The following is a 115,343-nucleotide window of genomic DNA, read 5'->3' on the forward strand; positions in this document are numbered from 1 at the left end:
ATCGTCCGGGAGGACGTAATCGCGGCCCCGTAAAAAGGCACACGCCTGCGCCGCCCGGTAGAACATCAGCGTTCCTCGGGGACTCACCCCCAGCTTCAGGAGCGGATGAACCCGAGTGCGGGCCACCAGATCAACCAGATAGGCGGCGATCGACCGTTCCACCCGCACGCGCTGAACTTCATGCCGCAGATGGGCCACCTGATCCATCGTCAGCACCGGTCCCAACTCGTCGAGCGGGGTGGACTGCGACTGGTCATACAGCAGGGCGATCTCCATGTCACGGCCCGGATACCCGACATGCAGCTGGAGCAGAAACCGGTCGAGCTGCGCTTCGGGCAGCGGATAGGTTCCGTGGAAGTCGACCGGATTCTGTGTCGCCAGGACGAGAAACGGATCTGGCAGGGGGTGCCGGACTCCTTCGATGGTCGCCTGACCTTCACTCATCGCTTCGAGCAGCGCGGATTGCGTACGGGGCGAAGCACGATTGATTTCATCCGCCAGCAGAATACTGCAGAAAATCGGCCCTTCCTTGAACGTGAAAGAGCCGTTCGCGGGATTATAGATGGAAGCTCCCAGAATGTCGGAGGGGAGCAGGTCCGGCGTGAACTGCACGCGGCGGAACTCAGTATCGAGAGAGCGGGCCAACGCCTTGGCCAGCGTTGTTTTGCCGACGCCGGGCACATCCTCCATCAGCACCGATCCGCCCGCCAGCAATGCCATCAGCAGGACATCGATGGTCTCCTCTTTTCCACGAATCACCGAGGAAAGATTTCGCTTGAGGAGCGCCAACCGCTCCGGTGCCGTTACGGCAGGGTCATCATGCGAGTTGAGCTGTGCTGTCACTTCCTGTTCGACACCTTTCGACATGACGATCCAGCGAAAACACTTGAGATGGTCCAGTGTTCCTTTTACTGTAGCGTATCGCTGAGGAAGCTGCCTCTTAACAGGGCGTTTTTTTATGTGAACGATGCGGCAACCTGCAGCAGGAACACGTTGACATCCGGGCGGCATCTTTAAGGAGTCAGCACTATGGGTGAACTCGAACCATCTCACCAGTCCCCCGTTCTCTCGACACGGATCATTATCCTGGCATTGGTCGTAGGACTGATCATGGCCACTGCGTTGATGATCGGTCTCCGTCTCGGCAGGACGTCGCAACAAGGGACAGACGGCCTCCTCACGAAGCTCTGCCTGGGAATCGGGATAGTGACTGGTGTCCTTTCCCGAATTCTCCCGCCACGGCTTCACCTGTCTCGCCCAGACGATTCACTCACTGTGCTGGCAAACAAGTGGCAGACCCAAACCATTATTTCGGCAGCGCTCTGCGAGGGGAGCGGATTCCTGAATGCCATCGCCTACTTTGTCGACGGCAGAACCATCTCCCTGGCGGTGATCGGGGTTCTCGCAGCGATGATTCTGGCAAAATTCCCCACGGAAACGAAGTGGCGGAACTTCGTGGAGAATCATGCCAGCCAGTATCGGAATTAGCAGAAGCCCTCTCGTTTTCAACTCCACGAATTCACTCGTGCTGGTTGCTTTGACCAGTCCCCGCGAAGGGGGCAATCGAGTCAAAATCCTCGAACTCGTAGCCGGGCAGCCTCGACGAAAGACAAAATTCAAAGTCGCCCGATTCTCACGATCACCTGGCGATCGCGCTGCAGGCCGCCCCGGAGTGCCCCATTGAGTTCTCAAGGACAAGATGATTCATTACAGCGGGCCGAGATCTGCGAGATCGGGCGAAGGATGTACGACAAAGGCTTCGTCGCAGCGATGGAAGGAAACCTCTCCTGCCGCCTGAGCCCGCAGGAATTCCTCTGTACGCCCACCATGATCTGCAAGGGGCGGATGTCGCCTGAAGATCTTTGCGTGGTCGATGGCACGGGGCAACGACTCTCAGGGAGTCGTGCCCGGACCAGCGAAATTCTGCTTCATCTGGAGATCTATCGACACCGCCCCGATGTGCAGGCGGTCGTCCATGCTCATCCCCCCCATGCAACAGCCTTCGCACTGACGCGACAGCCCTTGCCGCGCGGGATCTCGGCGGAAGTCGAGGTCTTTCTCGGACCGGTCCCCCTCGCCCCTTACGACACGCCGGGAAGCCAGACCTTCGCCAAAACGGTCGTCCCGTTTCTGTCGGGAACGAGTGCCATTCTGCTCAGCAATCACGGCACCGTCACGTTCGGAAAAACATTGGAAGAAGCCTTCTGGAGGACGGAAATCCTGGAGGCCCATTGCCGGACCGTCCTGCTCTCCCGGTCTCTGGGAAACCCGGTACCTCTCAGCCCCGACCACATCCGCGAACTGCTGGACCTGAAAAAACGTCTCGGCTACGACGATCCCCGCTTCCACGACCCCTGACATGTCACACGCTGTGCCAGAATTCACATCCAACTGCCGGACGATTTTCCGATTCCCGGAAAGTTCGGTCGACGGGCGACCTCTGCAAGATTTCCCTGTCGATTGAGCCCCCGCCGCCAAGCGACGCGGCGTGGTCCTTCTCAATGTTCATGGGGCGACAGCGGTCAAAATCGAGAGGGCAACGGACACTCTGCAGGTTGAATGTCAAAGACCACCGGAGGCAACGAATACACCGTACGAACCCGGTCTGACGTAGCTGTCCCAGAATCTCTACAGGCCGCAGCAATTCGGCAAAATCAATCTCAATCAGCACTTGCGGTGCTGTCGAACTGATTCACAGTCGAGGCTGCAGGGTCCCCCTGTAGGGACATCGAAGAGGCGTCAGACAGCTCGAACCAATCTTGTCGCATTATCATGAGTTCCCTATTCTCACAAATACTGCCGACTTCGGCTGGCAGACGGGTCCAAGCTACGTCCACAGAAATAGTTGCCCCCCTTGGTGCCAAAAAAGGGTGGCGTTTGGAAGGAGTCTCAATAGTGAACCTCAACCGAATCGGCACGCGTGCTCTGGTTTCGGGTCTGGTTTTGCTGACGCTGATTGCGGGGGGGGCCAACCCTGTTTCAGCGCAAGGCCCAGCAAAAGCCGACGCGAATCCCGGGAAGCCGACACGCATCGTGGCCGGTATCAGCAGCGCGGAAAAAGCGACCGGCGCTCTGGAATTCATCGTCGCCGAACTGGCGAACAAGAAGGCCAACTGGGAACAGGATCTCTATCCCAATATCGAAGTCTTCCTCATCGGCGTGGCCCTCGACCAACCGATCCGCTTCGATCAGCTTTTTGATCCTGCGGTGGGCCGCCTTCAGCCCGAACCATCCGCCAACCTGATGCAGGCGATGATTCCGGTCTCCAACTTCAAAGAGTTTCTCGACGACAACCTGTCGCCGATCGGGATTGATGCCAAGAAAGATGCCAAGGAAAAAGGGCTGTACGCCTTGAGCGGGGAAGTTTACGAAGGGTTCCTTCGCGAACTGACCAGCCCGGACCACTACGCCATCTTCTACAAGACCAAAGAAGCCCTGCCGGCGGACACAGCCTCCCCCGCGATTCTGGGGAATGAGCTCGGAAAAGACTCGCTGGTTTTTCTGCAGCTTCACAACACCGCTGAAACCATTCCGGATCGCAAGGCCGCCTTCGATTACTACCGCGAAATTGTGCTGGACGGTCTCAAAAAGGGATCGACCGAGTCGGCTGACCAGTTCGCCTTGAGGAAGCGGGTTCGTCTCCAGTCGATCGCTGCTTTTGAGCAGTGGTTCGTGGAATCGAAAGCGGTTGACCTCAAGCTGAACGTCAACACCGAGAAGGCCGATGCACCAAGCCAGCTGACGTTGACCGCTCTTCCCGACACCGATCTCGCCGCCAACTTCAGCAAGCTCAAAGAGCAGGCAAGTTATTTCGGTGGTATCGCTGCTCCGGCGGACGCAGTTGTCGCACTGAGGGTGAACCTGCCGATCGAAGCAGCGCGTGAAGCGGGTTACCGGGAAATCTACGAACTCTCCCGTCCCGTGGTGAAAGAGAAGATTGCGTCTGATGAGAAAGCCGACGCCGCTGAAAAAACCGCCCGGCAGTCCGCTGCCTCCCTGTTGCTGGACGTCTTCAGTGAAAGCAGCAAGCTGGGACGGGTCGACGGGTTTCTGGATGTCATCCCCTCCAAGGGAAAACATGCTTTGGTCATGGGCATTCGCTGCAACGGCAAAGACAAGATCAATCAGATCATCGATCTGCTGCCGGCAGCCAACAAGACCTGGACTCTGACCAAAGATGTCGCCAAAGCGGGTGACGTGACCATTCATCAGTTGAAGCTGCGGCCCGATGCCCCCAAGTCGCTGACCGATTTCTACGGCACCGATCGTCAGGCGTTTCTGGCTGTCACCGATGACGCCTTCTGGCTGTCGACGGGAGCCGATGCCCAGTCCGTTTTGACGAGCCGGATTGAAGCCGTGGCCGCCGCGAAAGATCTGAAGCCCGATGGAGTCGCACTGTCACTGAAGATGCACGCCCAGCCGGTGCTACGGACCATGAATGACTTCATCAAAGAGGCTGATCTCGGCGTCCTGAATGCCGTCACGCTGAAAGAAGCTCGTGCCGAGCAGCTCGCCGCGAAGGACAAAGAGAAGCCCAAGGGAAAAGACGAAGCTCCGGCCAAACGTCCGACCAGTGCCCTGAAAGATTTCCAGTGGCAGGAAGCAGCCATTGCCGGAATGGAAGGACTGGACGACACGTTTGAATTGAAGCTCGTCCTGACCGAAGACGACACGCTCTCGGGTGAAGGGAACGTCCAGAAGGGAGTTCTGAAAGCCCTCGGTGTCGTGATTGCCAAGTTCGCCAATGAGAACCTGAAGTAATCACGCCACGCGGCCGATTGAAAACGAACAAGGTCACGGTGCGAGCCGTGACCTTGTCGCATCTGGGGTGGAGCATTCTGCTCGGCTATCTCAAAACTGTTGAACCGACACTCGAGGTGAGTCGTCGTGCGGCCGACGCATTCTCACGGTCACCAATCGCTGCGTTTGATGCCATGCGGACATCTGCATGGCGAAGACGCAGTAATCCAAAATCAAGATGCTCTAACAGTCCCCTCCGCCACCCATCCGGTGCTGGCATGCGGTAGCTGCCTTTCGTCCCAGCAGGCGGCCGATTTTCCGCTTCAGACGAAAACCTGCATAGTAGAGCGAGTCCCGCAGCGCGTTCTGTCCGACAGGCCAGGGCTGCTTTCCGCGCTGACGAAGAGAGTCGTTCACCTGATACAGGGCGCGACGACGATCGAGATCGGGAGTCCGGAATGTAATGCTGAATGAAATGGAGACCGCGTCTCCGTTCTTGACCCAGTGAGGATAGGTCACCGGGAAGTGAAGTCCGTTTCCGGGAGTGAGCTGATAGGTCCACCCGGCCCCTTCATGATCCGCTTTCAGTTTCAGGTTGCGTCCCCGGTCGGAGTAGAAGTGCTCCAGATCTTCCTCGCTCACAATCGTGCGATCGCGGCCGTCGAGCATCCGGACTTCCTTGCTCCCCTGAATCTGCAACAGGAAGTTGTGCTCCGGGTCGATGTGGTAAGGAGTGACCGAGCCGGGTGATGTCAAAAAGATGAAGGCCTGCGGCTGCGTCATTCCCGGGTACAGCCCCTCGGAGTGGACACGGATTTCATTGAGACATTCATTGAGCAGTGCGGAGTATTCCGGATCACGTTCGACATACTTCAGCACCAGCCACGAACGGCACTCGGAGATCCGACGGATCGTCTCTTCCGGAGTCAGACCGTTTCGCGGCGTAAGCGCCGGATCGATGCTGATCGGCAGATTCCCTGCATTGTACTCAATATTCTGCTGCGGGAGTGACTGGGCCAGCTGCAGCAGACGTTCAATCTGAAACAGGGGATGCTGGCAGAGCGTATGCTGAATCAGGAACGGCTGCCGTCCGAAATTCCGCTCGAATTCCACCGGTTGAATCAACAGATGCGACGGGGCCGGACCCGCGAGGGTACCAGCAGATGGGCTGGTCCGGTTGACTACGGAAGTCGACATGAAAATGACCTCTCGAAAAGGGAGTTGTGCTCAGAAACTGGTGTGTGTCCGACGGAATTCCGGGGGGCTGCATTCACAGCGAACTGGGTGGGGTGCTCTCCCCGGGTTCACGCTTTCCAAACCATTGCTTCCGCAGCCGGTTGACCGCCCGGAGTAGCGGCAGTGTTCCCAAGAGCAGCGGCCCTGTTCCGCGGCCGGTGGCAAAATGCAGATGCTGAATCACCCGCCGCTCGGTCCAGAGCCGGTTGATCATCTGATGCCCGGGCACCGCACAGGAATCGCACCAACGAATCTCGGGAGTCCGGGACAAGGTGCGCAGGCTCTCGAGTTCCAACAGCACACCGGGTGAGTGTTTTTTGAGTGTCTCGTCAAACGCGATTTTGAATGCGAAGCAGGCGGGGGCGCTCACGAGGTTGCACTTCAGCGCAATCGGTTCGCCGTTCAGGAACAGACCTTCAAACCGGACTTTCCCCTGCTGCGCTCCGGTGAATGTCGCCTGACGGAAAAAGACGCTGTGCGCCGGAATCAGCTGCATCGCGGTGCCGGCCTGGGCCTTCCAACCGCGAGCTTCCAGATCGAGAAACCATTCCGTCCAGTGACAGACGGTCCGGGGATCGTGCATGAAGCGATATTCGAGTGTGCCGCGCTGCTCGAGCTTGCGGCGATTGCGATTCAGTTCGCGGAAGTGATGTCCGCCAATCGATGTCTTCAGATAGTTCTCGGCGTCGTCGGGAATCTGCACGATCGCGCGAAGGAACTGATCTCGCTGAAACGTGGTGGTCAGCGTCGACCGGAAAAGGTCCACAATCGCCTGCTGGAATGGTCCTTCGCCGGGGATCAACGGCAGCTCGATGAGCGGTCGATCCCCGCAGGACTGCTCGCAATACCGGACGACCGCCTGCAGCACCCCGGCGAGGTGCCCCGTCCGGATCAGGGGAGTCGTCAGGAAGCAGAAATCGTGTTTCCAGAGAGTCAGCTGCCGAATTCGCCCCGGTCCCCGGGTTTCAATAAACGGGAAGAACCCGCACAGCCGCGGAGGTTCTGCAGGATGATTTTTTACCACAATGACGAAATGCCACTGCTCCTGCTCACCGAGGTGATCAATCGCCGGCATCAGCATCCAGGGTTCGTAGAAGACATTCTGCTCAACAGCCTGAGCGGCCAGATCGGTCCAGTCTGCCTCGAGTGCACCCAGTTGCTCCAGATTCGTCACAACGGAAACGGCGTATTCGCCTTGCGCAGTGACAACATTCGTCAACGGTCCCCCGGTTAAGGGCTCGGCCGCCGGTGGAGAGTCAGTGCTGTCAGTAAGAGGTGTCAGAGGCATGGATTGTCCGCTCTGATTCGTCCCTGAATGCGTCATCCGGTCGATTTTCCCTGATTGAAAAAATCAACTCCTTGCGACGCTACGTCATCTTCCGGACAGTGCGGATGTTTTCACAATTCAACATCCCATGCAGACCGAGATGCAGCACAACACACTGGAAAAATCGTTAGAAATGGAAGTTTGCAACGCTTCGATTCACGGCATCTGACCGGGAATGTCGATACAACCGTTGAAAGACCCAGGTCATCACTCAGGGGGGAACTGTGATGCGCCATCATTGGTCACGAGTGCGCCGTTGTGCATTGAGCGCAACTTTCGCAGCATCGTGTATTTCCAGCTTGCATTTCAGCGGATGTCTCAGCAATTCCACGCGGGATGTCTCCACCGGTTTCAAGGACGATGCCACCAAGGCGGCCCTGAAAGCCGAGAGAGACTCCGTCGCGCAGCGGCGGCAGAAGGCTGCCGGCCTCGACTCGACCGACGAGGCGAAGCCACAGGTCGAGCAGGCTGGTAAAGTCCGCCTCGACGACGCTGCCGGCGAAATTGTGCAGACCTCCGCCTCAACCGGTAAGCCACTGGCTGACAAGAAGATCGGCGAGGCCGCAAAAGATCCGTTTGCCGAAAAAATGGCGAGTGATCCGGTCGGACAGCTGATCGCCAGCAATCGGCCTCTGAACGCCGCCGAGCTCGCCAAACAGCTCGACGACAGCACTCCGCTCTCGATTCCGGAAGAGGGTGCCCAGAAAACTGTGGCGGCCCGGCCGTTCCCGGGTGCGGAAGCTCCGGCTGCCGAGGGCACGCCCACCGCCACAAAAACGGCGGAAGTGAATCCGTTTGCGGCACAGAAGGTCAGTGCCCAACCGACCGCCACGGCAGCTGCGGGGAAATCCAAAGTCGTCGGTCCGACTCCCCCTACGGAGTGGACAGGAGCAACCAACGCGACTCAGGGCCAGAAGTCACTGGCAGCTGCGGGCAATGCGAACACCTCGGGGACACCGTCGAAGCAGGCAACGGCTCACGCGGATGACTGGACCGTCGCGCCAGCCCGTGCCCGACTCGACAGTACTCCTCAGGCTGATACGGCCACCCCCAAAACCCAGTTGAAGCCGGTCGCCATGACTCCCGCCGAGAGGGAAAAACGGCTGCGGGTAAAAGCACTGCTTTCCGAAGCCCACACACACGCAATGCGTGGAGAACTTCACTCCGCCTACCGCAGTGCTCTGTTGGCGGAAAAGATTCTGGCGGAGAATAAACTCGCTCCTGGGACCACCGAAGAGGACCCGAGTGCGCTGGCTCGCGAACTGGCTGCCAAAATCTGGCGGACGAGCGACAGCGACGCCATGCTGGCCGCATCCCAGACCTCTGGGACCGCTGCCACGTCGGCCTCTCCTGCTGCGAGGTCCACGGGAAGCGTCTTCCCGGAATGGAACAACCTGAATAGCTGGACGCCAATCCCCGGATCGGACGGAGCGAAAGCGGTCACTCAGGCCAAACCCGAGAGCCGTTCCGCACTTGACCTGCCGGAGATCCGACCGGCCCAGACGCCGACCAAGTCGGAAGTGCCGTCCAACGCCCTTCCGACTCCGTCGAACCCGTTCGCCCAGCGAACACCGGACGCCACGCCTTCCGCGACGGCTAAAGTGCCTACCTCCGAGCCTGCCAAGGCCGAAGGAGGTGTCACGTTCGCGATTGCGGAAAGCCTCACTCCGGCTGGGGAATCGCAGCCAGAGCGGAAGTCGCGACGTCCCGAGTGGAATTCCGTCACGTCACTTCCGGAACAGGCAGCTCCTCCGGTGATGGCTTCGGCTGTCCAGCAGGAGTCGCGACCGGTGTTGATGGCGCCTGCCGCAGCGACGGCTCCGGAACCGGCGATCTTGCCGAAATCGGCCATCGCCTGGGACCAGCTGACGGCTGAGCCGGAAGAGGGACGATGGGTTTCCACGGAACCGCGGAAAGAGACCGCCAAGTCTGCGAAAAACCAGGCCCGTCTCTTCTGGGGACTCGGCGGACTTCTGGCGGCAGGGGCCTCTCTGGCATTCGGCCTGAGACTGCTCCGACGCAACACCGAAGCCGAAGTTCCTCCAGCAGTTGCCACGACGCCCTTGGCTCAGGAAACGGAAGAGCCCGCCGCAGAGAATCTGCAGCTGCGGATTAAGCGGGCTGCCTGATCGAGGTCACTCTTCAACAGGCAGAGTGAAGTCGCCAGTCAAAAAACGTGAAAGCCCCGCGCGATCGTTCGTGCGGGGCTTTTTGCATTTCTCTGCAGTCGACCGAAATTCAGAAGCCCGCACACGCCCTCTGTCTGGTTCCACCGCACCATTTACTTTTTGCCGTCGCTGTTGCAATTTGTGAACTAGAGTTCGATGCCGCGACGACGATCCGCTGAAACTCTTCAGCCGACGGCCCGGCAATTCACTCCGGCTTCGTGTGGAATTGAAAGCACAAGAGGTTTGTATGAGCACCGATCCCTGGGGTCGACCGACTCTGAACGATCTGCGCACCGTTCTCGAAAGTATCGGTAAGTCGGACATCCAGCACGGTCGGACCGCCGAACGTCTGGAGCTCTCGGTTCCAGCGGAGATTGTCACCAGCCGTGGTAACACCATCGCCGCCGTGACGCGTGAGATCAGTCGATTTGGGATCGGCCTGCTGCATAAGGGACATGTTGTCCCCGCCGAAGTGACCGTGCGGATGGCCAGTGACACCCGCGAATTCGAATATCGCGTTCAGCTGGAATGGTGCCGTCCGTGTGACAACGGCATGTTCATCAGCGGAGGACGGTTCCTCAGCCAGAACTCTTCCGGCACATAGACAGCACTGCTCTTCGAGTGCACGCGCCGTACGACGCTTGCGTTCTCCAGAGCACGCCTCCAAGGACAGCATCAATCCGCGCGCCGAATGTCGAAGCCCTGACCACAGGCTGAAGCGCCGAAGACATTCTCACAGACGCTTCCTGCAGACGGAATCAGGTTGAAACGCCAGAGACTTAGAGCCCCGGCTTCGGTGGGGCCACGGGAGCGCGGAACGGGAAGACTCCCTTGGCGTTGATCTTCCGCTTGAACACTTTGTCGCGGCTGGTCACATACAACGTATCCAGCTCAGGTCCGCCGAAGACCACATTGGACACCATTGCCGTCTGGGGCTTGCTGAGGATCACGTTCACGCGGCCGGGCTGATCGAGAACCTGCACGCCCAGTAACGTGGCAACGTACAGACGCCCCATTGTGTCGACCGTCATGCCATCCGCGCCGCTGACTCCCAGCTGGTCCGGCTCATGCAGCCAGCCATATTGCTGTTTATATGCCAGCTTGCCATCCGGCTGAATCTGGAAGGAATAGGTGAATCGCCCATTGCTGTCCGCGACGGTCAGCAGCGTTTGATCCGGAGAAACGATAATTCCATTCGGTGCCTTGATCCCCTTGTCGACAACAGACTTCTCACCGCTCGGGGTAAAGCGCCAGATCTGGCTGTTTCCGTAGTCGGTGAAGTATCCAGTGCCGTCCGCGAGGATCACCAGGTCGTTGGATCCCACATCGGAGACGACAGTCTCCATCGTGGCATCGGGAGCATACCGCACGATCTTGCGAGCCCCATGCTGGCATGCATACAGCTTGCCATCGGGTCCGAACATTAACCCGTTCACCTTCGGGCTGTTCGCGACGAACAGAGACACTTTTCCATCGAGTCCGATCTTGTAGATGCTGCCAGCGCCGACGTCGGAGAAGAAAACTTCCCCCAGTTCGTTCACTGCCGGTCCTTCTGTGAACTGATGCCCCGAGCTGACCTCCACCCAGTCTTCACCCGGAATCAGAATGTCGACCCGCTGGTTCTTGTTAATGGGGCGAGCGATCGGTTGAGGGTAGTCCTTCCAGACAAACCGCAATGCATCGGGAAGGACAGAGGCGATATGGCGGGCGTTGTGTCCCCCTTCTCCCCAGGCATGTTCCACCTCATAGCCAGCGAACTTCAGGGCGGACAACATTCCCTGATTGGCGTTGAACCAGTCTCCCGCGTAGATGTTCAGGTCGTTACTGCCATCCTGCAGGTAGACGCGGATCGGCTTCGGCTCCGTCTTGCGGACCAGCGTGGAGAGCTGATCCGCACCACGTAGACCGACATACGTGCCGACGCCGGTAATCACTCTCCGGAATTGGTCCGGTCGTTCCCAGGCGGCGTTGAAAGCACAGATGCCTCCTGAGCTGTTGCCACCGATGGCGCGATCATTCGGATCATCGCTGATGTTGTAGCTCTTCTTGACCTCGGGGAGGATCTCTTTCACGAGGAAGTCGGCGTAGCGCGGGCCGAGGGCATCGTATTCGAAGCTGCGATTGAAACGGGGCTGGGCGATTTCGTTCGGCGCGGGGAGGACTCCCGGTTCGATAAACAGCCCCAGCTGCACCGGAATCTCTTTCTTGTGAATCAGGTTGTCGAGGGCCGGCACCGCTTTCCAGCCATTTGCCAGCCCCAGACCATCCTGTAGGATGAACAGGCAGGTCGGTTTGGCGGCATCATATTGTGCAGGGACGTAGATCCAGTACTTCCGGACCGTTCCCGGGAAGATCTTGCTCGTCCAGGTGAACGGGCCTTCGATTTTTCCCTGAGGGACATCCGCCTGCGGCAGCGAATCGGGTGTCAGCGGAAATTCCTGAGCCTGGGCGACACCCAGTGAAACAATGAAGGCCGTCAGCAGCGCAACAGCAGTCGAACGAACCATCAGAGGCTCCTTGAGCAGCGAGTGGGGCAGGACTTGTATGGCAGTGTGAGGCCGATGCTACGGAATCGCAGGCTCAAATGGGAAGCAACTCCCCTCTGCCCCCTCGGAAGAAGTCGACGGACGGCTCTCCAGCAGCGTCTGCTTCAGCTTGGTGACGGCCGCGGGATCGATTCCTCCAAGACGGGCGCCCCCGTAGCAGGCTGCTGAACGGACCCCGATGATGTCCGGTCCGAGTTCCGCCAGCGGACCAAGATCAGCGAGTTGCAACCGTCCCGCCAGTGCGCTGAGCAGGCCGGCTCGTCGAATCTCACGCAGATGACGTTGCAACTCGGACCGCGTCAGGCAACCGGTCAGTGCAGGTCCCTGCTTGCAGGCGGTATCAAACAACACCCCGACGCAGCCGGATTCAATTGCAAAGCGGATGAGTGCTTCGGGCTCGGGAGCTGCGGCTGCCTGATAATCGGCGTAGACGACGGCAATCCAGGCGGGAGGGGAGTCACTGGCAAAATGGAGATTAACCCGATCCCGCGACTCCAGCCAGCATTGCTGCCAGTCGGTGCGCCGGGACAGGCCCGCCGGTCCCAGCTTGAGAAACTGAACACCACTCACCGGGCCGTCGAGCGGTAATGGCTCGGTCCAGTCCAGCGCCTCACCACAGGCGATGCTGAGCCTGGAGGAGCTGAGCCCCCCGGAAATAGAACGGATGAGAGAGAAGTCCGCCATGCCGAGCGGGCCCCGAGTCGGGTCCTTGATATCGATCAGGTCCGCGCCCGCCTGCTCTGCCAGTCGGGCCTCGGAAAGACTGGTGACGCTCACCAGTAATTGTGGACGAGTGCACATGAGGACAGACTGTCTGGAAGTGGGGGAAGAACATTTGCAGTGGCGCGGATGATCTTCGTTCCTCGCCCCTGACCGCAAGCGTCACCGGGCGATGGGGAGTCTTCCACGCGGCCCCCGGGTCGGCAGGCGGACGTTGCTGCAGTTTGCCTACAATGCATTTGTTCAGGCAATCGGTTCGCCGGCAAACCGTTTTCTGCGGGGGAAATGGTGTTAACTGGCGTTGCGGAATCGGCTTACAAAGAATCTTTGGAATCTCGCCGAGACTCGAATTTACACGAATTCGGCATTCTGTTATCACCCGCTCGCAATCACCTTGCCTGCCCAACTGGTCAGCTTCTGGAAGAGGCTGTCTCTCAAAATACAGGACTCCGTTATGTCGTCACGGACGGACGACGCCGGTGCCAAAGTGGCCCAGCGTTTACGGCTGCTTTTCGTCGATGATGAAGCTCCCATCCGCATGGTTATGGGGAAGGAGCTGCAGAGGATCGGACATGATGTCACGGTCGTCGACGGAGGTCAGGCCGCACTGCACGCGCTGTCGGAAAGTGCTTTCGATGCCGTGATCGTTGACCTCAAGATGCCCGAGGTGGATGGCTGGGCGGTCATCGAGTCCATCAAGAAGTCCGGCGTCGACACCGACATCATTATCAGCACCGGCCACGGCGGCTTTGATGATGCCATTCGTGCCATTCGTCTCGGCGCCTACGATTTCCTTCGCAAGCCGTACAAGATCGTCGAGATCGACAGCGTTCTGAACCGGGTTTCCCAGAAACGGACACTCGCCAATCGGGCGCTCGCACTGGAGTCGGAACTGGAAACGGTTCGGGGACGGACCGAACTGGTCGGCGAAACCCCGTCGATGCTGCGCGTCAAAAAGCTGGTCGAGCGCATCGCCCCCACCGATTCCAGCGTGCTGATTCTCGGTGAAACAGGGACTGGCAAAGAACTGGTCGCCCGCAGCGTGCACGAGTACAGCAATCGGGCCAAAATGCCATTTGTGGCAGTCAACTGTGGTGCCCTCCCGGAAAACCTGGTGGAGAGCGAACTGTTCGGCCACAAGAAAGGGGCCTTTACCGGAGCCGACACCCCGCGCAAGGGTCTGATTGAAGTCGCCAACGGGGGAACTCTGTTCCTCGACGAGTTGGGCGAACTCGACAAAGCGATGCAGGTCAAACTGCTGCGGTTCCTGGAGTCGGGGGAAGTCCGACGCGTCGGGGAAAATGAAGCCTTCACCGTCGATGTGCGGGTGGTCTGCGCGACGAACCGCAATCTGGAAGACATGGTTGCCGAAGGGAAGTTCCGCGAAGACCTCTTCTTCCGTGTGAACACTTTCGAAATCCGCATTCCCCCGCTCCGTGAGCGGAAAGACGACATTCCCTCGCTGGCTCGCTTCCTGGTCGCCCGTCATATGAAGCGGGCGAGCGTCCCGGAAAGCATCCTGCCTCCTGAAACCATCGAGCTTCTGCGGTCCCACGAGTGGTCGGGGAATGTGCGTGAGCTGGCCAATGCGGTTGAGCACGCGGTCATTCTTTCCGATGGTGAAACCATTCGCCCCGAGGATCTGCCGACGAGCGTTTCCCGTCGACCGGCTTCCGGCAGCAAGCCGTTCCACATTGCCAACTTCACCCATCCGATGACCCTGCGGGAAATCGAGATGGAAGTGATTCTGCAGACGCTCGACAAGTTCCATGGCGATAAGCCGAAGACCGCCGACGAACTCGGAATCGCGCTGAAGACGCTCTACAACAAGCTGAATCAGCATCAGGCGCAGGATCAGGCACAGGCCGGCTGAAGGGAACTGGATCCCGCACTGGGCCAGTCCACTTGAACGAAATTCGTCCATCACTTGCTCCCGGGGAAGTCCATCGCACTTTCCGGGAGCATTGGCATTTCTGCTCGTTCCCCAAGCGGCAGGATGCTCTCGAATCCCCAACAGTGAGACCGACCGAGGTTTTCCTTGCGGGGGCCCGGTCCAATTGCGGATAGTAATTCGTCTTCCTTCGCTCGAACTCCTGTCACGGTGGGCTTATGTCACTGGGGCTTGCGGAATACATCGAGAAACTGGATGAACGAAAAGATCTGATCTGGCCGCAGCCGCCCGATCCTGTCCCGCTGAAAGTCTCCCCGTCGCTGGCTCCCCTTCCCAGGATCAAGGCGGTGACATGGTCCGTATACGGCACGCTGCTGAATATCGATCAGGGGATGCTGCTGCACCACCATCCCCAGGAAATCCGCATGCAGATCGCGCTGGACAAGACCATCCGCGAATTCAATATGTGGAACAGCATGTCACGAAAGCCGGGCCAGCCGTGGGAATACATGCTGCGGCAATATACAGAACTTGTAGAAGATGCCCGGCTGACATCGACCAAAAAGAGAGGCGACATTCCGGAGATCGATTCCGGCCGGATCTGGAGGAAAATTCTCGAACGGCTCGTGAAGAACGACTATGTCTGGGACGAAGCGCTTTATGGAGACCTGACCGATCTGTCGATCAAGGTGGCCTACTTCTTCCACGCCAGTCTGCAGGGCACCACCGCTGCCCCGACAGCGTGCGAAGTCCTGACGCGACTGATGCAGGCCGGAATTGCATCAGGGTTGCTCAGCGACGGGCAAATGTTCACACTGCCGCAGTTGGTCCGGAACCTTCGGCAACAGGGGCCGGTTCGACGCCCGTCCGACGTCCTTTCAATGGATCTGATTGTACTCTCCTGTCAGGCTGGATTAAAAAAGCCGTCGGAATCCCTGTTTCGACAGGCCGTTCACCAGATGCAGCAGAAAGGGATCGAGCCAGAACAGGTTCTGCATGTCAGCCACCGTCTGCAGGATGACCTTGCAGTCGCACGCAGATGCGGTTTTCATACAGCACTATTCGCCGCCGATAAACAGTGCTGCCACGTTACGGGAGCGGACGTCCGTAATCCGGAATGGAGGCCGGACCGTCTGGTCTCCAGTCTCGGTCAGATCCTGGAAATCCTCAGCATTTGACCTGCCTCATTGTCTCTGTTTGAAATACGGAATTTGATTTCATGCCCGCCGAGCCGATTTTCGACTACAAGAAATACAACTACGACAAGCCGCTGTTCAGCCTGGATGACATCCGCAAGGTCAATCCACAACGCCATGAGATGGAGCAGCTTTCCGGCATTGTCCACGTCGACACGAGCGTGCACGGTCTCATCGGCTTCAAGGACATCACCGACGACGAATTCTGGATCAAGGGGCACATGCCCGGTTTCCCGCTCATGCCGGGAGTTCTGCTGTGCGAAGCCGCTGCGCAGCTGGCCGGTTTCTATGCCCGCAAATACGACATTCTGCAGGCCGGTGATTACCTCGGCTTCGGCGGGATGACTGACGTCCGTTTCCGCGCCCCGGTGTATCCGAATTCGCGGCTGATCATTTGTGCCCGGACGACCAAGTTCAAAATCAAGCGGATGGCGCAATTCGAGTTCCAGGGATTCGTCAACGACAAGCAGGTCTACAACGGCGAGATGATCGGCGTCCCGATCAGCAGAAGCGCACGCTACGAAGACTGAACCTGAGACTGGGGCGTGGTCCCTCGTCACCGCGCGGAGTTTGGAATTGTCTCAACCGGGTCGCAGGCTGCGCGGGCACAGGCCAGAGCAACCTGCGCGAGGGGGGGCTCTGCCTCCGCATGGCGATCCGCGACTCATCCCGGTTAAGATGTGCCGAACCGACGCGACGGGCCTTTCGCCCCCGCAGCCACCCTTCCCCTGAAAGTTGTGATCGTGAATCTGTTTGTCCGCTGCGCCGCTATCGCTTTGATCTGTTTGTGTTCATCTCAGACGTGGGCAGAACAGCCCCCGCACGCCCGGATCGACGGCCAGGGTCCCGGCTGGGAAACATGGACACTCGCCAACTTTGAACGGGTCAACGGCGATGACAACACCTGGTCGATGCAGGGTGAGTCGATCCGCACGACAGGGACACCCATTGGCGTCACCCGCAGTCGCGAACAGCTCACCAACTTCGAGCTGGTGGTCGAATGGCGTCATCTGGAAGCGGGTGGCAATTCGGGCATCTTTGTCTGGGCCAGCGAGGAGGCACTGAAAGACCTCCCTCCGGGCAAGCTTCCTCCCGGGGGAATCGAGGTACAGGTGCTTGATCCCGGGTTCGCGGAGAAGTACGAAAAAGAGACCGGCAAACGAGGAACATTCTTCACATGTCACGGCGATGTCTTTGCCGTCGGGACCTCGAAAATGACGCCCTTCCCGCCGCTGTCACCGAACAAAAGCCGCAGTTTCCCGCGCAAAGAGCTGACCCGATCGACACCGGAGTGGAACCACTACTACGTCCGGGCCATCAACGGCGAAATCCGTCTGTGGGTCAACGGCGAGGAGGTCTCCGGCGGCAGTGACTGCAAGCCCAGCACGGGTTACCTCTGTCTGGAAGCGGAAGGTGCACCCGCGGAATTCCGCAATCTCCGCATCCGTAAGCTGCCGTGACCCGTTCAGGCATTCTGAATGGGAATCGGGAGCACGTTCCACACAGGCTTTGCTGTGCCAATCAGCGCGGGGAGTGCGGCACCGGGATGTTGGTCGGTAAGCCTCAATCTATGCCAGCAGTTCTTCGATGACGTGACCGTGCACATCGGTCAGTCGCCGCTCCGTCCCGTTGTGATAGTACGTCAGCCGCTCATGGTCGAAGCCCAGAATGCGGAGGATCGTCGCATTGAAATCGTAGAGCGTTCGTGGCTGCTCGACCGCTTTCCAACCGAGTTCATCAGTGGCTCCGAAGCTGAACGGGGCCTTGACTCCTGCTCCCATCAGGAAACAGGTAAAGCCGTCGATGCCGTGGTCTCGGCCGGTGCCGCTCCCCTGCATGAACGGGTTCCGTCCGAACTCCGTACACCACACCACAAGGGTCCGCTCGAGCAATCCTCGCTCTTTCAGATCCTTGAGCATGGCGGCCGTCGGCTGATCGAAAATGCGGGCATGGTGACCGTGCCACCTTTCGATTTCGAAGTGACTGTCCCAGTTGGTGCCGCCTCCCCCCTGTGATCCGCCGTTGAAGAGCTGCACGACGCGGACCTGCTGTTCGAGCAGTCGCCTCGCGAGAATACAGTTTCGCGCATAAGCGGCCTTGGTGGCATCGCTGTCGTCCGCCCCATAGGCCTTGAGCACATGCTGCGGTTCCTGCGAGAGATCCAGCAATTCGGGAATCGACAGCTGCATTCGTCCAGCCAGTTCGTAACTGGCGATCCGGGCCGCCAGCTGAGAGTCCCCCGGATAACGCTCCAGATGGCTCTCATTCAACTGCTGCAATAAGGATCGGGCTGCCCGGTCCTGCGCAGCACTGGTGGAGTGAGGCGCCAGCAGATTTCGCGGCGGCTGATCGGCGCTCAGGCTCGTTCCCTGAAAGGTAGCGGGCAAAAATCCCGAGCCCCAGTTATTCGGGCCCGCTTCCGTTCTCCCACGAGGATCCGAAATCGACACGAAAGCGGGCAGGTTCTGGTTCGGGCTCCCGAGTGCATAGGTCGTCCAGGCGCCGAGACTCGGATAGCCCTCCGCGACAAATCCGGTGGAGAGAAAATTTTCGCCTTGTGTGTGAGCGCTGCTCTTGGCGGTCAGCGAGTGAATAAAACAGATGTCGTCCGCCAGCTCCCCCAGCTGGGGAAAGAGTTCGGAGGTCATCTTGCCGCATTCCCCGCGGGGCTTGAAATCCCAGAAGGGCCGGGCCAGTTTTCCCGCCGGGCCGCCGAATGTCACCTTGGGTGCATTGGGAGCATCTTGTCCGTGGTACTTGTAGAGATCGGGCTTGTAATCAAACGAGTCGACCTGACTGACCGCTCCGGCGCAATAGATAATCAGCAGCTGATCGGCTTTCGCCGGCAGATGCGGAACACGGGGTGCGTAGGGACGCGCCGGGTCGATCACCGGGCGGTACAGCTCGCCACTCTCACTGGCCAGCAGCCCCTCCTTTGCCAACAGCTGCAACAGCGGAATGCCCGCCATGCCTGCTCCCAGCTGCGAGAGAAAGGTGCGGCGGTTGAGCAGTTGGAGGCCTTGAGGGGTCAACATGCCGGACTACTCCAGAAACAGAAACTCATTGGAATTCAATACGGCCCGGCAGACCGTCGCCAGTCCCTGTGCCTGTGCGACGTCGACACATGCCGCTCGCTCGACCTCTGTCGGCAGTCGTGAGTAGGCCGACAGGAACATCTGCGTGACCTGCTCGTTGATCTCATGCGGGTCTTCGGCTTGCAGTCGCTGGGCCCACAACTCCGCCTGCCCGCTGGTAAACGGACTGTTGAACAGATTCAGCGCCTGCAGCGGCGTGGTCGACGTCGTCCGTTTGGCGCGGACCTGTCCGCAGTCGGGGATATCGAAGGCTTTGAAGAGCCCATCGTCTGCCCCACGCACGCGAGTCAGATAGATCATTCGTCTCCATGTGTTGCGGCCCGGATTGTCGAGCGGCAGATACTCACCACCGAAGCGTTCGGTCTTAAACAGACTTGTGCCGGGCCCCCCCATGTCCTGATTGAGCGAGCCACTCAGTAGCAGCAGATTGTCGCGAATGGCCTCCGCTTCGAGTCGACGCGGAGGAAATCTCCACAGCAATCTTGAGTCCGCATCAATTGCGAGAGCCTCGGGCTGCGGACGGCTGTCCTGACGGTAGGCGCGACTGTTGCAGATCAGACGATGCAACTGCTTGATGCTCCAGCCCTTGGCAATGAATTCACTCGCCAGCCAGTCGAGGAGCGCGGGATGCGTGGGGCGTTCACCCTGAGTGCCGAAGTCACTCGGCGTCGAAACCAGCCCCGTCCCGAAATGATGATGCCAGATCCGGTTTACAAGCACCCGACTTGTGAGCGGATTCTCCGGGCTTCCCAGCCAGCGGGCGAGTGCGAGTCGACGTTCCGGATCGGTCGCAGTCACTGAGAGTTCGTAGCCACCCAGTATGTCCAATCCGCCGGGGGCGACCTCCTCCTTCGGCTGTTGCGGGTCTCCCCGCTTCAGCACATGCATGGGTGGTGGGGCCTCAAACCGGCCGGCGAATACGTAGCTGAGACGATCCAGCTGGCGCGATTTTTCGGCAAACGTTTTTTCCAGCCGCGTCTGTTCCGTGGAGATCGTCTCCTCAGAGCGAGGCTCGCTGGCGACAACCTTCCAGTTCCCCGGTTCCGTCGCGAGTTCAATGGTGTATTTCCTGGGCGATCGTCCCCCCAGACGGGAGAAATTCTTGTCGAGCCCCAGCCGGTCGCGGCAATACGCGATTCGACTGATCGTGGTCACGCGGGGAAGTTCCAGCTCCACCCACACCGGCCCCTCGGATGCGAGATTCTTCGCGATCCACAGCGATCCGCTTCCATGCACACCATCGATCAGATGTGCATCACAGCTGTCGAGTTCAGCGTTGCCTCCGCTCGTACGGACCTGCGTTCCCGCCGTTGCCAGAGCGACATTTTCTGCCGGGGCTCCGTCCGCCGTTGAGGTCCAGACCTCCAGCTCATCGACTCCGAAGGCCAGATGTTCTTTCCCGAACTCCCCCTCGGATTCGCTTACGGTGAAGCGGATCCACCGGGCGGGAGTCGGCTGAATGACTTCGGTCACGCGCGTCGGCTCTTCTTCTCGCCACACGGGCGACGTCAAAAGTTCTCGCCGAATAGAAGCCAGGTCTGCCCGCAGCCGCTGTCGGGTCGGCTCGGGGGCATCTCCGGAATTCCATTCGCGGCGATCGAACTGCAATCCGCCAAAGTTGGCAACGAGCCTGTAATAATCCCGGCTGCTGATCGGATCGAACTTATGGTCGTGACAACGGGCACAGGCCACGGTGATTCCCAACATGGCGGAGCTGACGTTCTGCACCACTTCATCAAGGCTGTTGAACCGGACTTGTGCCAGCGCTGCCGGTTCGAGTCCCACCTCTTTCGGCTCGGGGAGGGGAGGCGTAACGAGAAACCCGGTAGCGGGATCTTTGCCGAGTTGATCACCCGCCAGCTGTTCGGCAATGAACTGAGGATACGGAATGTCCTGGTTCAGCGCCTGAATGACATAATCCCGGTACGGCCACGCCATTGGCCGGATGCCGTTTTTCTCGTAACCGGCGGTTTCGGCAAAGCGAATAACATCGAGCCAGTGCTGCGCCCACCGCTCGCCATATCGAGGTGACGCCAGTAACCGGTCAACCAGCGCGGCCACTGCCTCATCATTCAGCCGGGCACTTTCCTCGGGCGTTCGGCACGCCTGCAGGAACTGCTGCAGCTCTTCGGGCGTGGGGAGCAGTCCGGTCAGATCGAGAGTGACCCGTCGCAGAAACATTCCCGGTTCTGCCTCGGGTGACATTGTCAGGCCGTGGGCCTGGAGTTCCTTCCACAGAAACGCATCCACCGGATGGCGAGCGTCAGCGGGTACCGTTGCGGGAAGGACAGGGACTTCCGCCCGGGTCAGAGGTTGAAAGGCCCAATGCGGCTGTGACGCGGGCTCGACGGGTTCCAGATCGGCAGGCCAGTCCGCCCCCTCCTGAATCCAGCGACGCATGCGCTCGATCTCTTCGGCCTTGAGGGGCTCTCCTTCGGGTGGCATTCGCGGGTCCGCCGCCGGCGCAAGCACATCGAGCAGATAACTGGCATCCGGATTGCCCGGAACAACTGCGGCACCGCTATCGCCACCACGCAGGACCGCCTCGCGTGAATCCACTCGAAGCGACGAGCGTTGCCGTTTCTGTCCGTGACATTCGAAGCACCGACGTTGCAGTAGGGGATAGATCTCGTTGCGGAAATCGACCGGTTCCCCCCGGCACACATCGACAGACAGGCAGAAAGCACTAACGATGAGCAGAATCTGAATTCGAGCTCCCGAAACCGACATGAACTGAATCGCCTTCCACTGCCTGAAGTTCGTTGCAACAAACATGTCACTGGGTGTAGGGGCCTCCTATTGTCCGGCTCTGGAGCGAGAGTTTCAATGTTTGATTAATACAGACCTTCATACAGCATAATCTTACGACGATTGTCGAGGTGCTCGAAACTCGCAGATTCTCCCACAGGAGATCTGCTTGAACTGCCTGTGTACAATCATCGTCCAGCTGGCCGATGGTTCTGGTTATCTGCTGGATCGTCTCAATTCTCGCAGCATTCGAAAGATTTTCCGGTTGTTTCGCGTCGCTGCAAACGCGAAAATTCGGGATGGGCCGGGCTTTACTCCTGTGCGAGAGTTCTGATGACCAAACACCATCGCCATCTCCTGTTGCTGACGGGCATGCTGCTGCTGAACACATGGCCGGCCACTGAGTGTGCGGCGCAGAGAGGGCTCCCCCGGCTCCCGGGAGGTTACTGGTATCAGCAGGCGCAGCAGATGCAGAACAATCAACGACAGCAGAACGTTGCTGCGCTGCGGGCGAATCTGACACAGGCGCGGGAACAACTTGCGAGGATCGAAGCCGAAGCAGAAGCAACACAGTCGGAACTGTCCGCTGCGGAAGGGGAAGTGCAGAGCCTGCGCGAAGCGGCAAAGGACAAGGAAGAAGCTCTCAAAGCCTCGAACAAGAATGTCAAAAGCCTTGAAGAGCGGATTCTCGCACAACAGCCTCCCGGATCGGAGTATGCGAAAGCCCAGCTGCGAGTCGTCGAGCTGCAGGAACAAGTCGATTCTCTGGCCCGCAAGATTCTCAACCTTCCGGCTCATTCGACCGAGGGCAAGAGTGGTCTCATGGAACGGGCCAGATTGACAGAAGCCCAGAAGGCTCGCCTGAATGCAGACCCGGAGTACTCGCAGGCTCAATCTGTCGCACAGACGGCCGCCACCAATCTGCAGCAGCTGCGGATGAAACTCTACAAAGAGAGCCGGGACTGGCAGACGGCGACTGCCGAACGGACCACCGCCCAGCAGGCAGCCAAGGCCGCGGATATCGAACTGAAAAAAGCAGAACTGGTCGCCGCCAAACACCGAAAAGCCTTGAAGTCGGCACACGACATGGCCATCCAGGCACGCGAGGTGATTGCGACGGGTGAGTTGCACCTGCAGAAGCTGGGAGCGGGAAATCCCGCCCAGAACGCTGGCAGCGGCAAAGGGAGTGCGCTAAAAAAGTAGCCCACTGCTGCAAGGAGGAGTGTGTCTGCTGCAGCTTCCGTTGCCGTTCTGCACCGGGGCCGGGCATGTTCCAGTGCAGCCAGCTTCCTCTTCACAGCGAGTTTGAATATGCCTGCAGTTGCGCTGATTACGGGGTCTGCGACAGGGGTCGGTCGGGCCTGTGCGTTGCGATTTGCCCGCGAGGGATATGACATCATTGTCAACTACACTCGTAGCGAAGCAGAAGCCCGCGAGACGGTCACACTCGTCCAGGCCCTCGGCGTCCAGGCCGAGCTTGTCCAGTGCGACGTCAGCAACGACCAGCAGGTTCGCCAGATGATCAAACAGGTGGAGGAGAAATTCGGTCGACTCGATGTGCTGGTCAACAACGCGGGAACGACCTCGTTCGTGGAGCATGACAAGCTGGAGGAAATGACCGAAGAGAAATGGGACCGTATTCTGGGGGTCAATCTGAAAGGTCCCTTTTTCGTCACGCGGGCCGCTGCGGATCTGCTGAGAAAGACTGGAAACGCCGCGGTGGTGAATATCAGCTCGGTGGCCGCACTCAGCGGACTCGGCTCTTCCATCGCCTATGCCGCCAGCAAAGGGGGCCTGAACACGATGACGAAATCGCTGGCGCGGGTGCTCGCCCCGCAGGTGCGAGTGAATGCCGTCTGTCCCGGTCCGATTGACACCCGTTGGATGCGCGCCTGGATGTCCGAAGAGCAGATTGAATCGATGACCTCGACCTACCCGATTCCGCGGGCGTCCGCACCCGAAGACATCGCCGATGTGGTCGCCTTTCTGGCATTGAAGACGTCGATGATGACGGGCCAGTGCCTCACGGTGGACGGCGGCCGGACGATGTAATCGACCTGCAGACCGCCAGTGATTGATGAACATGCAAGAAGTCCGCGCGTTTGTTCTGTTCTGGACGAGGTGCGGACTTCCTGTTTTTGCATCCGGACCGGAGCCGTGTGACGGCCGCTGCAGATCAGGCCCGTGTGGGACGTCCCATTGACACCCTCCGAGCATTGAAACAATCGATCCGTGCGCCCGTGCCACGCAGTGTTGTGCTCTGAGACCATCGCGACGGACGCTCCCGGGGAACGCGGGAAATCAAACGACTCCAGCCAGTCGACCAGCCCGACGCGGCTCCCGATGGTCACACTTGCTGCACAGGGAACGGTTCAACTCTTGAGAAATCCGAACTCATGCAGCGTTGTGATTGCCGCGATGAACAGGAAGAACGCACTCGCCAGGGCCAGCAGAATGCGTCGCCCCAGTCCGGGTCGACACTCTTTTGGCAGGAGGAGGCTGTTGACAAACAGGACGTGGAGGCAGCTGATCCCGAGTGCGTAGTTGTAAATGTTCGTGGTGATGACGAGCAGCTGTTGCGGCTGGGCTAAGGAGAGGAGAATGAGACTCACAATCGCGTGCACGCAGAGAGCGCCGAAATAGAGCTTGCCGATGTGGCGGGTATCCCACTTTCGCAGAATCGGGCTGGCAGTCCAGCCGACGTCCACCCAGCGTCTCAGCACTCCGTCGACGGTGGTGATGGCACTTGTGAACAGGACGAGGAAGCCGCAGAACATCGTCAGATACCAGAACGCCGGTCCCAGCGTCGGACCGACCGCATCGGCCACACCCTGAGCCGTCATTCCGGCAGCCACATTCTTATCGGCCGGAACCACGCCGCGAGGCAGAAACTGCATCGAGAGCATACTCGGCAGCGCCATCCCCATGAAACAGGCGGGGAGCCAGACCAGCATCTGCTCTCGTTTCACATGGCGCAGCCAGCCGGTCCAGCGGATCAGCGACTCTTTCGAGAGCAGAAAGACCTTGCCGACATGCGACAGCTTAATGGACTGCCCCCCGATGATACTGGGGATCGCTCCCACTTCCTTCCCCATCCCCCAGCCCTGATCTCGCGTGAAATTGCTGATCGGGATATTTGTCAGCCCACCGTTTCCGGCAATGGCCGCCATACTGGTAATGAAGCCGATCATCGACAGATCGATCGCCGCCATCGGATTTCCCGTCCACAGGCTGACGAAGAAGTTCTGCGTCGCTGCGGATTGATCTGGCGTTTCCACGGGGACGGAGCCGAACCGGAAGAATCCGGTCGAAATCTCGTACCACGTATCCCAGGTGGAATAACCAAACGCCAGAAACAGCAGGAAACCCATCACCACGATCAGCTTGAAAGTCATGATGATCTTCAACGAGCGATAGACCTTGCCCCCCACAAACAGGGGCATGATCACCAGGCCGTAAATGAGATAACTGGCAATTCGCAACATGCGTTCTTCGTCGACCACATTCGGATCAACCAGCCTGCCCAGGTACATCGAGACGGCCGGAATGGCGGCATTTGAAGCGAGATAGGGAAAGAACGATCCCAGATCCAGAATCAGATACAGTAGCGGCCAGAAAGCGGGACCGGGAAAAAGTCGAAACTTGCCCGTGAAGATCGGTTCACCGCAATAGAGGGTGTAGCGGCAGATCTCGATGTTGAAGATCACCTGCCCCAGAATACTGAGCGTTGCCAGCCACAGCAGTGATCCTCCGTAGCGGGCAGTGACCATCGGGCCTGTCAACCATTCGCCCCCTCCGACGGCCGCAGCCCCCAGCACCAGACCCGGACCAATCAGCAAAGGGAGTTGTCGCCAGGTAAAAATCGGAGCCGGTGAGAGTGTTCCCAACTCCCACTGGGGCATGTTCTTCATACCGGGATAGGGTGCCACGGCGTCTGGCGGCAGCGTGTCTGCCGATTCGTCGGGTGTCATGGATTTCTCGACAGCCATCGTGCCCCCATACGGTGCATGTTTGAATTCCGCCACAAAGTACGCATGAACACATCAGCATGCAAGCCTGCCATTACAGTGGCATTACTGAAACAGACGATCTCATGAAGACTTTGGATCTTGGCGCTCTTCACGCTGGGAAGTGTCAGTCTGGGGAGCGCGTCAATGCGTGGATCACCCTGCGAGGGGAACGTCTCTTGCCTGGCAGAGCCTTCCTGCGACAACGGTCATCCCGGCTCATTCGGTTCCAAGCCGATCCGCCCAACGTCTATAATGAACGTCTATAATGGAACAGAGTCAGCGCCAGGGAGTGAGCCTCCCGGGTAACATCGTCATGCAGCCGTTCGCTGAACAGACAGACAGCAGGCGGTGGGAGATGCTGCACCCCGTGGCTTGCGACTCAGCAGGGCGGTTTCCGGAACGCGTCATCGGAATCGAGGATCAGCGCATCATGGCCCGACTGAATCGAAGAACTTTTCTGAAAGCATCGACTGCGCTCTTTGCCGCACCGACGATCATCCCCAGCACCTGCTTTGGTGCCAATGAACGGGTGACGCTCGGCTGCATCGGCGTGAAGGGACGAGGCAGGGCGGTGATGAGTGATTTCGGCAAGGCCGGTTCACGAATTGCCGCCATCTGTGACGTCGACTCCGATGTCCTCAATCGCGCGTTGAGTGAGAAACAGAAATGGGAAGATTACACCCCCAAAGGTTACGACGACTATCGTCGACTTCTCGATCAGAAAGACATTGATGCCGTCATGATCGCCACACCGGACCACTGGCATGCGCTCATGACCATTGGGGCCTGTGAGGCGGGCAAAGATGTCTATTGCGAAAAGCCGCTGACTCTGACGATTGCCGAAGGGCGACGGATGGTCCAGGCGGCCCGCGACAACCAGAAGATTGTGCAGACCGGCTCTCAGCAGCGTTCCATGGAGGGATTCTGGAAGGCCACCACTCTGGTCCGCAACGGTGCCCTCGGGACCCTGCAAAGAATTCTGGTCGGCATTCCGCGCACGAATGCTCCGAAGACGATGCCCCCCGATTCCGATCCGCCGGCCAATCTCAACTACGACATGTGGCTCGGCCCGGCGCCGTGGCGTCCCTACAACGAAAACCGGGTCCACTACAATTTCCGCTTCTGGTGGGATTACTCCGGGGGACAGATTACCAACTTCGGCGCGCACAACCTGGACATTGCCCACTGGGCACTCGACCTCGATAACGGGGGCCCTTCGGAGGTGGAAGCGACTGCCACGTTCAACAAGGACAATCTCTTCGAAGTGACTGAGACCTGCCGGGTCACATATAAATATCCGAATAACGTGGAAGTGATCCTCGGGCAGTTACAACAGGACATTCCCAATGGAGTGACATTCGAAGGAACCAAAGGGAGCATCTTCGTCACGCGGACTGCCCTCAAAAGTACACCAGAAGAGATTGTGCAGCAGGATGTCTCCACTCTGCCCATTCAGCTGCTCAAAAGCACAGACCACGTCCAGAACTTCCTCGACTGCGTGAAGTCCCGCGAACTGCCAATCTGCGATGTCGAAATCGGCCATCGCACGGCGACCGTGTGCCATCTGGGAAATATCGCGATTCGCCTCGGACGTTCCCTGAAATGGGATCCGCAGACGGAACAGATCCTTAATGATCCAGAAGCACAGCGGATGACCGATCGGGCTTACCGGGCTCCCTGGACCCACGACGGCAAGCCGGTTTCGTGAGGGGTCGCGGCGGCATTTTCGCCGGACACAGCGCCTGCTGAACGGGACACCGGCAAGAGCGCCCAGTGCTTGACGAAGGACACTTCGCCAAGTGGCGCGCTCAGGCGATGATTTTCGCCGGTCCGGCAGGCTTCATCGGGACAATCGGAAGCTCATCATCCGCCTCGTCAACGATCAACGGGCTGGACTGAGGAGGCCGATTGCGCGTCATCCAGCTGAGAATCGATGGCAGCAACACCATCGAAATGAACAACGAGCAGCTGAGGCCGACGACCAGGACCAGTCCCAGACTGACCAAACCGCGGTGCGCCGCCAGGATCATGCTGCCGAACCCCATGATCGACGTCACCGAGGTCAGTACGACCGCGTTCATCGTCGCCGACGACATTTCGTATCGTCCGCTTTGGGTCCGGTAATTGTGGATCACGTAGACCCCACTGTCGACACCCATCCCCAGAATCAGCGGAAGCACGATCAGGTTCGCCGGATTCAGGTCGATATCGAGCATGCTGAGAATTCCAAACAACAGCAGCATTCCGGCCATCGGAGGCAGAAACGCCAGCACCGCTTCCAGAAATCCGCGTCGATCAAAAAGCAGCGCCACCACCAGACTGACCACGACGGCGACATAGAGGACGGGCAGGGGATCGGTCCGTTCGCCGATCAGCCACATCGCGAAGGCCGCAGCACCGGCAGCCGCCGTGAAGGCAAACATCAGGACACCGGAACTAAGCGTATTCATCAGCAGAATCAGGATGATCGCGACAAAGGCGTAGCAGGCGGCATCGCGATAACTCCGCTCGATCTGCATGGCTGCTTCAAGATTCTGCACCGGCGTTCCCGTCACCTCCGGATCAACAGTCCTGAGCGTTGTCACGAAGTCCCGCAGTGGCGCTTCATCCCAGATCTCCTGCACCGGATAAATCCGCAGCAGCCAGTCTCCCTCATCCGAGATGAAGCGACTGCGAACGGCCTCGGGGAAGTCGGCGGGACCGACCGGCTCCGGCTGAGACACTTCCGCCAGCATTTCAAACTGACGCTGCAGAGAGACCTTCATTCCCTGCTGATACCCGGTGAGTAGTTGAACCTGATACTCCAGCGGCATCTGCTCGAGTCCATTCAGCACCTGGTCCAGGATGCCCGCGGCACGCTGGGCATTCGGCTCGGGCAGTTCTTTTAAGGTGGTATGCAATCGCTCCAGTGCCTGACCGACGGCGGCCGGATTGATCGGAGCGGTTTCCTCTCCTCCCGGCTTTAACTGTCCCAGCTGCGCATGGATGGAGCGAACCAGCAGATTCGTTTCCGCTGCCGGGAACGGGGGGAGAGCCGATGCAAGTTCCTCCACGCGGGAGACCGTCGGCAGCTCCAGAAACTTTTCTTTCATCAATCGTGCCTGCTCCGGGCTGTCGGCAAGCGAGACCGCATACAGCAGCGAGCCGTTTGTCGCCTCGGAAATGCGATGCTGCAGCTCGACCGACTCGAGTCCTTCCCCCTGCAGGTTCAGCAGGTTGTAATCGTATCGGACTCGGGAGACGACTCGACCGTTACGCAGCTCGAAGGCCTGACTGCCAATCGCCAGAATCAGGAGGAGTGAACCCACAGTGACCAGGCGGGGATAGTCCCGGATGAGAAGCCGCAGCGGAGTTCCGGCAAACGGAGTCGGAATCGTCCGACCATCGATATTTTTATCAGCAATCGCCAGCAGCGGTGGCAGCACCAGAATCGTGGCCACCGCACAAATGAGAACACCTCCTCCGGCAATCAACCCGAGTTCGACGATCCCCAGAAAGTCGGTGAACATCGCGCAAAGAAATGCGAGAGTCGTGGTGATGGCTGCGGTGAGAATCCCCAGCCCCAGTTCTCCCGCCGTTTCAACGAGTGCCGGCTTCAGGGCAATGCCGCTCCGTCGCTGATGGACGTAATGAGAGATAAAGTGCACGCTGAAGTCGATCCCCATCCCGATCAGAATGGCTGCGAAAGAAACAGACAGAATGTTCAGGTGCCCGACGGTAAAGTAGGTGAACGCCAGTGACCACAGAATGCCGACCGCCAGCATCACCATCGCAATCAGCGGATGCCGGAAGCCTCGCAACCCCAGCAGCAGAATGATCGCGACCCCGACCGCCGAGACGATCGATGACATCGTCATATCGGACTGTGACTGAGCCATCTCATCCGCCTCGAGAATGGGAACGCCCGTCAACCCGATGTGCACCGCCGGGGCCGAATTCTGGACGTCACGGACAATCTCACGCAGGCGATTCAGTCCCGCGGACTGACCGGAAAAGTTGCCCGACAGGTCGCGCACGATGGCCAGCACAAAACCCATTCGGCCGCCATCGACCAGCAGCGAATTGGATTGATTCGCCTGTGCCTGGGGGAACGCGGAGGGGGAAACGACTTCCGGCCAGGGGGACTGGAAATCCCCCGGTTGCTGCAGAAACTGCCCCAGACTCGCGCTGAAACGCTGCGTTTGTGCAATCGCTGCAGCGAGATCGTCGGTGGCGTTGTCACGCGTGCATAACTGAATGTATTCGGAGAGCCGCTGAGCGTACGATTCAATCCCTGCCCGTTCCCAATGCCCGGATAGGACAGGACCGTACATTTGCAACAGCGACTGCGCCTGTTCGAGGTCTGCCGGCTTCAGATATTGCAATCCCTTGCGGCGAAGTTCGGTATTCTGATCCTGATACAGGACTCGTTCGAATAACTCTGGCTGTGACTCCAGTTTCTCTCCCAGGAGCTGAACGACGGGTGCCACATCGGCCGCACCTCGGCCTTCGACAACGAGCACGACATCCGCGTCATCACCGAACTTTTCCGTGTAGCGGAGCCAGCGCTGCTGGTAGGGAGCAGCGGGATCAATCAGATCCGAACGGTTCGTTTTGAATTTCAGTCCCTGAATCGAGATGACCGACAGGACTGTCGTCACGACGGCCACGATGCCGATCGTCAGCCAGGGGCGCCAGCAGGTGATGCGGGTCAACAATTGCATGGTGCCGGCAATGAAGCCGGCCTGTCCGGAAGCTGAACCGGAAACTTCGTGCTGGTTGTGTTCCACCATTTGCCGACAATCCGCGGACCGAAGATCTCTGAAAAACTATTGCCGGAACAAGTACGATCTCGGACTGCGCCGGTTCCCTGTGACTCTCTGCTTCCCAGCCGAGAGGGCTATCCTTCCGGGATTTCCGGAGGAAGAAAATCATCGCAGTCAAACTGCCGGAGTGTGGTCTGCAGCAGCTGACTCCGTTCACCGGCGTTAAAGCCGCAGGTCACCCCCAGAATGACACACCCCAGCACGACGCAGGCCACTTCGACAACGCGCATCGGGAGTTGAAACTCCTTCATGTCCGCGAAGAATTCATTGGCACTGCAGACCTCGCCAAATTTCCGTCCCTGATACAGCAACTCGACCCCGCGCAGGTCCTGGCTCCAGTCATAGTCGAACGGACCATATTCCGTACGACGATGGATGACCCAGAACTGGGTTTCGCAAAACCGAAGCCCATGGGAAGCCTGCACGCTGTCTCCTGTAATTCTGGGATGAGGTCGAGGACCCGTCCGGGTTCCGGACAGGAATGGCGAACGCCGTCAGGACTTTCGCCTCGGCAGCCAATTCCGATTGTCAGCTGTCGCGGACTGTCGGGCCAGTTGCCGGGGCGAACCGCTTAAAGATACGGGGGGATTTCAATTTGGGAAAGAGGGGGTCCGGACCCATGAGGATTCGGCTCACGCATCGGCAGAATCAGCGAATGTGCATGTTGACGTGATTTCTGTCTGTTCGATGTGTACTGGAATCTGCTCACAGTCCGCCCTGAGAACAGGAAACCCCTGCGGCAAAATGGCTTACAGCAGCTCACCTTTGATCGCACGCTGCTCGCCGGGCGGAATCAGGCGCTCGCTGCCTCAGAAATCTTGCTTCGGCTGTGGGGAAAGAAGTTATCGGCCATTTGCCTCAACCCTCCCGAATGGCCACCGGATTGCCGCAGGTTGGGGAGACCCGCACTGGCCAACCAACTCCAAGTCAGACGTCGGGGTTGCCGCTGTGTCGGTCGTCCGAAAGGCATCCACCCGGAGAAACTCCACATTGCCCGATACACCAATCACTTATAAACTGAGATGAGCGCCGAATGCTGGCTCAGCTCCAGTCTCTGCCGCCCGATTGACCATCCCCATCCCAGGTGGCCTCACGATGTTCCTGTTCCCTTTGAGTGCCTCAGAACACTCTGCGTTCCCTCCGCCGTGATGAAAATCGATTCATCTCCTCTGGTTCCGCACTCCCCCGAAGACTGGCTTCGCCCGGTCGCGACGCGGAATTCTTACGCCAGTTGGGCCGGGTCGGTGCTATTTCACGGTTTGCTGGCACTACTGATTCTCCAGCTGGCGCGATCTCCGGGTTGTCGGGGAGATTTCGGAGGAGAAGGGGGCGAATCGTTTCGTTCTGTCGGCATTCACTTCGGCGATCCTGGCGGAGGAGGGACCGGAGGAGGAAACGGGAACGACCTGCCTGAAAGTCCATCCCCTGTTGACACAAAACCCCCTTCAGCGACATCTCCCCTCACTGTGGCCCCCTCCCCCTTGGCGGAAGCTCCTCCTGTTTCGCTTCAGCTTCCGGAACTGGGGACAACGTTCCCTGCGGTGATTGGTGCAGGACCACCGGCACCCGCCATTGCTGAACTGGGTGAACAGTTTTTACGGCCTGCCTCTGGAACAGGGCCCTCCGGCGCGGGAAAAGGGACCGGAACCGGCAGCGGCCAGGGGGGCGGAGGGGGAACGTCGTTCATCGGCATTCGTGACGTCGGGACCAAGTTTGTTTACGTCATCGACCGCTCCGCCAGCATGGCCACGGATAACGCCCTGCAGGCCGCGAAAAATGAATTGCAGGCCAGTCTTTCACGACTCAGTGAAACGCAGCAGTTTCAGGTCATTTTCTACAACAACGAACATGTGATGCTGGATCCTCGCGGCGGGCGCGGGGGACTGTTCTGGGGAACCGATGCTCAACGGCTCGTGGTGACGCAGCAACTGGCCACCATCCTCCCCGAGGCAGGAACACAGCATCTTCCCGCACTGCTCACCGCCTTGTCCCTTAACCCGGATGTCATCTACCTGCTGACGGACGGTGCCGCCGAATCGGTGCTGTCGTCCGGTGACTTTGCGCTGGTCAGACGCGAAAATCGACGGAAGACCCGAATTCACTGTGTCGAGTTCGGGCGAGGCCGGAAGTCAGCGCTGGGAGACGCCGGGAACTTTCTAAAGAAATTGGCCGCGGAGCATCAGGGACAATACATTTACCGCGACATCTCCGCCGGTTTGGGCGGTGAGACGCGCACACAGGAATAGGGTCGCCGCAAGCAGCGCTCCCTCACAACGGGATCGCCCCCTGCACTCCATCGAAAGAGTACGGAATTCGTCATGATGCAGCCTGTCCCACAAGGACTCTCACAAGCAACTCGCTGGATCGGATTGATCTGCGTGGTGGCGGCGGTCGTTCTCGTTGACCAGCTGACCAAGGTCTACGCTACGACACACTGGAAGGACCAGCCTCCCCTCATCTATCTGAACGATCTGTTCCGCATTCAATACGCCGTCAACACCGGAGCGTTTCTCAGTCTGCTGGCAGGCAACCCCGCGGCGACCTTCTGGGTGCTCACCGTTCTCAACAGTGTGATGCTGCTGGCGGTCACGTGGTATCTTTTGAAATCGGAACGTCTCACCTGGCTGATGTTCCTCCCCTGGGCTCTGATTCTCGCCGGAGGAATCGGTAATCTGATTGACCGCATTCGCTTCGGCCACGTCATCGACTTCATGAATCTGGGCATCGGGTCGCTGCGGACCGGAATCTTCAACGTCGCCGATATCGCCATCACCGCCGGCTTTCTGTTCTTCCTGCCGATCATGTTCCGCAGTGAACCGAAGCCGGAAGACCCGAAATCGGCCGCAGCCCCTGCATCCGCTCCTGTGACGACGAGTACATGATCGACCTTCACCACCTCCGATGCGCGCTGCTGATTTGCCTCGTCAGCAGTCTCTGCTGCGCGGAAGATCGGGTCAGCTACACGCCGGCGGAAGGGAAGCGGCCGATCACACTCGTGGGCGAAGTTCTCGATGTCACCGGTCGGCAGGTGATTATTCAAACGGCCAACAACGCGAAGCAGTCGCTTCCGATTGCCACGGTGCAGGGGATCGAAACGATCTACCAGCCCGCCCACTTAAGAGGGATTGAGCAACTGGAGCTGGGAGAGTCACAGGCAGCCCTCGCTTCGTTTCGTGAAGCGGTTCGCAGCGAACCACGGCAGTGGGTTCAGCGAGACATCCTCGCGTGGATGATCAAGGCCGCGCAGCGTGAACAGAATCTGGCTGTGGCCCTGGAGTGCTTTCGCGAGATCATTCGCACCGACCCCACCACGCGTCACTGGGAGCAGGCGCCGCTGATCTGGACTCCGCAGCCGCTGCCGGAGTCGATTCGGTCCGACGCCCGGATCTGGTTAATGGGACACAGTCCGACAGACCGCCTTCTGGGAGCCAGCCTGCTGTTGCAGGACCCCGCCTATGCCCAGCAGGCCGAGAAACGCCTGCGTGAACTTTCTCAGGATGAGAACGGGTCGGTGGCGGCGTTGAGCAAAACACAATTGTGGCGGCTCGGTCTGGCCGCTGCGGAGCCCAGCGAACCCGAGCTGGAAAGCTGGAAGCGTCAAATCGAGTCGCTGCCGCGCGAGCTGCGGAGCGGCCCTCAGGCATTGCTGGCACGGGGCTATGAGCTGCGGGGACTGTCGCGACGAGCAGCTGCCGAAGCGTTATGGATTCCACTGGTCTACCCCGAGAACGAACTGCTGGCAGCGCGAGCGTTATTCGATGCCGGCTCGACACTCGAACGGACCGGGTTGACCTCTGAAGCTGAAAACTTATTCCGCGAGCTGCAGCAACGCTATCCGTGGTCACGCGAAGCAGCGCTCGCCCGGTCGAAACGCCCGTCATAACGGAAGACGGAGCGCGAACAAGGCCTTTCACGGATGAATCACGTGCCTTTACACACCTCAACTCCGCTCGCGCCGACCGACGCGCCACTCGCTGCCTGTGAATCGGCGCGGTCCGCTTGCGGTGCTTCCTGCAAGCGCTCTGTCGCTCATTCCGGTGCGGAAAGTCGTCGCCAGATCTGGCCTCTGTTGCGAACCGTCGGATTGACCGTTGTGACGGGACTGGCTGTCTGTCGGCCACTGCTGGCTGCCGAACATGCCCCGATTATGCAGGAAGGGTCGTTAAATGTCCGTGCGCTGCTGCAGGCCGGCGGGGCCATCGGATATCTGACGATCGGCGTCAGCGTCGCCATGATGGCACTGATTATCGAGCACCTGCTCACCATTCGCCGGGCTGTGATTTGCCCCCGTCCACTCGCAGAGGAACTGCATCAACAATTGTCGACCGGACAGCTTTCCGCTGCCGAGCAGCTCTGCCGGAAGAGACCGACATTCCTTTCGTTTCTGGTGCTCGCGGGTCTTCGTCAGGCCCCATTTGGTTACGCCGCAGTCGAGAAGGCAATGGAGGACACCGCACTGGAACAGGCTGCAAGGCTGTCGCGCAAAGTGGAGTACCTGTCCGCGATCGGCGCACTGGCCCCCATGCTGGGGCTCATGGGAACGGTCTGGGGGATGATTCAGGCGTTTGCCGAATTTGCGGCCAAGTCGAATCCGACACCCGCTGACTTTGCCCCCTCGATCTCGGAAGCCCTCGTCACGACGCTGTTCGGTCTGGTCGTCGCGGTGCCGGCTCTCGCAGCCTACACCTGGTTCCGGAATCGGGTTGATGAAGTGGTGTCGGAGGCTTCTCTGACAGCTGAGCAGGTGATGTCTCCGCTGCGTCGCGGCATCGCAGCCAAACCCAAAACTCCCGCTCCCACCAGCGCAGCAGGAGCCCCCTGAACCATGCGTTCGCCGCTTCCCCCGCGTCCCCGGGTGATTCAGTTCAACATCACGTCGATGATCGACGTCGTGTTTCTGCTGGTGATTTTTTTTCTGGTGACATCCCACTTCTCCCGCAACGATGGGGGACTCGATGTCAACCTGCCCGCAGCGGGAAAAACGACCGAAGAACTTGAACCGCGGCGTCTGACCATCACCGTCGATGCCCAGGGAATTTACTCCGTCCATGGCCAATCGGTCTCCTTGGCGGAGATCGAATCACTCATCGCGGCTGAAGCGGGGGATGATCCCGCCGGTCTGGCTATTCGGATCCGTGGAGACCGGGCTGCACACTATCAACAGATCGAGCCCATTCTCCTCAGCTGTGCGAAGCATGGAGTCACCCGGTTCGGTTTCAACGTCATTCAGAAATAAACACAGGTCTTCCATAACAGGCCCGACAGCAAGTGCGTCCTCCAGTTGCCACTCATCGACCCGCCGGCATCAACGTCATGACCGCCATGACGCCGATGATCGATGTCGTGTTCAACCTGCTGATCTTTTTTATCGTCAGCATTTCGATGAATGCCCCCGAGTCACTGTTGCCGGCGAATCTGTCGGCTTCCGGAAGCGTGCCTGCGGCGGTCGCGGTGACACCGGCCGACGCGTCTCCGCGCGTGGACATCTGGCTGCAGATCCAGGTCGATGAGGCGGGCAAAACAGTCGTCGACATGAATGGGACGCTCCACACCGACCGGGAACTGCTCAAATCTCAGCTCATGCTGCTCGGAAATGCCGGTCCTGAAAACCCGATCATTCTCAAAATTCAGCCCGCCGTCCCGCTCGCAGATCTTGTCGATGTTTACGACACCTGTCAGCTGGCCGGGTTCGAGTCCGTCAGCTTCGCCGCCTCCGCACCGGCACCCTGAGGAACACTCTCGTGCAGGGCTGCGCTGGAGCGGACATCGTTGGCCCTCTCGAGCAGTTTGCTCTTTTCAGTGCCCGCGCAGCAAGCGTTTCGTGTGATGAAATGTTCATTCCCGCGTGGCAAGAACGGGTAGATCAAAAAACAAAATGGCCTGAAGAGTTGTTCGCTCCGTTCGTGTTTTCGTTCTTGCAGGATTCCGTGTGAGGAGCGGCTTCGCTGCGGGTGGGGGGAACGGGTCAATCTGCAGCCAACAGCTTCTCTGGCGGTCAACTGATCCGCGACCGGTTGTTGCGGCGGAATTCCGCGGGAGTGGTCTCCAGTTCGCGTTTGAAGGCGAAACAGAGTTGCGGAGCCCCCGAAAAACCGGAAGCGTGGGCAATCTGCTCGATCGTCCAGTCGGAGGAAGTGAGGAGCTGTTTGACCCGCTCCAGCTTCACCCGCAGGATCACATCTGCGGGGGAACGACTGAGGTATTGCTGGAATTTGAGCTCCAGCGTCCGTCGCGAAATGGGGACCGCCTGCAGAACATCCTGTACGAGAATTCCCGTTCGTGCCCGCTCGCGAATGAATCGCAGCGCATCCACAAACAGCGGATCCCCCACCGCGAGAATATCAGTCGACTGTCGCTCGATGACCCTGACGGGGGGAATCAGCACCGTCGATGAAGCGGGAGATTCCTGATTCAGAAGCTGCCGCAGCATCTCTACGCTCGCGGTGCCGATCTGGCCACTCGCCAGGACAATGCTCGAGAGAGGCGGGTCGGAGACTTCGCATAACAGGTCATCGGTATCACCCGCCAGAATGGCGATCTCTTCAGGAATGCGGAAACCTGCAGCCTTGCAGATTTCGGTGAGCTGAATCCCCGGATGAGGGTCGGCGGCAAACACCGCGAGAGGCCGTGGTGCCCGCTGCAGCCAGAGAATCGTCTCCTCTTTTACAGATTGCCAACCGACACGATCCGCCGGCATCTCAAACGTTGTGCATGATGCTCCGGCCGCTTTGACCACGTCTGCGAACTCTGTCCCCCGCTTGTCCGGATAGCGCAGGCTCGGCGGTCCGTAATAAGCAAAATGCCGGAAGCCCCGGCTTCGAAAGTGATCGAACGCCATCTCGGCCCGGAGATGGTCGTCTGTGTTCACGCGATACCAGTCTTCATGCGGGTTCTGCCAGGCAGAAACGTTGACGGCAGGGAGTTGCTGGGCGCGTACATGCTCAGCAGTTTTCTCATCTCGAATGGCGGCAATAATTCCGTCGCCTTTCCATTGAGGGGGAACCCGAAATCGCCACTGGTCATCACGTGGGGCAATCAACAGATCCCAGGGAAGAAGGTGCCGGCTCGCTGCGGAGATGCCAAGGATGACTCCGCGCCCCCAACTGTCGCCGGGGTCGACAAGAACCGCAATCTGCTGACGCTCCCCACTCCGTATCATCATCGCCCTTTAAGAAGCTGCCCCCTCTCCTCCAGCGATCAATGCTCAGTCTCGTGGCATCATCGATCAGCCTCTTCTTGTGACGCGAAATCCGGTTGCTTTTTCCTCTGAGTCATTGCGGCATGGTCGCAGCAAACGAACAAGCCAATGCCGCGCCGGTCAGAAGGAAGCATGACGGCATTTCAGCGACATCCCTTGATCGTCCGCCCGGCGTTCCGTCACCGGAGCTCCACACCTGAAGGCGATTCACCCGGAATGACTTCGGGAATCGGTTCCTCAAGCCAGAGATCCAGTTCCTGACTCCTTATAATAAGATTGACAGATCATCACGCTAAAGTCACTCCCGACGCGGTCCTTCAATTCAACGTGAACTCGCTGGAGACTGTTGATGTGTCTCATCCGCAATCGCGACAAGGTGCGCATATTCGAAACAAGATTGCGCGTTCTGGAATTGCTTCCAAAAATCGCCGTGATACCTTGCCATCACTGTTCTGCTCCGGTCGTTTGCGAATTCATCACTCGCTGAATTCAATGCGATGAGACCCGAACAGCCCCATCTGTATTCGCCTGCTGAAGTGCTCCAGCGTTTTGATTCTCGGGATTCGCCTCCGCTCAGGTCGTCCTGGAGACTGGTCGTTCGACTTCTCACTTCTTTCAGCGAGGTCTGTATGCTTCGACGCGCTATCCGCCTGAGTGGCTTCACGCTTATCGAGTTACTGGTGGTGATTGCGATTATTGCGGTCCTGATCTCCCTGCTGTTACCCGCAGTTCAGCAGGCTCGGGAAGCGGCCCGAAGGTCACAGTGCAAGAACAACCTGAAGCAGATCGGGCTGGCACTGCACAATTATCATGATGTGTATCAGATGTTCCCGGCGGGAATGGTCCGGTCCTCCAAAGCGACGACCGATCCCGACTATGCCTGGGGAACCTCGATTCTCCCCTACGTCGATCAGGCACCACTGTTCAATGCGATGAACCCCAATAACCGCACGCTCAAAGCGATTGTCACGGGCAGCGATGACGACGCCAAACTGCTGCAGACGCCATTGTCGGTGTATCGCTGTGCTTCGGACATCGCCCCCGCGCTGAATAATCAGGTCTTCTGGGGGACGGCGTCGTACTTCACGATGAATCCACTGGTGGGCGTGAACACCTCCAACTTCAACGGGCTGGCCACGTCGAATTACATGGGCATCTGCGGCCCGGGCGGTAAAGGTTCGCTGGAAGGGGTGCTGGAAAATGGTGTTCGGGTCTACAAGGACCTGGGGGGAATGTTTTACGTGGACAGCTTCAAACGGATGCGGGATCTGACCGATGGGTCGTCCAATATCGTCGCCATCGGTGAGCGTGATGGCGGTCCTCCGAGTCCGGCGACAACCTTCAGCTCGACCTACACCGCCACGCGAAATTCTCACGCTGGAGTGTGGCCCGGAATTGGTCAGATCACCACTCTGCGGCAGGCGTATCAGGTGGTCATTAACGGAGCCGGCAAAATCAACGATGGAGGAGTCTCCACAACCGATTCCCTTTACTATGGGGCCTCGAGTCTGCATGAAGGAGGAGCACAGTTTACGCTCGGAGACGGCTCGGTCCGGTTCCTCTCCGAAAATATGAGCCGACAGGTTTATTCCAATCTGTGTGACATCAGCGATGGAAACCCGGTCGGAGAATTCTAGAGCAGGTTGCACCTTTTCGGCGCCCGAGCACCACGGGTTTCGTCTGCTGAAGTGCTGACATCTGCGTGGCGAAGACAGGGCAATCCCGAGGCAACAATGCTCTCAGTCGATCGAACGGCCTGGACACCGCTGCCACAACTGTTGAGGGAGTTGAATCCCCCAACGCCAATCTCCGCCAAATCGAGTCCGTCGTTTGCACTGTCGAGATCGCCCTTCACCCCGACAGTGACTCTTCCCCCTTCACGAAATCACAAAGTCATGCAACACCCGCAGAAAATCTCAGGCAGGCCTCTGCTCGTTCTGACTCTGTTCGTCCTGACACTGCTCGCCGGACCAGTGCTTCTTTCCGGCTGCTCCCGACAGGCGAGCCGGGTTGATGGCGTGCTGCTGATTAACGGCAAGCCGGCCAACGGCTATGAAGTCACCTTCACACCGGTGAAGGCCGGCCTGCCCGCACGGGGAACCACGATTGAAGAAGGAAAGTTCATCCTGACACGAGGCAGACTGAAAATCGATCTCCCCGTCGGCGAATATAAGGTCACAATCACGCCGATCGCACAGGAACGGATCCCCGCCCCCACGCTTTCCCTTCCTGCCAGATACACCGACGTTGATCAGTCCACGCTGACCAAAACAATCACCCCCAGTACGAAGTCCATTACCATCGACATTGAGACGTAATGGTTGATCCGATCCGCTGCGGGCGGCTCCTCGCCGATGTGCCTGCAATTGGTCTTCAGGCCCCCACCTCCAGATGATCAGAAAGCTGCAAACTGATGAGCCACGCGTCGAGTCTGCTGATTTGCCTGATGTCACTGGCCGGAGTCTGCCATGCCCAGAGCCACGATGTCGTCATAAAGAATGCGACAATTCATGACGGCACGGGCGCTCCCGGATCCGTCGGTCACGTCGCTTTCACAGATGGAAAGATCACGTTTGTCGGCAGCGGCAGCGTCCCCAAGGCAGATTGGATCATCGACGGCACCGGACTGGTGGTCTCTCCCGGATTCATCGACCTGCACACGCACAGCGACACGGGAATTACGACTCCTTCCCGGCGATCGAACGTCAATTTCCTGATGCAGGGATGTACGACCTCGGTGACCGGCAACTGCGGCTCCGGACCGGTCAAGCTCAAAGAGTACTACGACAAGGTGGACGTCGCGGGTGCCGGCACGAATGTGGCGCACCTGCTCCCTCAGGGTTCGCTAAGAGCACATGTCTGCGGCTCCGTGGACCGCAAGGCGACTCCTGAAGAAATCGCCGAGATGTCAAGGCTGGCCCAGGTCGCGATGAACGAAGGGGCATGGGGAATGTCCACCGGCCTCATTTATACCCCGGGGATGTATACCAGCACCGAAGAACTGGTGCAGATCGCCAAAGTGATCGCCTCCGCCAAAGGGATCTATGCCAGCCACATTCGGGGAGAAGGAGCAACGCTGGCAACAGCGGTGGCAGAGGCGATTCAGATTGGTGAGCAGGCGGGACTTCCCGTCCACGTCTCGCATCTCAAGGCCTCCGGGCAGAAGAACTGGGGAACGATCCGGCTGGCCATGAACCTGATCGAAGAGGCCCGCAAGAAAGGACAATCGGTCACTGCCGACCAGTATCCCTACACAGCCTCCAGTACCTCTCTCGACGCGACACTGTTTCCCGGCTGGGCTCGCTCCGGTGGGTCGAAGAAGCTGATTCAACGCCTGAAGGAACCGGAATCCGGCGACAAAATCCGGGCGTATGTTTCCACAGGTCTCGCCGATCGAAACAATGGCGCCAGTCTGGTCGTCGCCCGTTTCGCCAAGCGAGCCGACTGGTCCGGTCGAAGCCTGAAACAGATCGCAGCGGACGAAAACAAGTCGCCACTGCAGATTGCGGAATATATCGTGATGAACGGCGGCGCCAGCATCGTGAATCACGGCATGAGCGAAGAGGATGTCCGCCTGGCGATGACCGCTCCCTGGGTGGCTACTGCCTCGGATGGGTCCGCGCAGCTCCCGGGAGTCTCCCGTCCCCATCCCCGCAGCTACGGCACCTTTTCCCGCAAGATCGGGTTCTATTCCATTCGCGAGAACGTGATCCCGCTGGAAGCGGCCATTCGCAGTGCTTCCGGATTACCCGCCGACATTATCGGCATGCGAGACCGGGGTTACCTCAAGCCGGGGCTGGTGGCGGATGTCGTGGTCTTTGATCCGAAATCCTTCGTCGACCAGGCGACGTTTGAACAGCCGTACCAGTTTTCTGCCGGATTGAAATATGTCTTCGTCAATGGAGTGCCGGCTGTCATTGACGGAGAGCCCACCGGAGCTCTCGCAGGAAAAGCATTACGCAAACCGGCTTCCCATTAAAGCATTTTGATTTTGATCTCCCCTGGGGCTCGTCACCCGCAGAGACGCAACTCCTGAATCGAGGTGTGCTGAGCGGGAACGGGAAAGTCCTCCCGACTCCGCACAGGTCGACGCAGCGGGGGAGGGACCCCCTCCTTTGCGACGTCGACTCTCAAAACTGTCCTAAATTCCCCGCCGCACCAACCTGAATTTTCAGAATCTGACTGGAAGGCAGAACCGCGATGACACCAACCTCCCTCTCCTCACAGCGCCCTGCGTCACAAGCGACACGCTGCCTCGCCAATCCGCCTGCTGTGGCACCGATCCAGGCGAGTGACTCTCCTGCCTCGCTGATGAGCTATGCGCGCATCGCAATTGCTGTGGGTGACGGCGCCCCGATCAATAACTCAAAAACTGCCATCAGCCTGATCCGTTACCGTGGCGGTGATATCGTGGCCATCATTGATGCCGAGAACCGGGGACGGACCGCACAGCAACTCTATGGAGTGGGAGGAGAGATTCCGGTCGTTGCGTCACTGGCTGAAGTCGATCGGCCCGATTCCATCTTTGTCGGAATTGCACCGGCCGGTGGCGAAATGCCCGATTCCCTGCGACGGGTCATTGCCGCCGGTGTCGATCAGGGATTGGACATTATTTCCGGCCTTCACGATTTCCTTGTGAATGATCCTGTGTTGAGCAGTGCAGCGCAGCGGAGCGGAAGCCGGTTGATCGATGTCCGTCGGAATACGTTCCACAAAACCGGGAAAGCCCGTTCTTTTCGTGAAGGCTGTCTGCGTATCCACGCCGTCGGTCACGATTGCAGTGTCGGCAAAATGGTAACCACGCTGGAACTGGAGCGGGGACTGAGAGAGCGCAACATCGATGCCAGGTTTCTCGCCACGGGACAGACCGGCATCATGGTGGTGGGCGAAGGAGTCCCCGTGGACTGTGTGGTCTCGGATTTCGTCAATGGTGCTGTGGAAGATCTTGTCCTGCAGAACGAACAGCACGACATCCTGCTGATCGAAGGACAGGGGAGCATCACGCATCCCGCGTTCTCAGCGGTAACGCTCGGCCTGTTGCATGGCTGTGCGCCGCAGGGGATGATTCTCTGCTACGAGGCAGGACGAACGCAGGTGAAAGGGCTGCCCCATGTGCAGATCGCTTCGCTGGAACGGTATCGCGACCTCTACGAATCACTCGCCTCGGAGCGTTGCCCCAGCCAGATCATCGGCGTTGCCGTGAACGGCAGAAATCTGACACCGGAACAGGCCGAACAGGAGAAAGAAAATGTCAGCGCCCGACTGGGACTGCCGGTCTGCGACGTCTATCGTGATGGGCCTGATCTGCTCGTCGACGCTGTGCTGAACTTGCGGGAGCAATTGTTCTCATGAAGCTTCAACTGCATCCCGTTCAGTTGCCATTGAAGCGGCCGTTCACCATCGCCCGCGGGACCATCCGACACCAGCAATCGCTCATCGTGAGTCTGCAGTCAGGGGATTTCTGCGGCTATGGCGAGGTCACCTGCAATGCGTATTACCGGCACGACTTTGCATCGCTGAGTGCCTCTCTGCGTCATCTCGAGCCATTGCTGGAGCCGCTGAGCGAATTTCATCCCTCGACATTGTACGCGGAATGCGAGTCCCGAATTCCCGGCGATCGCTTCGCTCTGGCAGCCATCGATGCTGCCGCTCACGATCTCTTTGGAAAGATTCAAGGAGTTCCGACCTATGAAACGCTGGGGCTGCGCTGGAAGGGAGTCGTCAGGTCGAGCTATACCCTCGGCATCGACACCATCGAGACGATGGTGGCCAAGCTCCACGAGGAACCGGAATGGCCGATCTACAAAATTAAACTGGGGACACCACGCGACGAAGAAATCGTGCGTGCCCTGCGACGCGAGACAGACGCGGTCATTCGTGTCGACGCCAACTGCGGCTGGAGCGCAGAACAGACGGTCGAGAACTCGAAATGGCTGGCCGACCTCGGAATCGAATTCATTGAGCAGCCACTTCCCTGCGATGCACCCGACGCAGCCAAGCGCTACGTTTATGAACACTCCGCGCTGCCGGTTCTCGCCGATGAAAGCTGCCGAATCGAAGCGGATGTCATTCGCTGTCGTGATTTTTTTCATGGAATCAATGTCAAGTTGTGCAAGTGCGGCGGTCCCACTCCCGCAGCCCGCATGCTCCAGGAAGCCCGTTCCTATGGAATGCGGACGATGGTCGGCTGCATGATCGAGTCGAGCGTCGCCATCTCTGCCGCGGCGCAGTTGCTGCCGCTGCTCGACTATGCTGATCTAGATGGGGCGGTGCTACTGGCATCCGACCCTGCCAGCGGCGTCAGAGTTGAGCGCGGTCACGTCGTTCTGCCGGACAGATGCGGCAACGGAGTGAGACTGGCAGAGAATCTGCAGGACTGGCGGGTGGGAGCTGATCTGGTTCCCTCAACAACCGGTCAACTCCCCTGAAGAAGTGACGGTCATTGATCGGGTCAATAAGTGAAAGAATGTCCAGGAATGGACAATCCACCTTGTACGACCGCAGGAGAAGGGACACAGGAATCCGCATGTCAGAGTCAGCTGCGTCCCGACAATTCCTGACCGCTCCGCCGCCGTGCCCGGAAACCGAACGAGGTTGGCGGGGCGTTTTCCGGCAGGGGAAGATTGAAAGTGCGCTGGTCGGGGCCGTGGCGGCATTTGTGGCGTACTTCAGCATGTGTGCCTTCCGACGTCCGTTCATGGTGCTTGAATTCAAAGCGCAAACGCTCGGCAGCAGTCCGATCGAGCTTAAAACAGCGTTGATTATCAGCCAGATTCTCGGCTACGGGGTGTCGAAGTATCTCGGCATCTCGTTCTGCTCACAGATCTCGCGCCAGCGCATGTGGCTGATGCTGGTGATACTCATCGGTCTCGCCGAACTGGGGCTCATCCTGTTCGCCACGTTGCCGGGGAACTGGATGCTCGTCGCCATGTTTGTCAACGGGTTGCCGCTCGGGATGATCTGGGGTCTGATGGTCCGGTATCTCGAAGGCAGGCAGCTTTCAGACGTCATGCTGGCGGTGTTGTCCTGTTCGTTCATTCTTGGAAGTGGTGTGGTGAAGGATGTGGGCCGCTGGCTGATGCGTGATATGGGCGTGTCCGATCTCTGGATGCCGGCGGCTGCCGGGCTTTGCTTTCTTCCGCCGTTTCTATTGGCGATTCTCTTTCTGCATCGGCTTCCACAGCCTGATCAGCAGGATCAGGAGTTACGGCATGCGCGAGTCCCCATGTCGTCACGGGACCGCAAAACGTTTTTCTGGAAATACGCGCTCACACTGATTCCCCTACTGGCATTCTATTTCCTGTTGACCGCATTCCGTGATTTTCGTGATCTGTACGCGGTCGAAATCGTGAAGGAACTCGGCTACGGCGAAGTCCCGGCAGTGCTGACCCGCATCGAACTACCGATTGCAATCCTCGTCACAGTGGTGCTGGGAGCACTGACACTCATCCGAAATAATCAACGGGCACTCTGGGCGATTTACGCTGTGATGTTCTCCGGCATGTTGACCATCGGTGCAGCGACCCTCCTGCAGCACTCGCAGATGATCAACGGCATGACCTGGATGGTCATGATGGGGATGGGAGCCTATCTCGGCTATGTTCCTTATAATGCAGTCCTTTTTGAACGCTTCATGGCCTCGACTCGGGCGACCGGCAACGCGGTCTTTGGGATTTACCTCGCGGATGCCCTCGGTTACACGGGGAGTATCGGTCTGCAGCTGCTCAAGGACATCAACTTCTCCGGGTCATCACGACTGCAGTTCTTCGAGTCCTTTGCAATCGTGATGTCGGTCGGAGGTTCACTCTGCCTGCTGGGAAGCATGTGGCATCTGCGCACGTCACTTCCTCGACAGAACCAACCGGTCCAACAAGGCCAGCCTGCGCTTGCGGCAGAATGAACCGGGAATCGGATTGATCCCCAGCCAACAGCCATTCTATGATTCGGAATCCATTTCATTCCGGAGTCGAAAGTCTGGCATGTCTGATCAATCCGCCGAAATCCAGATGATCCAGAAGATCACGGCTTACTGGATCTCCCAGTCTTTGTATGCAGCCGCAAAACTGGGTGTGGCTGATCTGCTGAAAGATGGGCCGCGCAGCATCGATGATCTGGCCCAGGCGACCGGAGCGAAAGCGGATTGGCTCTACCGTCTGCTGCGCGCGCTGGCGAGTGAAGGTGTTTTCGAGGAAGACGACAACCGGTGCTTCCAGCTGACTCCCGCAGCGGAACTGCTGCGGACCGATGTCCCCCGATCACAGCATGCTCTCGCACTCATGATGGGTGCGCCCGGTCATTATGCCGCGTGGGGAGAGCTGGCCGAAGTGGTCAAAACCGGAGAAAATGCGTTCGAGAAGTTGTTCGGAAAACCGGTGTTTGATTACCTCGGAGAGCATCCCGAGGAGGCCCGGACGTTTGATGCCGCAATGACCGGGATCAACGGTCGCGAGACGGGCGCAGTCCTGTCCGGGTACGACTTCTCCGCCTATGGCGTTATCGCGGACATTGGCGGGGGGAACGGCAGTAATCTGATCGCCCTTCTCCGGCAGTATTCCCAGGTGCGGGGAATTCTCTTCGATCTGCCCCATGTCATTGAACGGGCCCGCCCGCTGATCGAGGAGGCCGGGCTGGCGGACCGCTGCGAACTGCGGGCAGGCAGCTTTTTCGATTCCGTGCCAGCCGGCGCAGATGCCTATCTGATGCGGCACATCATTCATGACTGGGATGATGAGAAATCACTTGCGATCCTCGGCTGCATTCGCCGAGTCATCGCCCCGACCGGCAAGGTCCTGGTGCTGGAGGCGGTGATCCCTCCTGGCAACCGTCCCTTCTCCGCCAAATTTCTGGACCTGAACATGATGCTCATTCCTGGTGGGAAAGAGCGGACCGAGGCGGAGTACCGCGAGCTGTTCCAGCAGTCGGGGTTTGCCCTTGCCCGCATCGTGCGGACTTGCATGGAGATCAGCGTCGTGGAGGCGGTTCCGGTTTAGAGCCGTTGGCTGGTCCTCCTCCCCGCGCAGAGTGATTTTCCATGGACCAACAGTTCGGCTGCGGTCGTCGAACGCAAAGGCTTCCCCCGTCAGACTGCCACTGAATTTTCAGTCAGCAGCGCTCGCCGGAACCAGTTGAAGGCGAAGGAGTTCAATTGCCAAAATTGGTCTCGCCGGGGTCTGGCCGATGTGCTAGTTTCCCCTTCTAAATCTGCAGTTTGTTCCCCGATGGCAAGGACGCCGCCATGCTCATCTTCACCCGCACGGTTTCTCCAATTCGCGCTGGTCTGTGCCTGCTGGCCTGCCTGATTGCCACTGGTCCGAGCGATGTCAGCGCGACAGAGCCAGTGCTGCTACGTTACAAGTTTCAGCCCGGGCAGATTGTGCGCTTCGAAGTCGATCTGCGGGACGACTACACCATACAGGTTCAGCAGGTCAAAGAAGACCAGCACTCCTATCAGGTCTCGCAGAAGAGCTATCACGTGCTTTCTGCCCACCCGGATGGTTCTGCCGTCATTCAACTGGTTCCCATGGACCAGATCAACGTCGACATTCTGCAGAACGGTGAAACTTTCCGGTTCAACAGCCAGGAAAAGGTCCCGCAGGTCAATCCGATCTTTGCCGCCATGGAGCGGATGGTTGGGCGTCCCAACATCGAGGCCACCGTGTCAGCCACCGGCGAAGTGAGTCGGGTGAAGTCGCTGCTGAGCCCCGACACAAAGCCGGAAGAGATCGACCGGAACGCGCTGGACGTCTTTATCCGGTTGCCGGAAGAACCGCAGTCCGTCGGCAGTACCTGGTTCGAGAAGTTTGAAGTTGGTGTCAAGCTGACCAATTCGATGCTGACCCGCATGATTAAAATCCAGCGGGCCTACCGACTGGAAAGCGTCGTCAACAACCTCGCCACGATTGAGATGAAGACACAGATTCTGACTCCGATGAACGACCCTGATGAAGAAGTCCAGCTGATCCGCCGTGCTGCTGAAGGTCGATTTGTCCTCGATCTGAGCCGGGGAGTCGTCATCAGCCAGTCGATTTCTCAGGACCGCGAAGTGACCGGTTTCGGCGAGACGCAGTCCGTGATGCGGTTCAAACAGCGTCACGAAGAAAAGCTCCTGCGCATCGACGTGGCACAAGGTCCGGCGATGATGCGCTGATTCTGACGTACCACTCTTCAGACGTCCACCGCCCGACGGCCTGCCATTGGCTCCCTGCCTCAGTACTGGAACCAGAACGGGACCGCAAGTCCGCTGACAGCTTAGTCAGCCACCGTGCAGATTTCCTGCAGGAATTCGCCTGAGTCCGCTGTTCACACTGTCCATGAATCAACGCTGACCGGTAGAATCAACGGGTTCGAATCGGTTGGTTCATGAGGTGGAAGGGTCAATGCAGTTCCTGACGCTGAATCACATGCGGCACCGGAAGGTGACGTCGTTCTTCAGTCTGGCACGAGCGGCGTGTGGGCTGGTCCTCTCTCTGCTCATTCCCGTGGTGGCAGCGGGAGCGGAACCTCCCAGTCCCGAACAGGCCAAATTCTTCGAAACTCGCGTTCGTCCGCTGCTGGCGGAACACTGCTTCCAATGCCACGGCGCTGAGCAGTCCAAGGGAAATCTGCGGCTGAACTCGCGCGGGCATCAGCTGCTGGGGGGAGATTCCGGCCCGGCCATCGTGCCCGGAAAACCGGATGAGAGTCTGTTGCTGCAGGCTGTCCGGTATGAGTCGTATGAAATGCCTCCTTCTGGAAAGTTGCCGGATGAGAAGATCGCGGTCCTGGAAACCTGGATCAGGATGGGCGCCCCCTGGCCGGGTGATGATGGGCAGATGGCGACCCGCACCGCAGGGGACCGCTTCAGTCCTGAAGATCGCAGCTGGTGGGCCATTCAGCCGGTCCGGCAGCCCGACCTCCCCGAAGTCAAGAATCCGGAGTGGGCTCGTACCGACATCGATCGCTTCATCCTCGCAGCGATGGAATCACAGTCGCTGACCCCCGCACCGGAAGCACCGCGTGAAAAACTGATTCGTCGGCTCTATTTCGACCTGATCGGCCTCCCTCCGACTCCTGCCGAGGTCCGGCAGTTTGTCGAGAGTTCCGATCCACAGGCTTATGAAAAACTGGTCGAGAAACTGCTGTCCAGTCCCGAGTATGGTGAGCGGTGGGCCCGCCACTGGCTCGACCTGGTCCGATACGCCGAATCGGATGGCTATCGGATCGACGGCTATCGCCCGCTGGCGTGGCGCTACCGGGATTATGTGATCGCATCACTCAATGCCGACAAGCCCTACGACAGGTTCGTTCAGGAGCAGATCGCCGGTGATGAACTTTTTCCGGGCAATCAAGAGGCCTTGGTGGCCACAGGATTTCTGCGGCACGGCATCTACGAATACAACAATCTGGACGTCCGCGGGCAATGGGAGGTGATGCAGAATGAGCTGACGGACACCACCGCCGACGTGTTCCTCGGGCTTGGTCTGCAGTGCGCGCGGTGTCACGATCACAAGTTTGATCCTTTGCTGCAGCAGGACTACTACCGCCTGCGGGCCTTCTTCGAAGCACTCGCCCCGCGCGACAACGTCGTCGTCGCGACTCCCGAGCAGCAAGCCGAATTCGCAGAAAAGCAGCAGAAGTATGTGGCGGAGGCGAAGTCGCTGCTGGATCAGATCGAAGAAATTGAGGCGAAGTATCGACAGAGCGGCGAAGATGGCCGTGTCGTCCGGTTCCCGGAAGATATTCAGGAGCTGTTTGCCAAGCCGCAGGCACAACGGACACCGGCCGAACAACAACTGGTCGATCTCGCGTGGCGACAGATTATCTTCGAGCATCTCCGTATCGACGCCCGCATCAAGGGGGAGACCAAAGAACAGCTTCTGGCATTGCGTCGGCAGTTGGCCGCTTACGACGCCCTGAAGCCCGAACCGCTCCCGCTCGCAATGATCGCGACCGATGTGGGCCCCGTTGCTCCCCCCACCGTGATTCCGAAGAAGAAGGTGGAAGTTCAGCCGGGCGTCCCCACGCTCATGAACCCTGAGCCGACAACCATCGTGCGGTTAACGGAGTCGCCCGCCACGACCGGACGCCGGGCCGCACTCGCAGGCTGGATGACCGATCCTCAGAATCCGCTCACGCCTCGGGTGATCGTCAACCGAATCTGGCAGTACCATTTCGGCCGCGGACTGGCTCCCAACAGCAGTGATTTCGGCCGGTTAAGCGGGCCTCCCAGCCACCCGGAACTTCTCGACTGGATGACAACCGAGTTTCTGCGGGGAGGCTGGCGGTGGAAGAATCTGCATCGCCTGATTGTGAATTCCGCGACGTACCGGCAGTCGACGAACCATCCGGACTTCATCGCCTCTCAGACGATTGATCCTCTGAATCAATGGTACTGGCGGGCAAACACCCATCGACTCGATGCCGAACAGATTCGCGATGGACTCCTGCAGATCACCGGACAGCTCGATCGCTCCCGCGGAGGAGAAGGAGTCCTGCCGGACCTCCCGAGACGCTCCATCTACACCCGGATTATGCGGAACGCCCGGGACCCGTTACTGGACGCATTTGATCTCCCGCTCTTCTTCAGCAGCGCCAGCTTTCGTGACACCACCACCACGCCCGTGCAGTCGCTGCTGTTGATGAACAGTCCGGAGCTGCTGCGGCACGCTCGGGAACTCGCCACTCAGGTTCTCCAGCCGAGCAGCGGAGACGGCACAGTCGCGCCGGACAGCCGCATCATCCGACTCTGGGAAATTGTTTACGGCCGTCCTCCCGCCGCCGACGAATTGGCCCAGGCCAGAAGTTTTCTGACGGAGCAGCAGCAGCGTCGACGTCAGCAGAGCCAGCCATCGGCCCAAACGACAGACGTCGTCATGAGCAAGGTCCCCTATCGGGATGGGCAGGCTCTGATGTTCGCCGCGGCGGACCATCAGCCTGGGCCTCTCGCCGTCCCGCATGCTGACTCACTGAACGTCGCGAACTTTACCATTGAATCCTATTTTCAGGTCCGGTCCATCGCCGAGAGCGGTGCCGTGCGGACGCTCGTCTCCAAGTGGTCACATGGCAAAGAACAGAGGGGCTGGACCTTCGGCATCACCGGCAAGGGGTCTCGTCGGAAACCACAAACGCTGGTGCTGCTGATCCGGGGTGAAAACTCTGCGGGGCAGCAAGTGGAAGCGGCTCTGTTCTCCGATCATTACCTGGAAATCAACAAGCCGTATTACGCAGGAGTCAGCTTTACCGCCGCCGGCGGAGGAACCGGTTCCGGAACCGCCCGCTTCTTCCTGAAAGACTTGTCCAACGACGACGAACCGCTCCTGACGGCGACCATTCCCCACGACATCGCTGGCGGGTTCTCTCATAACAAGCCGCTTAACTTGGGCAGCCGCGGCCGCGACAGCTGGTTTGATGGCCTGATCGACGACGTCAGACTCTCAGCGAAGGCACTGTCGCAGGGAGAGCTCCTCACGACATCCGAAGGAGTTGCCAGCAGCACTGTCGGTTACTGGCAGTTCGAGCCGACTCCGGGAATGTACAGAAACACCTGCTCGGACACGCTCAATATTCAGCCCATTGTGCAGCGTACGGTCGATTCCAATGAACTGACCGAGGCCTATGTCGACCTCTGTCATGTTCTGCTGAATTCGAATGAGTTCCTGTACGTCGACTGAAGTCCCAGCTTTTCTTCTTGGCGATCGATTTCATGAATCCATTGAACGCACTCAGCCGGCCCGTCCCACACCTTGAAATTCCGCGGACCCGCAGAGAGTTTCTGACACGGAGCGGCGCCGGCTTTGGGGCGCTGGCCTTATCGGGACTGCTGGCGGAACAGACGCGTGCCGGGTCGGCAGCTCCTGTTTCCAGACCAATCCCGCACCTGCCGGCGCGTGCCAAAAGTGTCATTTTCCTGTTTATGGAAGGGGGCCCCAGCCATCTGGATCTGTTCGATCCGAAGCCGGAACTGAATCGACTTGCCGGCCAGAAGCTTCCGGAAAGTTTCGGCAAGATCATCACCGCGATGGGAGAAGCTGGCGCCCCCTTGCTCGCCTGCCAGAGAACGTTCAAACAGTTCGGCGAATCAGGGACATGGGTCTCCGACTGGTTGCCGCATACGGCGGAATGCGTCGATGAGATCGCGGTGATCCGCTCCTGCTGGACGGACGGAATCAATCATTCCTCGGGCGTCTGCCAGATGAATACCTGCTCGATTCTGGGGGGCCGCCCCTCGCTGGGGAGCTGGGTCAGTTACGGACTGGGATCGGAGAACCAAAATCTGCCCGCGTTCATCGTCATGCAGGACAACCGGTCTTCCGTCGTGAACGGGTCACGAAACTGGAGCGCCGGCTTCATGCCCGCCGTGCATCAGGGAGTTCGACTGCAGCACGGGTCACAACCCATTCCATTCCTCGACACGCCAGAAGGGCTGGGACAGGACGAGCAGCTGGGGAAACTCGCCTTCCTGGAACGACTGAACCGCGCCTACGCCGAGCAGCATCCCGATCAGTCCGAGCTCGATGCCCGCATTCGCAGTTATGAGCTCGCATTCCAGATGCAGGCCGAGGCCCCCGAAGCGGTCGACCTCAGCAAAGAAACGGAAGCGACCCAGAAGCTCTACGGGCTCGATCAACCGGCAACGGCGGAGTACGGTCGACTCTGCCTGCTCTCCCGGCGCCTCGTCGAGCGGGGAGTACGCTTCATCCAGTTGTACCACGGTGCGGGAAGCAAGTGGGATTCTCATAGCAACATCGAGGGCAACCACTCGCGACTCTGCAAATCGATGGACCTGCCTGTGGCTGGCCTGCTGAAAGATCTGAAACAGCGCGGGCTACTCGATGAGACACTGGTGATCTGGGGAGGTGAATTCGGGCGGACCCCCATGTCCGAACAGAAAAATGGCCGTGACCACAATCCGACGGGCTTCACGATGTGGATGGCGGGCGGAGGAGTGAAAGGGGGCCAGACAATCGGCACCACCGACGAACTCGGACTACGAGCTGTCGATGAGCGGCTGCACGTTCACGATCTGCACGCCAGCATTCTGCATCTGCTGGGACTCTCGAATATGGATCTGACCTATTCCTACAAAGGCCGTCCGGAACGTCCCACAATCAACGAAGGAAGTTTCTACCGGAAACTCATCACCGGCTGAGGATCTGCGGGCCGTACTCCCTCGGCCCCGTAGGCTGTGGCAATCCACGGACTGCACATTCTCTCACCCTGCTTTGCGCGGCCTATCGACCGCACGATTGGCGGGACCGGAATCAACTCCCCGGGTGTCGTCGTGTCCTATTTCTGGGCAGTCTGCCGGCAGCCTGTCTAATTTCTGATAGGCGCGACGTCTCTGATGCGCGAAATATCAGACACGTCCTGCACAATCGACAGGAGGAGCTGCCTGAAGGAGTCGCATCAGTCCTTTGTTTCTCAACTGTGAAAATTCAACCGGACTGAAACTCTGTTCGAAGGCCCCTCCTCGCGCGCGGCACATCAATTCAGCTCAACGGGCCAGAAATCCGCAGAATGCAGCCTTCTGACTGATTCACCTCTCACTTTGCAAACGGCGAAAGATTACAGGTTGATTACAAATCCCTGCGCAGCGAAGTCATCGGCCTCCTCTGTGCTACCCTGATTGTCATACGCCGCTCACTGCGGTGGGCCAGCCTTGGAGCGCCTCACCACGGGCCTGGGCCGTGTCACTTGGTGAACACAGCAGGAACGCAATGATCCCGCCTCGTCCCCCTCCGAAATCGTCTGATCACTCTGGCTGACTGGACACGTTGCTCTCTCGTCTCCCTCCGCAGCGGACTTCGCTGACGGAAAATGGCGTCGGGAAAGACCAGTGAAGCAGGCCCACCGTCTCTGGAAAGCTGACTCCAGGTCATTACGGCGACAACCTCTTCAGCTGCAACGGTCTCTGAACAGCGTCCCTTCCCGCCCCGCGTAGAAGTGCCTGACAAGACCAACCAGGCACAACAGCGTGCGGCTTGGAGCATCGTGAGTTTGACTGCCTCGTTCCCGTCACACGGATGTCAGCGTTTCAGCAGACGAAACGCTGACTCCGCGGGTGCTGGACAGAACAACTTGCTCTCTGCGGGAAGATCCAAACCCAGATGGACACTTGACGACACGTTCCCTACTGACGGGGATGTCAGTTCCACGCCGAGCAACGGCTCAATCCAGATTCATTGGAACTGGTGAGTCTCCACGCTCTCGGGGATCACTGATGTCCCCTTCGCTCCAGATCGTAAAATCACCATGACTGCTTCACCCCGATTGATCTGCCTGTTGACTCTGCTGGCGACCATGCTTCCCGCCTGCAACCACCATACTGAAGAACACCATGTTGAAGAGCACAAGATTGTCGCGACCAGTCCGCAGCGGCGCAACGTGACCCTCACGCAGCAATACGTCTGCCAGATTCATTCGCAGCGCCACATCGAAGTCCGGGCGCTGGAACGTGGCTACCTCGAAGCCATTCCGATCAAGGAAGGGCAGTCGGTCAAAGCCGGCGATTCGCTGTTCACCATCTGGCCTGTGCTGTATCAGGCTAAGCTCGATGCTGAAAATGCCGAGGCACAGCTGGCACAGCTGGAATACAACTACACTAAGAAGCTGTTCGACGACAAAGTCGTTTCCCAGAACGAAGTCGCGCTGCTGGAAGCCAAACTGAAAAAGGCCCAGGCCAAGGCTAAAGAAGCAGCGGCGGAACTGAACTTCACTAACATTCGCGCTCCTTATGACGGCATCGTGGACCGACTGCGTCATCAGCACGGAAGCCTGATCGAGGAGGGAGAAATTCTCACGACGCTTTCGGACAACAGCGTGATGTGGGTGTACTTCAACGTGCCGGAAGCCCGGTATCTGGAATACAAGGAGAACCAGGAACATCAGCACGATCTGCAGATCGAGCTGGTGCTGGCCAACGGTCAGAAGTTCTCGCAGCCAGGCAAGATCGGAGCCATCGAGGCCGACTTCAACAATGAAACCGGAAACATCTCGTTTCGGGCCGATTTCCCCAACCCGAACGGCCTGCTGCGTCATGGGCAGACAGGGAATATTCTGATTCACCGCGTGGTGGAGGACGCCCTGGTGATTCCTCAACGAGCGACGTTCGAAACTCTCGACAAGCAGTATGTCTATGTTGTCGATCAGGACAATCACGTGCATCAGCGTGAGATTACCGTCAGCAATGAGCTGGAAGATCTGTTCATTGTGGGGAGTGGTCTGGACGTTAACGACAAAATCGTGCTGGAAGGGGCCCGACAGATTCGCGATGGTGATAAAATCGCATATGAAGAGCGCCATCCAGATGAAGTTGTCGCCCAGCTGAAGTTTCATGCGGAATAAATTTTCCCGGCCTACCTTCCCGTCCGTATGATCATCGTGAAGGGCCCTGCAACGCTACCCACCTGAATACGTCTTAAAACGGCAGGACCGTCCTGCTCTCGTCTCCGCTGAAACCCTCGTCCGGTCAGCACTTCCTTTTCGTCAGGTCCAAGCGGCGCAAGCCCCAGTTGAGCCCCATTTGTGCCAAGGCAGGGGATCGGTCCTCTGCACTGGCCTGGGGAAGCCCTTGGCTTCGTTGGCATTGCTACCCACATCACGAAGCCCGAACACTCAGCCGCTACCGGAACCATGTTCTCCAAGTTCCTTCATCGCCCGGCCCTGTCGATCGTCATCTCGCTGATCATCCTGTTCATGGGGGGGCTGGCGATCAGCACGCTGCCCATTTCGCAGTTCCCGGATGTGGCTCCGCCGAGCGTGGTCGTGGCGGTCTCCTACCCGGGAGCCAGCGCGAACGTGCTCGTGGATTCAGTGATGGTGATTCTGGAACAGGCCATCAACGGCGTGCAGGACATGCGTTACATGACCTCAGCCGCCACCAGTGCCGGCGAAGGGGCGATTCAGATCATCTTCGAACCGGGCACCGATCCGAATGTGGCGGTGCTGAATGTCAACAATCGCATCCAGATCGTCAAAAGCCAGCTCCCGCCGATTGTGGAACGGGAAGGGATCATCGTCATGCAAAACATGACGAGCATGTTGATGTATGTGAACGTGTTCAGCACCGACAAGAATGTTGATCAGAACTTTCTTTACAACTACGCCAACGTCAACATTCTGCCGGAGATTCAGCGCATCAAGGGGGTCGGCCGGGCGACAATTCTCGGAAACCGTGCCTATGCGATGCGCGTGGAACTGAACCTGGACCGGATGCGCGCCTACAAGCTTTCCTCCGAAGATATTATGAAGGCGATCGCCGAGCAGAGCATGATTGGCTCGCCCGGCCGGCTCGGACAGGCGACTGGCAGGACTTCACAGTCGATTGAATATGTGCTGACCTGGGTCGGCCGCTACAACAAGCCGGAGCAGTATGAAAACATCGTGCTGAAGGCCAACCCCGATGGAGAAGTGCTGCGGCTGAAAGATGTGGCGACGGTGGAACTCGGCTCGTCCTTCTACGATCTCTACTCGGACAAAGACGGCGATCCCTCGGCGGCCATCGTGCTGAAGCAGACCCCTGGCTCCAATGCCTCGGAAGTGATTGCGAAGGTCAAAGCCAAACTCGAAGACATCAAGCGAACCTCCTTCCCGCCACGCATGGATTTTGAGGTCAGCTACGACGTTTCGGCGTTTCTGGATGCCTCCATCGAGAAGGTGCTCCACACCCTCCTGGAAGCCTTCGTTCTCGTGTCGCTGGTCGTCTATCTGTTTCTCGGCGACTTCCGCTCGACACTCATTCCCACGCTCGCCGTTCCGGTCTCACTGATCGGAACGTTCTTCTTCATGCTGATGTTCCACATGTCCATCAATCTGATCACCCTGTTCGCGCTGGTGCTGGCGATCGGGGTGGTGGTCGACGATGCGATCGTGGTGGTCGAGGCCGTGCACGCCAAGATGCAGGCAACACATCTTTCACCCTACGCTGCGACCAAGGAAGTGATGGGAGAAATCAGCGGTGCCATTATCGCGATCACGCTCGTGATGACCTCCGTATTTATTCCCGTCACCTTCATGACCGGACCGGTCGGTGTCTTTTACAGACAGTTCGGACTGACGATGGCGATGTCGATCGTACTGTCGGGGGTGGTCGCGTTGACACTCACTCCCGTGTTGTGCGCGATGATCCTGAAACCGCACGGAGGGCACGAGATCGGACAGGGTTTCATCGCCAGGGCCCTGCACAGTCTCTCGAACGGTGTCGGGGCTGTCGTGAGAAGCTTCAACTCGGTGACCCGCCGTTTCCTCCCCCGGGGGACGGTGGTCATCCTGACAACCGCGGCACTCGGCTATGCTCTCTACGAGCCGATGAAGTCTCATTTCCACTTCGAACAACCGGTCGCCATCGCCGTCACGGCCGTGGTCTCACTGCTGCTGGTGCTGTACCTCCGAGTGATGATCCTGCAGTTTGAAGACGAGCACGAAGTGAAGCGGGGACCACTCCGTATGCTACTGCATATCTTCGACCGGATGGTGGAAGCCATCACAGGACGCTATGCGGGTCTGGTTCGACGCATCATCAAAGCCCGCCTCCTGACGATGCTCGTCATCGGGGGATCGGGAGTGGCGATCTTCTTTGTGAACCATGTACTTCCCTCGGGCTTCATCCCGCTCGAGGATCAGGGAATTATCTATGGAATCATCCAGACGCCTCCCGGTTCCACGCTGGAATACACCAATGCAAAGGCGCATGAACTGCAGGCCATCTGCAAGTCGTTTGACGAGATTGTCTCGGTCTCATCACTGGCCGGTTACGAAGTGCTGACAGAAGGTCGCGGCTCGAACGCCGGGACCTGCATTATCAATCTCAAGCCGTGGGATGACCGCAAACTGACCTCCAAGCAGATCATCGAGGAACTGGAGAAGAAGGGGAGCGAAATCTCCAACGTCAAGCTGGAGTTCTTTGAACCTCCCGCCGTCCCGGGCTTTGGTGCTGCCGGGGGCTTCTCGGTCTGTCTGCTCGACAAGACCAACTCCGGAGACTACCAGGAACTGGGAAAAGTGACGGATGCCTTTATGAAGGCGCTCTCCGAACGGAAAGAACTGAAAGGGCTCTTCACCTTCTTTGCCGCGAACTATCCGCAGTATGAATTGATCATCGACAACGACATCGCGATGCAGAAAGGGGTCTCGATCGCCGACGCCATGAACAACCTGTCCATCGTCATCGGCAGTACCTGGGAGCAGGGCTTTGTCCGGTTCGGCCGTTTCTTCAAGGTCTACGTGCAGGCGTCGCCGGAATTCCGGAGATACCCCGAGGACCTGTCGAATATGTTCGTGAAGAACGATCGGGGCGAGATGGTTCCGTATTCCGCGTTCCTGAAGATTCAGAAAAAGCAGGGGCTGAACGAAATCAACCGCTACAACCTGTATCCGACTGCCATCATTCAGGGGGCTCCCGCAGCCGGCTTCAGCAGCGGTCAGGCGATTGCAGCGATTCAGGATGTCGCCGCCAAAACGCTCCCCCGCGGTTTTGACATCGGCTGGCAGGGGCTCTCTTACGATGAAGCGAACAAAGGAAACCTGGCGGTCTACATCTTTCTGATCGTGGTGATGTTTGTGTATCTCGTGCTGGTCGGACAGTACGAAAGTTTTATTCTGCCGCTGGCGGTCATCGTTTCTTTACCCGTCGGATTGCTCGGATCATTCCTGTTCCTGCAGGCGATGGGACTCTCCAACGACGTCTATGCCCAGATCGGACTGGTGATGCTCGTCGGCCTGCTGGGTAAGAACGCCATTCTGATCATCGAGTTTGCCGTTCAGCGCCGGCAGGAAGGGGCCAGCCTGGTCGATGCCGGAGTTGAAGGGGGGAAGCTGCGTTTCCGGCCCATTCTGATGACTTCCTTCGCGTTTATCGCCGGCCTGATCCCACTCGTCAGGGCCACCGGTCCGGGAGCCATCGGCAACCGCACCATCGGCACGACAGCCGTCGGTGGAATGTTGATGGGAACCGTGATCGGCGTCGTGGTGATTCCCGGACTGTATTACCTGTTCGCGAAAATCTCCGACGGACGACAGCTCATTAAAGATGAACATGTCGAACCGCTCAGCGAAACGCTGGAACGGCATCCTGCTGAAGCGCACGCCTGACCGCCGCGAGATGAACCTGTTGGCTGCGCTGATTCCACCCGGCAACGAGAGAGCGAGTGGTCTCGTCGGAGACTGAGAGTTGCAGTGTTGCGATGCCCAGAGACGACATTATTCAATCCATTCAGAAGCAGTACCGGCAGGCCGGCCCCCTCAATGAAAGAGAACGTCGGCAGTGGGCAGCGCGGGCGGTACTTTGTTTAGGTCGTGGAGGTCTGGCAGCCGTTGGCCGCGCACTGCACATCTCCGCGAACACGATCAAGAAGGGGCTCCGGGAACTTGAGGGGGACTCCGTCGTCAACGAGGCGGAGGGGGGGACCCGCATTCGGCGACCGGGCGGCGGACGAAAGTCGAAACGTGTTTAACGCCGGTTGTTGTGGCCAGTCCCTGCCCAGCGGGAACATTGGTCATCAAGAGTGCAATCCTGGCAGTCAAAAAGCTCGCCTTCGGCCGCAGCACAGTCGGCCTCCTCTCTCGGCTGAGCAGTTCGCGAACGCTCTTCTGCCCCATCAACCGCGCAGCTCCTCACGAGCCTCACAAACGGTATGACGTGATCTGTCCGCACAACCGGCCTGACCGCTGACGGCAGCTTACATTTCCTACCGTCCGCAACCGGGAAACTTCTTTCTCTTTTCCATGTAACGGTTTCATTACGAACAGGTTGCGCTATGGGGAACCGTCAAGTTATTTGATCTTTGCCGGTTCCCGTGAATTCGACTTTTCTGACGGAATCGCCGGACCGATCAATCACGGCGGGTCTTCATTGAGGGTACGGCCAACGGGCACATTGGCCAGGCAACTGCACAATATCGAACCGGCAGGGTGAATGCCCGGAGCCGGCTGCGGTAGGCACAGCCCGTACCCGGGAGTTTGAGTCTGGTCGGGCCACGACGCCGACAGCCGAGATTTCGTCAAGGATGAGCCTGATGAACCCGTTTCCCCCCAGCGCTTCTGCGCGAACACAACACCTCCACGTACGTCGCATGTTGGCCTGTGGACTGCTCCTGCTGTTGACCTCCTGCAGTATTCCCCAGCATCGATTGGCCGAGTGCGGCCGCGACCTGCCCGATACCTTCAATGGCGAGGTCAGCTACGACAACTCGGCTCAGATCCGGATTGAAGAATTCTTCAACGACCCGACATTAACCTGCCTGATGTATGAAGGTCTCGCGGGCAATCAGGAGCTGAAGATCCTCGCTGAGGAAATTCAGATCGCCAACAGCGAAATCGTTCGACGTCGTGGGGCTTACCTTCCCTTCGTGACGGCAGGCGCCCGGGCAGGACTCGACAAGCCGAGCTTCTATACCCCTCTGGGAGCGGCGGAAGAACAACTGCTCGCCCCCAATGGCCGTGGGTTTCCGTCACCGCTGCCGGATTTCATGATCGGCACACAGGTCTCCTGGCAGATTGACATCTGGAAGCAGCTGCGGAACGCACGCGATGCGGCGACGCTCCGCTATCTGGGTACGTGGGAAGGCCGCAACTATATGGTGACACGGCTGATCGCCGAGATTGCGGAGAACTACTATTCGCTCCTGGCTCTGGACCAGCGCCTGCAGACTCTCGATACCACCATCGCCCTCCAGGAGCGGAGTCTGGAAATCGCCAAAGCCAGCAAGGAGGGAGCCCGCGGCACTGAACTGCCGGTGCAGCGCTTCCTGGCCGAAGTCCGCAAGAACCAGAGCGAGAAGCTGATTATCAGGCAGGAAATCATCGAAGTGGAAAACCGGATCAACTTCCTGGCCGGGCGATTTCCGCAGCACGTCGATCGTGATGGACGCGACTTCTTTACCCTCAACCTGCAGACGCTTCGCCTGGGCGTCCCGGCTCAATTGCTCCAGAACCGGCCTGACATCCGGCAGGCAGAGCGGGAACTGGCTGCAGCCGGCCTGGACGTTCGTGTGGCCCGGGCGGACTTCTATCCCAAATTGAATATTACAGCCGGTGTCGGCTACGAGGCGTTCAACCCCCGCTATCTGGTGGTGACACCGGAATCACTCGTTTACAACGTGGCGGGCGATCTTGTTGCTCCCGTGCTGAATCGGTCCGCCATCAAGGCGGACTATATGGCCGCCAACGCAGAACAATTGAAGAAGGTCTACAATTACCAGCAGGTGATTCTGAATTCGTTTACTGAAGTCATCAATCGCATTTCGATGGTGCAGAATTACACAGCCAGTATTGAACTCAAGACCCGCCAGCTTGAAGCACTCGAGGCCTCGGTCGATGCCGCCAGTAAACTCTTTAATGCAGCCCGCATCGACTACCTCGACGTGTTGTTTGCTCAGCGCGACTTGATGGATGCCCGGATGGCATTGATCGAAACCAAGCGGCAACAGCTCTCGGCCATTGTCAACGCCTATCAGGCGCTGGGGGGAGGTCTTGGCACGATCGAGTTTTCCTCCTGGTCGTATGTCCCGGTCGACCCGTTCAGTCAGCCGACAACATCAGCTGATGGCGAGATCCCGATCTGCCCGCCACGACTCCCGGAATTCATCGAGCCAACTCCGACCATCCCGCCAGTCTCGGGACCGGCGTTGATCCCGCCCGCCCCCGATCAGCAGCCCCAGGCCCCTCCCGGTGTCACAAGTGAGCCGGCACCCACTCCTGCTGAAGAGAAGGGGGAAGAGCCACTCTCCGTACCGGGCACGCCACCGGCACCCTGATCCAGGTCGTGAACGACGAATCCGCTCATAGGAGCGGCTTGGCAGTCGAAACCAGGTCGCCAGGAGCATCGGCCACGGGTACCCCTCGTACGGAGTTGGCACGAGTCCGATTCTGAATTACGTCGACCACCGGAATGGCCGTGAGCGGATGACGTAGTTCAGCCGCATGGGAGACAGAGCAGCACGCCCGGTGCACCGTCCACCGGTGAAGCAGACTAACAAACATCGCCCGATGGGGCGTAATACACCAAGCCGAACGGGAGCAACCCGCTTTACGGCAAAGCGACTTCCGTAGCTGACGCGCCGACATGGATGATCGCCCGCCGATATCGGGTCAGAGAAGGAGTTCCCTTGTCACGCACCTTGAGCAGCACGTGCAGAGTCTTTCCGGCAGCATCCCGGGGGAACTGAAGATCAACCTGCATACCCGCCGGCCGGATCTGAAGTCCTGTCATCTGATCTCCCGCTTCTGGATAGACCTCCCATTCAGCAAGCAGGGAATCCCCATCCGGATCCGAAGACCCTTCAGCGCTGAGCGTCACCGCGTCCCCCGCTGTTACCTGCAAAGACACCGGCTTTGCATCCGTCGACCCATTCAGCACCGCCACGGGGGGGTGATTCGCCTGATTGAACGGCTTCACACACCAGTCCATCCGGGCCTGAAATTCGTTCTGAAAATCCTCGCGCCAACGGGAAACCGTGAAACGACGATCGGTCTGCCCATCCCGGTGATCGGCCGCATCGCGATAGACGTTTCCGTGAGCCAACGTATAGCGCCCTCCCCAACTCCCGTCCTGCGGGTGTTCGGGATTGGAGAGTCCATTGGAAAAGAAGTAGAACCAGGAAGGCGTGTCCCCTTCTTTCAGACAGCCGTTTTTGTTGGGCAGCGTGTGGGTCTTGAGCGGGTACAGCGCTCCCAGGGGACCGTGCTGTTCCTGCACATGTCGAGTGATCCACTGCTTCGACGTCAGGGACTCATCCAGCGTCAGATACATTCCGCGAAACGCGGCGGACCGTTTGTCCTCATCCGGAAGTTGATTGCTGAGAATGTAGAAGACTTCTGGAAATGATTCTGTCAGCCAGGTGGCGATCTGGTCCTGATCGGCGATGTCAAAAATGCGGAGTCGTGAGGCGAAGAGCCGATATTCCGCCTCGCTTCTGTCCTGTTTCACGCGCCAGAGTGCCTGTCCCACATCTGTTTGCCCTCCCCAGACGCAGATATTCAATGGCCGCGAATCAATTCGATCACCGCAGGCGATAATCCACCGGGATGCTGCGGTGTCGCCATTTGGACCAATGGCTGAGCGACCCCGGGCCGATTGCCCTGCATGAATCTTCTTCAGCAACTCTCCGGCAGCCGGAAAACCGGCAGCGTGCAGTTCCAGATTCGGCTGGACCTGCCCATAGGCCTCGACGATCTGCTGCACAAGATCGACACGAGGGGTCTGGGTCCGCAACTCGTTCAGGGTCCCCGCAGATGTCGCGAGCAACCCCTCAATCTCGAACTCGTTCGCGTGAACTAGCAGTCGGATCAGGGATTGCTGGTCATCAGGGTCGCCACCGATGTCAGTCAGGACAAGCAGCCGCGGCCGGGCTGACATGTCGACGTGCACAGGCACAAGAGATTCCGCTGCGGGGAGTGAGACTCCCCACAGAAGAACCAGCCCAACAAAAATGCAGTGAACGTTCACAAAGTTTTCCTTATTGAGCGGTCTGCACTCGACGCCGCCAACATGGCACACGCCACGAGCGACCAATTCAGCCCATCCACACGGTCAACAATGGGGGCCTCGACCGGAACTCAGAGGCCCAGATGCCCTAGCAAATCGAAGGACGCTGTTCTTCCTGCCGGACGACTCACCTCGGCGCCAGCTTCAGTTCAAAGTGGTTAGTGCCGTTCAGTTCCACGATCACCTCTGATGGCTCGACCTTCAGGCTACAGGGGATGGGGGGATAAATCTTGACCGCATCATAAAGTGCCTGAGCAGCCTTCCGATCTTCTTCGCCCATTTGCGCTTTCTCGCTAGCGGAAAGCGTCGGCTTGGCAGTAAACGGGCTCTTGAACATCAGGCGGTGCGGACCGGTCACCGCGCCTGATTCTGTCGGTGGGGGAGCACCGACCCCTTGGGTCATGCCGTACCACAGCGTGAAGGTTCCGTCCTCACCGATGACTCCCTCCGAGACTTTCCCGGGTTCGTTTTGAGGTCGGCCCGTGACGCTCGGGTTGTCGACAGGCATGAACATGACGGTTCCACCGGCGGCAGGTTTCCCCTCACAGGTGAGGACCTTTCCGGTGACTGGAACCAGGATGTAAGGGTCTTGCCCACAGCCTGATGCCAATACGAATAGGCCCAAGGCAGCACGCCATCGGGAGGCGATCATCACAATAAACTTCCTTTCACGGCAACTCACGACGAAGTCAGGTGGAGCAGTGATGCGCCCGCAGCTGACTTGCGCCGGGGCCGGTGCAGTACGGATTGACCCCGTCTGCACCTCTTCCCCGACAGTAAAGTGGCGACAATTTCAGCCCGGATGGAGAAAGGCAATCCCGAACTCGGGACGTACCTCTTCGCTCATGCCAGACGATTTCAGAATTCCCCGATGGGCAAGCCGTCATCCATGCAGTGCAGACGAGCCAGAATCGGAACAACAGTCGGATCTGCTTCAATCGCTTCCCTCACGCTGTTGTAGGGGGAGGTTTGCGGTGGCTTGAAGTTGTGAATAATCGGGTAAGAACTGATGTTCTCGCTGATAAAGCGAACCGAACCATCCCCCATCCCGAACTGGGCCCCCCCCACGTGCTCGCTGCTGCAGGAGTACCGGACGTCTGCAAAGTCGGTCGGATGGCCTGTGCAGCAGACCGTTCCTGATGCTCCCAGCGAAGCCGGATTCAAGCTCCGATTAATGGGGAATTTTTCGAACATGATCGATCCACCCATGCGCTGCTGAGACGACCAGATCGCTCCGATCGAGAAGCGGCGGTCCCCGGGATAACTCGTTTCCCGTTCCCCGACAAAAAGCGTATTGCTGAGACCATCAGTCACGTCGCGGAAGTTTGAGCACTTCCCCGGAGCCGGTGTCGTGAAGGCTCCACCCCCACGGAACACGTCGACGTTGGCGAGATAGTTCGAACGCCCGTACTGATTGAAGTAGGGATTCGTCTCCGAAGGAAAACTATCTGAAGGGCACGTGTAGACAGAGAGCATCGTCGCCTGAACGTTATTATGCCCTGTCGCCCCGAGCGACGGCATCATTCCCACGTTGGCCCCATTGCGGTGGTTGCCAGGCTGCAGCATGTTGTACAGCGGCGCCTGGTCAATGTAAGGGAGCAACAGGGCTCCCCACGAGGTGGCGCGATCTGCACTCATGTTGTGCCCGAACGGCAGAACATTGTAGGTGTCGTGGTAGTTGTGCATCGCCAGCACAATCTGCTTGATGTTGTTTTTGCACTGAGAGCGGCGGGCCGCCTCTCGGGCCTGCTGGACCGCTGGAAGCAGGAGTGCAATGAGAACCGCGATGATGGCGATGACCACCAGCAGCTCAATGAGCGTGAACGCCCGTCTGACGCGAGAATACGTTGCCATGAGAGACCCTGGACTGAAAAGAGGAATCACTAATCAAACACGGAGCAGAATGTCTAATTCTGAATTTGCCTTGGAGGGAAACTGTCGATGACCGGTCGATTCAACCGCGTCGCGTGCGAAGTTCGCACTAGTTCATTTCAAATCTGAATGGTGGACCAAACGGGTCAAAGGAACTTGCGGTTTAAGAATTCAGGCACTTTTTCTGAAATCCCCTTCAAATCGATTGAAAGCCCGTTGCGGCCGACGGTGCAGGCGGGAGGCTCAGTCTCATGAGAACGAATCGCTCTTGGCGAACCGCCACCTGCGGCGGGATATCCTCGCCAATCAGGAGTCGCAGTTGTGCCCGGAAGCGGCTGCTTCCAGAAAAACGACCCCACTCAACAAAAGACTCAAATCACCAAATTCATTGGCACCGCATTTCACATTTTGCAAAAACAGATCAACACATTTGCATTACAGCATCGTAATCTGTACTTTCAGCGTGGTCTCTCTCGTTTCAACTGTAAAACTACACTATTTACAGAAAATGCCTGTCACTGGAAAAGGAGATTGCCTCCACGGGCTGTGAGACTGGGACGTCGAACGCACAGCCCAAGGCGAGCGAAAACCGCTTTGGGAGCGTGTCAGCCGCTGATCTCCCATGTGCGCCAGGCGAGGCAAAGTGAACCAGATAAACAACTTAAAGCGTTTTCTCCAAGCGTGATATGCAGCCGCCAGCGACTGCTTCTATCATTGGAGGAAAACAGGAATGGTCGGAGTTTTCGTCTAAATCACCCTGTCGCTGGAATTGCTCCTGCCTGGAGACAACTCGATGACAACGGCCCCTACTCATCAGACCCCTCTTCCCCCGATTCGCAGTCTGCGTCACTTTGACGATACCCGATCAGTCTTTGAGCCCTATGGCTTCACATGCGAACTCTGGGAAGCGCGTCCGACTTCCCGTCCGGATCGCCATGAAGAAATCGAGATCAATTTTCTCGACCGGGGAACATTGTTCTACATGCTGGGGGGGCAGAGGGTGACCGTTCATCCGCGGACCTTCACCATGTTCTGGGGAGCGATTCCGCATCAGATCATCGGCGAGGAGGATGTCAGCTTCTACTATGTCGTCACCATTCCTTTCGCCAACTTCCTGCAGATCGGTTTGCCTCGACAGTTGCTGTCGAGACTGATTCGGGGAGATGTCATTCAGGAATCTTCTTCCGACCGACAGCCTGAAGACCCGATGATCTTTAATCGGTGGCATCGCGATCTGGAAAAATCGACCGACGACATGCGGCAGATTGTCCAGATGGAGCTGGCAGCCCGAATCTGGCGACTCTCCCTCAACCTCGCAGAGACCCCCAACGAGCCCGATCCCGGCGAGAATCATTCCCGCATGACCAAGGCCGAGCTGATGGCCAATTATATCGCGAGCCATTACCGGACGAAAATCCAGAACAGCCAAATCGCGGAAGTTGTCGACCTCCACCCCAACTACGCCTCAGCGCTGTTCAAGCAGACCTTCGGTACGACGTTTTCGGCTTTGATTCTGAAGCACCGCCTCGCTGAGGCCCAACGCCTGCTGCTGACCTCCGATGACACGATTGTGCAGATTGCACAGGAAGCCGGCTTTGAATCCCTGAGCCGATTCAATCGAGCCTTTAAAGAATCGATCGGAATGACGCCCCGCGACTACCGCAAACGGCGCAGCTGGCTCACTGGTCGCGACAATTCTTCGCGGAACTCTGAACCACTGCGTTGAAGGCGTGTCGCATCTCAGAAATCGATTGCTGCAGACTGACATCGGAGGGAGGCATGAACCCGGAATGTCCGTTCGACGCAAAGTCAGTCAGCAGTACTCCAGAGCCAGCGACATCCATCCACTGGATTTCATCTTCAACGTCCACGTTCTACGCCGTCTTTCCCGTTGTCTGGTATTTCATCATTTTTGCTGCTACCGCAGCGGCAGCGTACGGGCTGACAACGAGCAATGCTTCCAACGCAGCGTGGTGTGAAGTCGGCGCACTCAGTGCCCTGTTTCTCCTCGCAGGGCTGCCGATGTTGTTTCTCGGACTGAAAATCCGGCGCGTGGGCTATTTCTCGGCATCCGGTCAGAAATGGATCAGAATAGCGGGGTTTCGATCTGCGACCGATCTTCCCGTCACGATGATCGACGAAGTGCGGGAGCTCGTTCCCATGAACTTTCGGCCGACACTGATCCGGTACTCCGATCCAGGTGGGGTGAAAATCACCGTTACGCTGATTCCCCATTCACAGCCATTCCTGCCACCCTGGAAAACTCACCCCGACGTCGTAAAACTGCAGGAGTGGGTTTTCGGGACAGCTCGACAGACGAGGTCAAGGCCTCCAGTCGGTGCCGGCTGACTTCCAGCGATCCACGCGAATTCTGCGGGGCAACATTGTCCAGAAACCGGTGGAATCGGGACCCACTCCGCGATGACGCCGGTGCGAACTTGCCTGCACCGGCGCACCGCCGCAAGTTGACCGGCCTCAGTCGATATGCACCGGACTTTTGTCCCCGAACCGCAGCATTTCGCGGAGCCAGACAAGTTCCACCGTCCCAATGGGTCCGTGACGATTCTTGGCGACGATCAGATCCGCTTCCCCCGGACGATCTTCCGGATCGTAAGCATCCGGGCGATGCAGAAACATCACGATGTCCGCATCCTGTTCGATTGCCCCCGATTCGCGAAGGTCGGAAAGCTTCGGACGTTTGTCTTCCCGCTGTTCGACTCCGCGGTTCAACTGGGCCAGGGCGATCACCGGAATGTCGAGGTCCTTGGCGAGGAACTTCAGTCGCCGCGTGATCGATGAAATCTGCTGTTCGCGGGGAATGTTCTTGTCTTCGGATTCGATCAGCTGCAGATAGTCGATGATGACGATGCCCAGCCCCGCCCGGCGCTTCGTTCGACGGGCCAGTGCAGCCACCTGCGACATCGTCCGTCCGGCCGTATCGTCGATGTGGATGGGGAACTTCCGCATCTCGTTCGCGGCCTCCATGAGCATTTCCGCTTCGAGTGCTTCCAGCTCCCCTTTGCGCAGCTTGTGTCCGCCGACCTTGGCGTGAATACAGAGGAGTCGTTCCGCCAACTCCATTTTGGACTGTTCGAGACTGAACACGAGCACCCCGTGGCCGGCTTTGGCCACGGCCAGCGCGAAGTTACAGACGAGTGCCGTCTTGCCCATACTCGGGCGGGCGGCAAGCACGATCAGTTCCGTCGGCTGAAAACCGCTGGTGTATTCATCGAGACCAAAAAACCCAGTCGGCAGGCCGCTGACGGCGTCCCCCTGATCCATCCGCTGGAAGATGCGTTGAAAGGTCTCATCCAGCACGCTGTCAAAGCTCATCAGGTTGAGCGACTGCTGTTGTTCGAGGATGGCGAACAGCCGTTTCTCGGTATTCGCCAGCAGGTCGTCGAGATCTTCCGTCCCGTCGTAAGTCTCCCGGAGCGCCCGCTCACAGACTTCGATCAGTGCCCGCTGCATCCATTTGTCACGGACAATCTTCGCGTAGTATTCGGCGTGTGCCGCATGCGGCACAGCCTGCATCACCTCATTGAGGTAAGCAGGTCCCCCGATCTCGTCCAGGTCCCCTCGTTTCTTCAGCTCATGCGCCAGAATCACCACGTCGATCGAAGTGGTCCCGCTTTCGCAGAGTTCATGAATACACTGGAAAATACGCCGGTTCTGATCGCTGTAGAAGCACTGCGAATTCAGATGCTGAATGACCTCGTCGTAGGCCGTATTCGAGAACAGGATGCTGCCGAGCACGCTCTTTTCGGCATTCAGATCCTGCGGAGGGACCTTGCCTTTGCGGTCGACGGTCATCGTGGGAATCGTGGAGTTGCTTGACGCCATAGTTACGATCGGGGCGCTGGGCACCGGAGATTTGAAGAGACGAATTGACTCTGCTGCCAACCCGTGATTGTACCACGAGAGGGCCGCCCACAACTAATCAAAAAAACAGCCCGCCTTCATGGGCGGGCTGCGTGATCACAAATTGCTCGCAGTCGAACAGGACTACTTGATGGCGGCAGTCGGCACGACCCACACCTTGACTTCGGAGTTGATCCCCGGTTCGAGTTCGATGGCGATGGTGTACATGCCGAGGCTCTTGATGGCCCCTTCCATCCGAATGTGTGAAGGCTCGATCGGGAAGTTCGCCTTCTGCAGGGCCTTGCTGATGTCGTTGCCGACGATCGAGCCGTAGAGATGGCCATCGTCCGTGGCGTTCGCTTCGAGCGTCACGCTGTAAGACTTCACCTTCTCGGCCAGTTGCTGCAGCTGCTTTCGCTTGGCCAGCAGCACCTCTTCCTGCCGACGGCGATGACGCTCGACCATCTGCTTGTTGGCTTCGGTCGCGATCGTTCCCAGCCCCATCGGGAGCAGGTAGTTCCGGGCGTAGCCGGGCTTCACGCGAACGATCTCTCCCTGGTTCCCCAGAGATTCCACGGTTTCCGCCAGGAGCAGCTCGATGCCCCCCTTGCGATCCTTCGAACGAACCCGCTGTCCCTTTTTACGCTGCACGACCATGTCAAACTCTCCGTTTGCGCCACTGCGCCAAGAATCTAATTTTGCTTCACGAGCCCGGCATGGGCCGGCAACTGTTTCAAACTAAAAGGGGACGTCTTCGTCCATGCCCCCGGGAGCCGAATCATAGTAAGAATCCGCTCCACCCGATGAACCCCCGGCGTTGGATGATGCACCGCCGCGTGACCGATACTGATTGCCGCCGCCTCCACCTCCGCCCCCACCGCCTCCGGGACCGGAATCGCCGCGACCACCCAGCATCGTCATGTTTTCGCCGACCACCCGCAACTTGGAACGCTTCTGACCGGTGGTCTTGTCATCCCACGAATCGAGCTGCAGGCGACCTTCAATCAGGACCGGACGTCCCTTCGCCAGATACTCGCCCGCGACCTCTGCCTGACGCCCCCACAGGGTCACGTCGACGAAGGTGACTTCCTCTTTCCGCTCGTTCGACTGCTTGTCAAACCATTGGCGATTGACAGCCAGACCGATCTCGGCCACAGCGGTCCCCCCGGTGGTGTACTTCACCTCGGGATCCCGCGTGAGATTACCGACCAGAATGACCTTATTGAAACTTGCCATGGTTTCTCCTGACGCTGACACCGTCCGTCTTCAAACCCGACGGGGAGGCTGATACCGGATCACATTGAGGGCGACAGCGACTGCCGGGCCGTCCTGCGTATCGTACCAGCTCCAGCTTCCGAGTCGACGGAATTCCGCACTACTCAGCAGCGACCGGAGCCGGTGCCGGCTCTTCCTGACGTGAGCCGCCATCTGCGAGCTGCTGAATCATCAGTTCGAACAGCTTCGGTTCATGCTCGATGACCAGATGACGAATCACCAGATCACTCAACTTGCAGATCCGGCTCAGGTTCTCGACCTGAGCGCCGTCCATTTTGTAGTAAACGAGATAGTGCAGCCCCTTGCGATGGCCGTCGATCTCGTAAGCGAGCTTCCCTTCCTGCCAGGGAGCACTGGCCACGATTTCAGCTCCACAGCGGGTAAGGTATTCCCGCACGGTCTCTTCGGTTCCCTGTGCGTCCTGGGCATAGCGGCTGCTATCCAGAAGGAACATGCATTCGTACAAACGATCAGCCAAGGCTTTCCCCTTCAAAACTTTGAATCACTGACTCGTCGCGAGATTCGATCAGCCATCCGCTTGCGGAGACCGATTGAAAAGATTCATCGCGACGACAGGCCCTTCCAAGGCCCAGGTTTCTACAGCGGATGCGGCCCGATCGACTGCCTGTTCCACTGCTGGCCGTTCTGATTTCGCGAACGACTGCAACACATAATTGACTGTATCCTGACCTTCGCCGGGACGTCCAATTCCGATCCGCAGCCGGGCGAACTCTTCTGTCCCCAGCTGCTCGATCGTATTCTTCAGTCCCTTCTGACCACCGGCCGAGCCGGAAGTCCGCAGGCGTAATTGACCGACTGGCAGGTTCAGATCGTCACAGATGACCAGCAGGTCTTCCAGTGATGACTTGAAGAAGCCGACAATCGATCGCACGCTTCGACCGCTGAGATTCATGAATGTCTGCGGAGCAACGAGCAGGACCCGTTCACTTCCGATAGGAATCTCAACCGTCTGGGCTTCAAACCGGCTCTGCCACGTCCCCGTGGAGAACCGCTTTGCCAGAATTTCCACAACCTCAAAACCAACGTTGTGTCGTGTCCCGGTGTATTTCCGTCCCGGATTTCCCAGACCGACAACAATTTTCACAGCTCATGAATCCGTTAAGCGCTTTCTTGGATCGCCCTCAGCAGACCAGAGCAGACGCAAACCGACGATTAGCCGGGCTTGCCAGCCTCAGCTGCCGGGGCGGCGGCATCCGCTGCACCCACTTCAGGGGCAGCCTTAGGCTGGGCAATGTGAACCAGGATGGTTTCCGGTGCATTGACCACCACCACGCCTGCCGGAAGTTCCGTCAGGTCGCGGACATGCAGGTAATCACCAACGTTCAGGTGACCAATCTTGACTTGCAGCGAGTCCGGCACGTCGACGGCCAGACACTCCACAGTCACAGTATGATGCGGCAGCTCGAGCACCCCACCGGCAACAACACCCGGAGCGGTTCCGCGAAGCTGGACCGGAACGTCGACCCGAACCCGCTCATTGGAATCCACGCGAACGAAATCCACGTGCAGTACGTCGAGGCTGAACGTATCCCATTGCAGGTCTTTGACGAGCGCGGTTTCCACTTTGCCGTCGACGTCGAGTTCGATCACCCGAGCCCCGCTCTTCACGAGCGAGCTGACGGTGTCCACGTCCATCGCAATCGCCACGGCGTCCTGCTTGTGCCCGTAAACATTGGCGGGGACAAGACCTTGCGCCCGAAGGCGACGCATTGCGGCGGTCCCTTTTTCGGATCGGGTTTTGCCCGCGATTTTCACGATCGTCGACATGGAAAACTTCGATTCTAATGACTGATGTACAACATGCCGCATGATCCAAGCGCGGTCACTCCAGACCGCCGGATTGCGGAAAGTCCCGCACATTAGTTGTTCAGTGGTGCGAATTCAAGACTTCCGGACTTGATTTCGCAGTTTCCCTCAACACGAATTGCTGCGATTTTCGGGTACTTTGAGGAATTTCCCGGTTTTCGCGCGACGCCTGGCGAAAAATCCCTCCCTGTCAGGACTGAGATTGCAGCCAGCGGCTGAAACTCTTCAAAACAGAGAGACCGAATTCCCCTAGAGAGTCACGTCGAGATGAACCCAATTGCAACAGTTTATGTCACTCACAGAAATCGGGACGAAGCGCTCGCGCTGGCCAGGACACTTGTTTCCGAGCGACTGGTCGCCTGCGCCAACATTCTGGGGGAAGGAACGTCGGTCTATCAGTGGGAGGGACAGCTCATGGAGGAGCGGGAAGTCCCCCTGCTGCTGAAGACAACCGCAGACCTGATTCCGAGAGTGACCGAACGCATTAGAGAGTTGCACCCGTACGAATGCCCCTGTGTCGTCGCGTGGGGAGTAACGGATGGAAATCCGCAGTTCCTGCAATGGGTGCACAACGAAACCGTGGGCCACTCATTACCACGAGCCTGACTCTCCAACGGAGTCAGGCTCGGACGGGCATTCAAATTCCGCGGATGGTACTTCCCCGAGAGCCTTCGCTCACCGGCAGTTGGCCAACTCAGCTCTTTTCGGGGGGCTTGCCGTTCACCCACGGACCTGCCAGGGACATGTATGGCGGATCAACGATGGTGCTGCCGTAATCGCCAGCCTTCCAGCCCGGAATGTGGACAGCTTTCCCCCGCTCGGCGGAAACAGTTTCCCATTTCTTCGCCCAGCTCTTGCCGTTCTGGGCATCGAGGAACGCGTTGGACGAACCAGCCTCGGGGTCGAAATTGTAGACGATTCCCTGACGGTAGCTTTGCGCCCCGAGAATGACCGCCGCCAATGCGGCGGCTCCCTTTTCAGGCGTGTTATTGCACAGGCCCGGCTCACCCGCTTCGATGGCATCGATCCAGTTGGCGAAGTGGCTCAACGTCGGATCGCCCCCCTTGGCGGTGAACACTTCCTCTTTCAGATTGCTGTCGCCAGTCACCTGGGGACGCTCCGGCACAAACCGGACAGTGTTGCTGTTATTAAATACAAAGGAGCCGAAGTGGCCACGAATGCAGGGTTCGAGTGCCGTTGCCTGAGAGCACATCGTTGACGAAATTAACCCCTGCACCCCTTCGTTATAGTCGGCGATCACGGTCGCGACATCCGGAACATTCCGACCATCGTACTCGAGATAGATACCACCCGCTCCGGTTACGCGTGCCGGATATTTCAGTCCCGTGGCAGTGAGCATTTCGGTGACGCGATGGACAAACAGATCGGTGAACATCCCCGAGCCGTAGGGCCAGAACCGGCGCCACTGAGCATAAATTTCGCGGTCGAAGGGGACATCTTCCGCCAGTCCGTCCTGCACTCCGAGCCACCGCTGCCAGTCGATCGTCTTGGGGGTCATCTCCTTGGTGAGCTTGTAATAACGCCACTGTCCAAGGTTAGAATTTCGGAAGTAAGCGGTCTGGTACATCAGCACCTTGCCCAGCTTTCCGTCTTCGACCATCTCCCGAACCTGTTTCAGGAGCGGGTTGCTGGAACCCTGCACCCCCACCTGCATCACCTTGCCGGATTTGTTCCAGACCTTGACGACATCCAGTGCCTCTTCGACGGTCTTGGTCATCGGCTTTTCGGCATAGACATGCAGTCCTGCGTTCAGGCAGTCCACGATCTGCTTGTGATGCCAGTGGTCGGGAGTCCCGATGCAGACGGCATCCAGCTTTTCCTTTTCGATCATGTCGCGGTAGTCAACGTATTTCGCCGGCGTGTGTCCGTTGGTCTTCGCGATGTAGTTCACAGCCTGGTCGACGTTGTGTGAATAAACGTCGGCCACGGCGACCATTTCCACGTTGCGACCGCTTTTCTCCAGCTCGGAGATCGACTTCACGTGGGCACCGAAGCCACGTCCTCCCGGACCAATCATTCCGATGCGGAGCTTCTGATTTGAGCCTGCTGCACGAGCGTAGGTCGACGACATCAATGCTGCCGCACCGGCCACATATCCGGACGATCCGAGAAAGCTGCGTCGATTCAAAGAATTTGGCATCACAGTCCCTTTTTAAACCTTTGCGGTGGGGTGTCGATTGAGATAACAATATCGCATTCCCGAGTTCGCCAAGCAAGCAGCCGCAGCTCAGCGGCATGTACAGGCTGTGGAACTGTTGTCATGGCGGAAATTCCTGAGCCTCTGTTGCATGTCGTGCTGTACCAGCCCGATATCCCTCAAAACACGGGGAATATCGGCCGCAGCTGCGTGGCGGTCGGTGCCAGGTTGTGGTTGATCCGACCGCTGGGATTCCTCATGGAGGACCGCTACCTCAAGCGGGCGGGAATGGACTACTGGGACCACGTGGATTGTCAGGTCGTCGACAGCTGGACCGAACTGCAGAACCAGTTGGGTTTTGGTCGAAACTACTGGTTTCTGACGAAGTTTGCCGAAAAACTGGTCTGGGAAGCGGCGTTTCAGCCGGGAGACGTACTCGTCTTTGGCAGCGAATCCCGAGGGCTGCCCGAAGAACTCCGCCTGCAGCACGCTGCCAATTGCCTGAAGCTCCCGATGCGGGAGACGATTCGCAGTCTGAACCTCGCCAGCACCGCCAATACCGTCCTGTACGAGGCGGTCCGACAGTTCGGTGGCCTTGAAGGCTGAAGTCGCTCGATCATTCTTCCCGGCACGCTGTGAAAGTGCGTCGATTGAGAATCAGAATGCGCTGACTCAGGGAAGCCCATTGAATTTGCGGATTGTCCACTCGCACATGGCAATCGCAAAGAACAACAGCAGCAAGGGCCATTGACTCCAGACTGGCCGTACCTCCTGTTGAGTTGATTCATTCCCGATGTCGCTGAAGAGGCCGGGAAGGCGATCAAGCTGATCCAGCAGCAGAAATTCCCCGCCGGTCGCGGCGGCGATCTCTTCCAGCAGATGCCGGTTCGCACTGACATCACGAAGTTCGCCGCTGATCTTCGGGTTGACCAGCAAGGGCACTTCAGGGAGTTCACCTCCGTTGTCGGCCCCCGACACTTTCAGCCGCACTGAGTATTCGCCGGCTGGCAGATTCTGCGCCACCCCCTCATAGAGCAATCCCTTGCCGGAGCGCGGTGCCAACGGAATCGTACGGATGACCGAATCCCCGAAGCTCCGTCGTTCCACAATGGCTTCCACCTGCAAATCGGGATGCCGCTGCAGGAAGACCTCGTTCCACCGTGCCTGGATCACGGCTGGTTCACCGACATCGATCACGGACGCCTGCAGACCGAATTTGACGTTTTCATTTCCCGCGCTGGCCTTGAACGTGACCGCCCAGCGGGCCAGCTGCCCCCAAAAACGATGGTGATAGAGATCACCGACCAGGTAGCGCCACCGCCAGGTGCTGTCGATGCCAATCCAGACGACCTGTCCGGTGCCGACATAATGCTGGACAATGATGGCGTTTTCACGTTCCCGTTCGAGATTCGGTTCGAATCCCGCAGGCAGGGTCGCCCAGACTGTTGCGCTTCCTTTGGCTCGCCCGGCGATGCCCCAAGGATGTCCCGGCAGATGTGACCAGATTCGACGTGACTCCGCAGGGTCATTTGCCAGCTGAAACATCGGAAGCTGTTCCCCGTCCGCCGTAATGTTGAGCCGAAATCCGCGAACCGGCGGCGGCCCCGCCTGAATCGCATTCTCCACGACCACGGTCTGCAGCTGTTCAATCGGGAGAAGTGCGGATAACAGCGGATCATGGAACGCCCCGGGGAAAAAGTGCTGTCCGGCCGAAAGCACAAGTGTTCCCCCCTCCTCCCGCACATACCGGTCGAGTTCCACCCAGCGCGCTGGGGGAAAATCCTCTGGCGACACATCTCCCAGCAAGACCACATCGAAGGGGGCAAATGTGCTGTTCCCGGCAGTTGCTGCGGGCAGTTGGTCCGGAATAAACGATTGGGCGAGGACCTTGATGAAGGGCTGCTCAAACAGCACCCGACTCAGAGAGACGTGATCATCGCGGCTGAGAGCAGCATCCAGAAAGCGAAACTCCCAGCGGGGAGAGCCATCGACCAGCAGGACGCGCGCCCGATCATCCACGACGTTGAGCACAAAATCGCGACTGTTGTTGTCCTCGCGGGTCTCTCCTTCCGCGACTTCTGTCCGCAGTCGAAACCGATGACGACCTTCTTCCAGATCTTTCAGCGTGAAGATGACTTCCGCCGAGGGCCCCTCGGGGGTGATCGTCTGCTGCAGTGGAACCGAGTCAGGATCGTCCAGGTCATCCACAAACACGCCGATCGGCTGTCTCTCAAACCCGGATGTCTGCAGAATCCCCTTGATCTGGGCCTGATCCGATTTGAACACCGACCGGGGATAGTCGATGTGGAGAATCGAAAGATCCTGTGGCCGATGTTCGGAACCGACCAGCACGGTGTGCACCGGGACATCCAGCCTTTTCAGGCGAGTCAACAGCCGATCAGTCGACTCGTTGACGGTGTCGTGCCCGTCAGAAAGCACAATGACTCCTGCCAGCGGCGTGCGTGAACTCTGTGCCGACGCGGCCACCGCAGGTTCGCTGAGATTCGACTGCGTCCGTTCCAGAACAGGAATCGTGCCGGCGATGAATTGTGTGAGTTGCTGCTCGGTGAGCGCAGCGGCATCCTCCGCAAAGACGACATGCTGCAGCGTGCCGAGTTCCTGCAGTTGTCGCTGCGGATTGTCGGGAGTCTGAAGAAATGCACGCCGGGCGAGATCCAGACGAGAAAACTGCTGCAACTCCTGCAGGAGACTTCGCACCATGCTTTCCCGTGTCAGGGCCAGTTGAGAACGGCGATCGTCATCTGGTTCCTCGGCGGCCGTCGCCCACTGCGGCTCCTTCCCGGCATCGAGGTCCGTCAACCACTCCGACACCCGCTCTCGAATCTCCGGGTTGCCCAGCATTCCAATCGCACGGGCCCAATGCAGTTTCTCCGCAAGTGAGGCCTGCGTGTCATGGGTGTCCATGCTTTCAGAAACATCGAACGCCACCAGCACACGCCCTTCAATCCGCTCGGAGCGGGTTGAAGTCGACACCGGATTCAGCAGCATCAGATAGAGGAACAGGACCAGTGAAATCCGCAGGCAGAGCAGCCCCAGCCCCAGTCGTTGAGAAATTAACTGCTGCTCGTAGCGGAACAGTGTGAGAATCGCACCGATCGTCGCGGCACAGGCCGTTGTCACCCCCCAGAACAGGAGACGGTTCTGCAAGTGGGTGAACTCGAGTTGCCAGCCGGCCAGATGACGATTCACAACCTGCGGGAGCAGCATCGCCAGCAGAACGCCCCCGACCATACAGAGAGTCGTGACGGCGACAGTTCTGAGGACGAGACGCATAGGAAAATCGTTGCCGGCAGGCCGCACCTGATCTCAATGCCGTTCGGAACAAACCCTTGTCCTCGACATCATTCATTTACCATTTTCGGACCGCAAACGCAGGGGCGGCAATGTCATGGACGAGATCCTCAGGGAGGCGCACCGTCCACTCTGCGGTCAGCGGATAAATCCCAGGCAGGGGATGAGAGCAGGTTGCTCTTTCCCGTGCCCGCACAGCCAGCGTTTCGGAGGGTGAAATGCTGAAATCCGCGCGGCGACAACGGGGCCATCCCAAATCACAACCTACTATTTCCCCAACGGAGATTTCACCACTTCAATCAGCCGCTGAATGATCGTCTCCGCGGTGACTCCTTCCGCTTCCGCCTTGTAGTTTAACAGAATTCTGTGCCGCAGCACCGGTGGCGCAACCGCCCGCAGGTCTTCTATGCCGACATGAGCCCGCCCCGCCAGAACGGCCCGGGCCTTGGCAGCCAGCACGAGATACTGCGACGCCCGCGTCCCTGCTCCCCAGTTCACCCACTTCGTCACAAACTCGGGAGTCCCTGACTGTCCGGGACGCGAAGCGGCGACCAGTTGAACCGCGTACTGCACCACCTCGCGGGCCACGGGCACGCTGCGGACGACCTGATGGAAGGCGAGGACATCGTCTCCGCTGAAGATCGGCTCGATCTTGGCTGCGGACCCCGATGTCGTTTTTTCGACCACGAGGATTTCATCCGCTTCCGGTAGATAGTTGACGACCACGTTCAGCATGAAGCGGTCGAGCTGCGCTTCCGGCAGGGGATACGTCCCCTCCATTTCGATCGGATTCTGAGTCGCCAGCACGAAGAAGGGCTCAGGCAGGGGAAACCGCTTGCCGGCGGCCGTCACCTGATGTTCCTGCATGGCTTCGAGCAGGGCGGCCTGTGTCTTGGGAGGAGTGCGGTTGATTTCGTCCGCCAGAATCACGTTCGCGAAAATTGGTCCCTGCACGAACGTCAACGTCCGGCGGCCGTCAGGCTGTTCGTTGAGGATTTCGGTCCCGGTGATGTCCGCGGGCATCAGGTCGGGCGTAAACTGAATCCGCTGGAAATTCAGATGGAAGATCTGAGCGATCGACTTCACCAGCAGCGTTTTCGCCAGTCCGGGGGCCCCGGTAATCAGACAGTGACCACCGGAAAACAGGGCGACCAGCACCTGTTCAATGACCTCGTGCTGACCGACAATCGCCTTTGAGAGCTGTTCGCGGATCAGCCCGCGGCTCTCTCTCAGCTTTTCCACCGCCTGCCGGTCCCGTTCGAAATCGTCCTGCATGATTTAGTCCGATCTGAATTGAACAGTCTTTCGAACTACTCTACAGCAGCGCGGTCGTTTCGTCGAAGTCACAGAGCAAATTCAGGTTCTGCACCGCGACGCCCGCCGCCCCCTTAATGAGATTGTCGAGCACCGCCAGCACAACCACTTTTCCGCGCACCATGCGGGCTGTCAGGTGAACATTGTTGGTGAAGGCGACGTCCTTAGTCTTGGGAAGATGGTCGACCACGGTGACGAACGGTTCTTCGGCGTAGAAATCCCGCAGGGTCTGCTGCACCTTTTCCAGAGTCACCCCCGAGGCCGGCACGGCGTAAATCGTCGCAAAAATGCCGCGGTCCATCGGAGTCAGATGCGGAGTGAAAATCACCTCTACCGGCAGTCCACTGGTGTCGCTGAGCACTTGTTCGATCTCCGGCGTGTGCCGGTGATTCCCCACGGCGTACGCCGACAGGCTTTCGTTGCACTCGCTGTAGAGTGTTTCAATCTTGGGAGTCCGCCCCGCACCGGAAACGCCGCTCTTGGCATCGATGATGATGTTCTGCGGATCGATCAGCTTCCCCCGCAACAGCGGAGCGAGGGCGAGAATCGCCGTGCTGGTGTAACAGCCCGGGTTGGCAATCAGCGACTGCCCCTTGATCTGCTGGCGATAAAGTTCGGGTAGACCGTAGACGGTCGAACCGAGTCGCGTCGGATCGGTATGCACATGCCCGTACCAGGTCTCGTAGACCGATGGATCGGTCAGACGATAATCAGCCGACAGGTCAATCACCCGGAGCCCGGCGGAGAGGAGGGAGGGAATCGCTTCCATGCTGGCGCGGTGCGGGAGACAGCAGAAGCAGACGTCCGCCTGCTCGGCCAGCTGCGCCGGTGAGAGATTGGCGAAGTTCAGATCCAGACGACCGGCCAGCGAAGGATGAATCTGGCTGACGGGACCGGTTTCCGATCGACTCGTCACCGCAGTGATCTCAACCTGCGGATGCCGCAGCAACAGCCGGATCAGTTCGAGTGCGGTGTAGCCAGTTGCTCCCTGAATGCCAACACGTACCACGGGAATTTCCTTCAGTTCGTGTCCCCGCGCAGCTGGGGTTTCGTCAGACGAAATGCGCGCTGCGGCGTGGCGACAACGGGTCAATCAAAAATCAAACATGCTCGTTCAGTCGAGATTTAATCCAATCAGCTCCGCACGTCTGGCAGCCAACGGTGCCGGACACATTTTGCAACACGCCGGTTCACCGGGGAAAACCACGACGAACAGCACCGGTCTGACAGACAGTGTCACCGCCCAGAACACAAAAGTGACGCTGCCCGCTGACAGCGTCACTTCCGTTCATTGGAAAGTCAATCGGGAGTCAGGCGAACCTTCGACTGGTCCGCAGCCTGGACCCCCGCCCCTCGCCGGGCCATCGATGTGGTCCTACGCCTGCAGCGTGGCGACCACTTTCTGGGCGGCGTCGGTCAGGTCGACTGCGGTGGTAATCTGCTTGCCGGACTTCGCCAGCATCTCGCGGGCCAGTTCCACGTTCGTTCCTTCGAGACGAACGACCAGCGGCACCTTGATGCCAATCTTGTCGTAGGCGGTCAGCAGTGCTTCAACGATCGTGTCGCACTTCATGATGCCGCCGAAGATGTTGACGAGAATCGCCTTCACGTTCTTATCGGCCAGAATGATGCGGAACGCTTCGGTCACCTGATCGACGTTGGCCCCACCCCCCACGTCGAGGAAGTTTGCCGGCTCTCCGCCATGCAGCTTGATCAGGTCCATCGTGCTCATCGCCAGACCGGCACCGTTCACGAGGCAGCCGATGTTGCCGTCGAGCTTCACGTAGCTCAGGCCGGAAGCCTGGGCCTGAACTTCTGCCGGCTCTTCTTCAGCGAGGTCGCGGAGCGGCTCATAGTCTTTGTGGCGGAACAGCGCGTTGTCGTCGAATGTCACTTTGGCATCGAGAGCCAGCAGTTCCCCCTGCTTTGTGACGATGAGCGGGTTGATTTCAGTCATGCTGCTGTCGGAATTGACGAAGAACGCCGCCAGCCGGGGGAGAAATGTCTGTGCCGATTTTGTCGCGGCCGCATCCAGCCCCAGCGCGGAGGCGAGTTTGCGGACCTGAAACGGCAACAAACCCAGACCCGGGTCGTAATGCTGCCGAATGATTTTTTCGGGGTGCTCATGGGCGAGCTCTTCGATCGCCATTCCCCCTTCAGCCGAGGCGATGATCACCGGAGTTCCGGCTTCGCGATCGACGACGATCGCCAGATAGAGTTCACGGGCAATATCCAGCCCCTGTTCCACGTACAGTGTGTTGACCACTTTCCCTTCCGGGCCGGTCTGAATCGTCACCAGCGTGGACCCCAGCATCCGCCGGGCGTTTTCAATCGCCTGCTCGGGGGACTTCACCAGCACCACGCCCGCCTGTTCCGGGTGTTCTTTGAAGCGGCCTTTGCCCCGTCCGCCGGCGTGGATCTGCGATTTCACGACGGCAACAGGGGTGCCCAGTTCCGTAAAAGCCTTCCCTGCCTCTTCAGGAGTCTTGACGACCACGCCGCGGGGAATGGGAACTCCGGCTTTTGCGAACAGTTGCTTTCCCTGGTATTCGTGAATTTTCATCAGTCCGCCGCTTCCACTGTGTTGGGCTCCCCGGAAGGCTGGCACCGGGGCAATAAAGGGGTTCGTCCGACTCCTGCGAGTCGCCCCCGGATAATAGGCCGATCCCCCCACCACTGCAACAAATGGTGAACGGGAGCCGTTTTGATTTTCCTGCACCGGATCGTTCGTCAGAATTGGCAGATTCTGACCGCAGAGCGATGGCCCTCGTCGCGAGAAATCGATCTCAGCGTTTCCCCACTGCAGCCAGTTCTTCAAGCCGCGACCGCTTGACCTCGGGGAGAAACCGGTCGATGTGCCCCCGCGCCCGGTTCAGATCGTCCAGCTCCAGCCCGCGCGCAGCAGCACGCTGTGCATTCTGCCCCGTTGCTGCCAGAGCGATCGCGTAATCCGCATTGATCAGGGCGTCATTCGGATAACGCGCAAGCGCATTTTGAAATGCTGCCAGCCCCTGTTCGGCGGAGACCGGATCGCGGGACTGGTCGAATTCCTCCAGCCACCATTTCCCTAATAAATAGTAGCGTTTGGCGGCCTGCGGATCGCAGTCAATGGCGGCCCGCTGATGTTCAATGAGTTTATCGAACAGCGGCCGGTCTGTTCTCCCTCGGCGGTCCCACTGGGCAGAATAAAGATTGACCAGCGATTGATGTGGTTCCGCAGCCAGTGGATCGCTCTCAATGGCCGCTGCGAAGCACTCCTCCGCCTGCCGTTCATTCCCGGTGGTGATCAGTAAAAACTTCCCCTGCTCCAGCAGTTCGCTCACGGTGAGTGCCGGAATCAGGCCGGTCAGCAGGCAAGCGGCCACTGTTGCTCCACTGCCGAGAGTCAGCCCGAGCCACACCCGTGGAGAAGCAGACTTCGCCTCAGCAGCCGTTCCCGGTTCCGGTTGAGCAATCCAGAGCAGAAACAGCATCAGCTGCAGAATGGCAGGCATGGAAATACCCCCGGCTGCCAGCAGATTGATCGACAATCCGGCACACCCGGCCAGGGCGGCCAGGCGCCCGGTCGGGCTGATGTGCGTCACAACCAGCAACAAACCGGCAACGAGCGGGAAGATGACCAGCAGACAGAGCAGGAGCCCATCGAGCCGACCGTGAAACATCCACTGCTCGATGAGAATCAGCGCGAGCGCTCCGCTTCCCGCGAGGCAAACCGGCTTGAGCAGCAGTCTCGACTTGCCCGGGGACGATTCCTCTCCGGCGGCCGTTCGCGTCATGCGCCTGAGCAGTTCCACGCTGATCAGAATCAGCCCGCAAAAACCCAGCAGTCCGCCGTTGGCCCAGACATCGAGAAACGAATTGTGAGGATCCAGAATCTCCTCACTCGCTCCGGGCAACTTGTATTGCAGATAGGCCTGTCGGAAGTTCCCTGGGCCAATTCCCAGAACAACGTGATCCTGAATCAACTGCCACGTCGCCCGCCAGTATTCGAGCCGGTAACCAAGGCTCTTTGTGAGGGCTTCATCAAGCACTTCGCGGTCGAGGCCTCCCGTGAAAAAGGCGATGCCGACCATCAGTGCGACGATCCCGGCGGCACCGGCCATCCCCCCCCAGACTTTTTTCCGTTCAAATCGCTCAAACGGGGCCCAGCGCACAAACAGCCAGGCCAGAGCGAGCGCCGTTCCTACCCAGGCAGCGCGGCTTTTCGTCAGCAACAGACAATAAGCAATCAGAGCCGTGAACGTTCCCAGGACCAACAGCGCCGGCAGCGGCCTCTCCCGCCCCAGCAGCTTCCAGAGCTGATCGAGAAACAGCACCAGCCCGACACCCAGCAATGCCCCCAGCGTGTTCGCCAGTGCAAACAGACCGATCGGCTCCACACTGGCAGCGATGCGGTCCATCAGTTGCCGGCGACCCGCTTCATCATGAGCCAATAGCTCCGAGCCAATTTCACGTTTCAGCCGTTCATATCGCTGACGTTCGGACGACGTGAAACCGCTCTGCCGTTCCAACCGCTCATGCAGGGTCAGAAACTCCCGTGCATCCGCCGCCTGCGCGGGATACATCACCGCATATTGCCAAAGCCCCACACCCGCCACTGTGGCCATTGTGGTCAGCAGACCAGCGGAGACCAGTTGACGGAAGGACAGCGATTGCATCGGTCGTCGCAGCAGTCCCCAGGTCGCTGCAAACGAACCCCATTCCCAAAACCAGTTGAGGGTTGCCCGCTTGTCGCCACTCGTCAGCAGCACGACGCCCGCGGAGAGAACATGCCCCGCAATGAGAGCACAGACTCCCGTATCGAGCAGAGTCCAGTTCCACCGCAGCGGCTCACGATTTCGCCACATCCACCAGCAGCGTCCTGCCGCCAGCGCCAGCCAAAGCAGGGCGATCCAGAGATTGTGTCCCAGATCACTCCCTTCCGGCGGAACGAAATAGCGAATCAGAAACGTCCCGGCCAGCAGCACTTCCCAGCCGCTGCAGCGGGTCAGAGGATCGGTGACAGCCGGTTTGGATCGGGAAGGTGCCAATGATTCTCAGGAGGTGGATCAAGTGAGTCCGGGATGTGATCACCCCAGTCTGACGGGCAGGCGGCCTGGCATCAACCGGTTGTTGTGAGGGAAGGGAGCAGAACTTCGAACACGGTCATTTCCCCCGAGGACAGGAGTTCAATGGAACCGTGATGCTGCTGCAGAATTCGCCAGCACTTGGGGAGACCGAAGCCGAGTCCGCGGCCTGCCTGCCGTCCCGAGAAAAAGGGATCGAAGCAGTGCTCACGCTCTTCTTCAGAAAACTCGCCCCCATCGTCCGCCACGCGCAGGCGGGCCCAAGTCGCCTCGTCCTGTTCGCGACGGGCGAGCTCCATCGCGATGTGACCGAAGTTCCCGGCCGCCTGAATGGCATTTCGCAACAGTTCGGAAATGACGATCGAAATCTGCAGTTCATCCGCGAAGGCGGTCACGTCAGCTTCCGCTGCGAGCGACAGTGCGATTCCCTTTTCTTCGAGCTCATCCTGAAACCGGGCAATCACGGCATCGAGCAGCGGTGCCAGACGCAGCACCTTGCACTGCGGAGCAGGGGGCCGCGCGAAGAGCATCGCATCGCCGATCATGTCGCGGATGCGATAGGCTTGCGCCCCGATCGTTTCCAGTTGCCGACGACGCTCCGGATCGCTTTCCTCTTTCAGCAGCTGCGCGGCCCGCCCGATGATCGTCGCCAGCGGATTATTGATCTCATGTCCGGCGCCGGCAGCGAATTCGGCCATTGCTTCCAGCTTGGCCGCCAGCAGCTGCCGGTTAAATTCGCTTTCGGGGATCATGGGCGAAATCATGTCCTCGCGGTCAGGGGCGGATCAACAATCAAGAATCCTCTCAGTGGCCCTTGCGGATGCGGCGGGCTCTGATGAAATCAACTCCCGATGCCGAGCTTCCGTTCGACCGCCTGACTGAGTGTCTCCCGCACCAGCTCGACCGGGATTCGGTCGTAAACGGCTGCGAAAAAGCCTTCCACGATGATGTGCATCGCCTCGTACCGTGAAAGTCCACGGCACATAGCGTAAAACACCTGTTCATCGTCCACCCGACCGGCTGTGGCGCCGTGGGTACAGCGAACGTCGTCCGCCTCAATCTCCAGCCCCGGAATGGCGTCTGCACGGGCATCGGCACTCAGCATCAAGGCATCGTTCCGCTGATAGCCATCCGTCTTCTGGGCATCGGGATCGACTTTGATCATCCCTCGCCAGACCACGCGTGACTTGTCGCGGCAGACCTCTTTGTAGAGCAAATCGGACTTTGTATCGGGCTGATGGTGCGTCTGCTGTGTGTAGTACGACAGCAACTGCTTTTCGTTGGCGAACGTGACACCGTTCACCTGCGCGTGGGCTCCCCGACCATCGAGATGGACATCCTGATGAATGTGCGCCAGCCGTGAGCCCAGAGCCCCGACCGTCCACTGCAGCATCGCATCGCGACCGACACGGCCCGACTGGTGGGCGAAGTGCAGCACCTTCTGGTTCCAGTTCTGCAGTTGCACATAACGCAGACGGGCACCGACGCCGACAATGAGTTCCACCGCTCCAACATGCAGGCCTTCGCTCGTGTCATCGGCTGAGGCGGTCTCTTCCAGCAAGGTCGCAGCGGCACCTTCCTCGAGAATCACCAGGGTGTGACTGAAATCGGCCGCCTGTGCTCCCTGCAGGCCGATCAGGCTGTACAGCGGAGCCTCAATCTCGACATTGCGCGGGACGAACAAGACGGTTCCGCCCGTCCAGAAAGCAGCATGCCAGGCCGAGAACCGATCTTTCCCGATTTCGATCGCACGAGTCAGAAAATACGGCAGCAGTTTTTCGCGGTGCTGAACAAGAAGTTCCTGCAGACTGCCGAAGAGAACCCCTTTCGCACGGAGTTCCTCCTTCAGCGTGGAACCGGTGCAACGGCCGTTGACGTGAGTGACCGCTCCGCCGAACTCCGCCCGGTCGCTCATCAGGGTTGTGAACGAGCTTTCGCCCGTCGCGGGGGGGGCAAATTTGAATTTCTCCGGACGGAAGGTCCGCAGTTCCAGTCGCTTGTACTCTTCCGGATCGAGCGCTTCCTGCAGCTTTTCCTCGTAGAGTTCGAACGCTTCCCGCCGCAGAGACTGCAGCCAGTCAGGTTCGCCGCGCTCAGCGAGAAACCGATCGAAACCGGCGCGGTCGAAAGTCAGTCCAGGTTGGGCAACAGACGCAGCCATGAATCCCAAGCGTGTCAAAAGGAATCGAACAGTTTCAGGTTGCCGACCGATCCACAAAGGAATCCGGCCGCCCCGGAAATCAATCAGGGGAACGCCCGCAGCTCACGGGGGCGTTTCAGTTTCTCAGTCAGTTTAACAGACCGTATGTTGTCAGTGTCTTGCGAAGTTTCTGCAGGTCGGAATCCGACAGCGGAGTCAGCGGCAGACGGACTTCACCGGTATCCCGTCCGAGCAGCTGCATTGCCCCCTTCAGCGGAATCGGATTGGTGGCCAGTCCGAGCATGTCGCGACAGAGTGGGAACAGCTTATGGTGCAAGGCGGTCGCCTTGGCGGCATCGCCCGATTTCCAGGCGGCCAGCATCGCCATGATGTCCCGCGGAATGATATTGCCCGCCACGGAAACGACGCCACTTCCGCCGATTGACAGCAACGGCAACGTCAGGCTGTCATCGCCGGACAGCACGGTCAGGTTACTGCCGTTGAGAATCTGCGAGGCTTGATCCATCGATCCGGTCGCCTCTTTGATGGCGACAATGGTCGGCAGTTCGGCCAGTTTACAGGTGGTCTCCGGCTCCATGTTCTTGGCGGTCCGGCCGGGAATGTTGTACAGGATGATCGGCAGGTCCACCGACTCGGCGACGGCCTTGAAATGCTGATAATAGCCTTCCTGCATCGGCTTGTTGTAATAGGGGGTGACCATCAGGGCGCCGTTGGCCCCCGCTTCCTTGGCACGGCGGGTCAGCCGGATCGCTTCCGCAGTCGAGTTGGAGCCGGTTCCGGCCATGACGGTGATGCGGCCGGCCGCCTGTTCACAGACGATCGAAATCACGCGTTCGTGTTCATCGTGGCTGAGAGTCGGACTCTCGCCGGTTGTTCCGCAGGGGCAAATGCAGTTCGTCCCCTGCTCCACATGCCAGTCCACGAGTTTGCGGAGCGCGGCCTCATCGACCTCCCGATTCCGAAAGGGGGTGATCAAGGCCACGGTCAAACCGGCAAACTGCTCTCCCTTGCGGGCCATCGTCAACTCCGTATCCACTGAAATAAATCAAGGCCGGCATTCTGGCCGACCACTGGGGCTGTGAAATTCTGGGCTGTGAAATTCTGGCTCGTTCTGGTCATTCTCGAGCGCCATCGGCATCGGATTGATCCGTTCCCGCTGTCCAGCACGGGGGGGCGCTCCACTCTGCCGGAAGAAATGAAACCTCCTCCGGCACGTCGCCCGGGCAGGGGCGACCCCACACAGTCTAGAAAATCGGGCGGTCGACCGAAAGCGTTGTGATTTCCGGGAATGTCAACAGCCTCGGTTCCTCAAAAACAAACGATTTTGTCCCGGAAAGGAATTCATTTGAAACCAAGCTGGCAATGGAGAAGTCACTTTCATTACGCTGGGAGGCTGCGCCCGATTTGGGCCATCCGGAAATCTGCCGGAGTTCTCAGATCTGTCTGACTCGCCGGTATGATTCGAATCCAGTGTGATCACCGTTTGACTGCGTGTGTGCGTGGGGGGCAATGAGTGTCTCTGACACAACTGCTTGAGAGTAAGTTCCGAGGGGACATTCGATTTCGTGGCCAGGCCTATCTCGAGGCCGAGCGGGTCTCAATTGCTCGCGTCACCGCCGACGATCTGCACGCTCTGGTGCGGGACGGCGTCGAATATCAGACTCACCTGAGCCGTCAGGAGGGGGAACTGAGAATGTTCTGCTCCTGCGTCGGTGACACGCAGTCGCGCGATCCCGCCTGCAAACATCTCTGGGCGACCATTCTGGCGGTCGACGCCGGTTCCTACCTGACGGGTGTCGCCAAGCCGGGCGCCATTCCCCCCTTCGCAGCCGAAACCCGCTATCAGCCGCTCGATCTCTCCACCTGGGATGAAGACGACTTCGACGGAGGGGATGTCTTCTATCCTACTCCCTCCCCTTCCGCACCGACGATTTCCGCAGCAGCTTCCGCCGCCCGGGCCGCTGTTCGCCAGCAGCCCCGCGAATGGGAAACAAAACTGCAGAGCCTCCGCAGCCAGATGCCTGCGGGTGCCCGACGGGGCGGGACAGCCGAATCGCGCGAGCGGGAAATCTTTTACGAAATCGACCTCGCCGAAAGCCGTAAGTCCCAGCAACTCGTTATTCAGACATCCCAGCGACAGCGTCGCAGCAACGGCCAATGGGGCAAGCTGAAGCCCCTCAAACTGCGTCCCGGCCGTCTGGAGGAAGTGGAACATAGCGACGATCGCCGCATTCTGGCGTTCCTCGGGGGCGGGACCCCGGAACGAACCGGCTGGATGGCGCAGCAGGCCGAATTCCAGACATCCATCTACCGCTATCGGATGCCCTATGAACTCTGCACGCTGATTCTCCCGCTGATGGCCTCCACCCGGCGCCTGCGGTTCCTCGATGAGTCGGACCGCGAAATGCCGGTTCTCTCCTGGGACGATGGAGATCCGTGGAAACTCTGCCTTTGCATGCAGGAGTCAGACACGGATGCCGGCTGGGCGCTCCAGGGGGATGTCCGTCGGGGGAACGACCGTCGTCGGCTGGAACAGTGCGATCTGATCCTCCCCGGAGGACTGGTGATTGTCGATGAAAAAATCTCCCGGCTCGAAGACTTTGGGGCCTTTGACTGGGTCCCCATGCTGCTGGGTGACCAGAAGCTGACCGCCAAGGCCGGTGAAGAACGAGATCTGGTGGACTGGCTGCTCGACATGCCGTCGCTGCCGCAGCTGGATCTTCCCGCATCGCTGCAGCTGGAAGAAGTCCGTCCGGAGCCGACTGCCCGGCTGGTGTTCAAGTCGCCCGCCAAACGGGGCTGGAAGCACGAGCGGATTCACGCCAACGTCGAGTTCCAGTATCTGGAAACTGTTGTCCGGGCGTCCAACGTGCAATGGGCCATCGTCCAGCGTGAAGAAGGACGCTGCCTGCTGCGGGATCAGAAGCTCGAAGGAGCTTTCTGGGCACGGCTCGATGAACTCGGCTTCCGGCGACTTGTGGATCACCGGCAGGCCGCTCACGATGTCGACATCGCCGTCAGCGAACTCGGACGCGCTGTCCGCAATCTGGTCGCCGATGGCTGGGAAGTTCACGCCGATGGCAAGGAAGTCCGCCAGCCCGCCGCAATGAAATTCAACGTGCGGTCAGGCATCGACTGGTTCGAAGTGACCGCCGACATCGACTTCAACGGACAGCGGGCCAGCTTCCCCGAACTGCTGGCGGCTCTGTCGCGCGGCGACCAGACGATTCGACTCGACGACGGCTCACTCGGCATTTTGCCCGAAGAATGGCTGCAGCAGTACGGACTGCTGGCCGGGCTCGGTCGTCAGGAGGAGGATGGCTTGCGGTTCTCGACGACGCAGCTGGGGTTGATTGACGCCTTGCTGTCGACTCAGGAATTCATCAGCTTCGACGACCGCTATCTGGAGCTCCGTAGCAAGCTGGCCAACTTCAACGGCGTCGGGGCTCGCAAAGAACCGGATGGCTTTATCGGCGAGCTCCGCGAATACCAGCGCGAAGGTCTCGGTTGGCTGCACTTCCTGCAGGAATACGGATTCGGAGGCTGTCTGGCGGACGACATGGGTCTCGGAAAGACCGTGCAGATGCTCGCGCTCTTCGAAGAGCGAAAGATGTCCCGCGAGCGGAGCCTTCCATCACTGGTCGTCGTCCCGAAGTCTCTGATGTTCAACTGGATTCAGGAAATCCAGAAGTTCGCGCCCAACCTGACGCATATGGACTACACCGGTCACGAGCGGGTCGGACTGCGGGAGGCGATCCCGAAGACCGATATCGTCCTGACTACGTATGGGACGCTGCGACGCGATATTCTCGAGATCAAGGACATCGAGTTCGACTATGTCGTGCTCGACGAAGCCCAGACCATCAAGAACGCCGCTTCACAGGCAGCCCGCGCCTCGCGACTGCTGAAGTGCTCGCATCGCGTGGCTCTTTCCGGAACGCCGATCGAAAACCACCTCGGCGACCTGTGGTCGATTTTCGAGTTCCTGAACCCGGGGATGCTCGGGCGCAGCTCGATCTTCAAGTCACACGCCACGGATGCGGCCAACGAGTCCTCGCGCAAAATGATTGCTCACGGGGTGCGACCCTTTGTGCTGCGTCGTACCAAAGGTCAGGTGGCCCGCGAGCTGCCGGACAAATTCGAGGAAACGATCTACTGCGAAATGGGCGAAAAGCAGAAGCAGCTTTACGCCGAAATGCGGGACTACTACCGCGATTCGCTGCTGGGACTCGTCAAGAAACAGGGGATGGGAAAAAGCCGGATGCACGTGCTCGAAGCGCTGCTTCGTCTGCGTCAGGCAGCCTGCCATCCCGCGCTCCTCGACAAAGGGAGCGACGACGACGAATACGCGAAGCTGGACGTCCTCTGCCCACAGCTCGAGGAACTGATCCAGGAAGGGCACAAGTCACTGGTCTTTTCGCAGTTCACCAGCATGCTGTCGATCGTCAAGAAGCAGCTGGACCGCCGCGGAATCCAGTACGCCTACCTCGACGGCCAGACCCGCAAACGCAAGCAGGTGGTCGAACAGTTCCAGGACGACCCGGACACGAAGGTGTTCCTCATCTCGCTGAAGGCGGGGGGGTTGGGTCTGAACCTGACCAAAGCCGAATACGTGTTCCTGCTCGACCCGTGGTGGAACCCCGCCGTCGAGGCTCAGGCCATCGACCGGGCTCACCGCGTCGGCCAGACGAAACAGGTGTTCGCCTACCGTCTCATCTGCCGCGACACCGTCGAGGAAAAGATTCTCGAGCTGCAGAAGAAAAAGCGGGAGCTGGCAGACGCCATTCTCGATGCCGACGGAACGCCGCTTGGCGACCTGACGACCGAAGATCTGGAATTGCTCCTGTCGTAGTGCCTCTGGCGTTTCCGGGAGCCAACGCCCTTCCGCGTATCGCGAAGGGACAAATGTAAGTAATCGCAATGGCGAGCGGCTGCGGGTGTGAAAAATCGCCCGCAGCGTCAGCTCTCACCATCCTTCGCGAGCGGCAGCCGGATGTCATACCGCAGGAGGTCGTCGCAGAACCTCTGGGCCGACGTAAACACTTCAGCGTGCAGTCCGAATGACTTCCCCGCTGCGACGTACGGGGCGATGTCGTCGACATACAGGCATTCCTGCGGATCGCAGTGAATCTGATCCAGCGCGGCGAGATAAATCTCCGGTTCCGGCTTTGCCGCCCCGACTTCGTACGAGAGCACTTTCGCATCCAGCCGGTCCAGCAGATCGAAATGCTGCTCAATCCAGCGAACGTGAGTGATGCAGGTGTTCGAGAGCAGCACCCGCCGCAATCCGCGTCGCTTCAACTCATTAAGAACCGGGATCATCGGCTCGTTCAGTTCGAAGATGTCCCCGGCTGCCCATTGCAGGCGTTCCAGCGAAAACGGGACTCCGTACAGACTTCGCAGGCGGTCGGCGAACTCTTCTTCCGTCAGTTGTCCCCGCTCAAATTCGAGGTGCAAGTTCGACTCGAACACGTCGCGGCGAATCTCGTCGGGTGACCGCTGGCAGACGTCGGCAAGTTGTCGACACATCCGGTCGTGACTGAAGTGAACCAGCACATTGCCCAGATCGAACAAAATCGTTTTCAGCATGATCTCCCACCGCAAAGGGTCCGAATCCGACCAGCGGCCGCGAAGGTTTCATCTGGATTCCCCCGATGCAGCTCCGCAAGATCATACCGGGTTCTCCCTGCCGCATCAGGGCAGGCTTCTCTGGCCGAGAGGACCGGGCGGCCGAGACTGACGCCGGTTCGACCTCGATCCAGGGGGGGAGGAAATCAGTTTGACCGCTTCTGCCAGATGTCATAACTTGCAGTCTCCTCGTCCCTTCCTCAACTCGAGACAACGGAATGCCATCCGGCTTTGATGATGACGCTCCCAATGCTCCGCTGACGATGCGCGGCCGGAACTGGCCCTGTCTGCGTCAGTTTTGCGTTTTTATGGAGAATCGTGTCGGCTGCCTGCACGAGTTGCTGCGGCAGCTCGAAGGACGTTCACTCCGAATCATCGCCCTGACGGTGGTCGATACTGTGGAGTTCGCGGTCGCCCGCATCATGGTCGACGACTCGGACCGGGTGCGAGAGATTCTCACCCTCGAAAAGTTCACCTTCGTGGAGAACGATATTCTGGGTGTGGAACTCGCCGAGGGAGAGGATCCGTTCGCGAACATTTTCCGCACGCTGGTCTCGGCCGAGATCAACATCAGCTATACGTATCCGCTGATTTACCGCCGGAGTCCGCGGGGAGCCATTGCGGTTTACGTGGACAATATCGATCAGGCCCGTGTCGTGCTGCAGGAACATGGGCACCACGTGTTGAGTGAAAACGATCTGCACACGGACGACTTCTTCTAGGCATTTTGTTTTCTGATCTACCCGTTCTTGCGACGCGGAACTGAGCATTTCATCACTCGAAACGCTTGCTGCGCGGGTACTGGAAAGAGCAACCTGCTCGAGAGCGTTTTGATTGCAGATCGCCCCGTCCGTAAGACGCGGAATCGTTTTTGGCAATCATGGAGACGGTGGAGGCCGGGGGCGGTCCTTGTCCGCCACTCCAGGCGTGTCATCGCCGGTGCACTCCCCGTGCATTCACGGGCAGACGTCCCATAAAACAGACAGCCTCGTCAAAGGACGAGGCTGCTGGCTTTTTTACGATCCCCTCGCCACAAACGACTAACGGCTACGGGGCTTGGTATCGGTTGATGCCAGTAGCTTCCGCAGCGTTTCGATATCGGTGCGGAGGGCATCGAGGTTCTCAGCCAGATTTCCCTTGGGAAGATACTCTACGTGCAAAGACAGCGGTCCGGCAAACTTGGAAACGTTCAGCATGGCAAAGAAAGCAGGATCGATCACTCCTTTCCCCAGCGCGACCTCTTCCGGCCGGCGCCCATTCCATTTGAAATCCTTGACGAAGACGGCGCCCAGGTATGGCTGAATCATGTTCCAGGATGTCAGCCAGGTAGAACCTCCTTCCATGGTGGCATGTCGAATGTCATAAGCCGAAGCAACTTGCGACGGGGAAATGCCGTCCAGCAGCTCGCGCAGATCCCACAGTGGGGCGCCCACATAGGAAGCCCCCGCGTGATTCTGATACAGCCCGGTCACTCCAAGTTCGGCATTCATCGCCGCCAGATCTTTGACGACCGACTTCAGTTCCTGCAGCTGCGGCCAGACCGGCTTCGTGAGGTCATAGCGGTAATACTGCATCCGGTAACGCTTCACCCCCAGTGCAGCGGCGGTCTTTAACAGGGTCGCTGACTTTTCATCCGCCCGATTCACATTTGTGGTGAGAATGGTGACTTCGAGCCCGTTTTTCTTGAGGGCATCGACCAGCTTGGGCAATTCCTCCGCAGCCCTCTCAGGCTCAAACAGGCCATTCGCTCGCGCGGTTGCCTCAATCCCGTTGAAGCCCATTTCGGCCATCTGATCAGCCAGCTGCGAGTAAGAAAGCTGCTGGACGAATTTCACAAACCCACAGATCGGGATCGGGTTCGCTTCAGCGGCTTTCGGTGCCGCCTGGATCTGCGGGCTGAGCAGCATGGCCCCGGCTGCGGCAGCAGACTGGGCCAGAAAATGACGTCGGTCAAGCAGGTCGCGTGGGATGGTCATGACGATCAGTGTTGTTAAAGGAATAAGCTGGCATCAACTGAAGTTTAAGTGATCCTGTCAGCTGCTGCCACTCCTGCGATCCGGCTGACAGCAATTCACGCCCACCCCGAAAAAGGTGAGAGCCGCCGCAATCAAGGACTGCAGCGGCTCTCGTTCCCTCTCTCCCTACGCTTCAATGGACGCTATGGCTCAATGGCCTGGCGGACGCGGGTTTTCTGGTCCACTTGCCGGGTCTTCGTCGTTTTGGGAGCCCCAACGGATGCAGGCATCTTGCCCTGACGTTCCACGCCTGGAACAGACCAACGCGTTTCCTGTTCGGCGGGACTGACAATTTCACATGTAGTAGTTGCGAATCCGCAGGCAATCAGACAAAAGACAAAATGCGTCATTGCCGTTTCCTGATCAGGGACTGGGCGCAGCAGCCGCTGCGGAAACCGATTGAATGGATTGCTTCCGCTGCCGCAGACGTTGGGCATTGGCCTGATGACCAGTCATGCAATCACCACGCCGTTCCCCATTCACCAGCACGGTCTGGAGGTCGGTAATTTCCACACGGTCCCCCTGTGCCACCGCACCGCAATCGACTCCGTTAATGTTAATCCGGCCCTTCTCGCAGATGACCGTCAACTCCGGTGAGTCGTACATCAGCCGGCCATCTTTGGATTTCTCAACACGGTGATTCCTCCGGTCGGGATCAATCTTGTAGTGGATGCCCCCATGCATGGAATTGGTCTTGCTGGCGCGCCACGGGGATGCACAGGACGACGCCAGCGCCGTCAGCGCCAGCAGCAAAGCAACAAAATGGCGGTGATTGGGAATTGGCATGGGAAGCCCGATCTGAAAACTCTCTCGGCAGTGCCGCACTCGCGAACGGTTCGTGTTCCGGAAGGGGCGTGAGGTTGGAAGCCGGCTCGGTCCGAAGATCGAACCGGCTCCCATTCCCTCTCTCCCTACGACGCAGTGTCTGAGGAGGTGGTCGTCAGGAATCAGGAGACAGCAATCTTCCGCTTCTCCCCGATCCTGATGCCTAACCCCTGATCTCTATTGAATCTTCAACGTCACCATTCCGAGAATCGCCAGCAAGGCTGAGCCAATCCAGAAGCGGGTGACAATCTTGATCTCATGGTCGCCCCGGAACACAAAGTGATTGTGCAACGGGCTGCAACGAAGCGGTTTTTTTCCGGTGAGTCGATAAGTCCCGACCTGATAAATCACGCTCAGTGTTTCGACGACGAACACGCCACCGATAATGACCAGCAAAATTTCTTGCCGGGTGACCAATGCTGCCAAGGCCAGGAGGGCACCGATCGGCAACGACCCCGTGTCTCCCATGAAAACCTGCGCGGGATAACAGTTGAACCAGAGGAACCCCAGCATCGCTCCGACCAGTGAGCCGATTACGATTCCCAGTTCGCCCGACCCGGGCATAAACGGAATGCTGAGATAGCTCGCCATCCCGAAATGTCCCGCAAGGTAGCACAAGGCCACGAACGACATTCCGGTGAAGACCGCACAGCCTGTCGCCAATCCATCCAGTCCATCGGTCAGATTGACACCATTGGAAGTTCCAACCAGCACGAGCATGGCCCAGGGAATCAATCCCACACCCAGCCAGGTGGTGAGATGCCCGAGCGGCCAGACGAGTTCGAGGCCGAACTTCTGTTCCTTTTGCACCGTGTAGAGCCAGAGGGCCACAACGCTTGCCAGCAGGCACTGCACGATAAATTTCTGATAGGCCCGCAAGCCCTTCTTCTTCGTACTGACTTTCACCCAGTCGTCATAAGCTCCCAGCGCGGCGAACGTGATTGCGATGAAGACTCCCATCTGAACATAGGCATTCGAAAGATCTGCCCACAGCAGACTGGAAATCACCACCGCCCCGATAATGAACAGCCCACCCATCGTGGGAGTGTTCTGCTTCGCCGCATGGAGTTCATTCAATGTTTTCGAGGCACTGTCGATCCGCTCCCGGAACCGTCCCCGCAGCCAGCGGATCGCCAGCGGCCCCAGCAGCACCGCTGCCAGAAACGAAGTCACTGCAGCCAACGCTGTTCGCGCGGTCAGGTTGACCCGCGAATCGCCAGCGGCATGCTGTCCCAGCTGCTCAGCCAATGGCGTCAGATGTTGCAGTAACCAGGGAATCATGGTGATGAAGGGAAGGGAATCGGAAAGGGGAGAAACAGAATTGAAGGAGTGAAATTGTGTTCGAGGACAGGAATCAGGCTGCGCGACGTTCAGCCGAGTCGGACTGCAATCGCTGTTCTGACAGACGATGGAGGCCCGTGACGACTGCTTCCATTTTCATATCACGCGAGCCTTTGACGAGCACCACGTCACCCGGCTCCAGCCAGCAGTCGAGTAACATCAAGGCGAGGTCATGATCACGGCATGCTCCCAGGCAGCCGGCATCCATGCCGAGTTTGCGCGCACTCCCTGCGACAACTGCTGCCTGAGAACCTACCGCAATCATGCGATCGAATTTCGATCGATAAAGTTCCTCACCCAGGAGCCTGTGAAAGTCCTGCGTCCAGTCGCCGAGAGTCAGCATGTCTCCGGCAACAAAAATCCGTTTACCAGTGGTCTGCCAGCCTTTCAATGTCTGGCAGGCGGCCGACATTGACGCCGGACTGGCGTTGTAGGTGTCGTCAATGACCGTCCACGATCCGATCCGCAGCAGCTGGCTGCGACCCGGTGCCGGAGTAAATGTCTGCAAGCCTTCCGCGATCTGAAGATCGTTCAGATCGATCTGTCGACCAATCGCAATGGCAATCAGCGCTGCGGTCAGGTTTTGACGACCGCTCACCGGCACGACAAACCGGGTGGAACCGACATTGAATTCGAGTGACTCGTTCCTGGCGACAACATCCGTCGCCCGCAGATGATTGTGTTCGCGTTCACCGACCAGAATGACCGGGCAGGCTGCCTTCAACGACATCTGCACGAGATGTTTGTCATCACCGTTCAACACGGCGAAGCCTGATTCGGGCAGGGCTTCAATCAGTTCCGCTTTGGTGCGGACAATGTTGTCCAGCGAACCGAACTCATCGAGATGAGCCGGCGCGATGGCGGTCAGCGCACCAACTTCCGGTTGAGCGATGGCCGCCAGTGTTTCGATATCACCTGTTTTGGAGGCCCCCATCTCGATGACCGCGAACTCATGTTGCGGCTCGATCTGCAACAGACTCAGGGGGACGCCAAACTCGTTGTTGTAATTGTGCGGGCTCTCGCTGCCGGGGAACCTCCCCGAGAGAACCGAGGCGATCATCCTGCGGGTGGTCGTCTTGCCGACGCTCCCTGTAATACCGATCACCAGTGTTTCAAACTGCCGGCGGTACCAGTTGGACAGTTTCCACAGAGCTTCGAGGGTGTTCTCCACCTCGATCCGGGGTCCTTGAACCTTGTTTGCTTTCGCGGCATCGACAACCGCCGCGACAGCCCCTGCGGAAAACGCCGCTTTGACGTATTTATGCCCGTCCTGCTTTTTTCCGGTCATGGCAAAAAACAGGTCACCCGGACGGACTCGGCGGGAGTCGATCTCGACCCGCCCGACGGTCTCATCGAGGCGGTCGATTCCGACGGGGATGCCCCCCGTGGCAGCGATCAGTTCATGGAACGAAATCGGCTGCATGGTGGGATGTCCGAATGAAAATGACGGTCAAGGGAGACTGACAACGGGATTGTTTTCTGACTTCTGTCAGTTCGGATCGCTCTCTCGTTTTGTTCAGAGCCGTTTGCCAGGCAAATGACTCGAGTCGCCGCCACAGGGCTGTAATCCGGCGAAACTCGCCAGAATCGCACTGCGGCAGACGGCAACATCATCGAAGGGGAGGCGCGCCCCGTCGACCACTTGTTCTTTTTCGTGTCCTTTCCCGGCGATGATGACCGCATCACCCGGTTGTGCCGCGTGGATGGCGGAACGGATGGCTGCATCGCGATCGGGGATGATTTCGTAGTTCTGTTGCTCAGCAGCGAAGCCGTTCACGACCTGCCGGATAATCTCCAGGGGATCTTCCGAGCGGGGGTTGTCACTGGTGACGAACACCCGATCGGCGGCTGAGGCGGCCTTCGCCATCAGCGGTCGCTTGCTGTGATCACGTTCACCCCCGGCCCCGAACACGACGGAGACCCGTCCGGTGGTGATCTGTCGCACTGCCGCGATCACTCGTCGGAGGGCATCGTCGGTGTGGGCGTAGTCCACATAAACCTGAAATGGTTGTCCGCAGTTCACCCGTTCCAGTCGACCCGGAACGAGGTGACAGGTTTCCAGTCCCGCAGCGATCTGCGCCAGTGACAGCCTGAAGTGCAGACCGGCACAGGCGGCCGCCAGACAATTGCTGACATTGTGCTGGCCGACCAGCGGCGTGAAACAGTCGATCTGTTCCGTGCCGTGAATCAGCCGGAACCGGGAACCGTTTGTACTTAATGATTGAATTTCAGCGCGGACATCCGCCTCGTTGTCGATGCCGAATGTCATGACTCGCACGTCCACATTCAGACGTTCGAGAATGTTTTCATGATGGCGGTCGTCGGCGTTGAGGACGAGCAGTCCGCCCCGCTTGATGTGCTGACTGATCAGAGATTTCGAGGCGATGTAGTCGCCCAGATGTCCGTGATAGTCGAGGTGGTCATGAGTAATGTTGGTGATGATGCCGACATCGATGCTCAGTCCGGCGGTGCGGCCCTGCTTGAGGGCATGGCTGGAGAGCTCGATCGCGGCGTGGGTGGTGTGGCGGTCCCGCATGGCGGCCAACGACTGCGCGAGGGGAAGCGCATCCGGGGTGGTGAGTCTGGCCGGACGGGATTCGAGACCGTCGTTGTATTCAATCGTCCCGATGACGCCCGTGGGATGTGAGGCAGATTCGAGAAGGGACCTCACGATCCAGGTTGTTGTCGTTTTGCCGTTGGTGCCCGTTACCCCCGCTACTCCCAGGCGCTGGGAGGGGAAGGCGTATAGCCCGTGGCAAATTCGACCGTAAGCCTGGCGTGCATCAGGGACGATACATTGAGGAAGTGTAACTTCAGCGAGGGGGCGATCAGTGAGGATCGCCGCGGCCCCACTCAGACGGGCTTGCTCAATAAATTCCCGCCCGTGGAGGCGGGTTCCAGGAAGGGCTGCAAACAGACATCCCGGCGTGCATGCGTGGCTGTGTTCGGTCACCGAGGAAATGGTGATGTCGGCACAGCCCACAAAACTGGCTGAGGGGATCAGCCCGCGAAGGCTCACGGAACCGGGTTGTCGGAGGGGATAAAACATAAAATCTGGGCATCCTGCCCGCTGGCCTGAAGGGGTTCAGACCGTGTCGTCCATAACAGATGTGAGGTGGGGTCAGACGACGGGCACAGCAGCCAAGCGAGGGGATGTAAGTTGCTCAGCTGCTGCCACTTGCGTTTGACACAGGGGCGTGTCGTTCAAGTGAGACGGATTCTCCCGATTTCCCGGATTCGGTCAAGCAGGCTTTAACCAAAATTCAAAAGAGTGAAGGACGGTTTGTAACAGTTACAGCCAACTCGCCTGCATCTGCTGATTTGCTGAAGTTCATCCTCTGCGAACCCGCAACCACGAGCCATTCAGGCTACTCTCTCGGACAAGACTCCGGAGGGGGGCGTTCGCGTGCAATGTGTGTCCATCCGCGATGACTGGTCGCGAGTCAATGGAGAATGGCTGATTGTGAAGCAGGGTCGTGTTAGTACGTATCACATCCGTCACTGGATCTATTCGGGGCAGGAACTCCGCCACCTGCTGGAATCAGTCGGTTTCAAGCAGGTTCGAATCTACGGAAGTATGGCGGGTGCGGCATACGGCCCCGGTGCTCAGCGGCTGATCGCCATTGCTCAAAGACCCGTTTGATTCCTCGCGGTCGTGTCCGTGAGACCCCTTCCGCTGCTGTGGATCGACGCAATCTGGCGAGCCGACGAGGTTTGGGCGGCAAATCGTTCTTCACTCCTCAGCTGGCGTTGCATTGAGACCGGCGAACTCTGCCGGTATGATTGCCAGTTCCTCCCCGCCGATCCTCCTTCAGGATCGGCTGATTTGTTTACAGGCTGAGGACTTATGTCGAGACGGTTCGTAAATCTGCTGCAGGACGGCGAAACAATCGAAGAGGTGTATCTCCTCGCGGATCGCCAGCTGCGCGCGAATCGCAACGGCGACAGCTACCTGCTTTCCCAACTGCGGGACCGGACCGGTCAAATCTCCGGGTTGCTCTGGAATGTGACCGACGCCACGGTCGGCCATCTTCGTCCCGGGGACTATGTCAAGGTCCGGGGGAAAGTGCAGCTGTTCCAGAGTAATCTGCAAATGATCCTGACCCGGATCGATGCGGTCAGCCCGGAACAGGTCTCGACGGAAGATTTCATCCAGCAGTCCACAGCCGATGCAGACAAGCAACTGGCCCGGCTGTCGGAGATTCTCCTGTCGATGAAAGATCCCGACCTGCGGGCGCTGATGGCAACCTTTCTCAGCGATCCAGAAGTCATCGACGGCCTGAAGCAGGCTCCGGCCGGGATTCGTCTGCATCATGCTTATCACGGCGGGTTGCTGGAACACGTGCTGACTCTTTCCGAGGCCGCGACACGCATCGCCGACCTCTATCCGAAAGTCGACTTTGACTTGGTGCTGGCGGGGATCTTCCTGCACGATCTGGGGAAAATCTGGGAATTGAGCTACGACACCTCGTTCCTGTACACCGACGAAGGCCAACTCATTGGTCACCTCGTGATGGGGGTCGAAAAGCTGAACGATAAGCTCCGGCTGACCGAGCAGGCGACCGGTCGTCCGTTTCCACGGGAAAAGGGGATGCGACTGAAGCATATGTTGCTCAGTCACCACGGGACTTATGAATTTGGCAGCCCCAAACTGCCGATGACACCCGAAGCGATCGCACTGCACTATCTTGATAATCTGGATGCGAAAACCAACGAATTCCTGTCACTCATCGAGTCTGATCCCAATGCGGGATCCAACTGGACTCCCTATCAGGCCAGTATGCAGCGAAAGATCTTTAAAGGGGGCGCGGCAGACTGGGCGGGGTGATCGAGGCAGGAATTCTGAGGCATTCTCGCGGATTATTCCGCGTTTTTTCGTTTTCCCGGCAGCGACCGGAGCTTGATTCATGAAGCATTTAACCAGCCTGTTTGACGTCACGACCGCTGAAGTGCAGGAGATCCTCTCTCTGGCGGCACAGCTGAAAAAGGAGATGCGCCGCGGAAAACGCCGGCCCCTCTGTGCGGGCAAAGTGCTGACGCAGGTTTTCGAAAAACCATCGCTGCGGACCCGGGTCAGTTTTGAAGCGGGGATGCATCAGCTGGGGGGGAGCAGCCTGTTCCTGACCAGCAAGGAGGCCGGTTTCGACGGTCGCGAGACAAAAGAGGACATCGCCCGGGTCCTCGGCGGTTATTCCGACATCATCGTCCTGCGGACCTTCTCGCAGGGGTTGATTGAAACCTTCACACAGCACGCCGGCAAGCCGATCATTAACGGGCTGTCCGATGCGTACCACCCTTGCCAGGCACTCGCGGACGTCCTGACGATTCAGGAAGAACTCGGCAAGGTGAAAGGGAAACACATTGTCTATGTCGGCGACGGCAACAACGTCGCCCGATCACTGGCCAATATCTGCGGGCACATGGGAGCCTCGATCACCATCGCCGCACCCGAAGGCTACTGGCTGGATGAAGAGTATCTGACCCGCGCCAAGAAGACGTTCCCCGCGTTGAAGCTGGTACAGATCAGCGATCCACTCACAGCCGTCAAAAATGCCGACATCATCTACACCGATGTCTGGGCCAGCATGGGGCAGGAAAGCGAAAAAGACAGCCGGGCCAAAGCCTTTGCCGAATTTCAGGTGAATGAACGCCTGCTGGATGCCGCCGGAAAGAACGTCCGTTTTATGCATTGCCTCCCCGCCCGACGCGGGCTGGAAGTGACCGAAGAGGTGATGTGCGATCCCCGCAGCATCGTCTTCGAACAGGCTGAAAACCGCATGCACCTCGCCAAGGGGCTGATGGTCTGGCTGCTCAAGCAGGCGGAATCCGCACGCAAAGCGCCGCGCAAGTCAATTGTGAAGAAAGCCAAACGACGTAAGAAATAGAGCAGGTTGCTCTTTCCTGCGCCCCCGCAGCAAACATGACTTCTGGTGAACTGCTGGCGTTCGCGTAGCGAGGACGCGTCGGTCAGAAGTCAAAATGCTCCACACCAGCAGAGTGCGGGAGTCCTCGCGCGATGGCAGCCCCTCCCGGCATTTCCACTGCAGGCCGTGGTTACAGATTCCACCAGCCCTGCACCCGGTCAAGCAGTCGGCGAAACCAGACGTACCCGATAGGCCCGCGACCACAGCGAATCCGATATTGCACCACGCTTCCCGGCCGCAGCTCCGGCGATGAGGAATCCCGCTCAAAGCCGGCGGTGAGGAGCAGCACCGGACCGCTTCCCGGTTCCGTTTGCAGGCGGGGAGCGACGTCCTGAATCGTTGCCGGATGGCGGACAGCCGGATCATCCGCAGCAACGAAACTGACGCTCGCGGTTTTGTCAGCGATCGCAGCGAGAACCGGTCCGATATCGCGGTAGTCGACCTGCAGTCGGGCCTCCCACGGGCCGGTCAGATCCGCCACCGTCACGAGACGGTCCGCCCGATTCACCGGTCGATCGAGCAGCAGTTGCTCCAGTTCCCAGGTCAGCACGTGCCCCTGAATCGGGCTGGTGAGTGTCAATTCCTGCTGCTGCCGTTTCAGAATGGCCAATTGCTGTTCGAGGCCGTGTTTGACCGTTTTGTATTCTTCGCCTCGGGCGGCGAGTTCGTTCGCGGACTGAATCTGGTCATTCGGTCGGCGTTCCCCGCGCAGCGTTTCGAGGTCCGCAATCTGCTGCGTGACGGTCACCAGTTCGCCGGTCAGCTTGCTGATCTCCAGATCCAGTTCGGGACTGTGCAGCCGCAGCACCGGAGCCCCTGCAGCAACCGGTTGGGCGTGCCGGACAAACAGCTCTTCAACGATTCCGTTCGCGTTGGCGAAGAGGTCGTGCTGCAGCGCTGGTTCGAGATGTCCCGTGCCGGAAATGATCACGGGTGCCGGAATCAGAGTGAGTCCTGCCGCCGCCAGCCCCAACAGGCAGAGCACCGCCGCAGACTTGTTGAATCGTCCTCCGGTCAGGGCTGCAGCTGTCCGGTGCCACAGCCCCGCGCGAGCCCGCTGGTATTCGAAGGCATGTTCCAGAGCCCGGGACGCCTGTGGTGCCAGAAACTGAATTTCTCGTGCCGAACGACTGGGGGAAGTCCCGCGAAAATTCTCGAAGACGAGCAGTCCCAAAGGAACGTTCCGAGCAGACGGCTCCTTCCCCACCAGGGGAACCACGAGCACCCGCGCTGCGCCTGCTTGCTGTGCGTAGGTCGCCAATGCAGGGACAGCATCACCTGCGGAGTCAAAGCACTCCGGCCAGGTCTCATCCGACGTCACCGACTGGCTGATCAACTCTGCCAGACAATGTTCCAGGGCCCTCACAGCTTCAGACCGGCGATCAAAATTTTCCAGCCCGCTGATCGCCTGCAGTCTCGCGCCGATCGAATCACAGGTCGCGAGGCTGACCCGATCGCAGCCGGCCCAGACGCGCGATTCATTCGCCAACGCGAAGCAGGTCTCCGCAAACCCGAGATGGGCGTGCACGCGCGAGAGCCACTCCGCGTACGCTTCCGCCAGTCCTGCGTTCGCTTCAGAAGCAGGAGCAGGGGTCCGATTCGCCGTCAGCCGGAACGTGGCCAGTGCCTGCTCGACTTCCGGGAGCGTGATCTCTCCCTGAGTAAAGAACAGCTCGAGCACCCCCTGCACTTCCGGCAACGGCAGCAGCATCAGCCGTAACGTTGTCGCCGGCAGTCCGGGGCCCTGTTCGAACTGGGCATTCATCGCCTTCGCGCGCCCCGACTCGAACACCTCCTGTAGTTTTTCCGCATGTCCCGGCCACTGACGCTGCGCCTGTTCCAGCGACTCTTCCCCAAGACCGATCTGCACGAGCACAACGGGCGAATGTGAAGCGCGTTGCTGCCAGATGGCTCCCCCGGCGGCCCGTGTGACGTTGATCAGCTGCCCGAGCCAGAGCTGCCTGTCGGGCATTCGGGATTCCGATGACGCGGCAGCGCGGGGAGTCGCAGTCATGCGTGCTGAATCCGTTGTCATGAACCGCGGGGACTGTGCTGAATCGGGAATACGCCAACGTTTCCGGAATCTCTATTTCGGTCCGTCCGGTGTTGCCAGACGGATGTCGACACTCGACCGGTGGGCAGTCAAACCTTCCACATCCGCCATGGTCCGCACGAGGTCGGCATCGTCCGCCAGGGCCGCGCGGTTATAGCTGATCACCGAAGACCGCTTCAGAAAATCATTCGCACAAAGTCCATTAGCGAATCGGGCAGTCCCTCCTGTCGGCAGCACGTGCGAGGGGCCGGCCACGTAATCGCCCAGAGCCACCGGCGTGTAATGCCCGAGAAAGATCGCTCCGGCATTCTGAACCCGGGACAGCATCGTTTCGGGATGGGCTGTGGAAATATGGAGGTGTTCCGTCGCCAATTGATCAGCCAGACCGGCCGCTTCAATCTCATCGCGGGCCAGAATCAGCGCCCCGTAGTCTTCGAGACTCTGCCGGGCGAGGTCTCCCCGTTCCAGAGTGGCGAGCTGCCGTTCGAGCTCAGCGGTAACCGCATCAATCAGCGGCGGATGCCACGTTACGAGGACGGCAGAGCCGGGGCTGTGTTCCGCCTGGGAAATCAGGTCGGCCGCCACAAACGCGGGATGCGCTGTCTCATCCGCGAGGACAATCACCTCGCTCGGCCCGGCGATGCTATCGATATCGACTTCGCCGAAGACGTGCCGTTTCGCCAGGGCGACGAACAGATTTCCCGGCCCCACGATTTTGTCGACGCGGGGCAAGCCCTCGACCCCATAGGCCAATGCCGCGACCGCCTGTGCACCCCCAATGCGGTAGACTTCGGTGATCCCCAGTTCGTGGCAGGTGGCCAGCAGTTTCTCGTTGTAAGCACCAAACGGAGTCGGTGGCACCACAATCGCGATCTCCCCCACTCCGGCCGCCTGTGCGGGAACGGCGGTCATCAAGACCGTGGAAGGATAGGCAGCCGCCCCGCCAGGAACACAGATTCCGACACGTCTAAGCGGCAGATACCGTTGCCGGAGCTCGATCCGCGCCGCATCCTGTACCCGATGGACCGCCACATCACGGGTGAGTATCGCCTGCTGAAACTCCAGAATATGTTCGCGAATCTCCCGAACCGTCCGCAGCCACGGTTCCCCCACAGCGGTATGCGCTCGCTGCAGATCATCGTGCGAGACCCGCAGCGTATCAGCTGTAATCTCCTTGCGATCCAGTTTGCGGGTGTAGTCGAGCAGCGCGGAGAGTCCCTGTTCACGAACATCGCGGCAGATGCGTTCCACAACCTGAGTCGGGCTGAGGGGTTCTCCGAACAACTCGATAGTCCGTTGCCGTCCCGCCTCCGAAACAACGTCACCGCGCGGGCTCAGCTTTTCGCGCAGGGCCGAAAAGAGTGCTGTCGCGTCGTTGCGTCGACAGTCAATGGTCGTCAAGTGCAAAGGCATCGGGATACAGGCTTCGAAACGGGGGTCACGCAGGGGGAAAACAGAACTCGACCAACAGTTTAACAAGGGGGTGGCTGATCGTCGTCGAATGGGGAAGTTTTTTCGCCCACCCCCTGTCCCCACGGCGGGGTGGAGGGTCAAAATAACGCCCCGATCAGGCCAGCTCCTCCGCCTCGTTCATACTGCTGATGGCCCGTTCTGCGGCGGTGCGGCCAAATAGCCAGAACAACGCAGGATGCACAAAGAAGTCGAGCAGGGTGGAACTGATCAGACCACCGAGAATGACGGTCGCGACGGGATACAGGATCTCTTTCCCCGGCTGTTCTGCCGTCAGCACCAGCGGGACGAGCCCGATCCCGGAGGTCAGTGCCGTCATCAGGACCGGCGCCAACCGTTCTTTCCCCGCTCGCAGAATCATCTCGTGGGTGACGCTCTCCCCCTCATAGCGAACCAGATGCAGATAGTGGTTTAACAGGAGAATGCCGTTCCGCGAGGCGATCCCCCCCAGAGAGATGAATCCGACCATACTCGCGATGGTCAACGTCTGCCCCGTCAGCACCAGCGCCGCGACAGAGCCGATAAACGCCATCGGCAAGGCGGCCATGACCTGCAGCGACAGATTGACCGACTTGAACATTGTGAACAGCACCAGAAAGACACCAATCAGCGAGCAGAGAAAGAGAACGCTGATCACGCGCGAGGCGGACTGCTGGCTCTCGAACTGCCCCCCAAACTCGATGTAATAACCGGGGGGCATCTGCTCCTGAATAGGACGCAGCTTGACCCGCAGGTCGTTCACCACGTCCACCAGTCCGCGACCGGCCACATTGCACTGGAGCACAATCCGGCGTTGGACTTTCTCCCGGTTGATCACGTTCGGCCCCCCCGATTCATAGATCTGAGCCACCGATTCGAGCGGCACACGACCGCCATCGGGAAGCTCAATCGTCAGCCGCTTCAGCGTCGACAGATCTTCCCGCGCTGACTCGTTCAGACGGACGACCACGTCAAACGTTCGCTGCCCCTGCAGAATTTCCGAGACAGTCAGACCGTTCAGAGCGGTCTCGATGAATTCATTGACATCGGCCGCTGTCAGTCCGTACTGCAGCAGCCGCGCGGAATCGAGTTCGATCCGGAGTTGCGGGATCGTCACCTGGGGTTCAATCAGCAGGTCCTTGACCCCCGGCACATCGCGAATGGCACCTTCCATCCGTTGGGCGATCCGGCGGAGTTCATCGAGATCCGTGCCGAAGATCTTGATACCGACCTGAGCTTTCACCCCGGAAATCATGTGGGATATCAGGTGCGCGAGCGGCTGTTCGACTGCGGTCACAATTCCCGGAATGTTCGCCATCCCTTCGCGAATCGCATTGAGCTGGGCTTCGCGGGAATTGTGGGACGCGGGGTCGAGTTCCAGGATGTACTCACTGTTGCTGACCGCTTCGGCATGTTCATCGAGCTCCGCGCGGCCTGTCCGTCGCACGGAGCGGATCACATCGGGAATCTTCTTCAGCTCCGCTTCCACGGAACGGTTGATCTGGTTCGACGTGGCCAGCGACGTACCCGGCGGAAGCAGCACGTTCAGCTGAATCGCCCCCTCATTGAAGGGGGGGAGAAAGTCGCGGTCCATCTGGGACATGAAGATCGCCGCGAGAAAGACTCCGGCGGCAGTCGCACCAAGTGTCAGCCAGGGAAACTTCAGGCTGAAGCGGATTACCCCTTCACCGACAAACTTGAGCCCCCTGAGGACCGGGCCATCGACTTCCGTCCCTTCTTTGGAAGAACTCCCCAGCAACCAGTAAGAGAGCACGGGCGTAATCGTCAGCGAGACCAGCAGCGACGCCAGAATCGACACGATGTAGGCGATTCCCATCGGAGCAAACAATCGCCCTTCCACGCCGGACAGTGCGAACAGCGGCACAAACACCAGCACCACAATCATGGTGCTGAACACGATCGAATTGCGGATTTCCGCGCTCGCCTCGTACACCACCAGCAGTGGAGAGCGGGGAACGGCGGCATGGCGATTCTCTTTCAGCCGACGGAAAATGTTTTCGACATCCACGATGGCATCATCAACCAGTTCGCCAATCGCGACCGCCAGTCCCCCCAGCGTCATCGTGTTGATCGAGAACCCGAAGATGGCAAACACGATCGCAGTGATCGCCAGTGACAAGGGAATGGCGGTCAGCGTGATGAATGTCGTCCGCAGGTTCATCAGAAACACGAACAGAATGATGACCACCAGAACTCCCCCGTCACGCAGGGCAGCCAACACGTTTTCAATGGCACGATCGATGAACGTGCTCTGCGAATAGACCGGCACAATGCGGACACCCGCAGGGAGGGAGGGCCCGAGTTCCCGTTCCACCACATCCAGAATCTGCTTCGTCAGTGCGCGGGTATCGGTCGAGGGTTGCTTGCTGATTGTCAGCACCACCGCATCGCCCCCGGCGATCGACTCGCCATCGCGAATGAACGCGCCGCTGTCTCCCCGCTTGACCTGGGCCCCTTCTTCGATCGTGGCAATCTGCGCGAGGGCGATCGGCTGTCCTGCATGGATGGCGACAACCACATTGCGGATGTCGTCGAGGTTGCTGAATCGGCCGAGTGACCGCACCAGGAGTTCTTCCGGCCCCTGCTGATCGAGATAGCCTCCCGTGGCATTTTCGTTGCTCCGTCCCAGGGCGGTACGGACCTGATCCAGCGTCACGCCGAAACGTGTCATCGCATCAGGGTCAACCTGAACCTGATACTGCATCCGCTGGCCACCCATCGTGAAAATCTGGGAGATCCCGGGAATCGTCAGCAGCCGCTGGCGAACGACCCAGTCGGCCAGCGTTCGCAACTCCATCGGACTGGTCTGCTGGCCGTCGCTCCACATGGCCAGCACCAGCACCTGCCCCATCACCGAAGAGATCGGAGCCAGCGCCGGCCGGACTCCGGGAGGGAGTCGATCCTGAACCATCTGCAAGCGCTCGGTCACCACCTGCCGATCGACATACAGGTCGGAACCCCAGTCGAAGTCGACGGTGATGACCGACAGACCGCTGGCTGACGAACTGCGCACCGCCTGCACATGGTTGGCACCATTGAGAGCGGTTTCAATCGGAAACGTGATCAGCGTTTCGACCTCTTCCGGAGCGAGCCCGGGAGCTTCAGTCATGACGACGACGCGCGGGCGGTCGAGATCCGGGAAGACCTCAATCGGCATCTTCAGCGCCAGCCATGTCCCGATTCCCATGAGAATCAGGGAGAGTGCGGCGGTCAGTAACCGAAACTTCAGCGAGAATCGGATGAGTGCGTTCAACATGGGACTGGCATCTGCGTGAAATTGTCAGAATCTCAACTGCAGGCAGCCTTCAGGACGCGAGATGTGAAGGGAAATGACACTTCAACACTCAACGTCGGCAGCCTGCGGAAATCCGGGATTTGAAACGGAACGGTCGAGGACGGGTGAAACGGATCAATGGTTGTGCCCAGCGTGAGGATCAATCCCTCCGCCCGCTTTATTCTTGAGCGCCATCAACATCTGATGTGCCCCTTTCAGCGCCACGATTTTCCCCGGTCGCAATGAGCCGTCGTTGGCAATCACTACCGACTGCTGATCACGATAGCGCACGTGCACCCGGACACGGTCGAAGTGTCCCGGCGCCTGCACAAAGACATAGTTCTCGGCACCTTCCCGGGCCACGGCCGTCACCGGCAGCACGATCTCATCCTTCCACTCCTCTACTGGAACCCGCAGCTGCAGCCGCTGCCCCGGTCGATACTTCCAGACCACAAACCGCCGCTGTTCCGCATCCGCGGTATCGCGGATGATGCTGTTCGGCAGGCCGACATAGAACTGCAGCGTGCGGGTCTGGGCGTTTACCTCCGGTGCGAGGAATTCAATCTTCAGCCCTTCTACAGGGGGAGCGTTCTCGGCGGCGTCAAAGACGGCCGTCACCGGCCAGCCGTTCTCCAGAGCCCGCAGCACAATCGCCGCATCGCGTTCAAATGCGGAGCCCTCGATAAACAACTTGCTGAAGTCAGCCAGCAGACAAAGATTCTCTCCCGCTGCGACCGATTGTCCCTTGTGAACTTTCAGATTGTGCAGCACCAGCGGCACACCGGCTTCGCTCTCGCTCTTTGCCGATTCAGGTCGAGCTCCCGCCTCCTGTTCGCGGGCCTCTTCGCCTGTCATCAGCTGATATTCCTCCGCATGGCGGTGCTCATCGGAAGAGGGGGCCATCACCTGCAATTCGCTGAGGAGCCTGCGGTCCCGTTCGATCGTGGTGATCTGGGCGGCAGTCAATCCGTGTAGACGCAACGATTCCCGTTGGGCCCTGAATTGGGATTCCAGCTTCTCTTTGGCATACTGGCGTTCCAGCAGTGTCTTCCCCGCGACTGCGCCGCTCTGGCTCACATCCCGTAACCGGCTGATTTCCCGATCCTCCACGTCGAGAGAACCGAGAGTCTGCAGAAAGTCCACCTGCGACTGCACCAGATCTTCATGCGTGAGCCGGATCTGAAACAATAACGTTCCCGGAACGACAGCTTCACCATCGACTGCATGGACATGATCGACCACCCCGGTGAGGGGCGTCGTGACGTTCAGCTGCGTGCGGCCGGGACGTTCCCGAATGATTGCCGGCACCAGAGTGGAGCGGACGAATGTCTGCAGCTTGACGGTCTGCAGCTGATCGGACGTGAGTCCCAGATTCCGCATCGCCTGCGGAGAGAGTTCCAGCGAATCCTCCTCGTTGTGGCTATGGCCGGAATGGTCATGACCCGCATGGTCATGTCCGGCGTGCCCCTGTTCATCTGCTCCGTGCGCAGCGGTCGCCGCTGCTGTGCCGCGTCTCGCCTGCAGGACAGACCGGCTCCACGCCAGCAGCCCGTATCCTTTGTAATACCAGAGCAGCAATAGCACGATTGCCGCGAGCAGAAACAATGCGCGCCAGGCCCATTTGCGAAGAGAAGGAGTTGTCGTGGACGTCATAGGAACACCTGCTGGCAGCTCCGCGGATAGCGGAGCGCACTGCCGTTCGAAGCGGCTCTGGATCAGAGAAGGTCAAATCGGAATCACGGATTTCCCGAAGGCCTGGGGCGTGGGCGATGTGCCACATCACCGCGGAGAGAGCTTCGAAAATTGAAAGAGGCAATCAGACTTGGCAGAAAATCCGTGCGTCGCAGCGCATCGACAGCGTATTAGACGGTCCAGCTCTGGAAAAGAATGCACAGGCCCATGCCGGTCACATCTTTTTCTTGACCGGAACACTCCCGCTGCCCCGTCATTTGCGAACTGGCCGCTGACGACAGATCCATCGGCACCGTCCACAAAGCCAGGAAGTGATGTCCGACAAGGCTCTGCACAGTCTGCTTCGCCAGATAGACACAACTGCCGTGGCTGCATTCGCTTTCCGGGGCCTCGTCATCCGCCGGGAACTCTGTCCCGCACGTCTCACCGGCAGCCAGAGGCGATTTTGCGGCGGCGTGATGACGACAGTGGGGAATCGCAGGAGCGGCGTTCACTGTCTCGGCAGCTTCACCCGACTCGGTATGGCTGTGATGCCAGCCGCAACCCAGAATGGCGTGAGCCAGCATGGTGAGTGTCGTCAGGCAATGAAGAAAACGCTGCCACATAGACTGGATTGTTTCCAACAAACCCGTGACCTGTCAATCGGAGTCTGGTCACGGACCGCCAGCACAGACCGGTCATTGAACAGGAACTCAATCGTCGTCGGTGACTTCGCGCTCTCTCCCAGCCGGGCATGGGGACATCATGACAGCATGAATTAAAGCGAGAACCGTGTCCCCTGCAACGACTGCAGGATGCTCGTCTCAGTGAGGTCAAAGTGCAGAGGAGTGACCGTCACATACCCCTCCGTCAGCTCTTTCACGTCTGAACCGGGTTCCAGCGCGTGATTCTTCAAGGGATCCAGTCCGCTCCAGTAATACGGTCGGCCCCGGGGATCGAGTCGTTTTTCGATCGTATCACTGTGACGCTTGACTGCCATCGTGGTCAGCTTGATCCCCTTGGGACCTTCTGGCCGTGTTGCAGGGAAATTGACATTCCAGAGCATTCCCGGACGCGGGCTCTGCTCGAGTAGCTGTCGAATCAGATGGACCGCTCGAATCGCGGTCGCCTGATAATCCGGTGGGGTGACCTGCGAGAGCGACAGTGCGATGGACGTGATGCCGAAAAATGCTCCTTCGATCGCAGCAGCCACCGTCCCCGAATAGAGCACGTTGATGCCGACGTTCGCTCCCGAGTTGATGCCGCTGACGATCAGCTGCGGCTCTCCCTTGCAGAACTCAAGGACGCCCATCTTCACACAGTCAGCGGGGCTCCCGTCCACGGCCCAGCCATAATGCTCCCCCTCCTCCAGAATCTCTTTCACCATAATCGGGTGCAGGTAGGTGATCCCGTGGCCGACTCCACTCTGTTCCGCGAGCGGAGCCACGACCTGCACATCTCCCAGTTCCTGAAGCGCATCACGAATGGCGCGCAGCCCGGGAGCATGGATGCCATCATCATTCACAAGCAGAATCTTCATGGTTGTTCGGCGGGGCTCTTTTCTGAAGGCTGTGACGGAGTCACTGCGGGGGCTGGGGGCGGTGTCTGCCGGGGTGCGGCAGGGTTCTCCGGTACCGTGAAATGCAGTTCGGTAAACGACAGGTCGGGGACGGGGATCGACTGCGGGAGATCAGATGGCTTTTCAGCCCCCTGCGAAGTGGCGAACGGATTCAGGGGAACAGCCGGTTCATCAGCCACTGCTGTCTCCAGCAGTTTGCGTAACGCAGCGACATCGCGTCGAAGGTCCTCAACCGCTGCGCGGAGTTCGCGCAGTTCCCTCAAGACCTTCACCTGATCCGGGGTCGCGGCACTCTCTTCCCGAATTTCATTTTCCAGTTCCAGGGCGCGACGGATCAGCTCCCTCGCTTCCCGCATCAAGCCTCCCGTCATTAGCGACTTGGCAGCCGCCCGGAGGGCTTCCGCCTGCTGAGCTTTCGTTCGACCGGGAAGAGCCTCGAATCGGTTTGGGGTGACCGGAGGATTTCGCGGTCCTGCCTGCGGAGGCTGAAACAGCTGTGTCTGGTCTGCAGTGGGATGAGGAAGGAAGCGATTCTCAGGGAGGTCGTCCGCCGCTCCCCGCGTGGTGAAGGACAACAGGAACAGACAGGAGAAACAGCCCGACAGGAGTGGTGCGCGTAATGACATTGGAACCTTCCCGGGAAAGTGGTCACCCGTCTGAGACCTGCTGGAATTCCGCGATGCATTCAGGACCGGTTCAGGCCAGATCAACGGAAACCGTTTCCAGTCTACCCGTTCGGGGCATTCCTTGCGAATCTTCTTCCGCCGGGAGCAATCAGGACGCAGTCTTGGAAGACGCGGAACTCCCCAAAGGGGATGCAGAACCGAGCATCGACGGCAGAAGCTCATCCCTAATCAGGAGATCGGTCCCGGGACATCGCCAGATTCCGGACTTCCTCCTCGTCTTCCGGCAAAGTGGACTGAACCAGTTGGGGACGGACTCGCCGCGGGCGCGGCAGGAAACCCGAAGTCCCTACACCTGTTCAGTCACCAGGCCGACCACCGCACCGCCGGCAATATAGCAGTGTCGCGTTCGCTTGAGCTGCCAGCGAATCTCCACCACCAGACGCTGCTGACCGGCGTACAGAGTGTCGAATTCCGCCAGAATGTGCTCGGCCTCGAAGGGAGAATCGTACTGAAATCCGATTCCCTTGCGGGCGACATCGCGAGTCACGGCGATCAGCGAATCGGGCTGTAGCAGACGGATTCCGCTGGAAGTGAGCACAATGGGCCGCAGATAGAACGGGACCACCAGAGCATAGCGGGGAGCAGTCCGCCGTTCGGAACCATCCCCGACGCGACCGCCGGCATCCCGAAGACGGGAGCCAGCCCGGGTATAGCTGGAGATGATCTCCTCCATCGCATTGGCGACATCGTCTGCGTCGCAGTTACATGCATAGATGTCCCTAGCTTCCATGATTCGCATCACTGCATCTCGCTTGAACCGGCGATCGAACTTACAAAGGTAGGCCCCTCGCGCCGCCAACTTCGGTCAGTTTCGGAGGAGGACTCCATTTTGAGGATTTTTGTTCCGCTCGTAACGATCGGGTGAGAACCGGCATCACCGGGACAACCGGTGCAGATTTGCCCGTTAAACCGTCAAGATTGTCAAAGATGCCCTCCGGAATAACCGATCTAATCGATACAGGGGATTTCTTCAGCTTCTCAAGCATGTGGCGGTCATGCAAAATCCAGGGTGGATTGTTGTTCTGATGCTGTCGTTGGCTGGCTGCCAGTGCTGCCAGTTGACGGAGAAATATCAGGACCGCGTGGACTGCATCGCAGACCACGAAGGGCATCTCGATAACTGGTATTGTGCCGGCCTCGATCTGACCCGCATTGGCTATCCGGACTGGTGCCAGTACCGGATCAATCAGCTGTTGTGCGGTCGCCAGTGTGTCTGCTGCCGGACAGCTCCTCCGTTTATTGAAGAACAGCTCCACTACCGGGATCTCAACCGCGCTGCGCCCGGAAATCCGTACGTCCCACCTCAAACGGATTCGACTCCGTCGCCCACTCCGGCGAATGGAGGTCTCGTTCCACCGCCGCCCGCTCCTGGCGTCCAACCGTTTGTTCCGCAGGCGCCTGAAGTGCCGGGACAGATCGAAAAGATTCCGGATCCGCCCCAGATTAATCCGAACGAGACCATTCCGCTCGTTCCGCTTCCTCCGCCGGGACAGAGTTCTTACGAACCGGCAGGTGATCCGCTCTTCCAACCGATTCAGCTATCCAGCTTTGAGTGGACTGTGCCGGAGAAGAGCTCGAAACCGCGACCGATGCCGCAGTAGCAGCAAACAGCGGATTGCCAGGCTGCGAGCTCAAGCTGTCCTCGACACGCCGATGTCAGCATTTCAGCGGATGTCAGGATTTCACCCGACGATACGCCTGCTCCACGGCCACGGGAAAGAGCGACCCGCTCTTGGACTTGTGAGGTCAGGCGTCCCCGTCCGTCGTGACGTGTGAACCGTTGCGGAGTACCAAATCCGCCTTCCCTTGAGCACCACTGGGCCGCAACACTGGGATTCTCCCAGCCCGACGACATAAACTGAGGAGACGCTCCCTGCAGCGGCGGGGACGAAACCGGTCCTCGGGTGCTCTGGACATGTCGACGCTTCACGCTGGCACGGACGATCCCGATTGCAAATGGGGCTGGCGTGGCCAGGTTGTCGCTGGCGTATTGCTGCTGTTTGCGGCAGAACTCGCGAGCCCTTCCCTTGAGGTCGCATGGTCACAGCCGCCTGCCCAAATGCAGGTCAGCGCAGATACTGCCTCCTCGCGGGGGGATGCCCAATCGCTTGCACAGTGGGGACTCAAGAGGATCGATTCCGAACGGTGCGTCATTGTCACGGATATTGAATCCAATGAAATCGCAGGGATTCTGCCGTGGATGGAAGCTGTCCATGCGGCCTGGGTGCAGCAGTTTGGACTCCTGCCGAATCCCTCGGAAGCCAAACGTTTTCGTCTGACCGGGTTCGTCATGGAGGACCAGCAGAGGTTCCAGAAAGCGGGTCTCCTCCCTCAGGACCTGCCCCCTTTTCCCTTCGGACGCCACAGGGGACTGCAATTCTGGATGCGGCAGCAGAACTCCGATTATTACCGGGTCCATCTCGCCCTCCACGAGGCGACACACTGTTATATGGGGTTACTGACCAACCGCCGCTTGCCGCAGTGGTTTCACGAGGGGATGGCAGAACGGTTTGGAACCCATGCATTGAATTCTGCGGGGGAGCCCCAGTTTGGAGTCCTGCCGAAAAACGCCGCTGCCTTTCCGGAGTGGTCACGCATTGACATCATTGATCGGGAAGTACGGGCGGGCCGCTCCCTGACCCTTCGGCAGGTTGTCTCCCTGGGGGAAAAAGAGTTTACCGAGTCCTTCACGGTCCCTTATGCGTGGAGCTGGGGACTCTGTCAGTTCCTGTGCGACCACCCGTACTACCGGGAGAGGTTTTTACACCTCTGCCAAAATCTCGAGACGGGAGACTTCTCTCAGCAGTTTGGTGAGCTGTTTCTCAGGGATCGGACACTTCTGAGCAGCGAGTGGGACCAGTTCGCCCGGCGCCTGGTTTACGGGTACGACAT

At 59.0% G+C, this 115,343-nt stretch carries 86 protein-coding genes (2 of these 86 only partly in view); 43 read left to right on the forward strand and 43 right to left on the reverse strand.

The window, feature by feature from the left end:
* A protein-coding gene (locus SH664x_RS06075) for an AAA family ATPase (protein ID WP_437205906.1) crosses the window boundary here: on the reverse strand, positions 1–867 show its 5' portion. Its footprint begins 126 nt before the window's first position; only the first 867 of its 993 coding nucleotides appear in the window; its start codon is at positions 865–867; its stop codon lies off the left edge, out of view.
* Positions 868–1,029: 162 nt separating this feature from the next.
* On the opposite strand from SH664x_RS06075, the gene SH664x_RS06080 reads away from it, so the two are divergent.
* The 3 genes from SH664x_RS06080 to SH664x_RS06090 all read left to right on the forward strand — a co-directional run bounded on the left by SH664x_RS06080 (position 1,030) and on the right by SH664x_RS06090 (position 4,761).
* The gene (locus tag SH664x_RS06080) at positions 1,030–1,488 is read left to right on the forward strand and encodes a hypothetical protein (RefSeq protein ID WP_437205908.1); all 459 of its coding nucleotides are present in this window, start codon (positions 1,030–1,032) and stop codon (positions 1,486–1,488) included.
* A 192-nt stretch (positions 1,489–1,680) separates the two neighbouring features.
* On the forward strand, positions 1,681–2,358 hold the full coding sequence (locus SH664x_RS06085) for a class II aldolase/adducin family protein (protein ID WP_437205909.1): 678 nt from the start codon (positions 1,681–1,683) through the stop codon (positions 2,356–2,358).
* Positions 2,359–2,895: 537 nt separating this feature from the next.
* Positions 2,896–4,761 (forward strand): hypothetical protein, encoded by a 1,866-nt coding sequence (locus SH664x_RS06090; protein WP_437205910.1) that lies wholly within the window; start codon positions 2,896–2,898, stop codon positions 4,759–4,761.
* Positions 4,762–4,983: 222 nt separating this feature from the next.
* Here SH664x_RS06090 and SH664x_RS06095 read toward each other — a convergent pair whose 3' ends face one another.
* Both SH664x_RS06095 and SH664x_RS06100 read right to left on the reverse strand, forming a co-directional pair.
* Positions 4,984–5,937, reverse strand: coding sequence for a JmjC domain-containing protein (locus SH664x_RS06095; RefSeq protein ID WP_437205912.1), 954 nt, complete (start codon positions 5,935–5,937; stop codon positions 4,984–4,986).
* A 73-nt stretch (positions 5,938–6,010) separates the two neighbouring features.
* Positions 6,011–7,264: a GNAT family N-acetyltransferase gene (locus tag SH664x_RS06100; protein WP_437205914.1), complete on the reverse strand. Its 1,254-nt coding sequence runs from the start codon at positions 7,262–7,264 to the stop codon at positions 6,011–6,013.
* 338 nt (positions 7,265–7,602) lie between these two features.
* Here SH664x_RS06100 and SH664x_RS06105 point away from each other — a divergent pair, with 338 nt between their 5' ends.
* Together SH664x_RS06105 and SH664x_RS06110 are read left to right on the forward strand one after the other, a co-directional pair.
* Entirely contained in the window at positions 7,603–9,432 is a 1,830-nt protein-coding gene (locus SH664x_RS06105) for a hypothetical protein (RefSeq protein ID WP_437205916.1), read from the forward strand.
* A gap of 286 nt (positions 9,433–9,718) precedes the next feature.
* Positions 9,719–10,075: a PilZ domain-containing protein gene (locus tag SH664x_RS06110; protein ID WP_437205918.1), complete on the forward strand. Its 357-nt coding sequence runs from the start codon at positions 9,719–9,721 to the stop codon at positions 10,073–10,075.
* 175 nt (positions 10,076–10,250) lie between these two features.
* On the opposite strand, the gene SH664x_RS06115 is transcribed toward SH664x_RS06110, so the two are convergent.
* Both SH664x_RS06115 and SH664x_RS06120 read right to left on the reverse strand, forming a co-directional pair.
* Positions 10,251–11,978, reverse strand: coding sequence for an SMP-30/gluconolactonase/LRE family protein (locus tag SH664x_RS06115; protein ID WP_437205920.1), 1,728 nt, complete (start codon positions 11,976–11,978; stop codon positions 10,251–10,253).
* Positions 11,979–12,035: 57 nt separating this feature from the next.
* The gene (locus tag SH664x_RS06120) at positions 12,036–12,818 is read right to left on the reverse strand and encodes a (5-formylfuran-3-yl)methyl phosphate synthase (protein ID WP_437205922.1); all 783 of its coding nucleotides are present in this window, start codon (positions 12,816–12,818) and stop codon (positions 12,036–12,038) included.
* A gap of 373 nt (positions 12,819–13,191) precedes the next feature.
* Between SH664x_RS06120 and SH664x_RS06125 the strand changes: the two genes are divergently transcribed.
* From SH664x_RS06125 to SH664x_RS06140, 4 genes are all read left to right on the forward strand, one after another.
* Positions 13,192–14,610 (forward strand): sigma-54-dependent transcriptional regulator, encoded by a 1,419-nt coding sequence (locus SH664x_RS06125; RefSeq protein WP_437205924.1) that lies wholly within the window; start codon positions 13,192–13,194, stop codon positions 14,608–14,610.
* A 236-nt stretch (positions 14,611–14,846) separates the two neighbouring features.
* The gene (locus SH664x_RS06130) at positions 14,847–15,806 is read left to right on the forward strand and encodes an HAD family hydrolase (RefSeq protein ID WP_437205926.1); all 960 of its coding nucleotides are present in this window, start codon (positions 14,847–14,849) and stop codon (positions 15,804–15,806) included.
* 41 nt (positions 15,807–15,847) lie between these two features.
* Complete coding sequence (locus SH664x_RS06135; RefSeq protein WP_437205927.1) at positions 15,848–16,354, forward strand: 3-hydroxyacyl-ACP dehydratase FabZ family protein; 507 nt, start codon at positions 15,848–15,850, stop codon at positions 16,352–16,354.
* Between the two features lie 150 nt (positions 16,355–16,504).
* Positions 16,505–17,284 (forward strand): 3-keto-disaccharide hydrolase, encoded by a 780-nt coding sequence (locus SH664x_RS06140; protein ID WP_437205929.1) that lies wholly within the window; start codon positions 16,505–16,507, stop codon positions 17,282–17,284.
* A gap of 108 nt (positions 17,285–17,392) precedes the next feature.
* Here the strand turns inward: SH664x_RS06140 and SH664x_RS06145 are convergent, their stop codons facing one another.
* Both SH664x_RS06145 and SH664x_RS06150 read right to left on the reverse strand, forming a co-directional pair.
* Entirely contained in the window at positions 17,393–18,859 is a 1,467-nt protein-coding gene (locus tag SH664x_RS06145; RefSeq protein WP_437205931.1) for a DUF1501 domain-containing protein, read from the reverse strand.
* A gap of 6 nt (positions 18,860–18,865) precedes the next feature.
* Positions 18,866–21,649: a PSD1 and planctomycete cytochrome C domain-containing protein gene (locus SH664x_RS06150; protein WP_437205933.1), complete on the reverse strand. Its 2,784-nt coding sequence runs from the start codon at positions 21,647–21,649 to the stop codon at positions 18,866–18,868.
* A 351-nt stretch (positions 21,650–22,000) separates the two neighbouring features.
* Between SH664x_RS06150 and SH664x_RS06155 the strand changes: the two genes are divergently transcribed.
* Together SH664x_RS06155 and SH664x_RS06160 are read left to right on the forward strand one after the other, a co-directional pair.
* Positions 22,001–22,870 carry a hypothetical protein gene (locus tag SH664x_RS06155; RefSeq protein ID WP_437205934.1) on the forward strand — a complete coding sequence of 290 codons (870 nt, stop codon included), beginning with the start codon at positions 22,001–22,003 and terminating at the stop codon, positions 22,868–22,870.
* 108 nt (positions 22,871–22,978) lie between these two features.
* Positions 22,979–23,719, forward strand: a complete 741-nt coding sequence (locus SH664x_RS06160) for an SDR family NAD(P)-dependent oxidoreductase (protein ID WP_437205936.1) — start codon at positions 22,979–22,981, stop codon at positions 23,717–23,719.
* Positions 23,720–24,039: 320 nt separating this feature from the next.
* Here the strand turns inward: SH664x_RS06160 and SH664x_RS06165 are convergent, their stop codons facing one another.
* Complete coding sequence (locus SH664x_RS06165; RefSeq protein WP_437205938.1) at positions 24,040–25,638, reverse strand: Nramp family divalent metal transporter; 1,599 nt, start codon at positions 25,636–25,638, stop codon at positions 24,040–24,042.
* Positions 25,639–26,107: 469 nt separating this feature from the next.
* Between SH664x_RS06165 and SH664x_RS06170 the strand changes: the two genes are divergently transcribed.
* Positions 26,108–27,385 carry a Gfo/Idh/MocA family protein gene (locus SH664x_RS06170; RefSeq protein WP_437205939.1) on the forward strand — a complete coding sequence of 426 codons (1,278 nt, stop codon included), beginning with the start codon at positions 26,108–26,110 and terminating at the stop codon, positions 27,383–27,385.
* A gap of 100 nt (positions 27,386–27,485) precedes the next feature.
* Here SH664x_RS06170 and SH664x_RS06175 read toward each other — a convergent pair whose 3' ends face one another.
* Together SH664x_RS06175 and SH664x_RS06180 are read right to left on the reverse strand one after the other, a co-directional pair.
* Complete coding sequence (locus SH664x_RS06175) at positions 27,486–30,449, reverse strand: MMPL family transporter (protein WP_437205940.1); 2,964 nt, start codon at positions 30,447–30,449, stop codon at positions 27,486–27,488.
* A gap of 107 nt (positions 30,450–30,556) precedes the next feature.
* Positions 30,557–30,907 (reverse strand): hypothetical protein, encoded by a 351-nt coding sequence (locus tag SH664x_RS06180; protein WP_437205942.1) that lies wholly within the window; start codon positions 30,905–30,907, stop codon positions 30,557–30,559.
* Between the two features lie 723 nt (positions 30,908–31,630).
* Between SH664x_RS06180 and SH664x_RS06185 the strand changes: the two genes are divergently transcribed.
* The 6 genes from SH664x_RS06185 (at position 31,631) to SH664x_RS06210 (ending at position 36,212) form a co-directional block, all read left to right on the forward strand.
* Positions 31,631–32,728, forward strand: coding sequence for a vWA domain-containing protein (locus SH664x_RS06185; protein ID WP_437205943.1), 1,098 nt, complete (start codon positions 31,631–31,633; stop codon positions 32,726–32,728).
* Between the two features lie 72 nt (positions 32,729–32,800).
* Entirely contained in the window at positions 32,801–33,364 is a 564-nt protein-coding gene (lspA, locus tag SH664x_RS06190; RefSeq protein ID WP_437205944.1) for a signal peptidase II, read from the forward strand.
* Positions 33,361–34,365, forward strand: coding sequence for a tetratricopeptide repeat protein (locus tag SH664x_RS06195; protein ID WP_437205945.1), 1,005 nt, complete (start codon positions 33,361–33,363; stop codon positions 34,363–34,365). Before lspA ends, SH664x_RS06195 begins: the two co-directional genes overlap by 4 nt.
* A gap of 42 nt (positions 34,366–34,407) precedes the next feature.
* Entirely contained in the window at positions 34,408–35,304 is an 897-nt protein-coding gene (locus tag SH664x_RS06200) for a MotA/TolQ/ExbB proton channel family protein (RefSeq protein WP_437205946.1), read from the forward strand.
* Between the two features lie 3 nt (positions 35,305–35,307).
* A complete protein-coding gene (locus SH664x_RS06205) occupies positions 35,308–35,718 on the forward strand; it encodes an ExbD/TolR family protein (protein WP_437205948.1) in 411 nt (136 codons plus the stop codon).
* A gap of 32 nt (positions 35,719–35,750) precedes the next feature.
* Entirely contained in the window at positions 35,751–36,212 is a 462-nt protein-coding gene (locus tag SH664x_RS06210; RefSeq protein ID WP_437205949.1) for an ExbD/TolR family protein, read from the forward strand.
* A 265-nt stretch (positions 36,213–36,477) separates the two neighbouring features.
* Here SH664x_RS06210 and SH664x_RS06215 read toward each other — a convergent pair whose 3' ends face one another.
* Positions 36,478–37,644: a substrate-binding domain-containing protein gene (locus SH664x_RS06215; protein WP_437205951.1), complete on the reverse strand. Its 1,167-nt coding sequence runs from the start codon at positions 37,642–37,644 to the stop codon at positions 36,478–36,480.
* Positions 37,645–38,309: 665 nt separating this feature from the next.
* Here SH664x_RS06215 and SH664x_RS06220 point away from each other — a divergent pair.
* The 14 genes from SH664x_RS06220 to SH664x_RS06285 all read left to right on the forward strand — a co-directional run bounded on the left by SH664x_RS06220 (position 38,310) and on the right by SH664x_RS06285 (position 61,409).
* Complete coding sequence (locus SH664x_RS06220) at positions 38,310–39,317, forward strand: DUF1559 family PulG-like putative transporter (RefSeq protein WP_437205952.1); 1,008 nt, start codon at positions 38,310–38,312, stop codon at positions 39,315–39,317.
* A gap of 258 nt (positions 39,318–39,575) precedes the next feature.
* Complete coding sequence (locus SH664x_RS06225; RefSeq protein ID WP_437205954.1) at positions 39,576–39,998, forward strand: hypothetical protein; 423 nt, start codon at positions 39,576–39,578, stop codon at positions 39,996–39,998.
* A gap of 95 nt (positions 39,999–40,093) precedes the next feature.
* Positions 40,094–41,659 (forward strand): N-acyl-D-amino-acid deacylase family protein, encoded by a 1,566-nt coding sequence (locus tag SH664x_RS06230; protein ID WP_437205955.1) that lies wholly within the window; start codon positions 40,094–40,096, stop codon positions 41,657–41,659.
* 221 nt (positions 41,660–41,880) lie between these two features.
* Entirely contained in the window at positions 41,881–43,032 is a 1,152-nt protein-coding gene (locus tag SH664x_RS06235; protein WP_437205957.1) for a DUF1611 domain-containing protein, read from the forward strand.
* On the forward strand, positions 43,029–44,108 hold the full coding sequence (locus tag SH664x_RS06240) for a dipeptide epimerase (RefSeq protein ID WP_437205959.1): 1,080 nt from the start codon (positions 43,029–43,031) through the stop codon (positions 44,106–44,108). Before SH664x_RS06235 ends, SH664x_RS06240 begins: the two co-directional genes overlap by 4 nt.
* 98 nt (positions 44,109–44,206) lie before the next feature.
* Positions 44,207–45,580 carry a DUF5690 family protein gene (locus SH664x_RS06245; protein ID WP_437205961.1) on the forward strand — a complete coding sequence of 458 codons (1,374 nt, stop codon included), beginning with the start codon at positions 44,207–44,209 and terminating at the stop codon, positions 45,578–45,580.
* Positions 45,581–45,659: 79 nt separating this feature from the next.
* The gene (locus SH664x_RS06250) at positions 45,660–46,670 is read left to right on the forward strand and encodes a methyltransferase (RefSeq protein WP_437205963.1); all 1,011 of its coding nucleotides are present in this window, start codon (positions 45,660–45,662) and stop codon (positions 46,668–46,670) included.
* A 245-nt stretch (positions 46,671–46,915) separates the two neighbouring features.
* Positions 46,916–47,827, forward strand: coding sequence for a hypothetical protein (locus SH664x_RS06255; RefSeq protein WP_437205965.1), 912 nt, complete (start codon positions 46,916–46,918; stop codon positions 47,825–47,827).
* 229 nt (positions 47,828–48,056) lie between these two features.
* Entirely contained in the window at positions 48,057–51,329 is a 3,273-nt protein-coding gene (locus SH664x_RS06260; RefSeq protein WP_437205967.1) for a DUF1549 domain-containing protein, read from the forward strand.
* A gap of 32 nt (positions 51,330–51,361) precedes the next feature.
* Positions 51,362–52,807 carry a DUF1501 domain-containing protein gene (locus SH664x_RS06265; RefSeq protein ID WP_437205969.1) on the forward strand — a complete coding sequence of 482 codons (1,446 nt, stop codon included), beginning with the start codon at positions 51,362–51,364 and terminating at the stop codon, positions 52,805–52,807.
* 1,103 nt (positions 52,808–53,910) lie between these two features.
* Entirely contained in the window at positions 53,911–55,002 is a 1,092-nt protein-coding gene (locus SH664x_RS06270) for an efflux RND transporter periplasmic adaptor subunit (RefSeq protein ID WP_437205971.1), read from the forward strand.
* Between the two features lie 288 nt (positions 55,003–55,290).
* The gene (locus SH664x_RS06275; protein ID WP_437205972.1) at positions 55,291–58,746 is read left to right on the forward strand and encodes an efflux RND transporter permease subunit; all 3,456 of its coding nucleotides are present in this window, start codon (positions 55,291–55,293) and stop codon (positions 58,744–58,746) included.
* Positions 58,747–58,838: 92 nt separating this feature from the next.
* Entirely contained in the window at positions 58,839–59,108 is a 270-nt protein-coding gene (locus SH664x_RS06280; protein ID WP_437205974.1) for a hypothetical protein, read from the forward strand.
* Positions 59,109–59,726: 618 nt separating this feature from the next.
* Positions 59,727–61,409 (forward strand): TolC family protein, encoded by a 1,683-nt coding sequence (locus tag SH664x_RS06285; RefSeq protein ID WP_437205975.1) that lies wholly within the window; start codon positions 59,727–59,729, stop codon positions 61,407–61,409.
* Positions 61,410–61,681: 272 nt separating this feature from the next.
* Here the strand turns inward: SH664x_RS06285 and SH664x_RS06290 are convergent, their stop codons facing one another.
* From SH664x_RS06290 to SH664x_RS06300, 3 genes are all read right to left on the reverse strand, one after another.
* Complete coding sequence (locus tag SH664x_RS06290) at positions 61,682–63,100, reverse strand: DUF1593 domain-containing protein (RefSeq protein ID WP_437205977.1); 1,419 nt, start codon at positions 63,098–63,100, stop codon at positions 61,682–61,684.
* 166 nt (positions 63,101–63,266) lie between these two features.
* On the reverse strand, positions 63,267–63,791 hold the full coding sequence (locus SH664x_RS06295) for a hypothetical protein (RefSeq protein ID WP_437205979.1): 525 nt from the start codon (positions 63,789–63,791) through the stop codon (positions 63,267–63,269).
* Between the two features lie 206 nt (positions 63,792–63,997).
* Complete coding sequence (locus tag SH664x_RS06300; protein ID WP_437205980.1) at positions 63,998–64,993, reverse strand: DUF1559 family PulG-like putative transporter; 996 nt, start codon at positions 64,991–64,993, stop codon at positions 63,998–64,000.
* Between the two features lie 811 nt (positions 64,994–65,804).
* On the opposite strand from SH664x_RS06300, the gene SH664x_RS06305 reads away from it, so the two are divergent.
* Both SH664x_RS06305 and SH664x_RS06310 read left to right on the forward strand, forming a co-directional pair.
* Entirely contained in the window at positions 65,805–66,737 is a 933-nt protein-coding gene (locus SH664x_RS06305) for a helix-turn-helix domain-containing protein (RefSeq protein WP_437205981.1), read from the forward strand.
* Positions 66,738–66,790: 53 nt separating this feature from the next.
* Entirely contained in the window at positions 66,791–67,360 is a 570-nt protein-coding gene (locus SH664x_RS06310) for a hypothetical protein (RefSeq protein WP_437205983.1), read from the forward strand.
* Positions 67,361–67,486: 126 nt separating this feature from the next.
* Here the strand turns inward: SH664x_RS06310 and dnaB are convergent, their stop codons facing one another.
* The 6 genes from dnaB to SH664x_RS06340 form a co-directional block, all read right to left on the reverse strand.
* Positions 67,487–68,854 carry a replicative DNA helicase gene (gene dnaB / locus SH664x_RS06315; RefSeq protein WP_437205984.1) on the reverse strand — a complete coding sequence of 456 codons (1,368 nt, stop codon included), beginning with the start codon at positions 68,852–68,854 and terminating at the stop codon, positions 67,487–67,489.
* A 162-nt stretch (positions 68,855–69,016) separates the two neighbouring features.
* Positions 69,017–69,529, reverse strand: a complete 513-nt coding sequence (gene rplI / locus SH664x_RS06320; RefSeq protein WP_437205986.1) for a 50S ribosomal protein L9 — start codon at positions 69,527–69,529, stop codon at positions 69,017–69,019.
* A gap of 81 nt (positions 69,530–69,610) precedes the next feature.
* Positions 69,611–70,108 (reverse strand): single-stranded DNA-binding protein, encoded by a 498-nt coding sequence (gene ssb, locus SH664x_RS06325; RefSeq protein ID WP_437205988.1) that lies wholly within the window; start codon positions 70,106–70,108, stop codon positions 69,611–69,613.
* Between the two features lie 139 nt (positions 70,109–70,247).
* Positions 70,248–70,625 (reverse strand): 30S ribosomal protein S6, encoded by a 378-nt coding sequence (rpsF, locus tag SH664x_RS06330; protein WP_437205990.1) that lies wholly within the window; start codon positions 70,623–70,625, stop codon positions 70,248–70,250.
* 48 nt (positions 70,626–70,673) lie between these two features.
* Complete coding sequence (gene pth, locus SH664x_RS06335) at positions 70,674–71,252, reverse strand: aminoacyl-tRNA hydrolase (RefSeq protein ID WP_437205991.1); 579 nt, start codon at positions 71,250–71,252, stop codon at positions 70,674–70,676.
* Positions 71,253–71,320: 68 nt separating this feature from the next.
* The gene (locus SH664x_RS06340; protein ID WP_437205993.1) at positions 71,321–71,935 is read right to left on the reverse strand and encodes a 50S ribosomal protein L25; all 615 of its coding nucleotides are present in this window, start codon (positions 71,933–71,935) and stop codon (positions 71,321–71,323) included.
* Positions 71,936–72,241: 306 nt separating this feature from the next.
* Here SH664x_RS06340 and cutA point away from each other — a divergent pair, with 306 nt between their 5' ends.
* Positions 72,242–72,580, forward strand: coding sequence for a divalent-cation tolerance protein CutA (gene cutA, locus SH664x_RS06345; RefSeq protein ID WP_437205994.1), 339 nt, complete (start codon positions 72,242–72,244; stop codon positions 72,578–72,580).
* Positions 72,581–72,668: 88 nt separating this feature from the next.
* On the opposite strand, the gene SH664x_RS06350 is transcribed toward cutA, so the two are convergent.
* The gene (locus SH664x_RS06350; RefSeq protein ID WP_437205996.1) at positions 72,669–74,135 is read right to left on the reverse strand and encodes a Gfo/Idh/MocA family protein; all 1,467 of its coding nucleotides are present in this window, start codon (positions 74,133–74,135) and stop codon (positions 72,669–72,671) included.
* A gap of 120 nt (positions 74,136–74,255) precedes the next feature.
* Between SH664x_RS06350 and SH664x_RS06355 the strand changes: the two genes are divergently transcribed.
* Complete coding sequence (locus SH664x_RS06355; RefSeq protein ID WP_437205997.1) at positions 74,256–74,738, forward strand: tRNA (cytidine(34)-2'-O)-methyltransferase; 483 nt, start codon at positions 74,256–74,258, stop codon at positions 74,736–74,738.
* Positions 74,739–74,804: 66 nt separating this feature from the next.
* Here SH664x_RS06355 and SH664x_RS06360 read toward each other — a convergent pair whose 3' ends face one another.
* From SH664x_RS06360 to dapA, 8 genes are all read right to left on the reverse strand, one after another.
* On the reverse strand, positions 74,805–77,426 hold the full coding sequence (locus SH664x_RS06360) for a hypothetical protein (RefSeq protein ID WP_437205998.1): 2,622 nt from the start codon (positions 77,424–77,426) through the stop codon (positions 74,805–74,807).
* A gap of 285 nt (positions 77,427–77,711) precedes the next feature.
* On the reverse strand, positions 77,712–78,719 hold the full coding sequence (locus SH664x_RS06365; protein WP_437206000.1) for an AAA family ATPase: 1,008 nt from the start codon (positions 78,717–78,719) through the stop codon (positions 77,712–77,714).
* Positions 78,720–78,759: 40 nt separating this feature from the next.
* Complete coding sequence (argC, locus tag SH664x_RS06370; RefSeq protein WP_437206002.1) at positions 78,760–79,767, reverse strand: N-acetyl-gamma-glutamyl-phosphate reductase; 1,008 nt, start codon at positions 79,765–79,767, stop codon at positions 78,760–78,762.
* 366 nt (positions 79,768–80,133) lie between these two features.
* Positions 80,134–81,321 (reverse strand): ADP-forming succinate--CoA ligase subunit beta, encoded by a 1,188-nt coding sequence (gene sucC / locus SH664x_RS06375; protein WP_437206003.1) that lies wholly within the window; start codon positions 81,319–81,321, stop codon positions 80,134–80,136.
* A 223-nt stretch (positions 81,322–81,544) separates the two neighbouring features.
* Complete coding sequence (locus tag SH664x_RS06380) at positions 81,545–83,788, reverse strand: O-antigen ligase family protein (RefSeq protein WP_437206005.1); 2,244 nt, start codon at positions 83,786–83,788, stop codon at positions 81,545–81,547.
* Between the two features lie 71 nt (positions 83,789–83,859).
* On the reverse strand, positions 83,860–84,576 hold the full coding sequence (locus tag SH664x_RS06385) for an ATP-binding protein (protein WP_437206007.1): 717 nt from the start codon (positions 84,574–84,576) through the stop codon (positions 83,860–83,862).
* An 89-nt stretch (positions 84,577–84,665) separates the two neighbouring features.
* Entirely contained in the window at positions 84,666–85,985 is a 1,320-nt protein-coding gene (gene sufD, locus SH664x_RS06390; protein ID WP_437206008.1) for a Fe-S cluster assembly protein SufD, read from the reverse strand.
* 127 nt (positions 85,986–86,112) lie between these two features.
* Entirely contained in the window at positions 86,113–87,003 is an 891-nt protein-coding gene (dapA, locus tag SH664x_RS06395) for a 4-hydroxy-tetrahydrodipicolinate synthase (RefSeq protein WP_437206010.1), read from the reverse strand.
* A 495-nt stretch (positions 87,004–87,498) separates the two neighbouring features.
* On the opposite strand from dapA, the gene SH664x_RS06400 reads away from it, so the two are divergent.
* Positions 87,499–90,837: an SNF2-related protein gene (locus SH664x_RS06400; RefSeq protein ID WP_437206011.1), complete on the forward strand. Its 3,339-nt coding sequence runs from the start codon at positions 87,499–87,501 to the stop codon at positions 90,835–90,837.
* 107 nt (positions 90,838–90,944) lie between these two features.
* Here the strand turns inward: SH664x_RS06400 and SH664x_RS06405 are convergent, their stop codons facing one another.
* Complete coding sequence (locus SH664x_RS06405; RefSeq protein WP_437206013.1) at positions 90,945–91,574, reverse strand: HAD family hydrolase; 630 nt, start codon at positions 91,572–91,574, stop codon at positions 90,945–90,947.
* Positions 91,575–91,831: 257 nt separating this feature from the next.
* Here SH664x_RS06405 and SH664x_RS06410 point away from each other — a divergent pair, with 257 nt between their 5' ends.
* The gene (locus SH664x_RS06410; RefSeq protein ID WP_437206015.1) at positions 91,832–92,335 is read left to right on the forward strand and encodes an acetolactate synthase; all 504 of its coding nucleotides are present in this window, start codon (positions 91,832–91,834) and stop codon (positions 92,333–92,335) included.
* A 318-nt stretch (positions 92,336–92,653) separates the two neighbouring features.
* On the opposite strand, the gene SH664x_RS06415 is transcribed toward SH664x_RS06410, so the two are convergent.
* The 5 genes from SH664x_RS06415 to SH664x_RS06435 form a co-directional block, all read right to left on the reverse strand.
* Positions 92,654–93,589: a sugar phosphate isomerase/epimerase family protein gene (locus SH664x_RS06415; protein WP_437206017.1), complete on the reverse strand. Its 936-nt coding sequence runs from the start codon at positions 93,587–93,589 to the stop codon at positions 92,654–92,656.
* Between the two features lie 402 nt (positions 93,590–93,991).
* Positions 93,992–94,414 carry a hypothetical protein gene (locus SH664x_RS06420; protein WP_437206019.1) on the reverse strand — a complete coding sequence of 141 codons (423 nt, stop codon included), beginning with the start codon at positions 94,412–94,414 and terminating at the stop codon, positions 93,992–93,994.
* Positions 94,415–94,630: 216 nt separating this feature from the next.
* Positions 94,631–95,734, reverse strand: coding sequence for a phospho-N-acetylmuramoyl-pentapeptide-transferase (gene mraY / locus SH664x_RS06425; protein ID WP_437206021.1), 1,104 nt, complete (start codon positions 95,732–95,734; stop codon positions 94,631–94,633).
* A 73-nt stretch (positions 95,735–95,807) separates the two neighbouring features.
* Positions 95,808–97,217 carry a UDP-N-acetylmuramoyl-tripeptide--D-alanyl-D-alanine ligase gene (locus tag SH664x_RS06430; protein ID WP_437206023.1) on the reverse strand — a complete coding sequence of 470 codons (1,410 nt, stop codon included), beginning with the start codon at positions 97,215–97,217 and terminating at the stop codon, positions 95,808–95,810.
* A 93-nt stretch (positions 97,218–97,310) separates the two neighbouring features.
* Positions 97,311–98,843: a UDP-N-acetylmuramoyl-L-alanyl-D-glutamate--2,6-diaminopimelate ligase gene (locus SH664x_RS06435; RefSeq protein ID WP_437206024.1), complete on the reverse strand. Its 1,533-nt coding sequence runs from the start codon at positions 98,841–98,843 to the stop codon at positions 97,311–97,313.
* Positions 98,844–99,200: 357 nt separating this feature from the next.
* Between SH664x_RS06435 and SH664x_RS06440 the strand changes: the two genes are divergently transcribed.
* The 3 genes from SH664x_RS06440 (at position 99,201) to argF (ending at position 101,679) form a co-directional block, all read left to right on the forward strand.
* Positions 99,201–99,437, forward strand: coding sequence for a hypothetical protein (locus SH664x_RS06440; protein WP_437206025.1), 237 nt, complete (start codon positions 99,201–99,203; stop codon positions 99,435–99,437).
* A 204-nt stretch (positions 99,438–99,641) separates the two neighbouring features.
* The gene (locus SH664x_RS06445) at positions 99,642–100,622 is read left to right on the forward strand and encodes a 3'-5' exoribonuclease YhaM family protein (protein WP_437206026.1); all 981 of its coding nucleotides are present in this window, start codon (positions 99,642–99,644) and stop codon (positions 100,620–100,622) included.
* Between the two features lie 79 nt (positions 100,623–100,701).
* Positions 100,702–101,679 (forward strand): ornithine carbamoyltransferase, encoded by a 978-nt coding sequence (gene argF / locus SH664x_RS06450; RefSeq protein WP_437206027.1) that lies wholly within the window; start codon positions 100,702–100,704, stop codon positions 101,677–101,679.
* 169 nt (positions 101,680–101,848) lie between these two features.
* Here argF and SH664x_RS06455 read toward each other — a convergent pair whose 3' ends face one another.
* The 8 genes from SH664x_RS06455 to SH664x_RS06490 all read right to left on the reverse strand — a co-directional run bounded on the left by SH664x_RS06455 (position 101,849) and on the right by SH664x_RS06490 (position 113,190).
* Positions 101,849–103,690 (reverse strand): HlyD family efflux transporter periplasmic adaptor subunit, encoded by a 1,842-nt coding sequence (locus SH664x_RS06455; protein ID WP_437206028.1) that lies wholly within the window; start codon positions 103,688–103,690, stop codon positions 101,849–101,851.
* Between the two features lie 114 nt (positions 103,691–103,804).
* The gene (gene hisD, locus SH664x_RS06460) at positions 103,805–105,184 is read right to left on the reverse strand and encodes a histidinol dehydrogenase (RefSeq protein WP_437206030.1); all 1,380 of its coding nucleotides are present in this window, start codon (positions 105,182–105,184) and stop codon (positions 103,805–103,807) included.
* 154 nt (positions 105,185–105,338) lie between these two features.
* Positions 105,339–108,497, reverse strand: coding sequence for an efflux RND transporter permease subunit (locus tag SH664x_RS06465; protein WP_437206032.1), 3,159 nt, complete (start codon positions 108,495–108,497; stop codon positions 105,339–105,341).
* 153 nt (positions 108,498–108,650) lie between these two features.
* Entirely contained in the window at positions 108,651–110,168 is a 1,518-nt protein-coding gene (locus tag SH664x_RS06470; RefSeq protein ID WP_437206034.1) for an efflux RND transporter periplasmic adaptor subunit, read from the reverse strand.
* Between the two features lie 209 nt (positions 110,169–110,377).
* A complete protein-coding gene (locus SH664x_RS06475; protein ID WP_437206036.1) occupies positions 110,378–110,812 on the reverse strand; it encodes a hypothetical protein in 435 nt (144 codons plus the stop codon).
* A 152-nt stretch (positions 110,813–110,964) separates the two neighbouring features.
* Positions 110,965–111,726, reverse strand: coding sequence for a 5'/3'-nucleotidase SurE (surE, locus tag SH664x_RS06480; protein WP_437206037.1), 762 nt, complete (start codon positions 111,724–111,726; stop codon positions 110,965–110,967).
* Positions 111,723–112,391, reverse strand: a complete 669-nt coding sequence (locus SH664x_RS06485; protein WP_437206038.1) for a hypothetical protein — start codon at positions 112,389–112,391, stop codon at positions 111,723–111,725. The genes surE and SH664x_RS06485 overlap by 4 nt, the downstream gene beginning before the upstream one ends.
* Positions 112,392–112,737: 346 nt before the next feature.
* On the reverse strand, positions 112,738–113,190 hold the full coding sequence (locus SH664x_RS06490) for a hypothetical protein (protein ID WP_437206040.1): 453 nt from the start codon (positions 113,188–113,190) through the stop codon (positions 112,738–112,740).
* 256 nt (positions 113,191–113,446) lie between these two features.
* Between SH664x_RS06490 and SH664x_RS06495 the strand changes: the two genes are divergently transcribed.
* Both SH664x_RS06495 and SH664x_RS06500 read left to right on the forward strand, forming a co-directional pair.
* Positions 113,447–114,052 carry a hypothetical protein gene (locus SH664x_RS06495; RefSeq protein WP_437206042.1) on the forward strand — a complete coding sequence of 202 codons (606 nt, stop codon included), beginning with the start codon at positions 113,447–113,449 and terminating at the stop codon, positions 114,050–114,052.
* Between the two features lie 314 nt (positions 114,053–114,366).
* Positions 114,367–115,343 carry the 5' portion of a hypothetical protein gene (locus tag SH664x_RS06500; RefSeq protein WP_437206043.1) on the forward strand. It continues 424 nt past the right edge of the window, so the window shows 977 of its 1,401 coding nt (coding positions 1–977); its start codon is at positions 114,367–114,369; its stop codon lies off the right edge, out of view.

It is taken from the genome of Planctomicrobium aquicomposti, assembly GCF_051466325.1.
Classification (GTDB): Bacteria; Planctomycetota; Planctomycetia; order Planctomycetales; family Planctomycetaceae; genus Planctomicrobium.

Coding starts and splice junctions, on each gene's coding strand:
- SH664x_RS06300 (WP_437205980.1), bottom strand. CDS start 64,993: ATGGCAACGTATTCTCGCGTCAGACGGGCGTTCACGCTCATTGAGCTG.
- SH664x_RS06205 (WP_437205948.1), top strand. CDS start 35,308: ATGCGTTCGCCGCTTCCCCCGCGTCCCCGGGTGATTCAGTTCAACATC.
- SH664x_RS06350 (WP_437205996.1), bottom strand. CDS start 74,135: ATGCCAAATTCTTTGAATCGACGCAGCTTTCTCGGATCGTCCGGATAT.
- SH664x_RS06155 (WP_437205934.1), top strand. CDS start 22,001: ATGACCAAACACCATCGCCATCTCCTGTTGCTGACGGGCATGCTGCTG.
- SH664x_RS06225 (WP_437205954.1), top strand. CDS start 39,576: ATGCAACACCCGCAGAAAATCTCAGGCAGGCCTCTGCTCGTTCTGACT.
- SH664x_RS06125 (WP_437205924.1), top strand. CDS start 13,192: ATGTCGTCACGGACGGACGACGCCGGTGCCAAAGTGGCCCAGCGTTTA.
- lspA (WP_437205944.1), top strand. CDS start 32,801: ATGATGCAGCCTGTCCCACAAGGACTCTCACAAGCAACTCGCTGGATC.
- SH664x_RS06195 (WP_437205945.1), top strand. CDS start 33,361: ATGATCGACCTTCACCACCTCCGATGCGCGCTGCTGATTTGCCTCGTC.
- SH664x_RS06285 (WP_437205975.1), top strand. CDS start 59,727: ATGTTGGCCTGTGGACTGCTCCTGCTGTTGACCTCCTGCAGTATTCCC.
- sufD (WP_437206008.1), bottom strand. CDS start 85,985: ATGGCTGCGTCTGTTGCCCAACCTGGACTGACTTTCGACCGCGCCGGT.
- SH664x_RS06280 (WP_437205974.1), top strand. CDS start 58,839: ATGCCCAGAGACGACATTATTCAATCCATTCAGAAGCAGTACCGGCAG.
- sucC (WP_437206003.1), bottom strand. CDS start 81,321: ATGAAAATTCACGAATACCAGGGAAAGCAACTGTTCGCAAAAGCCGGA.
- SH664x_RS06245 (WP_437205961.1), top strand. CDS start 44,207: ATGTCAGAGTCAGCTGCGTCCCGACAATTCCTGACCGCTCCGCCGCCG.
- SH664x_RS06275 (WP_437205972.1), top strand. CDS start 55,291: ATGTTCTCCAAGTTCCTTCATCGCCCGGCCCTGTCGATCGTCATCTCG.
- SH664x_RS06465 (WP_437206032.1), bottom strand. CDS start 108,497: ATGTTGAACGCACTCATCCGATTCTCGCTGAAGTTTCGGTTACTGACC.
- SH664x_RS06095 (WP_437205912.1), bottom strand. CDS start 5,937: ATGTCGACTTCCGTAGTCAACCGGACCAGCCCATCTGCTGGTACCCTC.
- cutA (WP_437205994.1), top strand. CDS start 72,242: ATGAACCCAATTGCAACAGTTTATGTCACTCACAGAAATCGGGACGAA.
- SH664x_RS06120 (WP_437205922.1), bottom strand. CDS start 12,818: ATGTGCACTCGTCCACAATTACTGGTGAGCGTCACCAGTCTTTCCGAG.
- SH664x_RS06215 (WP_437205951.1), bottom strand. CDS start 37,644: ATGATGATACGGAGTGGGGAGCGTCAGCAGATTGCGGTTCTTGTCGAC.
- SH664x_RS06430 (WP_437206023.1), bottom strand. CDS start 97,217: ATGCAGCCGATTTCGTTCCATGAACTGATCGCTGCCACGGGGGGCATC.
- SH664x_RS06135 (WP_437205927.1), top strand. CDS start 15,848: ATGCCCGCCGAGCCGATTTTCGACTACAAGAAATACAACTACGACAAG.
- SH664x_RS06235 (WP_437205957.1), top strand. CDS start 41,881: ATGACACCAACCTCCCTCTCCTCACAGCGCCCTGCGTCACAAGCGACA.
- SH664x_RS06385 (WP_437206007.1), bottom strand. CDS start 84,576: ATGATCCCCGAAAGCGAATTTAACCGGCAGCTGCTGGCGGCCAAGCTG.
- ssb (WP_437205988.1), bottom strand. CDS start 70,108: ATGGCAAGTTTCAATAAGGTCATTCTGGTCGGTAATCTCACGCGGGAT.
- hisD (WP_437206030.1), bottom strand. CDS start 105,184: ATGCCTTTGCACTTGACGACCATTGACTGTCGACGCAACGACGCGACA.
- SH664x_RS06485 (WP_437206038.1), bottom strand. CDS start 112,391: ATGTCATTACGCGCACCACTCCTGTCGGGCTGTTTCTCCTGTCTGTTC.
- argF (WP_437206027.1), top strand. CDS start 100,702: ATGAAGCATTTAACCAGCCTGTTTGACGTCACGACCGCTGAAGTGCAG.
- SH664x_RS06405 (WP_437206013.1), bottom strand. CDS start 91,574: ATGCTGAAAACGATTTTGTTCGATCTGGGCAATGTGCTGGTTCACTTC.
- SH664x_RS06115 (WP_437205920.1), bottom strand. CDS start 11,978: ATGGTTCGTTCGACTGCTGTTGCGCTGCTGACGGCCTTCATTGTTTCA.
- SH664x_RS06410 (WP_437206015.1), top strand. CDS start 91,832: ATGCCATCCGGCTTTGATGATGACGCTCCCAATGCTCCGCTGACGATG.
- rplI (WP_437205986.1), bottom strand. CDS start 69,529: ATGGTCGTGCAGCGTAAAAAGGGACAGCGGGTTCGTTCGAAGGATCGC.
- SH664x_RS06130 (WP_437205926.1), top strand. CDS start 14,847: ATGTCACTGGGGCTTGCGGAATACATCGAGAAACTGGATGAACGAAAA.
- SH664x_RS06150 (WP_437205933.1), bottom strand. CDS start 21,649: ATGTCGGTTTCGGGAGCTCGAATTCAGATTCTGCTCATCGTTAGTGCT.
- SH664x_RS06255 (WP_437205965.1), top strand. CDS start 46,916: ATGCTCATCTTCACCCGCACGGTTTCTCCAATTCGCGCTGGTCTGTGC.
- SH664x_RS06250 (WP_437205963.1), top strand. CDS start 45,660: ATGTCTGATCAATCCGCCGAAATCCAGATGATCCAGAAGATCACGGCT.
- SH664x_RS06340 (WP_437205993.1), bottom strand. CDS start 71,935: ATGTCGACGATCGTGAAAATCGCGGGCAAAACCCGATCCGAAAAAGGG.
- SH664x_RS06360 (WP_437205998.1), bottom strand. CDS start 77,426: ATGCGTCTCGTCCTCAGAACTGTCGCCGTCACGACTCTCTGTATGGTC.
- SH664x_RS06310 (WP_437205983.1), top strand. CDS start 66,791: ATGAACCCGGAATGTCCGTTCGACGCAAAGTCAGTCAGCAGTACTCCA.
- SH664x_RS06175 (WP_437205940.1), bottom strand. CDS start 30,449: ATGGTGGAACACAACCAGCACGAAGTTTCCGGTTCAGCTTCCGGACAG.
- SH664x_RS06165 (WP_437205938.1), bottom strand. CDS start 25,638: ATGACACCCGACGAATCGGCAGACACGCTGCCGCCAGACGCCGTGGCA.
- SH664x_RS06160 (WP_437205936.1), top strand. CDS start 22,979: ATGCCTGCAGTTGCGCTGATTACGGGGTCTGCGACAGGGGTCGGTCGG.
- SH664x_RS06080 (WP_437205908.1), top strand. CDS start 1,030: ATGGGTGAACTCGAACCATCTCACCAGTCCCCCGTTCTCTCGACACGG.
- SH664x_RS06110 (WP_437205918.1), top strand. CDS start 9,719: ATGAGCACCGATCCCTGGGGTCGACCGACTCTGAACGATCTGCGCACC.
- mraY (WP_437206021.1), bottom strand. CDS start 95,734: ATGATTCCCTGGTTACTGCAACATCTGACGCCATTGGCTGAGCAGCTG.
- SH664x_RS06470 (WP_437206034.1), bottom strand. CDS start 110,168: ATGACGTCCACGACAACTCCTTCTCTTCGCAAATGGGCCTGGCGCGCA.
- dapA (WP_437206010.1), bottom strand. CDS start 87,003: ATGGCCCGCAAGGGAGAGCAGTTTGCCGGTTTGACCGTGGCCTTGATC.
- SH664x_RS06435 (WP_437206024.1), bottom strand. CDS start 98,843: ATGTTTTATCCCCTCCGACAACCCGGTTCCGTGAGCCTTCGCGGGCTG.
- SH664x_RS06265 (WP_437205969.1), top strand. CDS start 51,362: ATGAATCCATTGAACGCACTCAGCCGGCCCGTCCCACACCTTGAAATT.
- SH664x_RS06475 (WP_437206036.1), bottom strand. CDS start 110,812: ATGTGGCAGCGTTTTCTTCATTGCCTGACGACACTCACCATGCTGGCT.
- SH664x_RS06445 (WP_437206026.1), top strand. CDS start 99,642: ATGTCGAGACGGTTCGTAAATCTGCTGCAGGACGGCGAAACAATCGAA.
- SH664x_RS06455 (WP_437206028.1), bottom strand. CDS start 103,690: ATGCCCGACAGGCAGCTCTGGCTCGGGCAGCTGATCAACGTCACACGG.
- SH664x_RS06240 (WP_437205959.1), top strand. CDS start 43,029: ATGAAGCTTCAACTGCATCCCGTTCAGTTGCCATTGAAGCGGCCGTTC.
- dnaB (WP_437205984.1), bottom strand. CDS start 68,854: ATGGCGTCAAGCAACTCCACGATTCCCACGATGACCGTCGACCGCAAA.
- SH664x_RS06230 (WP_437205955.1), top strand. CDS start 40,094: ATGAGCCACGCGTCGAGTCTGCTGATTTGCCTGATGTCACTGGCCGGA.
- SH664x_RS06305 (WP_437205981.1), top strand. CDS start 65,805: ATGACAACGGCCCCTACTCATCAGACCCCTCTTCCCCCGATTCGCAGT.
- SH664x_RS06490 (WP_437206040.1), bottom strand. CDS start 113,190: ATGCGAATCATGGAAGCTAGGGACATCTATGCATGTAACTGCGACGCA.
- surE (WP_437206037.1), bottom strand. CDS start 111,726: ATGAAGATTCTGCTTGTGAATGATGATGGCATCCATGCTCCCGGGCTG.
- SH664x_RS06420 (WP_437206019.1), bottom strand. CDS start 94,414: ATGCCAATTCCCAATCACCGCCATTTTGTTGCTTTGCTGCTGGCGCTG.
- SH664x_RS06355 (WP_437205997.1), top strand. CDS start 74,256: ATGGCGGAAATTCCTGAGCCTCTGTTGCATGTCGTGCTGTACCAGCCC.
- SH664x_RS06415 (WP_437206017.1), bottom strand. CDS start 93,589: ATGACCATCCCACGCGACCTGCTTGACCGACGTCATTTTCTGGCCCAG.
- SH664x_RS06295 (WP_437205979.1), bottom strand. CDS start 63,791: ATGATCGCCTCCCGATGGCGTGCTGCCTTGGGCCTATTCGTATTGGCA.
- SH664x_RS06145 (WP_437205931.1), bottom strand. CDS start 18,859: ATGTTGACCCCTCAAGGCCTCCAACTGCTCAACCGCCGCACCTTTCTC.
- SH664x_RS06220 (WP_437205952.1), top strand. CDS start 38,310: ATGCTTCGACGCGCTATCCGCCTGAGTGGCTTCACGCTTATCGAGTTA.
- SH664x_RS06100 (WP_437205914.1), bottom strand. CDS start 7,264: ATGCCTCTGACACCTCTTACTGACAGCACTGACTCTCCACCGGCGGCC.
- SH664x_RS06270 (WP_437205971.1), top strand. CDS start 53,911: ATGACTGCTTCACCCCGATTGATCTGCCTGTTGACTCTGCTGGCGACC.
- SH664x_RS06365 (WP_437206000.1), bottom strand. CDS start 78,719: ATGCAGGACGATTTCGAACGGGACCGGCAGGCGGTGGAAAAGCTGAGA.
- SH664x_RS06260 (WP_437205967.1), top strand. CDS start 48,057: ATGCAGTTCCTGACGCTGAATCACATGCGGCACCGGAAGGTGACGTCG.
- SH664x_RS06495 (WP_437206042.1), top strand. CDS start 113,447: ATGCAAAATCCAGGGTGGATTGTTGTTCTGATGCTGTCGTTGGCTGGC.
- SH664x_RS06185 (WP_437205943.1), top strand. CDS start 31,631: ATGAAAATCGATTCATCTCCTCTGGTTCCGCACTCCCCCGAAGACTGG.
- SH664x_RS06170 (WP_437205939.1), top strand. CDS start 26,108: ATGGCCCGACTGAATCGAAGAACTTTTCTGAAAGCATCGACTGCGCTC.